Annotated in this window: 98 protein-coding genes, 4 tRNA genes and 2 pseudogenes (1 of these 104 running past the window's edge); 62 read left to right on the top strand and 42 right to left on the bottom strand. The window is 40.2% G+C overall.

Features of this window, described 5'->3' with window-relative positions; genetic code table 11:
- Positions 1–59: 59 nt before the first annotated feature.
- The 11 genes from MSG66_RS04770 (at position 60) to MSG66_RS04820 (ending at position 13446) form a co-directional block, all read left to right on the top strand.
- Positions 60–135 (top strand) — tRNA-Trp (locus MSG66_RS04770).
- Between the two features lie 75 nt (positions 136–210).
- On the top strand, positions 211–651 hold the full coding sequence (gene secE, locus MSG66_RS04775; RefSeq protein WP_004640737.1) for a preprotein translocase subunit SecE: 441 nt from the start codon (positions 211–213) through the stop codon (positions 649–651).
- A 7-nt stretch (positions 652–658) separates the two neighbouring features.
- The gene (gene nusG / locus MSG66_RS04780) at positions 659–1192 is read left to right on the top strand and encodes a transcription termination/antitermination protein NusG (RefSeq protein ID WP_003654499.1); all 534 of its coding nucleotides are present in this window, start codon (positions 659–661) and stop codon (positions 1190–1192) included.
- 109 nt (positions 1193–1301) lie between these two features.
- Complete coding sequence (rplK, locus tag MSG66_RS04785) at positions 1302–1730, top strand: 50S ribosomal protein L11 (protein WP_016139481.1); 429 nt, start codon at positions 1302–1304, stop codon at positions 1728–1730.
- 3 nt (positions 1731–1733) lie between these two features.
- Positions 1734–2429 (top strand): 50S ribosomal protein L1, encoded by a 696-nt coding sequence (gene rplA / locus MSG66_RS04790; RefSeq protein ID WP_042894413.1) that lies wholly within the window; start codon positions 1734–1736, stop codon positions 2427–2429.
- Positions 2430–2744: 315 nt separating this feature from the next.
- A complete protein-coding gene (gene rplJ, locus MSG66_RS04795) occupies positions 2745–3251 on the top strand; it encodes a 50S ribosomal protein L10 (protein ID WP_005037259.1) in 507 nt (168 codons plus the stop codon).
- A gap of 48 nt (positions 3252–3299) precedes the next feature.
- Entirely contained in the window at positions 3300–3665 is a 366-nt protein-coding gene (gene rplL / locus MSG66_RS04800; protein ID WP_003654503.1) for a 50S ribosomal protein L7/L12, read from the top strand.
- A gap of 305 nt (positions 3666–3970) precedes the next feature.
- Positions 3971–8059 (top strand): DNA-directed RNA polymerase subunit beta, encoded by a 4089-nt coding sequence (gene rpoB / locus MSG66_RS04805; protein ID WP_324652666.1) that lies wholly within the window; start codon positions 3971–3973, stop codon positions 8057–8059.
- Between the two features lie 86 nt (positions 8060–8145).
- On the top strand, positions 8146–12339 hold the full coding sequence (gene rpoC / locus MSG66_RS04810; protein ID WP_042894425.1) for a DNA-directed RNA polymerase subunit beta': 4194 nt from the start codon (positions 8146–8148) through the stop codon (positions 12337–12339).
- Positions 12340–12509: 170 nt separating this feature from the next.
- The gene (locus MSG66_RS04815) at positions 12510–12875 is read left to right on the top strand and encodes a hypothetical protein (protein ID WP_042894427.1); all 366 of its coding nucleotides are present in this window, start codon (positions 12510–12512) and stop codon (positions 12873–12875) included.
- 214 nt (positions 12876–13089) lie between these two features.
- Positions 13090–13446: a hypothetical protein gene (locus MSG66_RS04820; RefSeq protein WP_016139475.1), complete on the top strand. Its 357-nt coding sequence runs from the start codon at positions 13090–13092 to the stop codon at positions 13444–13446.
- Positions 13447–13491: 45 nt separating this feature from the next.
- Here MSG66_RS04820 and MSG66_RS04825 read toward each other — a convergent pair whose 3' ends face one another.
- Positions 13492–13977: a DUF4442 domain-containing protein gene (locus MSG66_RS04825; RefSeq protein ID WP_133975721.1), complete on the bottom strand. Its 486-nt coding sequence runs from the start codon at positions 13975–13977 to the stop codon at positions 13492–13494.
- Between the two features lie 117 nt (positions 13978–14094).
- Between MSG66_RS04825 and MSG66_RS04830 the strand changes: the two genes are divergently transcribed.
- The 5 genes from MSG66_RS04830 to htpG all read left to right on the top strand — a co-directional run bounded on the left by MSG66_RS04830 (position 14095) and on the right by htpG (position 19981).
- A complete protein-coding gene (locus tag MSG66_RS04830) occupies positions 14095–14973 on the top strand; it encodes an alpha/beta fold hydrolase (protein ID WP_133975719.1) in 879 nt (292 codons plus the stop codon).
- A 101-nt stretch (positions 14974–15074) separates the two neighbouring features.
- A complete protein-coding gene (locus MSG66_RS04835; protein WP_324652670.1) occupies positions 15075–16499 on the top strand; it encodes a Na+/H+ antiporter family protein in 1425 nt (474 codons plus the stop codon).
- A gap of 329 nt (positions 16500–16828) precedes the next feature.
- Positions 16829–17419: an OmpW/AlkL family protein gene (locus MSG66_RS04840; protein ID WP_324652671.1), complete on the top strand. Its 591-nt coding sequence runs from the start codon at positions 16829–16831 to the stop codon at positions 17417–17419.
- A gap of 188 nt (positions 17420–17607) precedes the next feature.
- The gene (locus MSG66_RS04845; protein ID WP_042894431.1) at positions 17608–17961 is read left to right on the top strand and encodes a lysozyme inhibitor LprI family protein; all 354 of its coding nucleotides are present in this window, start codon (positions 17608–17610) and stop codon (positions 17959–17961) included.
- A gap of 100 nt (positions 17962–18061) precedes the next feature.
- Entirely contained in the window at positions 18062–19981 is a 1920-nt protein-coding gene (htpG, locus tag MSG66_RS04850; RefSeq protein WP_324652673.1) for a molecular chaperone HtpG, read from the top strand.
- Between the two features lie 82 nt (positions 19982–20063).
- Here the strand turns inward: htpG and MSG66_RS04855 are convergent.
- From MSG66_RS04855 to MSG66_RS04865, 3 genes and pseudogenes are all read right to left on the bottom strand, one after another.
- A pseudogene (locus tag MSG66_RS04855) lies at positions 20064–20963 on the bottom strand (selenocysteine synthase).
- Between the two features lie 123 nt (positions 20964–21086).
- Entirely contained in the window at positions 21087–22229 is a 1143-nt protein-coding gene (locus MSG66_RS04860) for a hypothetical protein (RefSeq protein WP_133975709.1), read from the bottom strand.
- A 359-nt stretch (positions 22230–22588) separates the two neighbouring features.
- Positions 22589–23290: a DsbA family oxidoreductase gene (locus tag MSG66_RS04865; protein WP_324652674.1), complete on the bottom strand. Its 702-nt coding sequence runs from the start codon at positions 23288–23290 to the stop codon at positions 22589–22591.
- Positions 23291–23468: 178 nt separating this feature from the next.
- On the opposite strand from MSG66_RS04865, the gene MSG66_RS04870 reads away from it, so the two are divergent.
- On the top strand, positions 23469–24227 hold the full coding sequence (locus MSG66_RS04870; RefSeq protein ID WP_262474560.1) for a hypothetical protein: 759 nt from the start codon (positions 23469–23471) through the stop codon (positions 24225–24227).
- Positions 24228–24248: 21 nt separating this feature from the next.
- Here MSG66_RS04870 and MSG66_RS04875 read toward each other — a convergent pair whose 3' ends face one another.
- Positions 24249–24614 (bottom strand): MerR family transcriptional regulator, encoded by a 366-nt coding sequence (locus MSG66_RS04875; RefSeq protein WP_324652677.1) that lies wholly within the window; start codon positions 24612–24614, stop codon positions 24249–24251.
- A gap of 71 nt (positions 24615–24685) precedes the next feature.
- Between MSG66_RS04875 and MSG66_RS04880 the strand changes: the two genes are divergently transcribed.
- On the top strand, positions 24686–25330 hold the full coding sequence (locus MSG66_RS04880) for an RBBP9/YdeN family alpha/beta hydrolase (protein ID WP_324652679.1): 645 nt from the start codon (positions 24686–24688) through the stop codon (positions 25328–25330).
- A 66-nt stretch (positions 25331–25396) separates the two neighbouring features.
- On the opposite strand, the gene MSG66_RS04885 is transcribed toward MSG66_RS04880, so the two are convergent.
- Positions 25397–26113 carry a hypothetical protein gene (locus MSG66_RS04885; RefSeq protein ID WP_324652681.1) on the bottom strand — a complete coding sequence of 239 codons (717 nt, stop codon included), beginning with the start codon at positions 26111–26113 and terminating at the stop codon, positions 25397–25399.
- A 279-nt stretch (positions 26114–26392) separates the two neighbouring features.
- Between MSG66_RS04885 and MSG66_RS04890 the strand changes: the two genes are divergently transcribed.
- Positions 26393–26884, top strand: coding sequence for a hypothetical protein (locus MSG66_RS04890; protein ID WP_324652683.1), 492 nt, complete (start codon positions 26393–26395; stop codon positions 26882–26884).
- Between the two features lie 43 nt (positions 26885–26927).
- Here MSG66_RS04890 and fadA read toward each other — a convergent pair whose 3' ends face one another.
- Positions 26928–28100, bottom strand: a complete 1173-nt coding sequence (gene fadA, locus MSG66_RS04895; RefSeq protein WP_324652684.1) for an acetyl-CoA C-acyltransferase FadA — start codon at positions 28098–28100, stop codon at positions 26928–26930.
- A 12-nt stretch (positions 28101–28112) separates the two neighbouring features.
- Positions 28113–30266 carry a fatty acid oxidation complex subunit alpha FadB gene (gene fadB, locus MSG66_RS04900; protein WP_324652686.1) on the bottom strand — a complete coding sequence of 718 codons (2154 nt, stop codon included), beginning with the start codon at positions 30264–30266 and terminating at the stop codon, positions 28113–28115.
- 571 nt (positions 30267–30837) lie between these two features.
- Here fadB and lpxO point away from each other — a divergent pair.
- Positions 30838–31752, top strand: a complete 915-nt coding sequence (gene lpxO, locus MSG66_RS04905) for a lipid A hydroxylase LpxO (protein ID WP_003654540.1) — start codon at positions 30838–30840, stop codon at positions 31750–31752.
- A 185-nt stretch (positions 31753–31937) separates the two neighbouring features.
- On the opposite strand, the gene MSG66_RS04910 is transcribed toward lpxO, so the two are convergent.
- The gene (locus tag MSG66_RS04910; RefSeq protein ID WP_324652688.1) at positions 31938–32198 is read right to left on the bottom strand and encodes a hypothetical protein; all 261 of its coding nucleotides are present in this window, start codon (positions 32196–32198) and stop codon (positions 31938–31940) included.
- Positions 32199–32553: 355 nt separating this feature from the next.
- On the opposite strand from MSG66_RS04910, the gene MSG66_RS04915 reads away from it, so the two are divergent.
- From MSG66_RS04915 to MSG66_RS04950, 7 genes are all read left to right on the top strand, one after another.
- On the top strand, positions 32554–33390 hold the full coding sequence (locus MSG66_RS04915; protein WP_324652690.1) for a hypothetical protein: 837 nt from the start codon (positions 32554–32556) through the stop codon (positions 33388–33390).
- 188 nt (positions 33391–33578) lie between these two features.
- Positions 33579–34109: a CHAP domain-containing protein gene (locus MSG66_RS04920; RefSeq protein ID WP_324652943.1), complete on the top strand. Its 531-nt coding sequence runs from the start codon at positions 33579–33581 to the stop codon at positions 34107–34109.
- 133 nt (positions 34110–34242) lie between these two features.
- The gene (gene uvrC / locus MSG66_RS04925) at positions 34243–36042 is read left to right on the top strand and encodes an excinuclease ABC subunit UvrC (protein ID WP_324652945.1); all 1800 of its coding nucleotides are present in this window, start codon (positions 34243–34245) and stop codon (positions 36040–36042) included.
- Between the two features lie 121 nt (positions 36043–36163).
- Positions 36164–36958 carry a thioesterase family protein gene (locus tag MSG66_RS04930; RefSeq protein WP_324652692.1) on the top strand — a complete coding sequence of 265 codons (795 nt, stop codon included), beginning with the start codon at positions 36164–36166 and terminating at the stop codon, positions 36956–36958.
- Between the two features lie 118 nt (positions 36959–37076).
- A complete protein-coding gene (pgsA, locus tag MSG66_RS04935; protein WP_005037212.1) occupies positions 37077–37664 on the top strand; it encodes a CDP-diacylglycerol--glycerol-3-phosphate 3-phosphatidyltransferase in 588 nt (195 codons plus the stop codon).
- A gap of 126 nt (positions 37665–37790) precedes the next feature.
- Entirely contained in the window at positions 37791–38645 is an 855-nt protein-coding gene (locus MSG66_RS04945; protein ID WP_420714248.1) for a methylated-DNA--[protein]-cysteine S-methyltransferase, read from the top strand.
- Positions 38642–39253: an alpha-ketoglutarate-dependent dioxygenase AlkB family protein gene (locus MSG66_RS04950; protein WP_324652695.1), complete on the top strand. Its 612-nt coding sequence runs from the start codon at positions 38642–38644 to the stop codon at positions 39251–39253. The genes MSG66_RS04945 and MSG66_RS04950 overlap by 4 nt, the downstream gene beginning before the upstream one ends.
- Before the next feature lie 193 nt (positions 39254–39446).
- On the opposite strand, the gene MSG66_RS04955 is transcribed toward MSG66_RS04950, so the two are convergent.
- Positions 39447–40220, bottom strand: a complete 774-nt coding sequence (locus tag MSG66_RS04955; RefSeq protein ID WP_042894472.1) for an IclR family transcriptional regulator — start codon at positions 40218–40220, stop codon at positions 39447–39449.
- A gap of 367 nt (positions 40221–40587) precedes the next feature.
- Here MSG66_RS04955 and MSG66_RS04960 point away from each other — a divergent pair.
- The 4 genes and pseudogenes from MSG66_RS04960 (at position 40588) to MSG66_RS04975 (ending at position 44049) form a co-directional block, all read left to right on the top strand.
- Positions 40588–40719 (top strand): annotated as a pseudogene (locus MSG66_RS04960) (hypothetical protein).
- The gene (locus MSG66_RS04965) at positions 40710–42809 is read left to right on the top strand and encodes an FUSC family protein (protein WP_324652698.1); all 2100 of its coding nucleotides are present in this window, start codon (positions 40710–40712) and stop codon (positions 42807–42809) included. Before MSG66_RS04960 ends, MSG66_RS04965 begins: the two are co-directional and overlap by 10 nt.
- Positions 42802–43008 carry a DUF1656 domain-containing protein gene (locus tag MSG66_RS04970; RefSeq protein WP_004640831.1) on the top strand — a complete coding sequence of 69 codons (207 nt, stop codon included), beginning with the start codon at positions 42802–42804 and terminating at the stop codon, positions 43006–43008. The genes MSG66_RS04965 and MSG66_RS04970 overlap by 8 nt, the downstream gene beginning before the upstream one ends.
- A 39-nt stretch (positions 43009–43047) precedes the next feature.
- Complete coding sequence (locus MSG66_RS04975; RefSeq protein WP_262474544.1) at positions 43048–44049, top strand: HlyD family secretion protein; 1002 nt, start codon at positions 43048–43050, stop codon at positions 44047–44049.
- A gap of 35 nt (positions 44050–44084) precedes the next feature.
- Here the strand turns inward: MSG66_RS04975 and ruvX are convergent, their stop codons facing one another.
- The 3 genes from ruvX to recN form a co-directional block, all read right to left on the bottom strand.
- A complete protein-coding gene (gene ruvX, locus MSG66_RS04980) occupies positions 44085–44525 on the bottom strand; it encodes a Holliday junction resolvase RuvX (RefSeq protein ID WP_042894482.1) in 441 nt (146 codons plus the stop codon).
- Positions 44525–45079 (bottom strand): YqgE/AlgH family protein, encoded by a 555-nt coding sequence (locus MSG66_RS04985; RefSeq protein ID WP_003654562.1) that lies wholly within the window; start codon positions 45077–45079, stop codon positions 44525–44527. The genes ruvX and MSG66_RS04985 overlap by 1 nt, the downstream gene beginning before the upstream one ends.
- Before the next feature lie 125 nt (positions 45080–45204).
- Positions 45205–46872 carry a DNA repair protein RecN gene (gene recN, locus MSG66_RS04990; RefSeq protein ID WP_004640835.1) on the bottom strand — a complete coding sequence of 556 codons (1668 nt, stop codon included), beginning with the start codon at positions 46870–46872 and terminating at the stop codon, positions 45205–45207.
- 114 nt (positions 46873–46986) lie between these two features.
- Between recN and MSG66_RS04995 the strand changes: the two genes are divergently transcribed.
- From MSG66_RS04995 to MSG66_RS05010, 4 genes are all read left to right on the top strand, one after another.
- Positions 46987–48297, top strand: a complete 1311-nt coding sequence (locus MSG66_RS04995; RefSeq protein ID WP_324652703.1) for a tetratricopeptide repeat protein — start codon at positions 46987–46989, stop codon at positions 48295–48297.
- 76 nt (positions 48298–48373) lie between these two features.
- Entirely contained in the window at positions 48374–48700 is a 327-nt protein-coding gene (locus tag MSG66_RS05000; RefSeq protein ID WP_003654567.1) for a pyrimidine/purine nucleoside phosphorylase, read from the top strand.
- Positions 48701–48802: 102 nt separating this feature from the next.
- Positions 48803–49552 (top strand): 23S rRNA (guanosine(2251)-2'-O)-methyltransferase RlmB, encoded by a 750-nt coding sequence (gene rlmB / locus MSG66_RS05005; RefSeq protein ID WP_127493309.1) that lies wholly within the window; start codon positions 48803–48805, stop codon positions 49550–49552.
- Positions 49553–49587: 35 nt separating this feature from the next.
- Positions 49588–50472, top strand: a complete 885-nt coding sequence (locus tag MSG66_RS05010) for a DMT family transporter (RefSeq protein WP_324652704.1) — start codon at positions 49588–49590, stop codon at positions 50470–50472.
- 26 nt (positions 50473–50498) lie between these two features.
- Here the strand turns inward: MSG66_RS05010 and coaE are convergent, their stop codons facing one another.
- The 4 genes from coaE to pilB are packed head-to-tail and all read right to left on the bottom strand — an operon-like array spanning position 50499 to position 54923.
- Complete coding sequence (gene coaE / locus MSG66_RS05015; RefSeq protein ID WP_324652706.1) at positions 50499–51095, bottom strand: dephospho-CoA kinase; 597 nt, start codon at positions 51093–51095, stop codon at positions 50499–50501.
- 1 nt (position 51096) lies between these two features.
- Positions 51097–51957 carry an A24 family peptidase gene (locus MSG66_RS05020; protein ID WP_324652707.1) on the bottom strand — a complete coding sequence of 287 codons (861 nt, stop codon included), beginning with the start codon at positions 51955–51957 and terminating at the stop codon, positions 51097–51099.
- Complete coding sequence (locus MSG66_RS05025; RefSeq protein WP_324652709.1) at positions 51957–53183, bottom strand: type II secretion system F family protein; 1227 nt, start codon at positions 53181–53183, stop codon at positions 51957–51959. Before MSG66_RS05025 ends, MSG66_RS05020 begins: the two co-directional genes overlap by 1 nt.
- A 27-nt stretch (positions 53184–53210) precedes the next feature.
- A complete protein-coding gene (gene pilB / locus MSG66_RS05030) occupies positions 53211–54923 on the bottom strand; it encodes a type IV-A pilus assembly ATPase PilB (RefSeq protein ID WP_324652711.1) in 1713 nt (570 codons plus the stop codon).
- Positions 54924–55214: 291 nt separating this feature from the next.
- On the opposite strand from pilB, the gene tpiA reads away from it, so the two are divergent.
- The 9 genes from tpiA (at position 55215) to MSG66_RS05075 (ending at position 62148) form a co-directional block, all read left to right on the top strand.
- A complete protein-coding gene (gene tpiA / locus MSG66_RS05035; protein WP_198496442.1) occupies positions 55215–56009 on the top strand; it encodes a triose-phosphate isomerase in 795 nt (264 codons plus the stop codon).
- Positions 56010–56021: 12 nt separating this feature from the next.
- Positions 56022–56351 (top strand): preprotein translocase subunit SecG, encoded by a 330-nt coding sequence (secG, locus tag MSG66_RS05040; protein WP_092710024.1) that lies wholly within the window; start codon positions 56022–56024, stop codon positions 56349–56351.
- A gap of 56 nt (positions 56352–56407) precedes the next feature.
- Positions 56408–56492, top strand: a tRNA-Leu gene (locus MSG66_RS05045).
- Positions 56493–56532: 40 nt separating this feature from the next.
- A tRNA-Met gene (locus MSG66_RS05050) sits at positions 56533–56609 on the top strand.
- Positions 56610–56698: 89 nt separating this feature from the next.
- Positions 56699–56775 (top strand) — tRNA-Met (locus tag MSG66_RS05055).
- A 215-nt stretch (positions 56776–56990) separates the two neighbouring features.
- Positions 56991–57515 (top strand): ribosome maturation factor RimP, encoded by a 525-nt coding sequence (rimP, locus tag MSG66_RS05060; RefSeq protein ID WP_092710299.1) that lies wholly within the window; start codon positions 56991–56993, stop codon positions 57513–57515.
- A gap of 37 nt (positions 57516–57552) precedes the next feature.
- Entirely contained in the window at positions 57553–59037 is a 1485-nt protein-coding gene (nusA, locus tag MSG66_RS05065) for a transcription termination factor NusA (protein ID WP_003654584.1), read from the top strand.
- A 10-nt stretch (positions 59038–59047) separates the two neighbouring features.
- On the top strand, positions 59048–61747 hold the full coding sequence (infB, locus tag MSG66_RS05070) for a translation initiation factor IF-2 (RefSeq protein ID WP_042894510.1): 2700 nt from the start codon (positions 59048–59050) through the stop codon (positions 61745–61747).
- Positions 61747–62148 (top strand): ribosome-binding factor A, encoded by a 402-nt coding sequence (locus MSG66_RS05075; RefSeq protein ID WP_009393224.1) that lies wholly within the window; start codon positions 61747–61749, stop codon positions 62146–62148. Before infB ends, MSG66_RS05075 begins: the two co-directional genes overlap by 1 nt.
- 61 nt (positions 62149–62209) lie before the next feature.
- Here MSG66_RS05075 and MSG66_RS05080 read toward each other — a convergent pair whose 3' ends face one another.
- The 13 genes from MSG66_RS05080 to MSG66_RS05140 form a co-directional block, all read right to left on the bottom strand.
- On the bottom strand, positions 62210–62614 hold the full coding sequence (locus tag MSG66_RS05080) for a Na+/H+ antiporter subunit G (RefSeq protein WP_133975664.1): 405 nt from the start codon (positions 62612–62614) through the stop codon (positions 62210–62212).
- Positions 62615–62626: 12 nt separating this feature from the next.
- Entirely contained in the window at positions 62627–62902 is a 276-nt protein-coding gene (locus tag MSG66_RS05085; RefSeq protein WP_133975662.1) for a monovalent cation/H+ antiporter subunit F, read from the bottom strand.
- Positions 62899–63426 carry a Na+/H+ antiporter subunit E gene (locus tag MSG66_RS05090; RefSeq protein WP_042894523.1) on the bottom strand — a complete coding sequence of 176 codons (528 nt, stop codon included), beginning with the start codon at positions 63424–63426 and terminating at the stop codon, positions 62899–62901. The genes MSG66_RS05085 and MSG66_RS05090 overlap by 4 nt, the downstream gene beginning before the upstream one ends.
- Before the next feature lie 2 nt (positions 63427–63428).
- Positions 63429–65240, bottom strand: a complete 1812-nt coding sequence (locus MSG66_RS05095) for a monovalent cation/H+ antiporter subunit D (protein ID WP_133975660.1) — start codon at positions 65238–65240, stop codon at positions 63429–63431.
- Positions 65240–65608 (bottom strand): Na+/H+ antiporter subunit C, encoded by a 369-nt coding sequence (locus tag MSG66_RS05100; RefSeq protein WP_003654595.1) that lies wholly within the window; start codon positions 65606–65608, stop codon positions 65240–65242. The genes MSG66_RS05095 and MSG66_RS05100 overlap by 1 nt, the downstream gene beginning before the upstream one ends.
- On the bottom strand, positions 65605–68457 hold the full coding sequence (locus MSG66_RS05105; protein WP_133975658.1) for a monovalent cation/H+ antiporter subunit A: 2853 nt from the start codon (positions 68455–68457) through the stop codon (positions 65605–65607). The genes MSG66_RS05100 and MSG66_RS05105 overlap by 4 nt, the downstream gene beginning before the upstream one ends.
- Positions 68458–68771: 314 nt before the next feature.
- The gene (locus tag MSG66_RS05110) at positions 68772–70163 is read right to left on the bottom strand and encodes an AAA family ATPase (protein ID WP_324652720.1); all 1392 of its coding nucleotides are present in this window, start codon (positions 70161–70163) and stop codon (positions 68772–68774) included.
- A 23-nt stretch (positions 70164–70186) separates the two neighbouring features.
- Positions 70187–71689 carry a UvrD-helicase domain-containing protein gene (locus MSG66_RS05115; protein WP_042894533.1) on the bottom strand — a complete coding sequence of 501 codons (1503 nt, stop codon included), beginning with the start codon at positions 71687–71689 and terminating at the stop codon, positions 70187–70189.
- A 9-nt stretch (positions 71690–71698) separates the two neighbouring features.
- Positions 71699–72472: a bifunctional phosphoribosyl-AMP cyclohydrolase/phosphoribosyl-ATP diphosphatase HisIE gene (gene hisIE / locus MSG66_RS05120; RefSeq protein ID WP_133975652.1), complete on the bottom strand. Its 774-nt coding sequence runs from the start codon at positions 72470–72472 to the stop codon at positions 71699–71701.
- A gap of 283 nt (positions 72473–72755) precedes the next feature.
- Positions 72756–74375: an ABC1 kinase family protein gene (locus MSG66_RS05125; protein ID WP_324652723.1), complete on the bottom strand. Its 1620-nt coding sequence runs from the start codon at positions 74373–74375 to the stop codon at positions 72756–72758.
- A gap of 12 nt (positions 74376–74387) precedes the next feature.
- Positions 74388–75056, bottom strand: a complete 669-nt coding sequence (locus tag MSG66_RS05130; protein ID WP_324652725.1) for a hypothetical protein — start codon at positions 75054–75056, stop codon at positions 74388–74390.
- Between the two features lie 11 nt (positions 75057–75067).
- Positions 75068–76015: a bifunctional demethylmenaquinone methyltransferase/2-methoxy-6-polyprenyl-1,4-benzoquinol methylase UbiE gene (gene ubiE / locus MSG66_RS05135; RefSeq protein ID WP_324652727.1), complete on the bottom strand. Its 948-nt coding sequence runs from the start codon at positions 76013–76015 to the stop codon at positions 75068–75070.
- Between the two features lie 147 nt (positions 76016–76162).
- Positions 76163–76870, bottom strand: a complete 708-nt coding sequence (locus tag MSG66_RS05140; protein WP_324652729.1) for an FFLEELY motif protein — start codon at positions 76868–76870, stop codon at positions 76163–76165.
- A gap of 209 nt (positions 76871–77079) precedes the next feature.
- Between MSG66_RS05140 and MSG66_RS05145 the strand changes: the two genes are divergently transcribed.
- The gene (locus tag MSG66_RS05145) at positions 77080–78498 is read left to right on the top strand and encodes a phosphate--AMP phosphotransferase (RefSeq protein WP_324652731.1); all 1419 of its coding nucleotides are present in this window, start codon (positions 77080–77082) and stop codon (positions 78496–78498) included.
- Positions 78499–78520: 22 nt separating this feature from the next.
- Here the strand turns inward: MSG66_RS05145 and MSG66_RS05150 are convergent, their stop codons facing one another.
- A complete protein-coding gene (locus MSG66_RS05150) occupies positions 78521–79027 on the bottom strand; it encodes a hypothetical protein (RefSeq protein ID WP_042894542.1) in 507 nt (168 codons plus the stop codon).
- Positions 79028–79196: 169 nt separating this feature from the next.
- Between MSG66_RS05150 and MSG66_RS05155 the strand changes: the two genes are divergently transcribed.
- The 3 genes from MSG66_RS05155 to recD all read left to right on the top strand — a co-directional run bounded on the left by MSG66_RS05155 (position 79197) and on the right by recD (position 88394).
- Positions 79197–82832, top strand: a complete 3636-nt coding sequence (locus MSG66_RS05155; protein ID WP_324652733.1) for an exodeoxyribonuclease V subunit gamma — start codon at positions 79197–79199, stop codon at positions 82830–82832.
- A gap of 3 nt (positions 82833–82835) precedes the next feature.
- A complete protein-coding gene (locus MSG66_RS05160; protein WP_324652735.1) occupies positions 82836–86534 on the top strand; it encodes a UvrD-helicase domain-containing protein in 3699 nt (1232 codons plus the stop codon).
- A gap of 108 nt (positions 86535–86642) precedes the next feature.
- Positions 86643–88394, top strand: a complete 1752-nt coding sequence (gene recD, locus MSG66_RS05165) for an exodeoxyribonuclease V subunit alpha (RefSeq protein WP_324652736.1) — start codon at positions 86643–86645, stop codon at positions 88392–88394.
- A gap of 693 nt (positions 88395–89087) precedes the next feature.
- Here recD and MSG66_RS05170 read toward each other — a convergent pair.
- Entirely contained in the window at positions 89088–90386 is a 1299-nt protein-coding gene (locus MSG66_RS05170) for a serine hydrolase domain-containing protein (RefSeq protein ID WP_133975636.1), read from the bottom strand.
- A gap of 210 nt (positions 90387–90596) precedes the next feature.
- Here MSG66_RS05170 and rpsO point away from each other — a divergent pair, with 210 nt between their 5' ends.
- The 3 genes from rpsO (at position 90597) to MSG66_RS05185 (ending at position 94510) form a co-directional block, all read left to right on the top strand.
- Positions 90597–90866: a 30S ribosomal protein S15 gene (gene rpsO, locus MSG66_RS05175; protein WP_042894554.1), complete on the top strand. Its 270-nt coding sequence runs from the start codon at positions 90597–90599 to the stop codon at positions 90864–90866.
- A 260-nt stretch (positions 90867–91126) separates the two neighbouring features.
- Entirely contained in the window at positions 91127–93214 is a 2088-nt protein-coding gene (gene pnp / locus MSG66_RS05180) for a polyribonucleotide nucleotidyltransferase (protein WP_324652951.1), read from the top strand.
- An 84-nt stretch (positions 93215–93298) separates the two neighbouring features.
- On the top strand, positions 93299–94510 hold the full coding sequence (locus MSG66_RS05185) for a magnesium transporter CorA family protein (protein ID WP_133975634.1): 1212 nt from the start codon (positions 93299–93301) through the stop codon (positions 94508–94510).
- A gap of 215 nt (positions 94511–94725) precedes the next feature.
- Here the strand turns inward: MSG66_RS05185 and MSG66_RS05190 are convergent, their stop codons facing one another.
- The 6 genes from MSG66_RS05190 to MSG66_RS05215 all read right to left on the bottom strand — a co-directional run bounded on the left by MSG66_RS05190 (position 94726) and on the right by MSG66_RS05215 (position 102133).
- On the bottom strand, positions 94726–95055 hold the full coding sequence (locus tag MSG66_RS05190) for a chaperone modulator CbpM (protein ID WP_133975632.1): 330 nt from the start codon (positions 95053–95055) through the stop codon (positions 94726–94728).
- A gap of 11 nt (positions 95056–95066) precedes the next feature.
- On the bottom strand, positions 95067–96023 hold the full coding sequence (locus tag MSG66_RS05195) for a DnaJ C-terminal domain-containing protein (RefSeq protein WP_324652741.1): 957 nt from the start codon (positions 96021–96023) through the stop codon (positions 95067–95069).
- Between the two features lie 169 nt (positions 96024–96192).
- Positions 96193–96804, bottom strand: coding sequence for a LysE family translocator (locus MSG66_RS05200; protein ID WP_262473311.1), 612 nt, complete (start codon positions 96802–96804; stop codon positions 96193–96195).
- Positions 96805–96941: 137 nt separating this feature from the next.
- Entirely contained in the window at positions 96942–97817 is an 876-nt protein-coding gene (locus tag MSG66_RS05205; protein WP_042894567.1) for an Hsp33 family molecular chaperone HslO, read from the bottom strand.
- Positions 97818–97983: 166 nt separating this feature from the next.
- Positions 97984–99828: a monovalent cation:proton antiporter-2 (CPA2) family protein gene (locus MSG66_RS05210; protein WP_324652745.1), complete on the bottom strand. Its 1845-nt coding sequence runs from the start codon at positions 99826–99828 to the stop codon at positions 97984–97986.
- A gap of 76 nt (positions 99829–99904) precedes the next feature.
- A complete protein-coding gene (locus MSG66_RS05215) occupies positions 99905–102133 on the bottom strand; it encodes a primosomal protein N' (protein WP_324652747.1) in 2229 nt (742 codons plus the stop codon).
- Between the two features lie 148 nt (positions 102134–102281).
- Between MSG66_RS05215 and gspF the strand changes: the two genes are divergently transcribed.
- The 4 genes from gspF to MSG66_RS05235 all read left to right on the top strand — a co-directional run bounded on the left by gspF (position 102282) and on the right by MSG66_RS05235 (position 105168).
- Complete coding sequence (gene gspF / locus MSG66_RS05220; protein WP_042894574.1) at positions 102282–103487, top strand: type II secretion system inner membrane protein GspF; 1206 nt, start codon at positions 102282–102284, stop codon at positions 103485–103487.
- A 23-nt stretch (positions 103488–103510) separates the two neighbouring features.
- Complete coding sequence (gene gspG / locus MSG66_RS05225) at positions 103511–104071, top strand: type II secretion system major pseudopilin GspG (RefSeq protein WP_324652953.1); 561 nt, start codon at positions 103511–103513, stop codon at positions 104069–104071.
- A 269-nt stretch (positions 104072–104340) separates the two neighbouring features.
- Positions 104341–104685: a hypothetical protein gene (locus MSG66_RS05230; protein WP_042894580.1), complete on the top strand. Its 345-nt coding sequence runs from the start codon at positions 104341–104343 to the stop codon at positions 104683–104685.
- Between the two features lie 144 nt (positions 104686–104829).
- Positions 104830–105168 (top strand): tRNA-binding protein, encoded by a 339-nt coding sequence (locus tag MSG66_RS05235; RefSeq protein WP_133975618.1) that lies wholly within the window; start codon positions 104830–104832, stop codon positions 105166–105168.
- A 1-nt stretch (position 105169) separates the two neighbouring features.
- Here the strand turns inward: MSG66_RS05235 and lnt are convergent, their stop codons facing one another.
- On the bottom strand, positions 105170–106729 hold the full coding sequence (lnt, locus tag MSG66_RS05240) for an apolipoprotein N-acyltransferase (RefSeq protein WP_324652751.1): 1560 nt from the start codon (positions 106727–106729) through the stop codon (positions 105170–105172).
- A complete protein-coding gene (locus MSG66_RS05245; RefSeq protein WP_133975614.1) occupies positions 106726–107565 on the bottom strand; it encodes an HlyC/CorC family transporter in 840 nt (279 codons plus the stop codon). The genes lnt and MSG66_RS05245 overlap by 4 nt, the downstream gene beginning before the upstream one ends.
- 185 nt (positions 107566–107750) lie before the next feature.
- On the opposite strand from MSG66_RS05245, the gene tusA reads away from it, so the two are divergent.
- Positions 107751–108008 carry a sulfurtransferase TusA gene (gene tusA, locus MSG66_RS05250; RefSeq protein WP_133975612.1) on the top strand — a complete coding sequence of 86 codons (258 nt, stop codon included), beginning with the start codon at positions 107751–107753 and terminating at the stop codon, positions 108006–108008.
- Positions 108009–108174: 166 nt separating this feature from the next.
- Here tusA and MSG66_RS05255 read toward each other — a convergent pair whose 3' ends face one another.
- Positions 108175–109887, bottom strand: coding sequence for an electron transfer flavoprotein-ubiquinone oxidoreductase (locus MSG66_RS05255; RefSeq protein WP_133975610.1), 1713 nt, complete (start codon positions 109885–109887; stop codon positions 108175–108177).
- A 186-nt stretch (positions 109888–110073) separates the two neighbouring features.
- Here MSG66_RS05255 and MSG66_RS05260 point away from each other — a divergent pair, with 186 nt between their 5' ends.
- From MSG66_RS05260 to MSG66_RS05280, 5 genes are all read left to right on the top strand, one after another.
- A complete protein-coding gene (locus MSG66_RS05260) occupies positions 110074–110685 on the top strand; it encodes a DUF1285 domain-containing protein (RefSeq protein ID WP_133975608.1) in 612 nt (203 codons plus the stop codon).
- A 46-nt stretch (positions 110686–110731) separates the two neighbouring features.
- Positions 110732–111598, top strand: coding sequence for a glutamate racemase (gene murI, locus MSG66_RS05265; RefSeq protein WP_324652755.1), 867 nt, complete (start codon positions 110732–110734; stop codon positions 111596–111598).
- 118 nt (positions 111599–111716) lie between these two features.
- A complete protein-coding gene (locus tag MSG66_RS05270) occupies positions 111717–112721 on the top strand; it encodes a DUF4062 domain-containing protein (protein ID WP_133975604.1) in 1005 nt (334 codons plus the stop codon).
- Between the two features lie 73 nt (positions 112722–112794).
- On the top strand, positions 112795–113811 hold the full coding sequence (gene hemH, locus MSG66_RS05275; RefSeq protein ID WP_324652757.1) for a ferrochelatase: 1017 nt from the start codon (positions 112795–112797) through the stop codon (positions 113809–113811).
- A gap of 23 nt (positions 113812–113834) precedes the next feature.
- Positions 113835–114479 carry an MBL fold metallo-hydrolase gene (locus MSG66_RS05280; RefSeq protein ID WP_324652759.1) on the top strand — a complete coding sequence of 215 codons (645 nt, stop codon included), beginning with the start codon at positions 113835–113837 and terminating at the stop codon, positions 114477–114479.
- Here MSG66_RS05280 and MSG66_RS05285 read toward each other — a convergent pair.
- The gene (locus MSG66_RS05285) at positions 114476–114670 is read right to left on the bottom strand and encodes a DNA gyrase inhibitor YacG (protein WP_042894610.1); all 195 of its coding nucleotides are present in this window, start codon (positions 114668–114670) and stop codon (positions 114476–114478) included. The two genes, MSG66_RS05280 and MSG66_RS05285, sit on opposite strands and share 4 nt — an antisense overlap.
- 88 nt (positions 114671–114758) lie before the next feature.
- On the opposite strand from MSG66_RS05285, the gene MSG66_RS05290 reads away from it, so the two are divergent.
- On the top strand, positions 114759–115343 hold the 5' portion of the coding sequence (locus tag MSG66_RS05290; protein WP_324652763.1) for an SAM-dependent methyltransferase. It continues 54 nt past the right edge of the window; only the first 585 of its 639 coding nucleotides appear in the window; it begins with the start codon at positions 114759–114761; the stop codon falls past the right edge of the window.

Genomic DNA, 115343 nt, shown 5'->3' on the forward strand with positions numbered 1-115343 from the left:
CATAGTATAGTGACGGATTACGTCTCAGATTGAGGGCTTTGGCTCTCAATCTGCATTATAGGTCAGTAGTTCAATTGGTAGAGCGTCGGTCTCCAAAACCGAATGTTGGGGGTTCGAGTCCCTCCTGACCTGCCATATTTTGAAATAAAAAGCTTGATGCTGGCTTAGTTGTTCATATAATAAGTCGCGAGTTCTACGACGAGTACAAAAATGTCGAATGATAAATCGCGTGACGCATTGAGCGACGCGCCAATTCCTCAAAGAAATAATTCTGCTGAAGTTGTTCGTTCTGGTTCGCCTCTAGATATTGTTCTATGGGTGATTGCGATTGCATTATTGGTTTTAGCTGTTATGGCGAATCAGTATTTACCAGCGCATTGGGCGCCTGCAAACAATATTTGGGTGCGCGTTGGGGCAATTTTTGCTTGTATCGTTGTGGCTTTGGGTTTATTATACGCCACCCATCAAGGTAAAGGCTTCGTTCGTTTGCTAAAAGATGCACGAGTCGAATTGCGTCGAGTAACTTGGCCAACAAAACAAGAAACAGTCACTACATCGTGGCAGGTTCTATTGGTTGTAGTTGTTGCATCATTAGTTTTATGGTGTTTTGACTATGGTTTGGGTTGGTTAATTAAGTTGATTATCGGGTAAAAGAGCTATGAAACGTTGGTACATTATTCATGCCTACTCTGGCTATGAAAAACAAGTGTTACGTTCACTTACAGAACGAATCCAGCGTAGCGCTGTTGCTGATAGCTTTGGTGATGTCCTTGTTCCTACCGAAGAAGTGGTAGAAATGAAGGATGGTAAGAAACGTAAATCTGAGCGCAAATTCTTTCCTGGCTATGTGTTAGTCGAAATGGAAATGAATGATGATACTTGGCATATCGTTAAAGAGTGTCCAAAGGTTCTAGGTTTTATCGGTGGTACACCTGAAAAGCCAGCACCAATCACTCAGCGTGAAGCAGATGCGATTCTTGCGCGTGTACGTAATACAGGTGAAGCACCACGTCCTAAGACGATGTTTGAGCCAGGCGAAGAATTACTTGTTATTGACGGCCCATTCACAGACTTTAAAGGTGTTGTGGAAGAAGTTCAATACGAGAAGTCACGTTTAACGTTGACGATTAACGTATTTAATCGACCAACTCAGGTTGAACTCGAATTTCGCCAAGTCGAAAAAACGATTTAATCTTAATTGGTTGAAAAACGCCCGATTTTATCGGGCATTGTTGTTGTAATAAAAGTGTAGCGTAAACATTGGGGAGCCTAGCGGCGTTTGTACCCAGAGGTATTTTAAAATGGCTAAGAAGATTGACGGCTATATCAAGCTGCAAGTTCCAGCTGGTAAAGCAAATCCATCTCCACCAATTGGTCCTGCATTAGGTCAACGTGGTGTAAACATCATGGCATTCTGTAAAGAATTCAATGCTGCTACACAAAAAGTTGAACAAGGTCTTCCAATTCCTGTAGTGATTACTGTGTACAACGACAAGTCGTTCACATTCATCATGAAAACTCCTCCAGCTTCTATTCTTCTTAAGAAAGCTGCTGGTATTCAAAAAGGTTCAGCTGTACCAAACAAAACTAAAGTTGGTAAGTTGACTCGTGCTCAGTTAGAAGAAATTGCGACTACTAAAGAACCAGATTTAACTGGTGCTGATTTAGACGCACGTGTACGTACCATCGCTGGTTCTGCACGTTCTATGGGCTTGGAAGTGGAGCTATAAGACATGGCAAAGTTAACTAAACGTCAAAAAGCCATTGCTGCTGCTGTTGAAGCAAACAAAGTTTACACTTTGGAAGAAGCGGTGCAAGTTCTTAACAGCCTACCTGCTGCGAAGTTCAAAGAATCTTTAGATGTAGCTGTAAATCTTGGTGTAGACCCGCGTAAATCTGATCAGGTTGTTCGTGGTGCGACTACATTACCTGCTGGTACTGGTAAAACTGTACGTGTAGCGGTATTTGCTCAAGGTGCGCAAGCAGAAGCTGCTAAAGAAGCTGGTGCAGACATCGTAGGTTTTGAAGACCTTGCTGAAAGCATCCAAGGTGGAAACCTTAACTTTGATGTTGTAATCGCTGCTCCTGACGCTATGCGTGTTGTTGGTAAGCTCGGTACAATTCTTGGTCCACGTGGTTTAATGCCAAACCCTAAAGTTGGTACTGTAACTCCTGATGTAGCGAATGCTGTTAAAAACGCTAAATCTGGTCAGGCTCGTTACCGTGTAGACAAAGCAGGTATTATTCATGCTGCGATCGGTCAGTTAGGCTTTGAAGCTGCTGCTATCCGTCAAAACGTTGAAACCTTAGTTGCTGACTTGAAAAAGTTAAAACCTGCAACTTCTAAAGGTGTATACATCAAAAAGATCACTTTGAGCTCAACTATGGGTCCTGGTCTTACTGTTGATGTAAGCAACGTTTCTAACTAAGTTTAAAACTTGGTCAAGAATTTTAAAGTCCTGATTGAGGGCAGGGTGTAAAGAATCATAGATTTTTTACACTCATTCAAAGTAATGCTTTGTTTCCTCACTCATCAGGCGGACTTTGAATTGATAAATGTAAATTTATCAGCGTCAAAGACCACAGGCGAAGAGACTTCTTTTGAATATCTTCTTAATAACCCAGCCTGCGTAGACGCGGTGGTGTGATTTATTCCTCCTCCGCGTGTAAGTCAAATCCTTGTTGACTTGCGAATTGGGAGTGTACTTTTTTGAGTACATAAATCACCGTTAGGAGGTTTTACAATGGCTCTTCTTATTGAAAGCAAAAAACAGATCGTTGCTGAAGTGGCTCAAACTGCTTCTACAGCGTTCGCTGCCGTTGTTGCTGACTATCAAGGTTTAACTGTTGAGCAATTAACTGCTCTTCGTGTTGAAGCTCGTAAACTAGGTGTTGCTACACGCGTTGTGCGTAACACTTTGGCTAAACGTGCTCTTCAAGATACGCAATTTGCAATCTTGAATGACAACCTTGTTGGCCCAACAATCTTAGCATTCTCAACTTCTGAAGACGATATGGGTGCAGCTGCACGCTTGTTTGAAGAATTTGCTAAAACTAACAAAGCATTTGAATTAAAAGCTGCTGCATTTGACGGCAAACTTTATCAAGGTGCTGAAGTTAGCGTTATCGCAAACCTTCCAAACCAAGAAAAAGCGCTTACTATGCTCGCATCTGTTCTTCAAGCTCCTATTTCGAAATTGGGTCGCTTACTTACAGCGCTTCAAGAGAAAAACGAGTCAGAAGCTGCTTAAGCTTAAATCTACTTCCACACCATTCAATACCCATTTGGAGTTAATCTCATGGCTTTAACAAACGAAGAAATCCTAAACGCAGTTGCTGAAAAAACTGTTCTTGAACTTGTTGAACTTATTTCTGCTTTTGAAGAAAAATTCAACGTATCTGCTGCTGCTGTAGCTGTAGCTGCTGCTCCTGCTGCTGCTGCTGCTGAAGAACAAACTGAATTCAACGTTGAGTTGACTTCTTTTGGTGCTAACAAAGTAGCGGTAATTAAAGCAGTTCGTGAAGCAACTGGCCTTGGTCTTAAAGAAGCTAAAGACCTAGTTGAAGGTGCTCCACAAGTTCTTAAAGAAGGCATTTCTAAAGAAGAAGGCGAAGAACTTAAGAAGAAACTTGAAGAAGCTGGTGCTACAGTTACACTTAAGTAATTGTAAAAGGAGTCGGTTTTTAAATCGGCTCCATAAAATGGCTGATGGCTCTTGGGTCATCAGCCTTTTTGCGTTACAATAATCGGCTCGATTTTTGTTTGTTCTGTACAATAATTGTCGCATTTTAGAATAATCAGAGTAATTTCAAATGTTTACCAATATTTTTCTTTTTAAAAAATATTGTTAAGCGTTTTAATACCACTAAAAATTGCAGCATTTGTAAACAGTGGTGGCCATATCGGCCTGTGTAATTCCTTCTGAGCCCGTTCTGCAGGCGGGCTTGGTTTACTTTCCGAGGACTCCAGATGGCATACTCATATACCGAAAAGAAACGGATCCGTAAGAATTTTGGTAAATTGCCCCAAGTAATGGAAGCACCGTACTTACTTTCGATCCAGGTCGATTCGTATAGAACGTTCTTGCAAGGTGGCAAAACTCCAAAAAACCGCGAAGATATCGGTCTCCAAGCCGCATTTCGTTCAGTTTTCCCTATAGAAAGTTATTCTGGCAATGCTGCTTTAGAATTTGTTGAGTATAGCCTTGGTAAGCCTGAGTTTGATGTGCGTGAATGTATTTTACGTGGTTCGACTTATGCGGCACCAATGCGCGTAAAAATTCGTTTGATCATTAAAGATCGCGAAACTAAATCTATTAAAGACGTACGTGAACAAGAAGTCTACATGGGTGAAATGCCACTCATGACAGACAATGGTACCTTTGTGATCAATGGTACTGAGCGTGTAATCGTATCTCAATTACACCGTTCACCTGGTGTGTTCTTTGATCACGATAAAGGCAAAACACATTCAAGTGGTAAAGTACTTTATTCTGCACGTATTATTCCTTACCGTGGTTCATGGTTAGATTTCGAATTTGATGCAAAAGATTTAGTTTATGTACGTATTGACCGTCGTCGTAAATTATTAGCAACTGTTGTGTTGCGTGCATTGGGTTATAACAATGAACAAATCTTGAATTTGTTCTATGAAAAAGTACCTGTATATCTTGATATGGGTAGCTATCAAATTGACCTCGTTCCAGATCGTCTGCGTGGCGAAATGGCGCAATTTGATATTGCAGACAATGATGGCAAAATCATTGTTGAGCAAGGTAAACGTATTAATGCACGTCACGTACGTCAAATGGAAGCTTCTGGTTTAGCTAAGCTATCAGTTCCTGATGAGTACCTGTATGAACGTATCACTGCCGAAGATATTACTTTACGTAATGGTGATGTGATTGCTGCAAATACATTGTTAAGCCATGAAGTTATGGTGAAACTTGCAGAAGGCGGTGTTAAACAATTCAATATCTTGTTTACGAACGATATTGACCGTGGTTCATTTGTTGCTGACTCATTACGTGCTGACACAACATCTGGTCGTGAAGAAGCATTAGTTGAAATCTATAAAGTAATGCGTCCAGGCGAGCCACCAACAAAAGAAGCTGCTGAAAACTTATTTAATAACTTATTCTTCTCTTCTGAACGTTATGACTTATCTCCAGTAGGTCGTATGAAATTCAACCGTCGTTTGGGCCGCCCATACGAAGTTGGTACTGACCAGAAGTCACGTGAAGTAGAAGGTATTTTATCGCACGAAGATATCATCGATGTATTACGTACATTAGTTGAAATCCGTAACGGTAAAGGTGAAGTCGATGATATCGATCACTTGGGTAACCGTCGTGTACGTTCTGTTGGTGAAATGACTGAAAACCAATTCCGTGTTGGTTTAGTTCGTGTTGAACGTGCTGTTAAAGAACGTTTAAGCCAAGCAGAAACAGATAATTTATCTCCGCAAGATCTCATTAACGCAAAACCAGTTGCAGCTGCAATCAAAGAATTCTTTGGTTCAAGCCAATTGTCTCAGTTTATGGATCAAAACAACCCATTATCTGAGATTACACATAAACGTCGTGTTTCAGCGCTTGGGCCTGGTGGTTTAACGCGTGAACGTGCGGGCTTTGAAGTACGTGACGTACATCAAACTCACTATGGTCGTGTATGTCCAATTGAAACGCCGGAAGGTCCAAACATTGGTTTGATCAACTCGCTTTCTGTATATGCAAAAGCAAATGACTTTGGTTTCTTGGAAACACCTTACCGTAAAGTGATAGATGGGCGAGTAACTGATGCTGTTGAATACCTTTCTGCTATTGAAGAAGTAGGTACTGTTATTGCACAGGCCGATTCTGCGATAGATAAAGATGGTAACTTAACAGAAGATTTTGTTTCTGTTCGTCACCAAGGCGACTTTGTACGTATGCCACCTGAAAAAGTGACGCATATGGATGTATCTGCACAGCAGGTTGTATCTGTAGCTGCATCGCTTATTCCATTCCTTGAACACGATGATGCGAACCGTGCATTGATGGGTTCAAACATGCAACGTCAGGCGGTTCCTACTCTACGTGCGGATAAACCGCTTGTAGGTACAGGTATGGAAGCGAACGTTGCACGTGACTCGGGTGTATGTGTGATCGCTAACCGTGGTGGTGCGATTGAATATGTAGATGCTTCTCGTATCGTTATTCGTGTAAACGAAGATGAAATGATTGCAGGTGAGGCTGGTGTAGATATTTACAACCTCATTAAATATACACGTTCTAACCAAAACACTTGTATCAACCAAAATATTATCGTGAATCTGGGCGACAAAGTTGCTCGCGGTGACATCTTGGCAGATGGTCCGTCAACGGATATGGGTGAGCTTGCGCTTGGTCAAAACATGCGTGTAGCGTTCATGACGTGGAATGGTTACAACTATGAAGACTCGATCTTGTTATCTGAACGCGTACTTCAAGAAGACCGTTTAACTTCTATTCATATTCAAGAATTATCATGTGTAGCGCGTGATACTAAGTTAGGTGCGGAAGAAATTACTGCCGATATTCCTAACGTAGGTGAAGCTGCACTTTCTAAACTTGATGAATCGGGTATCGTTTATATCGGTGCGGAAGTTACTGCTGGTGACATCCTTGTTGGTAAAGTAACGCCTAAAGGTGAAACTCAGTTAACCCCAGAAGAAAAATTGCTTCGTGCAATCTTTGGTGAGAAAGCAGCTGACGTTAAAGACTCATCTTTACGTGTTCCATCTGGTACTAAAGGTACAGTTATCGATGTTCAAGTCTTCACTCGTGATGGCTTAGAGAAAGATGACCGTGCGATGGCAATTGAAAAAGCACAGCTTGATGCTTACCGTAAAGACTTGAAAGAAGAATACAAGATCTTTGAAGAAGCAGCTCGTGAGCGTGTAATTCGTTTGCTTAATGGCCAAGAGTCTAACGGCGGTGGTTCGACTAAACGTGGCGATAAGCTCGTTGAAAGTATGCTATCTGGTTTAGAACTTGTTGACTTACTTGAAATTCAACCTACAGACGAAGCAATTGCTGAACGTTTATCTCAAATTCAAGTGTTCTTGAAAGAGAAGAGCGCAGAAATTGATGAGAAGTTTGCAGAGAAGAAACGTAAGCTTTCGACTGGTGATGAGTTAACAACAGGTGTTCTAAAAGTTGTTAAAGTTTACCTAGCAGTTAAACGTCGCATTCAGCCTGGTGATAAAATGGCTGGTCGTCACGGTAACAAAGGTGTTGTATCTAACATTTTACCTGTTGAAGACATGCCACACGATGCTAACGGTGTACCGGTAGATATCGTATTGAACCCATTGGGTGTACCATCTCGTATGAACGTGGGTCAGATTCTTGAGACTCACTTGGGTATGGCGGCTAAAGGGCTTGGTGATAAAATCGAAAAAATGTTGAAAGAACAGCGCACAGTTTTAGAACTTCGCGAATTCTTAGACAAGATTTATAACAAAGTCGGCGGCGAGCAAGAAGATCTTGACAGCTTAACTGATGCTGAAGTCTTAGCTCTTTCTGGCAACTTACGTGCTGGTGTGCCTTTAGCTACTCCTGTATTTGATGGTGCTGAAGAAAGCCAAATTAAAGACTTACTTGAATTAGCTGACATTTCACGTACTGGTCAAACAGTATTGTTTGATGGTCGTACGGGTGAACAGTTTGATCGTCCTGTAACTGTAGGTTACATGTACATGCTCAAATTAAACCACTTGGTTGATGACAAAATGCATGCGCGTTCAACTGGTTCTTACTCACTTGTTACACAGCAACCGCTTGGTGGTAAAGCACAGTTCGGTGGTCAGCGTTTCGGTGAGATGGAGGTCTGGGCACTCGAAGCTTACGGCGCAGCATATACACTTCAAGAGATGTTAACTGTTAAGTCGGATGACGTTGAAGGTCGTACACGCATCTATAAGAATATTGTAGATGGTAACCATTATATGGATCCGGGTATGCCTGAATCGTTCAACGTATTGACCAAAGAGATCCGTTCTTTAGGTATCAACATTGAACTGAAAAATGGTGACTAAGTCGTAAGACTCACGATTTTTTAGGAAAAAACAATATTTGTGACCCAGTCGGGTAAGCGTTGCTTCCCGACACACGGAGAAAAAAATTGAAAGACTTGCTCGATATCATGCGTAAGAAAACGGACTCAGATGGTCATGCACCAATTGAGTTTGACCGTATCCGTATTGGTCTTGCGTCACCAGAAATGATTAAGTCATGGTCTCATGGTGAAGTTAAAAAACCTGAGACAATTAACTACCGTACTTTTAAACCAGAACGTGACGGTTTGTTCTGTGCCAAAATTTTTGGTCCAGTAAAAGATTACGAATGCTTGTGTGGTAAATACAAGCGTATGAAATACAAAGGCGTCATTTGTGAAAAATGTGGCGTTGAAGTAACTACAGCGAAAGTTCGTCGTGAACGTATGGGTCACATTGAACTTGCTTCTCCAGTTGCACATATCTGGTTCTTAAAATCGTTACCATCTCGTATCGGTTTATTACTTGATATGACGCTTCGTGATATCGAACGTGTATTGTATTTCGAATCATACGTTGTAACTGACCCAGGTATGACTCCGTTTGAAAAGTATCAACTTTTAACAGACGAAGAATACTTTAATGCACTTGAAGAGCACGGTGATGAATTCACTGCGAAAATGGGTGCAGAAGCGATTCAGGATTTATTAAAAGATATCGATCTTGAAGCTGAAATCGCACGTTTACGTGAAGAAATTCCTCAAACAACTTCTGAAACGAAGTTGAAAAAAGCGTCTAAACGCTTGAAATTGATGGAAGCATTCAACGATTCAAACAACAAGCCAGAATGGATGGTGATGAATGTACTTCCTGTACTTCCACCAGATTTACGTCCATTAGTTCCACTGGAAGGTGGTCGTTTCGCGACTTCTGACTTGAACGATTTATATCGTCGTGTCATTAACCGTAACAACCGTTTGAAGCGTCTTCTTGATCTTGCTGCACCAGACATCATCGTACGTAACGAAAAACGTATGTTACAAGAGTCTGTAGATGCATTGCTTGATAACGGTCGTCGTGGTCGTGCAATTACTGGTTCTAACAAACGCCCATTAAAATCTTTGGCAGATATGATCAAAGGTAAACAAGGTCGTTTCCGTCAGAACTTACTTGGTAAGCGTGTTGACTATTCTGGTCGTTCGGTAATTACTGTAGGTCCTACTTTACGCCTTCACCAATGTGGTCTTCCGAAGAAAATGGCACTTGAATTATTCAAGCCATTCATTTTCGCTAAACTACAAGCTTCAGGTCAGGCAACAACCATTAAAGCTGCGAAGAAAATGGTTGAGCGTGAGACTCCAGAGGTTTGGGACGTTCTTGCTTCTGTAATTCGTCAACATCCAGTAATGTTGAACCGTGCGCCAACACTTCACCGTTTAGGTCTTCAAGCATTTGAACCTATTCTTATTGAAGGTAAGGCAATCCGTCTTCACCCACTCGTTTGTGCTGCGTTTAACGCCGACTTCGACGGTGACCAAATGGCGGTACACGTTCCATTGACACTTGAAGCACAGTTAGAAGCTCGTGCATTGATGATGTCAACAAACAACATCTTGTCACCTGCAAATGGTGAGCCGATTATCGTTCCTTCTCAGGACGTTGTCTTGGGTCTTTACTACATCACACGTGATGCAGTAAATGCTAAAGGCGAAGGCATGGTGTTTGCTGATACTCACGAAGTAAACCGTGCACTTGCAACTGGTCAAGTTGCGATTCATGCTCGTGTTAAAGTACGTGTACATCAAACTGTTATCAATGAAGATGGTGAACGTGAACACGGAACTATTATTGTTGAAACAACACCAGGTCGCTGTCTGCTTTGGGAAGTTGTTCCACAAGGCTTAAGCTTTGACATGATCAACCTTGAGATGACTAAAAAGAATATCTCGAAGTTAATCAACTCTTGCTACCGTAAACTTGGTTTGAAAGATACAGTTATCTTTGCTGACCAGTTAATGTACTTGGGCTTCCGTCAAGCGACTCGCTCAGGTGTATCTGTAGGTATGGAAGATATGTTAATTCCACCTACTAAATACTCAATTATTGACAAAGCAGAAACAGAAGTTCGTGAAATCGAACAACAGTTCGAACAAGGTTTCGTAACTGCTGGTGAGCGTTATAATAAAGTTGTCGATATCTGGGCGCGTACAAACGACCAAGTTGCTAAAGCAATGATGGATAACTTGTCTTATACCGTTGTGAAAAACAAACAAGGTGAAGACGAGAAGCAAAAATCATTCAACAGCATCTATATGATGTCTGACTCTGGTGCCCGTGGTAGTGCGGCACAGATTCGTCAGCTTGCTGGTATGCGTGGCTTGATGGCAAAACCAGACGGTTCGATTATCGAAACGCCAATTAAAGCGAACTTCCGTGAAGGTTTGACAGTACTTCAGTACTTCATTTCAACACACGGTGCGCGTAAAGGTTTGGCCGATACAGCATTAAAAACTGCGAACTCTGGTTACTTGACACGTCGTCTTGTAGACGTAGCGCAAGATTTGGTAATTACCGAACCTGACTGTGGTACAGCGGGTGGTTTGGTAATGACTCCATTCATTCAAGGTGGCGATGTAATCGAACCATTACGTGACCGTGTATTAGGTCGTGTAACGGCTGAAGATGTTCGTCGTGCGTCTGATGATGAAGTTGTATTACCTCGTGGTACTTTAATTGACGAAAAAATCGCAGCTCATCTTGAAGAAGCTGGTGTGGATGAAGTCAAAGTACGTTCAGTAATTGCTTGTGAATCTGCTTTTGGTGTATGTGCTAGATGTTATGGCCGTGACCTTGCACGTGGTCACTTGGTTAACCCAGGTGAATCAGTAGGTGTAATGGCAGCACAGTCTATTGGTGAACCAGGTACACAGTTAACGATGCGTACGTTCCACGTTGGTGGTGCTGCGAGCCGAACTTCTGCTGCAAACAGTGTTCAAGTACGTAACAAAGGTACTGTACGTTTCCATAACGTGAAAACTGTACAACATGCAAAAGGTCACTTGGTTTCAGTTTCTCGTTCAGGTGAAATTGGTATTGCCGATGATTTAGGTCGTGAACGCGAACGCTATAAACTTCCTTACGGTGCAAGCATCTTGTTGAAAGATGGTGAATCTGTAGAAGCTGGCGGTATTGTGGCGACTTGGGATCCGCATACACATCCACTCGTTACAGAAGTTGCTGGTAAAGCACGTTTCAGTCAAATCGCTGATGGTGTAACTGCAACATCAAAAACTGATGATGCAACTGGTATGACTACCGTTGAAATCTTACCTGTAACGGCTCGTCCTGCTTCTGGTAAAGATTTACGTCCTGCAATCGTGTTGGATACAACAGATGGCGGCGAACAGTTCTACTTCTTGCCACAAAACACAATCGTAACTGTTCGCGATGGCGAAACGATTGGTGTGGGTGACGTTATTGGTCGTGTACCACAAGAAACATCACGTACTCGTGATATTACCGGTGGTCTTCCGCGTGTAGCTGACTTATTCGAAGCACGTAAACCGAAAGAACATGCAATTCTTGCTGAAGTTTCAGGTGTTGTAAGCTTCGGTAAAGAGACTAAGGGTAAAAACCGTCTGGTAATTAGCCCTGATGATGGTTCTGAGATCTACGAAGAATTGATTCCAAAATGGCGTCAAATCAACGTGTTCGAAGGCGAGCATGTGAACCGTGGTGAAACTGTTTCTGATGGTCCACAAAACCCGCATGACATCTTACGTTTGAAAGGTGAAGTTGCATTAACGAACTACATCGTGAACGAAGTTCAAGACGTATACCGTCTCCAAGGCGTAAAAATCAACGACAAACACATTGAAGTTATCGTACGTCAAATGTTGCGTAAAGTTGATATCACCGATGGCGGCGATACAAGCTTCATCAAAGGCGAGCAAGTGGATTACATCCGCGTTGTTCAAGAGAACCAAGCTGTCTTGGCTCAGAACAAGTTCCCTGCGAAGTTCGAACGTCTATTGATGGGTATTACTAAAGCATCGCTTTCTACTGACTCGTTCATCTCTGCTGCATCGTTCCAGGAAACAACTCGTGTGTTAACTGAAGCGGCTGTAACAGGTAAAGAAGATGATTTACGTGGCTTGAAAGAAAACGTTGTAGTGGGTCGCTTGATTCCAGCTGGTACTGGTCTTGCATACCACCTAGAACGTCGTCGTCAAGAAGCAGAAGCTGCTGAACATGAGCTTCACAATGACTTCAGCGAAGTAGACCAAGCATTCAGCCAAGCATTAAACTCAGAACAGTTCTAAGTTTAGATTGGCACTAAAAAAGGCACCTCAGGGTGCCTTTTTTATTTATAACAATTAAAAGTGGTAATTACATAAATATATTAAAGAGCCATTATTTCATTACTTAAGCGGGATAAACCCTTCACAAAAACATATTAGGCTACATGTTTATGAAGACTGGAGTAAATCTAATGAAAAAAATGATGATGATTGTTAGTGTTGGCCTCATGTCAACAACTTTGTTTGTTGGTTGCCAGAATGCAAGCCCAGAAAGTAAACGTATTGGTTCAGCTGCGATCGGTGGCGGTGCAGGTGGTGCAGTAGGGAAACATGTAGGCGGTAATATTGGTGCAGGTTTAGGAGCGGCACTTGGTGCAGGTGTTGCGGCTAATGCAAAAGGATCTAGTAGTAAAACCGTCCGTAATAGTGCAATTGGCGCTGGTGTCGGTGCGGTATTAGGTGGAGCAATCATTGGTGGCGACACTGGTGCTGCTACAGGTGGAGCACTTGGTGGTAGTGCAGGCGCAGCTTATGAAGAGAAGAAAGGGAAGTACTAAAAGTACCCTTAATAATGTTTAAAACTTAGAAGTCTTTATCTTATTAGAGGCTTCTTTTTTTATTTTTTATAATTAAAAATTTTCTTGATCATCATAAATAGAAGAGCTTTACAAAATATCAATCGATTAGGACAGATGAATAACACAATCTGACCAAATTCCTCATAAAAGAGGATTATTCTTTTTATTAGAACAGATAATAGTGAGTATGGTCATGAAAAAAACAATTGGATTAGTTTCTGCTTTAATGTTGTCTACACTTATGTTTACGGGTTGTCAAAATATGAGTCCATCTGACCAGCGTATTGGTGCAGCAGCAGCGGGTGGGGCATTAGGTGGCGGCTTGGGTAACCATGTAGGTGGTGGTGTTGGAGCAGGCTTAGGTGCAGCAGTAGGTGCTGGTGTTGGTTCAAATACCCAAGGCGGTAGTAAGCAAACCACGACTAAGAGCGCGATTGGAGCTGGGATCGGCTCTGTGGTAGGTAAAGCAATATTGGGTGGTGACTCTGGTGCTGCAATTGGCGGTGCGATTGGCGGTGGTGCTGGTGCAGCAATTGAAGAAAAAAGATAACACCGTATCGATTGAATAAAAATAAGCGCTTTTTAGCGCTTATTTTTATTGGGGGAAAGGTTTTGCTTTTTTACGTCTGATATAAAGCGTTTTTTTAACTTCAGCAATTCTTACCCCAGATTCATCAAAAATGTTTAAATGATAAGTTCTTAAAACAGGTTCGTAGTTGTCGGCAAGTTCACGAATTTGCTCAATTTCAGCCAAGTCGACTCGAATATCTGCATGCACAGTGCTTCGACCAGGGGAAAGAAAATTAATTTCAGCAGCTTTATCCCAAACAATATATTTTGATCCGAGATGATGCAGCAGAATCATCATATAAAATGGATCAACCATTGAATAAATACTGCCCCCGAAATGCGTTCCAACCAAATTTTGGTTTTTCCAAGTCAGAGGCATTTTTACTCGTACATGACAAAGTTCTAAATTCATGATTTCAATATAAATCCCTGCTCCTCGATAAGGAGGGTAGTGATTAAATAGAAATTTTGAAATCGTAGGATTGTTCTGAAGTCTTCTTAAAATAGCCATAATAGTCAATTTTTTTTATTGAAACAGTATTCATACTAGATAAGTATCATCTTTTTTATATTGATGGCAATGCTCTATCCGACTAACGACATGATCGATTGAAAAACAAGATAGGAAATGATTATGCAGCCAAAAGTTCATACAGTAACAACAAGTGACCAACAAACGCTTTGTGCCAAAACATGGGGCGACGAAAAAAATACACCGTTGGTTTTAGTACATGGTTATCCTGACAATCAAGAAGTATGGGAATCAATCATTGAGCATTTAATCAATGACTTTTACCTTGTCACCTATGATGTACGTGGGGCGGGCTTGTCATCTATACCAAAACGTATACGTGATTACCGTTTAGAGCGCTTATCTTTAGATTTACAAGAAATCGTTGATGAGTTATTGCCAAATCGTCAATTTCATATGGCTGCGCACGATTGGGGTTCTATCCAGTCTTGGGAGTCGGCAACAGAGCCTAAATTTAAAGGGCGTTTATTGTCATATACAACAATTTCTGGACCATGTCTTGATCATGCAGCCTTGTTCTTGCGTGATAAATTTAAATCTTCACCAGGTCAAATCTTAAAAATATTAACCAAATCTTGGTATATCGGTGCATTCCATCTTCCATTACTAGCACCAACAGTGTGGTCTCTTTTTAGTCCTGAAAAATGGGGGAAAGTTCTGACTAAGCTGGAGAGAAAAAGTAATTTACCTTTAAATAATAATATTAATGCAGATGGTAAATATGGCATTAATTTATATCGTGCCAATTTTATTCCTCGTTTAACTGGCCCACGTCAACGTTATGCGCAGTGTCCAGTTAAAGCGGTTATTTTAAAATATGATACTTTTGTGAGCCCTGAATATATCACTGAGGCTATGCCAAAGTGGGTAGAAAAATTTGAATATGTAGAGCTTGAAGCAAATCACTGGGCAATTCTGAGTGAGCCTGCGAAAATTGCAGATCATATTCGTCAGTTTATTAAGGCTCAAGCTTAATGATTGAGTGACTGCATAAAACAGTTAATTCGGCGATATTTTCGGCTTCATAGTTCTGAATCTGATAGAATGTCGCCTTTTGTTTTGCTCTGAATTTATTCATGAATGCTGTCGTTATTGCGATTGCAGTGATGTTTCTATTATCACTGGCACGCGTTTCTGTCGTACTGACTTTAGTGGTTTCTGCCATGGTAGGCGGCCTCGTGGCAGGTTTAAGCCTTTCTCAAACCGTTGATGCCTTTAACGCTGGTCTTGGTGATGGTGCTGAAGTCGCACTTGCCTATGCAGTGCTTGGGGCATTCGCTCTAGCACTTTCAAAATCTGGTTTACCTGATTTACTTGCCCATAAGCTTATTGGTTTGTTGGGAATGGAAGCGGGGAAAAGCCGTCAAACTAAAGTGAAATATTTACTATTAGGTATTTTACTTATTTCAGCTATTTTCTCTCAGAACCTTATTCCGGTTCATATTGCCTTTATTCCTGTACTCGTTCCGCCATTATTACGCGTAATGAACCATTTAAAGTTAGACCGTCGTGCAGCAGCCTGTGTACTTACTTTAGGTTTAGTCGGAACTTATATTTTTCTTCCGGTTGGTTTTGGTGCAATTTTCCTTGAACAAATTTTGATGGGGAATATCAATAAGGTTGGTGCTGCGTACGGCTTGCATGTAGAGCGGGGGATGATGTCAATTGGCATGGCTATTCCGGTTTTGGGGATGGTTTTAGGTACTTTGGTTGCTGTATTTATTAGCTACCGTAAGCCAAGAATTTATGCCGATCGTGCTATTACGCCAACTACAACAATTGATTTAGATAAACCTCTTCGTGCAACTACTCAAGTTGAAACAGCTGACTTAAAAGCTGATGCTGAAGAGCTAAAACATGAAGCAGAACAAGCACCGGTTATTGCAAAGAAAACGATCTTTATGGCATTGCTTGCAATCGGTCTGACACTCGCTGCACAGCTCTATTCCGGTTCAATGATTTTGGGTGGTTTAGTTGGTTTTGCTGTTCTATCTACCGCCGGAATTTTTAAGTGGCAAGATGCCGATGATGTCTTCGTGCAAGGTATGCGGATGATGGCCTTGGTGGGTTTTATCATGATTTCTGCTGCGGGCTTTGCATCGGTGATGACCCATACGGGAGATATTAATCAGCTAGTGAACGGTGTAGTCGATATTATCGGAGATAACCGTGCACTCGCAGCTTTCTTAATGCTTTGTATTGGTTTATTTGTCACGATTGGTATTGGTTCATCCTTCTCTAGTGTTCCTGTATTAGCCGTTATTTATGTACCTTTATGCGTACAGTTTGGATTCTCACCTCTAGCGACCATTGCGCTCATTGGGACAGCAGCAGCATTAGGTGATGCTGGTTCGCCAGCTTCTGATTCAACCTTAGGGCCAACAGCTGGTTTAGGTGTAGATGGGCAACATGATCATATTTGGGATACGGTTGTACCTACATTTATTCATTTTAATATTCCGCTATTAATTTTTGGCTGGATTGCTGCAATGGTTTTATAAATTTCTTATAAAATATTGAATGATTAACCTTCTTAATCATAATCTTTAGATTTAAATTAAGAAGGTTTTTTATCGACTAAATTAAAGATGTATTTTAAATAAATTATATTAAAATACTCAGAATTAAAAGTATATTAAAACGGTTGGTAATATAAAATAATCTTGATTAATAAGGTTGGAATAAAAAACCAATTAAAATGGTTGGTTAATATATAATTTTATTTAAAACAGTTATTTAAAAATAAAATATAAAATAGTTTTATAATGAGTATTGCATGATTTTAAAATACATGTTTATTATAAATATAAATAAGGTTGGAGATATTAAAGTGTTCAAAAAAGTTTTGGTTATTGCATTAATGGGGATGTCTTCTTTTACATTTGCTGGTAACTGGCAAGTAAAATTTGGTGGTAGTGTTATCGCGCCATCAGACGAAACAACAACTCCTTTAGGTGTAGTGAAAGCAGATCATGAATATGCATTTACGCCATCAGTAGAATACTTTTTTGGCCAATCTCCATTTTCGGCAGAGTTATTGTTAGCAGCACCTATTAATCATGACGTATTGTTAGATGGTAAAAATGTAGCGCGTATTAAACAGTTACCACCAACGATTACTGCTAAATATCATTTTAAAAACTCGACACGTTTTACGCCATATATTGGTGTTGGTGCTACAGCATTTATTCCTTGGGATGAAGAAGGGGTAGCCGTAAAAGTTAAAGAGGATTTTGGTGTTGCAGGGCAAGTTGGTTTTAATTTCCAGCCTGCTGATGCTAAAAATTGGGGAGTATTTGTAGATGTACGTTATATGGATATTAGTCCGGAAGTAACAATTGATCCTGCAGTTGCTAATTATAAGTTTGATCTAGATATTAATCCATTTGTTTACACGTTGGGTTATAGCTATAAATTTTAAGCATAATAATAAATAGAACAATATAATAATAAACCTAGACTCAGGCACCTCACATATATTTTTATGTGAGGTTTTTTTATGAGTTTTATTTGCACTAAAAAAAGCATAAAACAGACAGTTTTCTACACATCTTATGCATATTTTTTTCTAAACTAATTTTTATTCATTACAAACAGGGAAATAAAATCATGAATAACAAATTAGCGCTTTGTTTAGCACTTTTTAGTGGTATAGCTTTCACACAAAATTTACAAGCTGCAAGTTTTTCATGTGATGCTGCAAAAACGAAAACAGAAAAGAGTATTTGTAAAAATCGTTCTTTAAATGATGCAGATGTAAAAATGGCTACAACCTATCAAATTGTTCTGCATGCATTGCCGATGGGTGGGCGCGATAGCCAAAAAGATGCTCAACAGCAATGGCTGAAAAAAAGAAATGCTTGTGCTGCTGGTGTAAGTTGTATTAGCAAAGCTTATCAGCAACGCCAAAAACAGTTAGATACGATATTACAAGATAGAGTATTAAGTCATGGGCCGTTCTAATTAGAAAAAATTTTTAATATTCAGGATTGAAAAATTCTAGAAGTACTCCATTCATAAAGCATTCGAGAACAAACAGACTTCAAAATTTAAGGAGTGATTTATGAGTGAACAAGCATCACAAAATTATAGTTTCCAAGCGGAAGTTGCACAGCTTTTACATTTAGTGACGCATTCTCTCTATTCTAACCCTGAGATTTTCTTACGCGAGCTTATCTCTAATGCATCAGATGCATGTGATAAGTTGCGCTTTGAAGGAATTAATCATCCTGAATATTATGAAAATGATCCAGATTTACATGTACGTGTCATTTTAAATAAAGAAGATAAAACGTTAACAATTTCTGATAACGGGATTGGCCTAAACCAGCAGGAAGCGATTGATAACTTAGGTACGATTGCAAAATCGGGTACTAAAGATTTCATGTCAAAATTGACTGGTGATCAAAAAGCAGATGCTCAGTTGATTGGTCAATTTGGTGTTGGTTTTTACTCTGGTTTTATTGTTGCCGATAAAATTACAGTGGAATCACGCCGTGCAGGTCTAGATGCATCTGAAGGGGTGCGTTGGATTAGCAGTGGTACGGGTGAGTTTGAAGTTCAGCAAATTGATAAAGCTTCCCGTGGTACCGATATCATTCTTCACTTGCGTGATGATGCGCTTGATTATTTAGAATCTTATAAAGTTAAGCAGATTATTAATAAATACTCTGACCACATTAGTTTGCCAATTGAAATGCAAAAAGAAGTTTGGCAAGAGGAAGAGGCGGCTGAAGGCGAAGAGTCTAAAGGCGGTCAAATGGTCAAGACTGGCGAGTGGGAAGCGATTAACTCAGCCAGTGCTTTATGGACACGTAACAAGAGCGAAGTGACTGAAGAGCAGTACGTTGAGTTCTATAAAAACTTAACGCATGACTTTGAAGCCCCACTGGCTTGGGCCCATAACCGTGTTGAAGGTAGTACTGAATATACACAGTTACTTTATATTCCAAGTAAAGCACCGCATGACATTTTTACTCGTGAAGCAAAAGCGGGCATTAAGCTTTATGTAAAACGCGTGTTCATTATGGACGATGCAGATAATTTAATTCCAAATTATCTACGTTTTGTTCAAGGTGTGGTGGATAGTGCTGACTTACCGCTCAATGTAAGCCGTGAGTTGCTACAAGAAAGCCGTGATGTAAAAACGATTCGTGAAGGTAATGCACGCCGTGTGTTAACTGTGCTTGATGGTTTGGCTAAATCGGAAGATGAAAAAGACCAAGAAAAATTTAAGACATTCTACAGTGAGTTTGGCTCAGTCATTAAAGAAGGCTTGGGCGAAGACTTTGGTAACCGCGAACGTATTTTAAAATTATTACGTTATGCGACTTCAACAAATGATGAAGTGACGACTTCTTTCGCTGACTATAAGGCACGTATGAAAGAGGGCCAAAAAGCCATCTATTATGTGACTGCCGATAGTTTAGCAGCAGCGAAAAACTCACCACAGCTTGAGTTGTTCAAGAAAAAAGGCATTGAAGTACTGTTAATGGCAGAGCGTGTGGACGAATGGGCAATGAACTTTGTTCAAGAGTTTGAAGGTACGCCATTAAAGAATGTTTCTAAAGGTGCGGTTGACTTAGGTGACTTGCAAGATGCTGAAGAGAAAAAGGCACTTGAGCAAGCAGCTGAACAGTTCAAACCTGTTGTTGATAAGCTAAGTGATTCATTGAAAGCGAAAACCAAAGAAGTACGCGTAACTACGCGTCTGGTCGATTCTCCTGCGTGTTTAGTGACAAGTGAAGGTGAGTTATCACCTCAACTCATCCGTATGTTAAAACAAGCGGGGCAAGAAGTTCCTGAAATTAAGCCAATTTTAGAAATTAACCCTGAACATCCATTAGTGAAAAAACTTGAAGGTTCAGAACATTTTGATGACTTGGCAAATGTGATTTTCGATCAGGCTGTTATTGCTGAAGGTGGTTTACCAGAAGATCCGGCAGCTTATGTAAAACGTATTAATAGCTTATTGCTGAAATAATTCGGCGTAAAAAAAGCCTCTGAACCGTCAGGGGCTTTTTTGTGGATAAAGAAAGAGTTATCCACAATTTGATAATTTTTGGCTAAAAATTAGCTTCTAGATTCATTTGAACGCTGAGTTGATGTTTCGGATCGTCATCAATATGGTTAAAAAAATTAAGATCATTTTGCATAAAAAGCCAATTTCGCCACACAGGCTGGCGCCATGAAATATAAGGTCCCCAGCTATTTAGTCGCATATCATTTTTGGTATATACGCCACCACTATAAACACCGTAAGTCAGACTATTATCTTTTACAAACTCAAACTATTGAAAAGTCCAGTTTCCCCAATTGTAATCTTCATTCTCGCTCTTGTTTACATTAAATTTATTGGAAAACAGTGTGTTGTCTTGCACCTTTTGCGTTAAGTTTAGGGTGGTTTCGGTGTAGTTTCGGCTGGTTGAACCGTAGCGAAATACTTGTTCTGTATCCAAACTAAAGTTATGTCTTAAATTCCATTTTTTCTTTGCCAAAAATTGTACATAAACATCGTTTTCTGAGTTTGAGCCTAGGTCAAGATTATTTTCAAAAGGCATCCAGGTTGAAATGGTAGTCCAGCTTGCACTGAGTGGATTTGTTAAAGTAGCTTGATTCGATGAAGCCTTCTTCTTTTTTTTGCCTAAGGCTTTATAAGGATGTTCAGACTGCGCACGCTTCCATAACGTATCATTTCCAAATACCGCCATAAGCTCTTGAATTAAAGCTACATCGGGTAAAGCATTATTTGTCTCTATTTCACAAGGAGAGAGTGCAAATGGCAGAGATTGTCTGTTTGCTTTGTTGAGTTGGTTGGACGAGTAGGAATGTCGTCTTGAACGTTGGTGCTTTAAAGAAGTATAAAAAAATTGAGTATGCGGAAGTAAAGCCAATACGCCCAAACTATAAATACAAACTAACGCAGCCGATCTGTATTGAAATGAAAAAGGAGAGAATTGATTCATCGTTCAAAAAATAAAGAATCAAAAATTAGAATAAAATTTTAAGAGACTAAGCTTAAATTTTTATTTAAAAGTATTTTATTATTCATCACCTTGGATGAAGGTTCCAAGGTGATGTTTGGCAGCTTAAAAAAGAGCCTCTAAACGCAAGAATGTGCTGACAAAATGGTTGCGATCTTCGCGTTGGTCATTAAAGTAATTTACATCTCCTTGAACAAAGAACCATTCACGTAAAACGGGTTGGCGCCATGAAACAAACGGCCCCCAACTGTTTAAACGTAAGTCACTGTCGTTGTAATAACCACTTGTATAAATACCATAGTTAAAACGGTTGTTTGCAAAGAAACTATGCTCGCGGAAAGTCCGGTTTTCCCAAGCTAGATCATCGTCTTGGTCATCGGCATAGGTTAAGCTGAACTGATTCGATAAAAACGGTTGGTTTGGTCTGGCATGTGTAAGCTCAAGATTAGTACGTAAGTAGTTTTCGCTGTCTATGCCGTAACGATAGATTTGCTCTGCATAGAATTTAAAATCATTACGTAATTGCCAATCTCTTGATGCTTTTAAACGAACGTAAATATCGTCTCCAGAACGAATACCTAAGTCTGCATCTGTTTCAAAAGGCAGTCTTTTAGAAAAATTTGACCAGCGTAAAGCAATGGAACTGTTGTCATCTCGAGTTTGCTTACCATCTAACTTCTTATTTGAATCTTGATTCGGGTTCTGGTTAATATTGGCTGGGCTATTATCAAATTCGTTATCTAAAGAGTCATCACCAAAGACCACGCTTAGACGTTTTTCTAGAGTAGGTAGCTTAATCCTACCTCGAATTCTGGGCTTAATTTCAAAATTGTCGTATTCATTCCAATAGTTATCGACCATTACACGGATGGTTGCTGTAGCAGGTTTCTGTGGGTCGACTTCACCAAACCAGTTATCAATTTTTTCAGAAGTACGATCGGCCCAATGACGAATATTCTTTTGTTTACGGTCAACCCATGTTTGATCTTCTGTTTGTTCGGTAGGTGGAACAATCGGTTGATTAGACTGCTCTGGAAAAATGGTTGGGGTCGCATCTACCCAACGTGGGATCTGGTCTAATAGATTTTCATCTGTTGTAACTTCGGTTTGAACTCCAGATGACAAACCTTCTGCTTGCTGTTTTTGAGAGGAAGAGGTGGTTTCTGCATGAGTGATGCACACTGAACCGAATCCAATAGTTATAAGTGCAAAAAGCTGCCGATAAGGTATTACGTGAAATGTTTTCATATCTATCTTTATGTTTTGTTGTTGTTTTCAATTTTGTTGATTTTTCTAATAAAATCAAGAGGACGACACAAAAGTTAAGTAAATTTAACTTTTTTACGTATTTGAAATAATTTAAAGGGTTTAAGCTAGTGGCGATTATTTCTAACCAAAAAAAATCCCCCAATTAAGGGGGATGATAGATCAAGGAAACTTCAAATTCCGATCATTAAACACATAAAAAACAGAACATTACAGCGCGAATATTCTAAGCCGCAATGATAAACTGATTTTAAACAATTGGATAGTTCTTTTTTTAGAACGCTCTATTGCTAAAATGGTGATAAAACATACGATTTAATCACACTTTCAATTGTGCTGACTTATTTCTGTGGAATATCACATGATTCATCATTACAAACAGCCGCATCATCCTGCTCAACTTCTTCAGCATTTGCTTTGAGCTGTGCTTGCTCTAAGACTTTTAAAAAGACTTCACGTGGTTGAGCACCTGCAAGTGCAATTCTTTGATCAAATACAAAAAATGGCACGCCAGTAACATTTAACTGCTCTTTCGCAATTTTTTCGTCATGACGAACAAAGTCAGATAGTTCATTTGTATCTAATACAAACTCAACTTCGGCATTATCAAGGCCAATACGAGAAGCGATTTCTTCAACAACTTCACGTTCGCCAATCGCTAAACCTTCGGTCATATAAGCATGGAAAAAAGCTTCTTTTGCTTGGTTGCCTAGGCCTTTGCTTTGCGCAAGGTGGATAATACGGTGTGCATTAAAACTATTGCCAGAGTTAGCCTTTTGCCATTGGAAATCAATACTTTCAGAGGCAGCCATGGCCGCAATATTGCGCTCCATTTCTTCCATCTCTTCATAGGTACGGCCGTATTTTTTAGCCAAACGTTCTGTATTTGATGTGTCATGTTTTGCTGGCGCATCAGGATCTAATTCAAAACTATGCCAGTGAATTTCAAGCTCAATACCTGCTTCAGCAGCTACATGTTCAAGGCGTTTTTTGCCGATATAACAGAAAGGACAAACTACATCAGACCAGACATCAACACGCATGGGAGAATCTCATAAATTTTAATTACCCATCATAATAGGGATGATGTCCAAGGATTTAAAGCTTTGAATAGCGAATAGAGTGTTGCGTATTGTGAAATAAATGGCATATAAAGAAGATATAAGCTCTATTTCATAACTATAAAGAGCAAAACTATAAGAAGGGAAATAGGAGGTGTGTATGCGCCGAGTTTTGATTGCAATTGCAAGTCTGGTTGTTATCACGAGTATTATTTTTTTCACCTATCAACACATAAAACAGCAACAGGCCAAAGACAGTAGCCAAATGTTTGATGTGGTCATGACTGAAAAAATGAACCAGCTTTATGACCAAGCACAAGACTGGTCTAAACCCGTCCAGCTCGATATTCACGATAAACGGTTGGCAGGACACTATAAACAAATTTCAGAATTTCTTTTAAGTTATTGGATTCAAAATATAAATGCACGTAATGAATATTTAAGAGAGTTAAAGGCGGCAAAATGGGATACTTTTTTAAATGTTGATCGTTTAGATATTGATAAAAAACAGAAGTATGTAGAAACAGAAAAAATGTTAATCGATGTTCGTACAGCTTCAGATAAATATCAAACTCAATATGAAAAAATTCATAAAACCTTTTTAACGAAGGTTCAGGAATTATCTGTAGATGCAGAGATGAGACAACTGCTTGAAATGAAATTAGGTACTCAACAAAAAGCTGATAAAGATCATGCAATTTTTATGATTGAACTGCAAATTTTAGATAAAGCAGAAGAAATGTTTAAACTTCTAAAAAATTATGAATGGCAAAAGAAAGACCAAATGATTCTTTTTCATGAAAATGCTCAGGTCAAAAAGTTTAACCAGCTTTATCAAGATGTTTTAAAGCTGAATGCAAAAATTGAAAAAATTAAGAAAAGAAATGTAGCTGCATTAGAAGGAGAATTAAAAGAATAAATTGAACGTGAGCATCAAAATTTATGGATTGGTGCTCTCAGCTTTTCCTTTAGTTAAAAAAGATTGTAATAAACTTTGAGAAGTTTGTAGTTTGATTAACTGCTCGGACACGTGCATGAGCTCAGTTTGTAGCTTTTCTTGAACCACTGAACATAGCGTAAATACGCGTTCATCTAAATCAAAACAAGGCAACAAAGCCTGAATGTCTTTTAGATTCATTCCTGCATCATTTAATATTTTAATTTTCTTAATATTTTCAATATCTTTTTGCGTATAACTTCGATAGTTATTACTCGCCCGATGAGGCTGTATAAGCCCTAAACTCTCATAATAACGCAGCATACGAGGGCTTACTTTTGTAAGCTCGGCAACTTTTGCAAGATTCATAAATAGGTGTTGACCTTAACAGTAGTGTCATAGTTTAGCATATTTGTATCTTGCAAAATGGTACTTGTTCCATGGTCAGAAAACTCATTTTATTAGTGTTATTCGGATTAATTTCATTCGTTGCAAATACCAAAACAATTGAACTTCAGGAGAACAACATGCGTCAAATATTTGTGCTTCATGGTTACTCTGCTTCTATAGATGATCACTGGTTTTTAGATTTAAAACATCAAATAGAAGACGAACATACAACGGTTACCTTAATTCCATTTCCAGACTCGGAACATCCAGATGTGGAAGCATGGCAGAAGGTTTTAGACCAACATATCCCTGTTGTAAATGAAAATACCTACTTTGTTGCACACAGTTTAGGTGTGATTACTTTGCTGCACTTTCTGCAAAGACATGATTATCAAAAGATTGGTGGAATGATTTTAGTATCTGGATTTTCTGGACCTATTTCAGATTTTTCTCCACTCGATGCTTATATAACAAAAAGCAAAGTCGATACGAGTTACTTTCATGACATAAAGAAAAAACTCGTTTATTTGTCTGATAATGATGATTTGGTTCCACCAAAACTTACGATTCAATTCGCTAAAGATATTGAGGCGCCGTACATTACAGTACCTAATGGCGGGCATTTTTTAGGTAGGGAAGGTTATACGAAGTTTCCGCAAGTAGTGAATTCTTTAAAAGAGATGTTAGGGAAATAATAAAAATCCCCGTATTGATCGGGGATTTTACTTTTTGAAAGCTCATTGTTTTTCAGGGAGAGTTTATTAAGGCTGATAAAGGACACCCAATATTTTAGAAGGTAATGCAATTACATCGAAAGTTAAGGCAAAAGGAAGTAATGGCAAGTTTGCTAACTTCTCTTTAGTTGATAAGGGCACTTTTCCGCTTTTATCGTGAAGATATTTGATTCTGACGTGATATGGCTTAGATAAAGGGGTTATTGTTTTAAGATTGTTTACAGGAGGATAAACAGTTCCTTCAAGATTAAGATCAAATTTATGTGATTCTAACTTTTCTGTGCAGTTACACTGAACCACGCCATATTGTTTGAATAAAGTTAATTCCTTTTCATTCAGTTTTCCATTAGGTGGAGTGTAAGAAAATCTAATATGTCCGTTAAAATGGTTACTGTTGGAAGCAGGTGCAATAAAATCCAGATCATTACTTATTTGAATATATTGTGGATTTAGCTGACTAATTAATTGAATGAAATCGTTACCGCCTTTACTAATGACATAACTATATTTTTTACCTGCGATGACAATACTGTTCCCTGGTTCATTAGGGAGAGATATTGAGGGTTTTCCGAAAGCTATCACATCATCTTCAACTAAAGTGATCCATTCATGGCCTGACTCATATTTTGTAAATAGCTCTCGTGTACTTTCACCAATAACGTGATTACTCGTACAACCACTGAGAAATAAACTGACTAGCAGGCAGCTCATGAGAATGTTCTGATTTAATATTTTAAAGTTCATTATTTCTGTTGAATTCAATGGATTTATAAAAGTCTGACTATAAACAAAAGATCTTAATATTTAAATCTAGCAGTATGATCTGACTTAGTCACATTCAAGCTAATTTCTAAAATATTTTTATAAAGAACCTTACTATTACATTAAAATTTTTAATTATATTTACCGTTTATCTGAGCATTACTGAATCAAATTCGACTTTGTTGTAGCCTATTTATAAATACTTTTAATTTAATCATCATCTTTTAATTTGAATAGGGTGACTGATTTTTGGAGCAAGTTATGAACTTTCTAAAACAATCAGCTTTGATCGCTGCATTTGCTTTTATGGGGTTGCCGACTGTTCAAGCTGAAGAGGTTGCTACTTTGCCAACAATTCGCGTTATGGCTGAATCTGAGCTGCGTGAAGAGGTGGGATTTGTACCATATCAGGAAGATAAAAAAGTGCGTCAGGCTCTGCAACATCGTGAGTATAAAATTCATAATGATATACAGAATGCTTTAGTCCCTGAAGGCATGACTACGGTAGATTATCAGCCAGTTATGGCACAACCTGATTTGTCTCAACTTTCTCCATTCTTACAACAATACATTTTAGCGGTAGCAGGTGGAATACAGTCTTCTGATCCAACCAATGGTATCTTTGAAATGTTAAGAGATTTGAATATTAATCGAAGTAATGTCGATGCTTTTCGTGATGGGACAATGAAAGTGAATATTAATGACATTATAGATTTACAGAAGAAAATCGAAAATGGATTAGCTGGTCGATAAAAAATCCCCGCATTGAGCGGGGATTTTTTTATCTTGGTGTTAATTAAACACGTTCGATAATCGTTGCAATACCTTGACCAAGGCCGATGCACATGGTCGCAAGACCGATTTGAGTATCTTGTTGTTCCATTACGTTTAATAAAGTAGTGGTGATACGCGCACCGGAACAGCCTAGTGGGTGACCCAAAGCAATCGCACCACCATTTAAGTTAATAATGTCTTGCTTGTCATAAACACCTAAGCCTTTCATTACTGATAAGCCTTGAGCAGCAAATGCTTCGTTTAACTCGATAGTTTGAATATCAGCCATCGTTAAACCAGCACGTTTAAGCGCTTTTTGAGTTGCAGGAACTGGACCGTAACCCATGATTGCAGCGTCGCAACCTGCAACTGCCATAGAGCGAATCACAGCGCGTGGTTTTAAACCTAACGCTTGTGCGCGCTCAGCAGACATAAGTAACATTGCAGAAGCGCCATCAGATAAAGCTGAAGATGTAGCTGCAGTTACAGTACCGCCTTTTGGATCGAATACAGGACGTAATGCTTTGAACGATTCAAGGTTTGCATCAGGACGAATCACTTCATCGATGTCGCAAAGGATTTTAAAACCATTTACATCATGACCTTCAACACCAACGATTTCGTTTTTGAAACGACCTTCTTGTGTTGCAGCCCAAGCACGGCGGTGAGATTCAACACCAAAAGCATCTTGTTCTTCACGACCAATGCCATTCATGCGACCTAACATTTCAGCAGTTAAGCCCATCATGTTAGATGCTTTAGCGTAGTGTTTAGATGCTTCTGGGTTTAGGTCGATGCCATGCATCATACCTACGTGGCCCATGTGCTCTACACCACCAATAATGAAAATATCACCTTGGTTGGTTGCAATCTGTGCAGCAGCAGTATGAAGCGCTTGCATAGATGAACCACAAAGACGGTTTACCGTTTGACCTGCCACAGTTTTTGGTAGGTCAGCCAATAAGCCGATGTTACGTCCAATATTCATACCTTGCTCTAGAGTCTGGTTTACACAGCCCCAGATCAGATCTTCAACTTCATTGGTATCAAACTGGTTACGAGCAACGAGTGCACGAACTAATTCAGCAGATAAGCTGTCAGCACGTACATTGCGGAACATACCGTTTTTGGTTTTACCCATTGCAGAACGTACGCCATCAACGATGACAACGTCACGTGGATTTAAAGTAGCCATTCACGTTGCTCCTTAACCGTAGAATTTTTTGTTGTTAGCAGCCATGTCACGCAACATTTGTGGCGCTTCATAAGCCTTACCTAAGTGTGCATATTTGTCGCAAAGCGCAACATATTCAGCAACACCTGTCTGGTCGATATAACGACATGGACCACCACGGAATGGAGGGAAACCTACACCCATAATCATTGCCATGTCTGCTTCAGCAGCAGTTGCAACAATGTTGTCTTCTAAGCAACGAACTGTTTCGTTACAGAAAGCCAGCATCATGCGGTCAATGATTTCTTGGTTATCAAACTCGCGTTTTTCACCTGTTACGAAAGGAGCAATGATTTCATACGCTGTTGGATCAACAGTTTTTGCTTTCTTGCCTTTCTTGTCGAGTTCGTATTTGTAGAAACCAACGTCATTCTTTTGACCAAGACGTTTAGCTTCGTACATTGCTTGGATTGAACCTTTGTAGTCTGGCTTCATGCGGTCTGGGAAACCTTCAGCCATTACTTCTGCACCATGTACACCAGTGTCAATACCTACAACATCGATGAGGTAAGCAGGACCCATTGGCCAGCCAAACTTCGACATCACATTGTCGACTTGCTGGAAGTCTGCGCCGTCTTTTACAAGAAGGTCAAATGCACCAAAGTAAGGGAACAATACGCGGTTAACCAAGAACCCTGGGCAGTCGTTTACAACGATTGGTGTTTTACCCATTTTTTGAGCGAGAACAACAGTTGTTGCAATTGCTTCTTCAGAAGTCTTTTCACCACGAATCACTTCTACAAGCGGCATCATGTGAACTGGGTTGAAGAAGTGCATACCAACGAAGTTTTCAGGGCGTTGTAATGCTTTCGCCAAACGTGTAATTGAAATTGTAGACGTGTTAGACGCAATAATCGTGTTTTCACGAATATGCTTTTCAGTGTCAGCAAGAACGATTTCTTTAACTTTTGGATTTTCGGTAACTGCTTCGATCACGATGTCGACTTCTTTAAACTCATCGTAGCTTAAAGTAGGACGGATACGGGCAAGCGTTTCACCCATTTGCACAGGTTTCATTTTCTTACGTTCAACTTGTTTAGTTAACAAGCTGTTCGCTTCTGACATACCTAGTGCAAGTTGAGGATTACCAATATCTTTCATGATAATTGGTGTGCCTTTGCTTGCCGCTTGGTAAGCAATACCACCACCCATGATACCAGCACCAAGTACAGCTGCTTGATTTACAGGGTGAGCACCTTTTTCATGTTTCTTAGCAGTTTTCTTAACAATTTGGTCATTGAGGAATAAACCAATCAATGCACCAGCTTGTGGAGTAATTGCTGCTTTAGCAAAACCTTCAGCTTCAGCTTTTAATGCTTCGTCACGCGCAAGGCTTGCACCCGCTTGTAATGAGTCAAGTAATAATTTTGGAGCAGGGTATTGAGCCGGATTCGCTTTAGCAAGTACAGCACCTTTTGCTGTGTTGAACGCCATCATTTGTTCAAGCGGGTTCAATTTTATAGCATCAAGTTTTTCTTGACGTTTTGCTTTCCAGTTCAAACGACCAGAAATTGCTTGTTTAGCTAAGTCTGTTGCAGCTTCAAGTAATTTATCAGCAGCTACAACCGCATCTACAGCACCATCTTTTAGTGCAGCAGCCGGTTTTTTAGGAGCAGCCATCGCCATCCATTCAACCGCGTTGTCGATACCGATAACACGGCTTAGACGTACGCTACCACCAAAACCTGGGTAAATACCAAGTTTGATTTCTGGCAAGCCAACCTGTGCAGTTTCTGACATCACTCGATAGTCACACACCAAACACATTTCAAAACCGCCACCTAACGCCATACCGTTAATAGCAACAACTTTTGGAATGTCTAAATCTTCAAAGCTATTGAAGATTTCGTGAACAGGCATAAGCCAGTCAACAATCGCTTTTTCACCTTGAGCGAAATTTTCACCAAACTCGGTAATGTCTGCCCCAACAATAAATGTTGATTTGCCTGAGGTAACAACTAAGCCTTTAATATCATTATTTGCTTTTACCGCAGCAATAGCAGCTTGGAAATCTTCAATTGTTGCACGGTTAAATTTATTGACCGACTCACCTTGTAAGTCAAAGCGGAATTCTGCAATTCCGTCCGAAAGCATTTGGACGGTAATGGCATTGCCAGCGTGGATCATGCCTGATCTCCTTGGTTTTGGAGGACTTCTAAGTTGATGTTATGAAGCGTGTGTACAGCTTCGGTACACATTTATGCTTCGCTAATCTTACGATAACTATATCTAAAAAAAACCTGACAAGTTGTATCAAGCCGTGACGCAAGGGTCATCTTATTTTTTATTTAATTCATCTCTAGTAAATGCATAAAAGAAATCATAAAGATAGGTGTAAAACAAAGTCATTTGTTTTAATTTAATTTTTTCTTTATAACGCATTGGAATTATCAAATTTTTATATAAAAACGATTAAGTTTTAAAGCTTAACTTTTTGTCAAAAAAGTCAATTGTCCAAGTCATAGCCTATAAAAGAAAATAGGAATATGCATAAATTTTAAGTTCTTAAAGTTATGGAAAAATAACGTATATTTATTTTTTTTATTTAAAGTATGTCCTCTATCATTTGACTTAATTTTTTTACATTGGCTTTTTATAAGTCAATTTTGTTAAAATTTGCGCCAATTAAATAAACCTCCGGTTTCTATTGCCTTAAATATAAGGTGAAGTTGCCCCAATCTTTTAAAAGAGTAGCAATATGATTAAGTGGATCATATTAGCGATTTTTGTGATATCAGCATTGTATATCCAACATCGCGGCAAAGTGCGTCACTCGTTTTATCGTCAATTTTTTGACCATTCAACCCTGCTCGCACCGATTAACTTTTTAATGTACATCTTTTCAAAGGTGCCGAATCAGCCTTATATCGACACTCAGCATTTTAAAGATTTAAAAGTGTTGGACGAAAATTGGGAAATGATTCGTGATGAAGCAAAAGCTTTATATGATCAAGGTGGGATTAAAGCATCGAGTACTTATAACGACTTAGGTTTTAACTCGTTCTTTAAAACAGGTTGGAAGCGTTTTTATTTAAAATGGTACGAATCAAGTCATCCATCTGCTGCCGAGCTTTGTCCGAAAACTACGGCTCTTCTTAAAACATTGCCGACAATTAAAGCAGCAATGTTTACTGAGCTTGCACCCGATAGCCGTTTGGTAAGACACCGTGACCCATATGCTGGTTCATTGCGTTATCACTTGGGTTTAATTACGCCAAATGATGACCGTTGTTTTATTGACGTCGATGGCGAAAGATACTCTTGGCGTGATGGTCAAAGTGTAGTGTTTGATGAAACGTATATTCATTATGCTGAAAATAAGACTGACCAAAACCGTATCATTTTCTTTGCCGATGTTGAGCGGCCAATGAAAGTGAAGTGGATGGAACGTTTCAACCATTGGTTTGGTCGTAGTGTGATGACCGCGGCAAGTTCACCGAATGAAACAGGTGATCAAACAGGTGGTTTAAATAAAGCGTTTGGTTATGTCTACCAAATTCGTATTAAAGCCAAAGCATTAAAAGCCAAAAATCGTAAGTTATATTACTTTTTAAAATGGTTCCTGATGCTTGGGATTTTCTTCCTAATTTTTGTTCGACCATATGTATTTTAATTAAAGCGCCCGAAAGGGCGTTTTTTGTTTTTAAATAATAATTTCTAGTTCACGTTATATCTTACTAGAAAACTGCTTTTATTTGGGTTTTTAAAGCTAACTCTATGAGGATTAATCTAGCTTCTAAAAAAAACTATAAAAAATCATTTATTGCAGGATTAGTTTGTTTTTAACAATGATATTCATCATGCATCATTTATTGCGTATTGAATGATCTTAAATACAAGGTTTTGATTATTTAAAGAGTCATCTAAGTCTTCTATTAACTCTTTGATAATAAATACTTCAAGAAAATAGCTGTAGCACTTATCCTTGATAATAACCTCCATCTTTTCATCGTCTGATAGAGCAATTGCTTTGGATGTAATATCCCAAGGTTGTTCAGCATAGATGGTGTGCTTATCAGAAATATGTTCAATATTTGATATCATTTCTTGTAAGGACATGGGATATTTCAATGGAATTTAACCTGCTAGTCTAATTACCACAAAACTTTTATAAAGGTTCGTGATGTTAATGATTAAGTTTTAATATTGAAGGTTTTTAGATTAATTTAGCATGAAAATTTTAGTTCTCTTTTCTAAAAGAAAAATGACTATGAAATAATTTAGGGGAAAAGATGATAATAGTGAGTCATCTTATCCAACTAGATGATTTTTAGTTAGTCTGATATTAAGTTTTATAGAATAATTCTTAATAAAACTATAGTACCTCTCATCTGAATTATTTAATTTTTACATTGCCAAAAAGAGCAAATTATTGATAATAAAGATTACATTATATTAATAATTTAGGAACATAATGAAAAAGTTAATACTTTCATGTTTATGTATATTAAGCCTTTCGGCATGTAATGATGAGACAGAGGAACAAGGTGAGAGACTTGTTGGTTTTTCTGCGAGTCAGATCGCTGGAAATCCAATGATTGAGAAGAAAAATTATAAGATTCAGGATAATAAGATTTATATAAGTTATCCTGATAATCATCCATTAGGTTATGAACTTAGTCAGCATTATTTCACTGATCAGGGAGTGACCTTAGATCCGATTAAAACAACTGATGGCACATGGTATTTGTTAGGTTCTCAAGTCCAGTTTTCTGATACAGCTTTAAACTATCAGCCAGCCAACTTAGTGAAAGGTGATAATTTATTTTTAAATCAAGATTTAGTTAAAATTGATATTTCAGGTCAACCAGTGACTAAATATTTAGGCCAGTGGATTTATGAATCATTGCCACTTAGTCAGCAAGGCTTTTTTGAAGATTATTACAATGCATTATTACAGCAAAATGTAGCTAATTTTCCTAAGGGTTCAACCTGTTGGATGATTAATAAAACCTACAGCAATAAAGATTATATTGGGTTCTCTAGTGACGGTACTACGCCTTTGTATGTAGATTCAAATCGTACTGCACCTGCAATGGGAACATGGCAAGGCATTAGTTGGTCGCGCGATGAGTTATTATTAGCAATGAAATTTACAATAAACGATACCGAATATTCTGGGCAATATCATCATCAATCTGGTGTGGACGAATATGTTCCACCTTATGCCGGTAAATATTGTGACTTTGTCACTGAAAATGCTGCGGATGCTATGATTAAGACTTGGAAAGGTGAATCTTTAACCCAGTAATTATAGATAAATGAATAGTTTTATTACGCCCGAAAGGGCGTTTTTTTATGCTGTACAGTATTTAATGAATTTTGTGATCCACTTCACAGTGCTGGCAATTTGTTACAACTATTAAAAACTAATGAGCAATTTTGATTCTACAATGGCGCGGTTTTTTCGAAGACTGGTTAGCGGAAGTAGGTTTTAAAATGGCTCATGCTCATCACGCAGTTCATGCACATGTTCATCATATCGAAGAGAGAAAAGAAGAAAGTTCTCAAAGTGATTCAAAAATGAAAGTGATGTTAAGACAAACAGCGTCGACGTCTGAAAAACATAAAAAAACAGATGCTAAAAGACATCAATCTGAAGATCAAAATATTAATTTACACAAGTTCTCAAGTAAGCTTGAAAGTATATCTGCCAACCATAGCAAAGAAAAATGTGCCAAAAACATCCGTATTGCTTTACAAGCCGCAGGAGCCGATGTGTCAAAGCATCCTGTGGCTGCCTCTGATTGGGGGCATACGCTTGAACAAAATGGCTATAAGAAAATTAAACCCGCTTTTAACCGTCCTCAAGAAGGCGATATTTATATTATTGAGCGGACCAGTGGCCACACATATGGCCATATTGCTGGATATACAGGGAATGGTTGGTTCTCTGATTTTCGTCAAAAAACCTATGCAGTCTATAAAGAAAAAGACGTAAAATATAGCTACTATCGTCTCGATTCTTAAGCGAGTACGACATAGTCTGTCGGAGCTAATCAAAATCTCTTTTCAAATTTGAGTTCTGGCACAGTAAAGCACTTGAAAACTAGGGGTGAAAACATCACATTAGGTATTCAGTATTAAGCCATGTATGCCAATAGTGAATCAAAACGCTCGTCCCCACATTGAAAAAATTTTAGCCAACATGACCCAACTTCCAGGCGTTTATAAAATGCTAGGGAAAGAGGGCGAATTGTTATATGTCGGCAAAGCTAAAAACCTAAAAAATCGGGTATCGAGTTATTTTGTTAAAACAATTGAGCACCCTAAAACTCAGGCTTTAGTTGCACGAATTTATAATATTGAAACTTTGGTGACTCGTTCAGAAACCGAAGCATTACTTTTAGAACAAAATCTAATTAAACAACATCGTCCGCCTTATAACATCATGCTGCGGGACGATAAGTCATATGTCTATATTTTTGTTTCATCAGATAAACCCTATCCTCGGCTTGCTAGCGGTCGTGGCAAAGGGAAGCATCAAATTGGTAAGTTCTTTGGACCTTATCCAAGCGCTTATAGTGCGCGTGATACTTTACTGGTTTTGCAAAAACTTTTTAATGTTCGTCAGTGTGAAAATAGCTACTTCTCACAACGCAAACGCCCATGTTTGCAATATCAGATCAAGCGTTGCTCTGCACCTTGTGTAGGTCTGATTTCACCCGAAGATTATAAAGAAGACGTTAATAACAGTATTCGCTTTTTGCAAGGTGACACCAAAGAGTTAAATCAAGAGCTCATTGCCAAAATGGAACAAGCGGCGGCTGAACTCGAATTTGAAAAAGCTGTTTTTTACCGTGACCGATTATCTTTACTTCGTGAAGTTCAAGCACAACAGGCTGTTTTTAAGGTTAAAGGTGAGGCGGATATTCTGGCAATTGCTTATCAGGCTGGCGTGACATGTGTGCAGATTATGTATGTACGTAATGGACGAATGTTGGGAGGTAAAAGTTATTTCCCAGACATGCTTGGCGATGATCTGGGGCAAATGCTCAGTGATTTTATGGCTAACTTTTACTTTCAGGTTGCAGATGAAGTTCCAAATGAACTCATTGTAAATATTGCATTGCCTGATCATAAAGAATTAGAAGAAGCATTGGCACAGCAGTTTGGTAAGAAGGTCCAAATTAAGAGTAGTGTGCGAGAAACTCGTGCGGAGTGGCTAGAGCTTGCTGAAATGAATGTTCAACATGCCATTAAGGGACAGCTGAGTAATCATTTAGAACTCAATGAACGTTTTCATCAGTTAGAACAAGTGATTGGACGACCCGTCGATCGTATTGAATGCTTTGATATTAGTCACACCATGGGTGAAGCTCCAATTGCATCATGTGTGGTGTTTGACCAAGGCGGTGCTCGTAAGCGTGATTACCGCCAATTTGCCATTCAAGATATTACTGGTGGCGATGATTATGCTGCCATGCGCCAAGCCTTAACACGACGTTATAAAAAAGCCATATTGCCGGATCTGTTGTTGATTGATGGCGGTAAAGGTCAACTTCACATGGCGATGGATGTCATGCAAGAGCTTGGGCTCGATGCTTTTATGGTGGGTGTATCTAAAGGTGAAGGCCGTAAACCAGGCCTTGAAACCCTACATTTTACTGATGGCACGAAAATTCAATTACCAGAAGACAATAAAGCATTGCACTTGATTCAACAGGTGCGTGATGAAGCCCATCGCTTCGCAATTACTAAACACCGGGCTAAACGTGATAAACGTCGTAGTACATCGGTTTTAGAAGCAATTCCGGGGTTGGGACCGAAACGCCGTCGAGATTTATTGACTCATTTTGGTGGGATCCAAGGTGTTTTGAAAGCTTCGGAAAAAGAGCTCACACTTGTGCCTGGTTTTGGTGAGATGATGGCCAGAACAATTTATAAAATTCTGCACGAATAAGCATAGGCTTAAAGGTCGAGTGACAAAATAATTCGCCAATTACTCAATGATTGACCATTCACATTCCAATCAAAATGATGAAAGATATATTCCTAATAACACTTTCGTTTTAGGGAAAGGAATGTCATTGCTGCGAATATTTGAAGAAATAAAAGAAAAGGAATGGATTGAAATACCTGAAGGATGGTTACAAGGCCGCACGGTTTTTGGTGGTTTTGTTGCAGGGTTATTGATGCAAAAAGCATGCTGCAATATTCAAGATCCCAATAAAAGATTATTAAGTTGTAGTATTACTTTTGTGGGGCCTGTACAGCAGGGGCCCGCTCAATTGACTATTGAAATTTTAAGGGAAGGAAAGTCGGTCACTACGCTTGAAACCCGTTTATGGCAAGATGGTGCTGTACAAACTATTTTGGTTGCAAGCTTTGGTGTGCCTCGCACTTCGAATATTGAAGTACGCCAAGAACCTATGGTTCCAGTATATGCACAGCCAGAAGACTTACAACCTCTTCCTTTTGCTAGACAAATGCCAGAATGCTATCAACATTTTGATGTATGCTGGGCAGAAGGTCATTATCCTGTTACAGGAAGTCAGTATGCTGACTTTGGAGGATGGTCAAGGTTCTCCCCAGAGAAGCATGAAAATCGTCAAATGACTTTGCCAGATTTAATTGTTCTGATGGATATTTGGCCACCTGGTGTATTGCCGATGTTTAAACAAGTTGCTCCTGCAAGTTCTTTAACTTGGCACATCACCTATGTGCATCCGATCCAGCATCAACTATGTGACTGGTTTAAATATAAAGTGGTAACTGAATATGCTGGTGAAGGTTATTCCACAGAATATGCGCATTTATGGGATCAAAATGATCATTTAATTGCAATTTTACGGCAAACTGTTACGGTATTTACCTAAGCAGTCTACTTCCTCGATTCATATATTTCGTATAAAGTGGCTGTTACAGATAGATACAATATTGAAGAATGTATTTTTGTCTGTTACAAGATGCTTGAAGACTAAATTGGCGGTGTTTATGACCACAGGGCGAATCCTGAATATCCCAAATATCCTAACTTTGGCGCGTATCGCGCTTATTCCTGTATTTTTGGTGATTGCGTATTGGCCGCCTGCAATGGGTATTGGTGAGCATGAAGGAAGTATGAGTCGTCATATTATCTTGACTGCAATTTTTGTGTTTGCTGCTATTACCGATTGGTTTGATGGCTATTTGGCACGAACTTTAAACCAGACTTCAGCATTTGGCCGTTTTTTAGATCCAGTTGCAGATAAGCTTATGGTGGCAGCAGCACTGATTGTTTTGGTGCAGTGGAATCCCACCATATCAATGGCTTTTGCTGCAATTGTCATTATTTCAAGAGAGATTACAGTTTCTGCTTTACGTGAGTGGATGGCAGAGCTTGGTGCAAGAACGAGTGTGGCTGTATCAACAGTAGGCAAATATAAAACAGCTTTTCAGATGATTGCCATCAGTGTGTTTTTACTTAATTGGCAGCCTTTAGAAATGCTGGCATATGCCTTGTTATATACCGCTGTGATTCTTACTTTATGGTCAATGTTTATTTACCTAAGAGCAGCTTGGCCTTATTTGAAGCAACCTTAATTTCAGATTGAATGATTAAGCCTTTCTATAATGAAAGGCTTTTTTATTTTCGGATAGTGCAAGAATCGGGTCGTCACCGAGCTTTAGCTACTTTAATGTAAGATATAAGTGCTAAGGAGGTGACACATGCAAATGCTTTCTTCTCGGCAATTTGCTGTAATTGCCACAGTAATTGAATATTTATATGAACATCTGGACCAGCAACCCAGTCTGGACGATGTTGCGAGCCATATGAATTTAAGTTCAGGTTATATTCAACGCCAGTTTCAAGAATGGGTGGGTATTAGCCCGAAAAAATTCGTTCAATATATGAGTTTGCAGCAGGCTAAATACTATCTAATGCAGCAACGCAGCTTATTAGACACTGCTTTAAACACGGGTTTGTCTGGTACTGGTCGTTTACATGATCTGTTTATTCAACTTGAAGGCATGACGCCTGGTGAATATAAACAGCAAGGTGAAGGGGTTACACTTAATTATTCGATTGAGGCAAGCCCATTTGGTGAGTTGTTGATTATAAGCAGCGAAAAGGGAATATGTTCTGTTCGCTTTATCGATACTCGTGAGAATATCGAAGAAATAATTAAACAGCAGTTCCCTAAAGCCCAATTAAAAAATCAGGCGCCGATTTGGCATCAACAAATTGCGCAGTGGTTTGAACAAGATTTCTCAGAACACTTACAGCAGAAACTTCCGCTTAACTTGGCTGGAACTCCATTTCAATTGCAAGTCTGGGAAGCGCTACTGACCATTCCAGAAGGGCAATTGCGGACCTATCAAGATATTGCCGAACAGATTGGCAAACCTAAAGCCGTTAGAGCCGTTGCTACAGCGATTGGACAAAATCCGATTGCATATTTAATTCCTTGCCATCGGGTGATTCGTGCAACAGGCATGGTCGGAGAATATCATTGGCAAAAGGGGCGTAAATTGGCATTGTTAGCTTGGGAGATGTCAAAGCAACATGGAGAGACCGCATGACCTTGGATTTATTTGCTCCAGAGCCTTGTGAAAATTTATTACCTTATGATGGTGAAGTTCAGGACTATGGTTGTATTTTAAGCCCCGAAGAAGCCGAACAATATTTTCACTATCTTTATCAACACCTCGCCTGGAAACATGACGAAGCTAAGCTATATGGTAAGCACTTTATCACTCCCCGAAAAGTGGCATGGTATGGAGATAATTATTATCAATATAAATATTCGGGTGTCATTCGTGATTCTTTGCCTTGGGATCGAGCGCTTGCCAAACTAAAAAAATTAGTAGAACAGCGGCTTGCAGAAAGATTTAACTCATGTTTGGCAAATCTTTATGAAGATGGGACTCAAGGAATGGCTTGGCATAGTGATTCGGATGTTTCTTTAGCAAAAACCACAACGATTGCATCTTTAAGTTTTGGAGCTACTCGTAAATTTTCTTTTAGGCATGTTCAAACTAAAGAGAAAGTTGAATTGTGGCTACAACCCGGCCAACTCATCGTGATGCGTGGCGAGACGCAACAACATTGGCAACATCGCTTAAATCGCTCAACAAAGATTTTACAGCCGCGTATTAATCTGACTTTCAGGCAGTTTCAGTTTTCATAACTTTCATTAAAATTGGGCAAGAAAAAAGCCCATGATGGCAACATGAGCTTATTCCTCTGAGGGGGATGCTTCTATTGATGAGCTGCTGATGAAAAGAATCACCAATAGGAGCTAAAATCATAATATGAGAATATTGTGATCTATTCAATGCATTAAAATGTAAGAAAAGGTTAAATTATCACAAAGTCAGGTTTTAAATTTCACCTTTTTCAGATAACTCCATAAAGCGTTGTTCAATAAGTGCTGCATTTTCTTGCAAAATTTCGGTGAGCTTTTCAACATTTAAAAAATCAAAACGATTTTTAGAAGCAACTAAAGTTAAAGCTAAAGGTACTTCTTTGTTCGAAAAACGAACTGGAACAGCAAGACCTGAAACATTCGGATCAATCTCACCTTGTGAGAAATAGAACCCTTGTTTTTTAATTTTACGCATACGCTGAATAAAGCTTGCTTCATCTTCAGCAAAACCGGATTGTTTTAATTCTTGCTGGTAACGATGATAGTAGTCTTGCATCCGTTGTTTACTTAAATGCGAAACCATCGTTTTTGGAGATGACCCAACGTAAATAGGTCTTGGGCAGCCTCGACCATACGAGAGCAATTCAGTGTCTTTGAATATTTCATGATGAATATCGATGCAATAGTCATCATTTAAGTAGGTGAGCAAGCAGCACAGTTCGGTACGCTCTACAATATTTCGCATAAATGGTGTGCTGATTTGAACTAGAGGGTCTGTTGTTCTTGATACATAGTCAAGAACTGCAATTTTTGAGCCTAAGGTATAATCGCCAGAGGTTCCATTAATGCGTTTTAATAGATCAGTAGACACCAGTTCTTTCAGGTAACGGTAACTGGTTGGTTTAGACAAGCCAAGTTCTTCGCAAATAATATCGACATTAATGATTGGACGCGAAACTGAAAATAGGTCCAGTACGGTTAAAATTTTGCCAAAACTTGAAATTGCCATAGCGTCTTGTTCGTATCCTTTAACAACGAGTCATGTTTGAATTCTTATAACAGAAAAAAAGAAAATTTGTCTCAATTCTAAAATAAATGCCTGATTTGAGTATTTTACTCTGACAAAGAGAAAACTTCTCTTGGCTTATACATCATATACGATTATCAAAAAATATATCAAATTATCAAATGGAGATATTTTAGTTGACTAAATCGCTTTATTTTGAAAAAATTGCTAAACAAAATATCTAATCGAGAAATTGGTCGATTCTAGGCGAATTTCTTGATGCCTCTTCTTTCCAAAGTTTGGCCGTTTAAATAACGCTCAAATTTAAATCATCTGGGCCAATCAGGCAGGATGTGGAAAAATCATTGTATTGAAGGATGCTCCTCATCTCATTTGCTTTTAGGCAAATGGCACAGTTTTGTTGTCTCTAGAAAGGCAATTTAACATTGAAGGGCATGCTCATCAGTTCAAATCTGTATTTGAGATGAGTTCATGTTATTAAAGCAAATACTGGCGTTTCGCCCGAGTAGGCTTGATCTGATCTTTGCAACAAAAACATTTATTGCCGGAATGCTGGCGTTATTTGTTTCATTTGAATTAGATCTGATTAACCCGATGTGGTCGATTGGTACAGTCTTGATTATTGCCAATCCTTATTCAGGAATGGTGTCATCTAAGTGTGTCTACCGCGTGGTAGGGACGATTGGTGGGGCTGTGATTGCCTTAATGCTAACACCACATCTAATTAATACACCTTGGCTATTTACCGTGGTGTTGTCGTTGTGGGTGGGTTTTGCGCTTTACGTGTCTTTACTTGATCGGACTGCACGTAGTTATGCTTTTATGCTGGCGGGTTACTCGACAGCCATGATTGTCTTCAATGCGATTACCTATATTGATCAATACAATATTTTTGATATTGCTTTAGCTCGGGTCATCGAAATTTCGATTGGGGTGATTTCAAGCGCTGTGGTTTCTGCAACCATTCTTCCGATGCACATTGGCTCGGCAATTAAGCAGCGTGTTATCAAAACGCTGAAAGATACAGAAAACCTGTTTGCTAATTTATTAAATACAAATTCGCAGCAGAACAATACTCAGCTTTTAGCCGCTATTACTCGTGACACCACAGATATTCATGCTTTGGCAGTACATTTGAGTTATGAAAAGGGTGAGTTGCATGGCATGACCAAACCCTTGCAGGAAATGCTTCATCAAATCTCAATGGTAGTTGCTAATCTGGTGGCTTTGTCTGAGCGTATTAAGCAACTTCAAGAACTCCGATTCATCGAAACTCATTCAGAAAAACTGCAACAGCTCTCAGCGCATGTTGTACAGTTTCTGGAGCAAAAAGATCTAATTATTGATGAAAATATTTTGCAGTTACCTAATGAGTTTGAAAGTGATTTCTTGAGTTTGATGGAATCGGCTTCCGCACATCAGCAAGTTTTGGTCGCAGCCATGAAAATGGATGTGCGCCATTTCATTAGCAATGTTTTAGCGGTTAAAGTCTTGTGGCAGCGAATTCAGCAAGGAAATAAAGAAATCCCTGACAACATTACGCCAATGACCACCAAATATCCGAGTTTACACCGTGATCATGGTGTGGCTATTCGAGGTGGCATTAGTGCAGTCCTTATTACATTTATTGTGACTGGGGTCTGGATTATTTCGGGGTGGAAAGCTGGATTTATGATGGCGCAAATGGGCGCAGTAACAGCTTGTATTTTAACGGCCTTAGATAACCCAGTTCCAGTCTTACGTATTTTTATCTGGGGCAGTATCGCTTCAGCAGTTTTAGTCTTCGTTTATGCATTTGGTATTTTCCCTCATGTCACCACATTTTGGGAACTTGGACTGGTTTTATTACCTATGTTCCTGTTTGCAGTTTCTATGATGGCTAACCAGATGCTTATGCCAGTGGGTATGGTTTTGGGTATTAATACCATGATGGGCCTAAATCTACATAATGCTTATAGCATGGATGCAGTGTCTTATCTTGATGGTTCTTTTGCCATGATCTTGGGTGTTTTGGTGTCTTTAGTTGTCATTGACGTCGTTCGTGCCATGTCTCCAGACACGAGTGCCAGCCGTATTTTGGCCTTGCATTATCGTGCAATGAGACAGGCGATTTATTTGCCTTACGGCCTAGATTTTAAAGTGCACCTACGCAGCATGTTGGATCGAATTGGGATTCTAAACAGCAAAATGGTGCAATCTGGCGAGATTAAAACTTCAATTCATCAGGCATTAATTGAGTCGAGCAGTATTGTCGATTTAAGTCGATTACAAGAGTTGGCGAATCAGCTTCCTCAGACATCTGAACTCACTGAGCATATTGGCGTTTTGCAACAAAATCTGGATGAGCTGTTTAGAGCTAAAGAAAGTGATGTAGACAATACCTCGGCTTTGGTAGAACCAATCCACCGTGCTTTATTTGAATTAAAACAGCTTGCTTCAAATATTGAAGATATGACGATGCGACAAAGATTACTTATTTCACTTAACAATATTGCTTATAGCATGTGTCATGTTTCATCAGATCAAATGAGTGAAAACAGCACCTTTAGAGGAGCCACAGCAAATGGGTGAGTTTAATGTTTATGGCATTTATGTGCCTTCTTTGCTCGTTCAAGCCCTCTTGGCATATATATGTTTCCGTGGATTAAGTGTTTTAACCAACAAGTGGATTGCACAAGGCTGGATTGCATTACCTAGTATTTTCAATTTGTGTTTTTACCTTTTATTGCTTTTGGTAATACATCAAATTTTTGTTGGGGTGGGTGCATAGAGATGATTGCGAAATTAAAGTTTGAGTTAGGTGAGTAAAATGAATCAGGTGGATTTGAAAAAAGTCATCCGTCCAGTAATTTTGATTGTCGCATTAATGGTTGCGGTCTATACCATTGTGCATTTGTGGAACTACTATAATGCGGCGCCGTGGACACGAGATGGTCGAGTTCGTGGTGACGTTATTCAAGTATCTTCGGATGTAGCCGGCCTTGTCACAGAAGTGTTGGTTCAAGATAACCAGACTGTGAAAAAAGGTCAGGTGCTCTTTAAAATTGACGTTTCTCGCCGAGCTTTAGATGTAGAGCAGGCAAAATCTGATTTAGCAAAAGCAAATGCAGCCTTTGCTCAAGCGCAAGCTGGTTTGGCACAAGCAAAGGCGAACCTGATTAAATCGGACAGCAATATCAAATTGGCCGAGAAAAATGCGAGCCGCTATTCGAACTTAATGGATGGTGCAATCTCTAAACAAGAACAAGATCAAGTTTTTGCAACACGTGATCAATCCCACGCAGAACATGAGCAACTACAAGCTGCTATTGAGCAGGCCGAAGCAACTGTTAAGCAACAACAAGCTCTCATTGAGGTTGCAACAAGCAATTTACATTTGGCCGAGCTTAATATGCATCGTGCTGCGGTAATTGCCCCAGCTGATGGTACTTTATCTAACTTTGATATGAGCCCAGGAAACTATGTTCAAGTAGGCCAAGCGGTTGCTGCATTACTTGACCGTAAACAGCTTTATGTCGTGGGTTATTTTGAAGAAACGAAACTAAACCGTATTCATATTGGTGACCAAGCTAGCGTGCAGTTAATGGGCGATAATCAGAAAATTAAAGGCCATGTACAAGGTATTGCATCAGGCATTGAAGACCGCGAGCGTTCAAGCAGCTCTAAGCTTCTTGCTAATGTAAATCCAACTTTTAGCTGGGTTCGTTTAGCGCAGCGTGTACCCGTGAAGATTGTGTTAGATGAAACACCGAAAAATCAGCTTGCTTTTGTCTCTGGACGAACTGCTACCGTACATATTGTAGAGAAGTAAAAAAGGGAGGCTTTAGCCTTCCTTTTTTTTTAATCTTAGGGTGTTAAACCGACTGGATTTCGATACCAACTCTGAATGAGTAGCGCAGCTGCGAAGCTATCTGCAGATAGCTTTTTTGCTCGACCTTGTTCTTGGTAAAAACCTAACTCTTCTCTCGCTTCACGTGTCGTTAAACGTTCATCTACCATCAAGGTTTCTATGTTGGTTTGATGACGTAAACGTCTCGCAAATTTACGCGCACGTGTAGAGAGCTCTGACTCGCTATCATCCATATTTAATGGCAGACCAACCAAAAATAAATCGGGTTGCCATTCTTTCACAATTTTTAAGAGCTGATCCCAGTTCGGAATACCATCTTTCATGATAAATAGAGGGAGAGGGTTGGCACTTTCAATTGAAGATTGGCCAATTGCCATTCCCATTTTTTGAGTACCAAAGTCAAAGGCCATAATCGATTTGGATTGTGTTTCGGTCATTAAGCATGTCCGATTTCAGATGCTAGCCACGCACGATCTACACCAATTTTTTTATAAGCTGCATCCCAACGATCGTCATAAGGCAGATTAAAAATCAGATCCATATCGGCATCACAAATGAGCCAGTCACCACGCGTAATTTCGTCTTCTAACTGATTTTTACTCCAGCTCGCATAGCCTAATGCAATCTGGTATCGGCCTACACCTTCATTATGGGCAATCGCATCGAGAATATCTTTACTGGTGGTAATACAAACATTTTCGCCTACAGCAATAGATGAATGCCATGTGGGTTGTCCAGTATGAAGAACAAATCCAGCTTCAGGACGCAAAGGGCCACCTTGTAAAACCGCATGTGGATTTACATTGTCTGCTTCGATGTCGAGATCGTTGAGTAATTCTTTAATTTGAATACCGGAAGGACGATTAATAATAATGCCTTGAGCACCTTCTTCATCATGACGGGCAAGATAAATTACAGTGTTTGCGAAAAAGTCATCTGCCATTTCTGGCGGGGCAATCAGACAACGGTGAGTCAGATATTGTTTGGTCACCTAAGCGGTTCTCCCTCAAAAAATATTACTAGAGGGCCTCTCGACCCTTTTATCTATATAGGTTCTTTTTATCAACATACAAGAGTTAATCGGTTTTCGCCAATCTTTTTCTCTCATTTTCTTTATTAATTTGAAGAAGCCTGAAATTTAAGTTGGCGTAATTGTTTTGCGTGCTGCAAGGTTGTTTCATTAATTTCAACACCACCTGACATGCGAGCTAACTCAAAGATGATTTGATTTTCATCAAGTTCTACAATTGTACTGCTGGCTGGGTCAGTTTGTTGTTTTTTCACTAATAAATGCTGATCAGATTGTGCAGCAACTTGTGCTTGGTGGGTAATACATAAGAGCTGGACATGTTGCGCTAAGTCAGCAAGTAGACGTCCCACAACTTCTGCGGTGCCGCCACTAATCCCGACATCAATCTCATCAAACACCAACACTTCGGATTCGGTTTTTTCAGCATTCATGACTTGCATCACGAGTGCAATACGAGAAAGCTCACCACCTGAGGCCACTCGTGCCAAGGGTTGTGGAGGAATACCCTTATTTGCAGTAAATAAAAGTTGAATAAAGCTTAAACCCTCTGCACCTGGTTGTTCTAATGGTTCGAACTTAAACTCGAAGTGTGCTTCTGGTAACGCTAAAGGCTTCACTTGTTCAGTTAATTGTTTAGCAAGCGGAGCGGCAGCTTCACGACGAATATTGTCTAAATGCTGAGCTTTTTCTAAAAACTCCTCATGTGATTTTTCAACTTGCTCTGCCAGTGTTTCGGGGTCTTCAAGTTGATGCAATTGCTCAAGCTCACGTTGCCACGCCTCATACTCTTCTTTAAGTGTTTCCGGTTGAGTCCGGTATTTGCGTCCCAGACGATGAAAAACCTCAAGTTTAGAGTTGAGTTCTTCCATCCGCTCAGGGTCAAAGCTCTGACGGTCAATAAATTGACGCAAGTTCGCTGTTGCATCATCTATTTCACTTTGAGCATTCAGTAAAGAGTTATAAATTTCAGAAAGTTGATCACTACGCCCGGCATGAGATTCTAGACGGCGAATAATCGAAGACATTTCTTGAGTAATATTTTGCTCAGCTTCATCTAAAACATTTAAGCTGTAGCTACAGTCTTGCATGATATGTTCATGATGACTAAGGCGATCAAATTCTTGCTCAATTTCTTTGTAATCGGTTTGGACAACTTCTTCAAGTTCTTCAATTTGATGCTCTAAAGTACCAATACGTTGCAAACGTGTTGCTTGCGCATCTAAGGCTGCTTGATGCAAACGAATCGTGCGTTGCCACATACTATAGGCTTCGCGTACATCATTCGCTTCAACATAGAAATTGTTATAACGATCTAGCCAATGCTTTGGATAAGGCGGTTCAAGAAGCTGTTGCTGGCTGTGTTGGCTATAGAGTTGAACAAGCAAACGGCCTAATTCTTTAAGTTCAGATAAACTGCTTGGGCGGCCATTGACCCATGCTTTACTACGGCCAGTTGCAAAAATAACACGGCGTAAATGAATTTCCCCAGAATCATCATCTAGCTCGTGTTCTTGTAGCCATTTAGCTTCAGGACTATGGTTTTTATAGGTAAAAACTGCGGTGATGTCCGCTTTGTCCGAACCATAGCGGACATAATTCGTATCGGTACGTTCCCCTAGGCAGGCAGAGAGTGCATCCAGTAATAATGATTTTCCGGCACCTGTTTCGCCTGTTAGAACATTAAATCCTTGTTCTATATCAATAGCCAAATGATCAGCTAATGCAAAATTAATTAAAGTTAAATGTGTGAGCATAAACGCATCCAACGCGCCAAATTATGGGTTAAAGATAGAGAAGTTTTGAATTCGCTACAAGTGATCTATTATTCTAACTGAAATTACATAACAGCAAGATTGCGGATATTTACAATGAAAAAAATATTAAGCTTACCGAAACCACCCATAGGGATGATTAATCGCCATAAAAAAAATAATCCGGCAGAAATGAATAAAATTTTGAATCAGCATTTTAATGCATTCAAACAAGCTGCTGCACAAGGAGATTATGCCAGAGCTTATCAACATGTAAAACAAGCCGTTAATTTAGTTCCCAAGCATCCGGGAGCTTTATCTGATTTGGCCTATACGGAATTACGCTTACGCCGTTATAACGATGCTTATCAACACTATTTGCAAGCGATTCAGGCAAGTGGTTCTGCTGTAAATACAAATTTATATGATGGATTAACAGAGGTTTGTCATCATTTAAATAAAAAAGAAGAAACCATTAGATTTGGTCGTTTGGCAATTTCAACCAAAAAAGAACTCACTCAGAATGAGCCTGTTTCACCTATTCCAGATCATGCGCCGCCTGAGTTTAGTTCAAACCCTCAAGAAAATATTATTTCCTTTTCATTGTTTGGTGCAAACCCTCGTTATTGTGAAACTTCTATTTTAAATACCCAGTTAGCCAAAGAAATATATCCAGAATGGACTTGTCGGTTCTATATAGATGATACGGTGCCAGTACTTGTGCAACAGCGTTTAAAAGAGAAGGGTGCACAAGTGATACAAGTAACGGATGCTCAAAAACAACTATCAGGGCTGTTCTGGCGTTTTTTGGTGATGGATGATCCAACAATTAAACGTTTTCTTATACGTGATGCCGACTCGATTGTGTCGCATCGTGAAAAGGCAGCTGTAGATGCGTGGCTTAAGAGTGATAAATGGTTTCATTTAATGCGAGATAATTACTCTCATACTGAGCTAATTCTGGCGGGGATGTGGGGCGGCTGTACAGGTATTTTTCATAATATTGAAGCACATATCAGAGATTATGTTGCCACCGGACGTTATCTGGATAATCGGGTGATGGATCAGCATTATTTGCGCTATTGTATTTGGCCGACTTTAAAACAGAGTGTGCTGATACACGATAGCCAGCAATTCGATTCAGATGCTATCGATTTTCCAGCATACGATCTGGCGTTAATGCAAAACGATAGCGAAAATTTTCATGTAGGAATGAATGACGGTTCACCGGTGGTTGCTACAGCAGTTGCCCATCCAACAGCACAAAGAGTGTGTTGGGTACTCCTTGATGAAAATCAGGTTGAAGTTTGCAGATACGATGCAATTGTGTCGAGTAGTCGAAATTTTGAGATTAACTTACCTCATGCTTTTGCCAAAAAAATTCAGGCCGAGCAGTGGAAATTACAAGTCTATCCGTATGAAAACTGATTGATTAGTTAATTAGGCACAATTAAACTACATTCATCATAATTTATATAAATATGGCATTATCTGGAGAATGTACATGAGTACAAACCAATTTGATCATGTAACGGTCATCAAAAAATCAAACGTTTATTTTGGTGGAGCATGTATCAGCCATACCGTGCAATTTGAAGATGGAACGAAAAAAACACTAGGTGTTATTTTGCCGACTGAGCAAGCCTTAACTTTTGAAACGCATGTCCCTGAGCGTATGGAAATTATTTCAGGTGAATGTCGCGTAACAATTGCGGACAGTAATGAAAGTGAATTGTTCCGTGCAGGCCAATCATTTTACGTGCCTGGCAATAGCGTTTTTAAAATCGAAACTGACGAAGTTCTCGATTATGTGTGCCATTTAGAAGGCTAAGAAATTCCTGTTCAAATCGGGTACACTATGCCCAAAGAAATCCTGTGAAGTTGGCTTTGCAGGATTTTTATTTTTTTGCTCAAACGTTGTTAGAGGTCATGCATGGCAAAACAGGAATATTATTATGGCGTTCATTCAGTGGAGTCATTGCTAGAACTTGAGCCGGAGCGTGTGCTAACCCTGTTTACGTTAAAAGGACGGGATGATCAGCGTTTGCAAAAGATTTTGCAATTGGCAGAGCCTTTTGGAATCAGTGTACAAAAAGCAAGCCGCGATAGTCTTGAAAAACTTGCTGGTCTACCATTTCATCAAGGCGTGGTTGCAGCAGTGCGTCCGCATCCTGTCTTAAATGAGCAAGACCTTGATCAAATCTTAAGTGAAACTCCAGATGCATTGTTGTTAGCATTGGATCAGGTGACAGACCCCCATAACTTAGGGGCTTGTATCCGCACCGCTGCTGCGATGGGCGTGCAAGCAGTTATTGTGCCTCGTGATCGTGCGGCGGGTTTAACGCCAACTGCTCGTAAAGTTGCAGCGGGTGGAGCCGAGAAAGTTAAATTTATTCAAGTCACAAATTTAGCTCGTACATTGGCTCATCTTAAAGAAACAACGCATGTGCGTGTGATTGGTACTATGCTTGATGAAAGCGCATTACCACTTCAAAAATGCGATTTTTCTGGTGCTGTTGTGATTGTAATGGGAGCCGAAGATACTGGTCTGCGTCCTATTACACAGGCACAGTGTGATCATAAAGTTTATATTCCTATGGCTGGAAACTTACAGAGTTTAAATGTGAGTGTGGCGACGGGTATGGCACTTTATGAGGCTTGTCGTCAGCGTTCTGAGGTATAATTTAGCTGCCTTTCTAGTTTTTAAGTCATCTTGATATGTCTCCCCGTAAGCAAGGTTATTTCTTTGTATTGGTGACCATGTGCATTTGGGGCGGGTTTACGCTTTTTGCCCGTTTAAATGCACAGTGGCACATCAGTGCTTGGGATATTGCCGCACTGCGCTTCGCTATAGCCTTCCTAATTTTAATGCCTATTTTGATCTATAAAAAAGATCTCGCTTTTTTATGGAGTAAGCATGCGGTTATTTTGGCCTTGATTGGTGGGGTCATTTATTGTCTGACCGTCTATACCGCTTTTCTCTATGCTCCCGCTGCGCACGCTGCAATTTTCCTAAATGGCTGTATCCCAATTTGTACTGCGTTCGCAGCATATATTTTATTTAGGCAGCCATTTGATCAGCATACATGGGCTAGTCTGGCAATCATGATCGCTGCTTTGGCCCTTATGAGCACTTTAATGCTGCAAGGTAATGCTTCTGCTTTTGGAATAGGTGATTTACTCCTTTTTATTAGTGCGATTTGGTGGGGTATTTTCACTGTGTTACTTAAACAGTGGAAACTTTCCGCATGGCACTCAATGGCAAGTGTTGCGATTTGGTCTGCAATTATTTATTTGCCCATCTATGTTTTATTTTTGCCTAAGCATTTTATGGAAGTCAGTCCTGTTCATTTAGCTATACAAGGCATTTTCCATGGTGTGTTTGTCGTTATTATTGCAACTTTGACTTATGTAGCTGCAATTCAGCGTTTAGGTGCTTTTAAAACAGGAAGTATCGTCACTTTGGCACCTTTTATGGCAGCAATATTGGCTGTGCCATTGTTGGGTGAGACACTGAGTTCATCGATTGTTGTGGGTTTGGTTGGAATGGGAGTGGGTGCCTTACAACCTTGGCGATGGTTTCGACCAGATAGCTTGGCATAAAAAATTAAACAGCAAAATAAACCAAATTAGTTAGAGCGTTTCAAATAGCTTTGATGTAAAGGCTCTAATTGTTGATGTAAATGTTCGAGTAATCCGTCATTAAACACAATGTCATTTGCAAGTTCGCGTTTTCGCTCACGTGGCATTTGCGCCGCAATAATTTTCTGGATTTGTTCTTGGTTTTGTCCATCGCGTTGGCTTGCACGCTGAATTTGAGTTTGTTCACTCGCATCAACTAATAACGTGTGATTAACCAGTTCATGCTGGTTGGTTTCAAAAAGCAAAGGTGAAACTAAAATCACATAAGCACTACGTGGGTTTTGTAATTGTTGAATAATAGATTGGCGAATTGCAGGATGAGTAATTTGCTCAAGTGTATGGCGTGCTTGTGGATTTTGAAAAATATACTCGCGTAGGGCACGGCGGTCTAAACTCCCGTCTGGTTGAAGTACCCAGTCTCCAAAAGTTTGTTGAATTTTTTGGAGGGCAGGTTGGCCTTTTTCAACCACTTCGCGAGCAACAATGTCGGCATCGACAACTTGTATTCCTTGGGATTCAAACCATTGTGTTGCAGCAGATTTCCCGCTGCCAATTCCACCTGTGACTCCCAGAATAAAAGCCATCTTAACCTCCCAAATAAATTTTCATAATCTGGTCACCCCATAAAAAGGCAACCCAGCCTGCAATGGCAATATACGGCCCAAAAGCAAAGGGCTGATTGTCATTGCGTAATTTTAGTAAAATGATGCCAATAATTGCACCCAATAAAGATGACAATAGCACAATTAATGGCAGCATCAATGGCCCCATCCATGCACCTAATGCCGCAAGCAGCTTAAAGTCGCCGTAGCCCATGCCTTCTTTACCTGTGATTACTTTAAATAGGTAATACACAATCCATAGGCATAAAAAACCAATTAAGTAACCCCAAATGGCTGAAGTGGGTGTGGTGTAAATGCTAAAGGTATTAATGCCTAAACCAAGTGCTGCTAAAGGCAGGGTAAAACGGTCGGGTAGCAGCTGAGTATCAAAATCAATAAATGTTAGAGCAATTAGAACCCAAGTCAGGACTAATCCAAAAAGCATTTGTATGGTTGGGCCAAACACCATGACCACCACCAGTGAACATGCCATTGTTAGTAGTTCGATGGCGGGGTAGCGGATGCTAATCGCATGCTCACAATGCCCACATTTACCTTTTAAAACCAACCAACTTATGACAGGAACATTCTGGTACCAACGGATGGGTTGATGACACTCTGGGCATGATGACGCTGGTTTACTTAATGTCAGCTTTTCATGGTCAATGATGGGCTGTTCAGGATCGAGTAACATTTGACATTCTTGATGCCAATCTTGCTCCATCATTTTTGGGGTGCGATAAATCACCACATTCAAAAAGCTACCAATACACAGACTCAATAATGCAACTGCAATATAAAGTGCAGTTAAGTTTTGAATAAAATAAGCAATCATTTCTTGCATTATACGACTGAACCCATTTGGAAAATTGGAAGATACATAGCAATAACCAGACCTCCTACCAGTACCCCTAAAATTGCCATAATTAAAGGTTCCATCATTGAAGTTAAACCATCAACGGCATTATCAACTTCATTTTCATAGTAGGTAGCCACTTTATCTAGCATGCTGTCTAAAGCACCAGATTCTTCACCAATTGCGACCATTTGTATAGCCATTGATGGAAAACGATTTGAAACGCGCATCGCAAATTGGAGTTGTTGACCTGTTGCAACATCTTCACGAATTTTCATTACAGCTTGTTCATAAATAACATTATTGGTTGCACCTGCTGTTGATTCAAGCGCATCAATGAGCGGAACACCTGCTGCAAAAGTGGTGGCTAAGGTGCGGCTATAACGGGCAATAATCGCTTTATAGACAAGATCACCAAAGATAGGCAACTTAAGCGTGAGTTTGTCTAAACCATCACGGAATTTTTTACTGCGCTTTTTAGCTTCCAGAAAAGCAGCAATAATTGCACCAATCACAATAATCATAATGAACCAGTATTCCTGCATCCATTTCGACATATTGACAACCATTTGTGTAAAAGCAGGCAAATCTGCGCCAAAGGAAGAAAATAGGTCTTGAAAGACGGGAACAACTTTAACCATCAAAATAATGGTAACGATCACAGCGACTACAACAACCGTTGCAGGGTATTTCATGGCCTTTTTGATTTTCTGCTTAAGCAATTCACTTTTTTCTTTGTAAATTGCCACACGGTCTAGCATGGTTTCAAGCGCACCAGATTGTTCGCCGGACTCTACAAGAGAGCAAAACAATTTGTCGAAATGCTGAGGATACTTTCTTAAAGCTGAGGCAAAAGTACTACCACCTTCAACTTCGCCTTTAATACCAAGTACCACCTCGCGCATCGCTGGGTTTTCTAAACCTTCCGCCACAATTTCAAAGCCTTGTACCAATGGAACACCAGCTTTCATCATGGTTGCAAGTTGTCGGGTAAAAATTGTGATATCAAGCGTTGATACTTTTTTCTTGAATAGACCCTCAAGAATATTTTTACGCTTTTCCCGAATATTATGGACAGTTACCCCTTGTTTGCGTAGGGTGACTTTGGCTAAAGCCATATTTTTAGCCGGAAGTTCACCCTTAATTTTTACGCCCTTGCGGTCAACCCCTTCATAAGCAAAAGTCGGCATCAATTGTGCCTTTTTGACAGTCATGACATTATCCTTATTTTAAATTGTCTTTTATTCACTGGTCACGCGGTTGACTTCTTGTAACGAAGTAACACCTTGCATGACTTTCTTTAAACCTGAGCAACGTAGATTACTAAACCCCAATTTTTCAGAAGCAGCAGCGATTTCTAAAGCATTGCCATCTTCCATAATAATCTTGGAAATCTCAGGTGTGACTTTCATTACTTCATAAATACCTACTCGACCTTTGTAGCCCTCACGACACTCAGGACAACCGACCGGTTGAAAAACTTGAAAATCGGGATGTGTTAGATCTTGTTCGGTAAAACCCATTTCTAATAGGCTTTGGTTGGGAATGTCAGTAGGTACCTTACATTGAGGGCATAATCGACGTGCCAAACGTTGAGCAATAACCAGATTGACCGATGTCGCAATATTAAAAGATGGAACTCCCATATTGCGTAGACGAGTAAGTGTTTCAGGGGCACTGTTGGTATGTAGTGTGGACATCACCATATGACCTGTCTGAGCCGCCTTAATCGCGATTTCAGCTGTTTCTAAATCACGAATCTCACCGACCATAATAATGTCAGGGTCCTGACGTAAAAATGATTTAAGCGCAGCCGAAAAAGTAAGACCTACTTTAGGGTTGACGTTAACCTGATTAATTCCTTCAAGGTTAATTTCGACTGGATCTTCGGCAGTAGAAATATTGGAGCTTTCAGTATTTAAAATATTGAGGCCCGTATATAAAGATACTGTTTTACCAGAACCTGTAGGGCCAGTAATTAAAAGCATACCTTGTGGTTTATCTAATGCTTCCATAAACAGCGCTTTTTGCTCTTCTTCATATCCTAGAGCATCAATTCCCAGCATGGCACTCGATGGATCAAGAATACGCAGAACTAGCTTTTCACCAAATAAGGTCGGAAGAGAGTTCACACGAAAATCAATTGCTTTAGTTTTCGATAGCTTGAGTTTGATACGGCCATCTTGAGGAACACGTTTCTCGGAAATATCCATTTGAGACATGACTTTTAAACGTGAAGCCAACCGAGTGGCGAGTTGCAAAGGTGGATTTGCAATCTGGCGCAAGACTCCATCGACCCGATAACGGACGCGATACGATTTCTCATACGGTTCGAAATGTAAGTCTGAAGCCCCCATACGAATCGCATCTATTAATAACTTGTTCACATATTTAACAATAGGGGCTTCATCGCCCTGAGGAGTTTCATCATCTTCTTCTGGGGCGGTTGAAGTATCAAGATCTACATCAAGATCAAACTCTTCATCACTAAACTCGAAATTGCTTTCTTCCGTAAATTGCTGTGCCAGAATTTTCTCAAGTTTATGGTGCTCAACAATAACCGCTTCAACCATAAGCTTGCTGTTGAAGCGAATAGCATCAATAGCTTCAATGTTACTGGGGTTACTGGTTGCAACATATAAAATCTGTCCTCTTTGTACGAGAGGCAAGATCCGATGTTTTAAAATCAGTTTCTGGTCGACCAAATCTTTAGGAATCTGGCTGGTATCGTAAACATCCAGATCAAAATATGGTTCAGCAAATTCAATAGAAATTGTTTCAGCTAATAAAGAAGGGGAGAGATGAACCTCTTCAATCAGGTACGCAACCGTATCCCGTTTAGCTCTTTTTGCTGCATCTAATGCTGTTTGCATGGTCGCTGCCGACACATGTTTTTCTTCGACTAATCGTCGAAAAAACCCCGAAAATTTTGGAGATGTATGTATGACTGACATCTGCCTACCTGTGCTCATATGTTTATAATTGGTATATAAAAAATTATACTTTTGTTATCTAAAATTACTACCTGAGAAAATGATGCTCTCGTCTTGATCCGATTGTTAAAACTTGAACCAGTCGAAGTTTTTATTCATTAATTTTTAAAAGCTAAGGCTTTAGGCTCAATAAACTTTTATTACTGTTTTCAAATAGTAGAAAAGATATGAGCAATCCTGTTAAAGAAAAGTATCTGAAATTTGTGGAAATGCGTGTAGAATGTGCTGCATTTTTGATGAAAGGTGAGCCGTATGTCGGGTTCGACGATTACGCCTTGGGTAGTTGGCAACTGGAAAATGAACCCAATGCGTGCCAATGCCAAACAACTTATAGAAGAATTTAAACAACTATTGCAACAAAACCAAATTGCAGATGAAAGCTGCCATGTCGGGGTTGCTCCAGTTTCTATTGCACTTGCAATGGTACAAACACAATTGCAAGATGCTGCAAGAACAGTATATACAGTTGCACAAGATGTATCGCGTGTAGCAGGTACAGGCGCCTATACGGGTGAAGTCAGTGCAGAATTATTAAAAGATAGCGAAATTAATTTTGTATTGGTGGGTCACTCTGAACGCCGTGATTTATTAGGTGATAACGTTGAAATTTTAAAGGCAAAACTCCAAAACTCTTTAAATGCAGGCTTAACTGTCATTTATTGTGTGGGGGAAAGTCTCGAACAGCGTGAACAAGATTTGGCAGAGCAGGTTGTATTGCAACAAATTTGTGATATAGCTCCTATAGTGACCGCAGAGCAATGGCAAAAGCAAATTGTAATTGCTTATGAACCAATCTGGGCAATTGGCACAGGTAAAACTGCTTCACCACAAGATGCGCAGGCCATGCATGCTAAAATCCGTGAAGGTTTAAGTCAGATTACCTCTGCGGGTCCAGACATTGCTATTTTATATGGCGGTAGTGTAAAAGCTGAAAATGCAGTCGAGTTGGCAGCATGTCCAGATATTAATGGCGCGTTGGTTGGAGGTGCATCATTAAATGCAGCATCTTTTTACCAAATCGTACAAGCCTTTGCACAAAGTAAATAACGAGGATAGGGTATGCACTCTTTTGTACTGATCGTACATATTATTTTAGCGGTACTGATGATTGGCTTGATTCTAGTGCAACACGGTAAAGGTGCGGACGCGGGTGCCTCTTTTGGCGGCGGCGGAGCAGCCACTGTATTTGGCGCATCGGGTTCAGCTAACTTCCTTACTCGCCTTACTGCTGTCTTAACGGCCTTGTTTTTTGTGACTAGTTTAACCCTAGCTGTTTTTGCGAAAAAGCAAACTACAGAGGCTTATAGTCTAAAAACCGTACAAACTACTGCACCAACACCAAGCACATTGCCTGAAACTTCGCCAACTGCACCAAAAACGAGTCAATAATTCGAAATAAGGCTTTCCTTTTGTGGTGGGAAGCACTAGAATGCGTCCCACAAGCTGCGGTGGTGGTGGAATTGGTAGACACGCTACCTTGAGGTGGTAGTGCCTTCGGGCGTGGGGGTTCAAGTCCCCCCTTCCGCACCAGCTTTTAACCAGAAAGTTGATGCGTGTGGTTTGTTTTTGTTGCGGGATGGAGCAGTCTGGTAGCTCGTCGGGCTCATAACCCGAAGGTCGTTGGTTCAAATCCAGCTCCCGCTACCAATTTGATTAAGGTGCAACTTAATCAGGCAAATATCTAGTAAGTTTACATTGACTTTATTTGATATTTGTATATAATTTTTGCACGTTGATGCGGGATGGAGCAGTCTGGTAGCTCGTCGGGCTCATAACCCGAAGGTCGTTGGTTCAAATCCAGCTCCCGCTACCAAGTTTCTTAAAAGAGGCTCACAAACAAGTGGGCCTTTTTGCACAGTGGACTATTGTTTTCTGTGCAAGACAGGGGCGATTAACGCCCTTTTTTATTGGTTATCGTATCGCTATCGTGTAGTTTCGACATCAATTGTTCAAATAGTCATGCTTCACTATAGTAGGTCTGTGTCGGTTAAAACAACCGATTGAATCGCACGAGAATGACGAGAGTAAATGAAATTATCAAATAAATCCCAAGCATTGCATGACTTAATTGTTCCTGCAGTACAAGCATGTGGTGTCGACCTTTGGGGAATCGAGTTTCTCCCACAAGGCAAACGTTCATTATTGCGTATTTATATCGACAAAGCGGTAAGTGAAGATGCTGAGCCTGTACTTGATGAAGATGGCGAAGTAGAACAAGGCCGTGGTATTGGTGTACAAGATTGTGTGCGTGTAACACAACAAGTTGGCGCAATGCTGGATGTTCATGATCCAATTTCAGGTGAGTATTCATTAGAAGTTTCTTCACCGGGTTGGGATCGTCCATTTTTTCAACTAGAACAGTTACAAGGCTACATTGGACAACAAATTGCTTTGCGTTTGATTGCCGCAGTAGAAAACCGTCGTAAATTTCAAGCAAAACTTATCTCAGTAGACCTTGAAAATGAAGAAATTCAGGTTGAAGTTGATGGGCAGCACGTGCTTGAGATCGACAGCAACAATATCGATAAGGCAAACTTGATCTATCAAGATTAAATTTATTTAAATTTTATAAGAAATCGGTAGGTGACTTATGGGCCGCGAAATTCTTACCGTTGTTGAAACGGTTAGTAATGAAAAAGGTGTTAGTCGGGAAGCGATCTTCGAGGCTTTAGAACAAGCTCTAGTTGCTGCAACGAAGAAAAGATTTTACGAAGGTACGCATGCTGAAGAAGCTCAGCTTCGTGTAGAAATTGATCGTAAAACTGGTGATTACAGTACGTTCCGTCAATGGACTGTTGTGGCAGATGAAGATCATGAAATGCCAGCTTGCCAAGATGCGATTTCTGACCTTGACCCATCTAAATGGTCAATTGGTGATGTACGTGAACTCGAAGTAGAATCTATTGAGTTTGGTCGTATCGCTGCACAAATTGCAAAACAAGTTATTGTACAAAAAATTCGTGAAGCTGAGCGTGCTTTAGTTGCTGATGCATATGAGTCTAAAGTTGGTGAGTTGATTTACGGTGAAGTGAAAAAACAAACCAAAGATGGCTTTATTATCGATTTAGGCGACAACGCAGAAGCTTATCTTGCGCGCGAAGAAATGATTCCTAAAGAAATTCTTCGCCCTAAACAACGTATGAACGCTATTTTATACAATGTGAACCGTGAAGGTCGTGGCGCTCAGTTGTTGTTATCACGCGCTAAGCCTGAAATGTTAATTGCTTTAATGAAAAAAGAAATTCCTGAGATTTCTGAAGAAATTATTGAAATTAAAGCAGCGGCACGTCAACCGGGCGTTCGTGCTAAAATTGCAGTGAAAACAAATGACCATCGTATTGACCCTGTCGGTGCATGTATTGGTATGCGTGGTACGCGTATTCAAGCAGTACAACAAGAGTTAAACGGTGAACGTATTGATGTAGTGGTCTGGTCTGATGATCCAGCTCAGTACATTGCAAGTGCATTAGAACCAGCTGATGTTTCAGGCATCGTGCTTGATGAAGATGCAAGAAGTGCCGATATTATTTTTGCAACCAGCGATCAATTGGCTCGTGCGATTGGCTCACAAGGCCAGAACGTTCGCTTGGCTTCTGATTTAACTGGCTACAAACTCGACATGATGCTTGAAGAAGAGTATCGTGCTCGTCAGCAAAATGAAGCTCAGCAATATCTTGACATGTTTGTATCACGTCTCGATATTGAAGAAGATTTAGCAATGGCATTGGTGGAAATGGGCTTTACCTCTTTAGAAGAGATTGCTTATGTTCCAGCTGAAACTTTTGACGAAATTGAGCTTGATGCTGAATTGGTTGAGTTATTGCAAAGTCGTGCAAAAGAAGCAGCACTTACTGATGCTTTGAAACAGCAAGAAAATATTCAAGAACCGAGCGCAGACCTTCTAACTATGGAAGGCATGACTTCTGAGATCGCTTACTCGCTTGCCGCGCGCGGTATTATTACTGTCGACGATTTGGCAGATCAGGCTACTGATGATATCTCTGATATTGAAGGTCTTGATCATGAAAAAGCAGGTCAATTGATCATGAAAGCTCGCGAATCATGGTTTAACTAGGAGATGAAATATGACGGACAAGTCGATTAAAGAGTTAGCTCTCAGTGTAGAACGTCCTGTTGAGAAGCTCCTAGAACAGGCTCGTGAAGCAGGTTTGCCTCAACGTACAGCAGACGATATTATTACCACTGAACAACAGGATACTTTAGTCAATCATTTGAAAAAAGTGCATGGTCAGGAAAGTGGTAACACAGGAAAAATTGCGTTGAAACGTAAAACAACCAGTACCGCTAAAGTTGCAAGTACTTCAGGTAAAGCAAAAACAATTAACGTAGAAGTACGTAAAAAACAGGTTTTTGCTAAACCAAACCCTGAACAAATTGCAGCTGAAGCTAAAGCACGTGCAGAAGCTGAAGCTAAAACACGTGTAGAACAGCAAACGCGTGACACTGCACAGCAAAACGCGCGTCTTCAAACAGAGCAAAAAGCAAAAGCAACTTTAGATGCTATGCGTGCTGCTCATAAACAAGATAGCGCTGCGCAAACAGCTCCTAAAGCTGCTGTAGTCGTGAAAAGACGTGGTGGTGGTACAGTAAAACCTGCACCAAAACCAGCAGAAACATTAGAGCAAAAGAAAGCGCGTGAAGCACAAACAGCTCAGTTAAAAGCAACTGAAGAAGCTGCGCGTCGTAAAGCGGCTGAAGAAGCTCAGCAACGTACACTTGAACAAATGCGCAAAATGGCGTCTAAGTATTCAAATGACGAAGCTGCTACGACAATTCGTGTGATTGATGATTCTCCACTTGCTTCAGGTCTAGTTGGCCAAGCTTATGAAGATTCATTTAAGCAAGAAGACCGTGAAATTAAACGCGGTGGCGCAACCACTAACCCTCGTTCGGGTAAAAAAGGTGGCCGTCGTGGTCAAGAAGAGCAAAGCTTTGTTAACCATAACAAACGTGGTTTAAAATCAAGTCAGGCAAATAAGCATGGATTTGAAAAGCCAGTTAAAAAGCAAGTTTATGATGTAGAAATCGGTTCAAGCATTGTTGTTGCCGATCTTGCTCAAAAAATGGCGATTAAAGTACGTGAAGTTATCAAATCACTTATGAAAATGGGTGAGTTGGTTAATCAAGAACAAGCTATTGATCAAGATATAGCAGCACTTGTTGTTGAAGAAATGGGCCATAACCCTGTTTTAGTTTCTGATACACAAGCGGAAGATAATTTGCTTGAAGCGGCTGAAGAAGCACGTGGTGAGCAAACAACTCGTCCGCCAGTTGTTACTATTATGGGTCACGTTGACCATGGTAAAACATCATTGCTTGACCGTATCCGTCGTTCGAAAGTGGCGGCAGGTGAAGCAGGTGGTATTACCCAGCATATTGGTGCATATCACGTTGAAACAGACAAAGGAATCATTACATTCCTTGATACACCGGGACACGCTGCGTTTACTTCAATGCGTGCACGTGGTGCTAAAGCAACGGATATCGTTGTATTGGTTGTTGCGGCAGATGACGGTGTAATGCCACAAACTGCAGAAGCAATTGACCATGCGCGTGCAGCAGGTACTCCAATTATTGTTGCAATCAACAAAATGGATAAAGAGTCTGCTGATGTAGACCGTGTGTTAAACGAATTAACAACGAAACAAATCGTTCCAGAAGAATGGGGTGGTGATGTTCCGATTGCTAAGGTTTCTGCGCACAGTGGACAAGGTATTGATGAACTCCTTGATTTAATTCTTATTCAATCAGAATTGATGGAATTAAAAGCATCTGCTGAAGGTGCTGCACAAGGTGTTGTTATTGAAGCGCGTGTTGATAAAGGCCGTGGTGCAGTAACTTCTATTCTTGTTCAAAACGGTACATTAAACATTGGTGACCTTGTTCTTGCAGGTTCATCATATGGTCGTGTCCGTGCAATGTCTGATGAAAATGGTAAGCCTATTAAATCAGCAGGACCATCTATTCCGGTAGAAATTCTGGGTCTTCCAGATGCTCCGATGGCAGGTGATGAAGTTCTTGTTGTAAATGACGAGAAGAAAGCACGTGAAGTTGCTGATGCTCGTGCTGACCGTGAACGTCAAAAACGTATTGATCGTCAAAGTGCAATGCGTCTTGAAAATATCATGTCGTCAATGGGTAAAAAAGATGTTCCTACAGTGAACGTTGTTTTAAGAACTGACGTACGTGGTACTTTAGAAGCATTGAATGCAGCTTTACATGAATTATCTACTGATGAAGTAAAAGTTCGTGTAATTAGTTCGGGTGTTGGCGCGATTACTGAGTCTGATGTGATTCTTGCTGAATCTTCAGAAGCTGTATTGTTAGGCTTTAACGTTCGTGCTGATACGACTGCTCGTCAGAGAAGTGATCAAGACGGTATCGATATTCGTTACTACAGCATCATCTATGAATTGATTGATGATGTGAAAGATGCCATGAGTGGTAAACTTGCTCCTGAGCATCGTGAAACTATCTTGGGTGTTGCTGAAGTACGTGAAGTATTCCACTCAAGTAAGTTTGGTGCAGCAGCAGGCTGTATGGTACTTGAAGGTGTATTGCATCGTAATAAACCGATTCGCGTATTACGTGATGACGTGGTTGTGTTCCAAGGTGAGCTTGAATCTCTTCGTCGCTATAAAGAAGTGGTTGAAGAAGTTCGTGCCGGTATGGAATGTGGTCTTGCGGTGAAAGGTTATAAAGACATCAAAGTGAAAGATAAAATTGAAGTCTATGATGTTCAATTGATTAAACGGAGTCTTTAATGGCGGGTAGCCAACGCTTAAAGCGCATGGCGGATTCAGTGCAACGCGAGTTGTCTGAGCTGATCCGTCAAGAGCTTAAAGATCCTCGCTTAGGTGGTCTAGTGACCATCTCTGCGGTGAAAGTCAGTGCAGACATGGGTTATGCTGAAGTTTATGTCACTGTAATGGGACGTGAGCTTGGTGATGAGCAAAGTGAAGCAGCAAATAAAGAAACTTTAGAGGTATTAAATAAAGCTTCTGGTTTCTTGCGTCATGAATTGAGTCGTCGTATCAAGACACGTATTACGCCAAGATTGCGTTTCCATTATGACAAAACGAATGCCTATGGTAACTATATGTTTGGTCTGATCGAGAAAGCGGTAAATGATTTACCGAAACGCGAATCAGATGACGAACAGTAATATAAATTAAAAATAAAAAAGCCACCTTCGGGTGGCTTTTTTATTGGTTGGCTTTTTTCCTTTATTCTTTAGGAGGGTCCATAGGAGGTTTGTTTTGCGAGAAACGCTGTCCTATTTTATAACGATCCCAAGGCAAAGGGCGTTCAATTGCTTCAGGAACTTCCCCACTCAGTGAGCGCAAGCGTAAATGTAGCGCGGCTTGAGCAATTAAATTTGCTGAAACCGGTGCAGTAATAAAAGCTAAAAGTGTGATCAGTAACTCGGCAAAACCAAAGCGGCCTTGAAAAGCGAAAAAGATCATGGAAGCAATCAAGAAACTGCCTAATCCTAACGTACTCGATTTTGTCGGGGCATGTAAGCGCATGAATAAGTCAGGTAAGCGGACCATACCAATTGAGCCGACTAACATAAAGAAAGTGCCAAAGACCAGAAAGACCGAAACCATAATTTCCATTACGAACTGCATTTTGATCTCTCCTTAATCGATAACATGACCAGTTGTGAAGTAACGTGCTAAGGCTGCTGTAGATACGAAACCTAGCATAGCAACCAGTAGGGCTCCTTCAAATAAAGAGGTCGTCATCCAATAAATGCCTAAAACAACAATGAGGCAAATTGCATTTAAGAAGAGAGTGTCGAGTGCTAAAAGTCGGTCTACAATTGATGGTCCTATGACCAATCTGAAAAGGCAAAGTAGCATAGAGATTGTAATGGCAATCGAGCTAATACCTAGAGCATAGGGTAGGATGGTCATACACTTGCCTCCGTTTCTCTTTTTACATCAAAAATTTCCATGAGTGGAATTTCATAACGTTGTTTGATGTCTTGAATGTCAGATTCGGTATCATCCGTACTCAAGGCGTGAACCAGAATATCTCCACGTTCTTGATCAATACCCGCAGAAACTGTACCAGGCGTTGTCGTAATGATCATTGCCAGTAACGTATTGACCTGTTCGTGTTCCGTTTCTAGCGGCACACGATACCATTTAGGGTGTAAATTTTTGGTAGGTCCTAAAACGAGCTTTGCGACTTTAAAGTTGGAAATGACAATATCCCAAAGAACTACAAAGCATAATTTAACAGTTGGTTTCCAGTGAATATGCGGCGTTCGGGTAATAAACGGTTTGACTAAACGAGGAATAATTAAACCCAACAGCACCGCCGTCAAAAGATCACTAGCATCCAGACTATGTGACAGCATCAGCCAAAATAAGATGATAAGAATTGAAACAAATGGATGTGGAAACCAGCGTTCAAGCAAATGAGATAACTGCATTGTTATGGCTCCATAGGTTTCAATTGACTTTCATCAACAATGGTAGGCGTTTGTAGTTTGTCCTGTTGTTGAATTTGCCGATGTTTATATTCAGAAATATGTTCACCGTTGAAGGTATCTTTCGAAATAATATCTGGAACGAGGTAAGCATTATGATCTTCAACTTCGCCCCCATATTTAGTTTCTGGTAGGTAACCCGGATCAAATGGTTGCACGCTGATAACTTCACCATTTTTATCTACTTTAAGGATCGTGCGTTGGTAAAGTGCATGGTCTTGAATTTGCTGGGCTGTACTTAGTGTGTAATTCTGAATAGGTGCAGCAAATATGACATAAGCCATTAAGCCAGCAAGTAACACATAAATCACTTGATCATTACGTAGTGGTGCTCGCTCTGGTAAGGCTCGATAAAGTATATACGCTGGATGGATTGGATCTTCCTCTGGAGGCGTTGCTCGCCAGAACAAGATAAAACCAACACGTGTTAGAGCAATAATACTTAATAGGCTTACAACAAGCACTACTCCAATAATCCATGCTTGGTAACTGGTTTCAACTGTCGCTTGTAAAATGAATACTTTTCCGAGAAAACCACTAAAAGGTGGTAAGCCAGCCATCATCATCGCAATGGTGAAATAAGTAAATGCAGCAGCTTTTTCTTGTTTGATTCTTGGTGCAACTTTTAAATGATCTTTAAAATCTCCACGCTGTGAAGTTATCCATCCACAAAATAGATAAAAAGCTGCTCCAATCAGTGTACTGTGCACTAAATAATATAAAGCACCAGACCATGCCTGTGTATTCGACATAGCAATTGCTATGAGCAAGGTACCAATTGAAGAAAGTACCATAAAACCGACAAAGCGTCGTAAACGATCTGCTCCAATGGCAGCAATCACACCATACAGTGAAGTAATCAAACCTATAGGAAGTAACCAGCTTTTTAAGATTTCTTGACTAAGTGCATCGTCAAATACGGTTCCATTCACACGCAAAATCGAATATATACCGACCTTGGTCATAATAGTGAAAATTGCAGCTACTGGCGTACTAGCAACCGCATAAGTTTTTGGTAGCCAAAAACCTACAGGAAGCATAGCTGCTTTAATGCCAAACACGACAAATAAAAGTAAGGCACCGGCTACAGCTAATTTGTGTTGATCTGCTTCGAGTGTCGGAATAAGGCGTGAAACATCTGCCATATTGAGGCTACCCACACTGCCATAAATCATACCAAGGCCGATTAAGAATAGGGCAGAGGCTAGAAGATTGATAATGACATAGTGAACGCCAAGTTGAAAACGTGGTTTGCCTTGCCCATGTAAAAGCAAAACATACGAAGCCATTAATAAGATTTCAAAAAAGACGAAAAGGTTAAATAAATCGCCTGTTAAAAATGCTCCGCAGATACCCATTAACAAGAAATGCACCATGGCATGAAAATAGCGTCCACGGGTATCCCAATTGTCGCTTGCATACCATAAAACTGGGACGACTAACGCATAGGTCAGTACCAACATAAAAGCAGAAAGACGATCTAATACGAGCACAATACCAAACGGTGCTGACCATTCACTCAGTTGGTAAATGGTAATTTGGCCCGTGCTTGCAAAGCTCAAATATACAATTGAGGTAATTAATCCAGCAATTGCGGAAACAAGACTAATGCCACGACGCCATGGTTGTCGCCAGTCATCTTTTAACGCACCTGCTCCTGGGTTGCCTAGCAGTAATAATATAAAAGCAGTAAATGCTGGGATGAGAATGCTAAAAATAGGCGCATGTTCTTGCCAGAAAGATAAAAAATCAAACATTACGGCTCATCCTCGCGTGGGTCGTATGTTGGAGAGATGTCTTCTTTAGCATCAACATGATCACTACCTGATTCATAACGGCTACGCAACGCCAGTTGTACAATAAAGGCGGTGGTTGCAAAACCGATCACAATGGCTGTTAACACTAGCGCTTGAGGAAGTGGATCGGTTATTTTTGTTGTTTCGGTTAAAATTGCGGGTGAGCTGATTTGTAATCGGCCCATAGCAAATAAAAATAGGTTTACAGCATAGCCAATTACAGCTAATCCAAGCACAACAGGGAAAGTACGAGCACGTAAAATCAGATAAATACCTGTGGCAACAAGTAAACCAATAGCAGAAGCCAATAAGAATTCTAAACTGATCATGATGATTCCTCCCGATGGGGTACTACAGGACCAGCCATGCTTGAATGGCGAGAGTCTCCTAATACCGAGATGAGCAACATCGTTGCACCAACCACGGTGATATAAACGCCTAAGTCAAAACTTGCAGCCGAAGCCAAATGTAATTTTCCTAGAATTGGTAATTCAACATATACGTGAGCGCTGGTGAGGAATGGGCGTAACCAGAACCATGCAGCTACACCAGTAAGCCCGGCAATTGTTAAACCTGAACCAATCCAGACTTCGTAAAGACGGCCTGATTTTGCTTTGAGTAATTGTTCAGTTTGGTCTTGACCTAGCGCAATATATTGGATGATTAACGCCATTGAGGTGATTAGACCTGCAATGAAGCCACCGCCGGGATAGTTATGTCCTCGCATAAAGATATAAACACTCACGACAAGTGCTAATGGCAATACCCAAGAGGCTGTAATACGGAACATGAGCGGAGATGGATTAAAACGGTAGGTGAGGCCTTGAGTCGTGGTAGTACCATGTACACGCATGCCATCCATGAGACAAAGTGAACCAATAGCAGCAATACCTAGCACCGTAATTTCACCAAACGTATCGAAACCACGGAAGTCAACTAAAATGACATTTACAATATTGGAGCCGCCACCAAGTGGTAATGACTGTTGGGCAAAGAACCATGAAATCGAATTATGATCACGGGTTAAAATCAGCCACGTGATCCAGCCTATTCCTAAACCTCCAACAATAGCTAAAGCGGCATCTCTTAAACGTCTGGAACGAAGAGATTCATACGGCGTTAGCTGTGGAAGTAAAGATAAACTCATTAATAAAAGAACAGTGGTTACAACATCCACGGTAATTTGAGTCAATGCCAAATCTGGAGCTGACATGGTGACAAATACCATCGTTACAACCAGACCAATTGCACCACTAATAAGGACTGCTTTAATACGTTCATGGTGGAACCACAGCATCATCCAGCAACCTGAGAATAAAGTTAGCCAGAGAACTATGGCAATCCATGGGGCATGAGTGAGTTCACGTGTGCCTGTGGTGAGCCCTTGATTGAGTAGCGGCATAGTTACCATGATGATGCTAAAAGCAATGATCAAAAATAAGTAACTTTGCAATGAGCCATTTTCAGTTTTTTGTTTGATTTTTCGGCTTGTGAGCAACAGATGTTTTAAAAATAGGTCAAATAAAATACGGCCTTGTAATCTGCCTAAACGTGGGTCAAGGTCAATTTTACGAATTGTGCCATCTTTTGCTAAAGCAAAATAGAAGAGTGTGCCGCCCACTAAAGCAATAATACTCATCACAAGAGGAGCATTAAATCCATGCCAGATTGCAAGATGAGTTCCAGCAAATTCTGGTTGCATTAAGCTTGCTCTCGTTACGCTATTTACCAGCGGCTCTACCAATAAAGAAGGTAAAACACCGACCAAGATACATAGCACAGCAAGAAGAATGGCTGGCGCACGCATGCCGATTGGGGGTTCATGTGCATTTTTATTTGGAACGTGTTTACCAATTGGACCATCAAAAAACACGCCGTGCACTAAGCGGATTGAATAGCTCACTGCAAAAATACCAGCCAGAGTTGCAATAATACTGGCAAAAATAACTGCTGAACCTGAAAGGTTTGCCAATAGCTCGGTAAAGAACATTTCTTTAGAAATAAAGCCATTGGTGAGTGGTACACCTGCCATTGATGCAGCAGTGATCATGGTTAAAGTGGCAGTAAAAGGAAGTAGCTGCCAAATACCACTGAGTTTTCGAAGATCACGTGTACCCGTTTCATGATCAATAATCCCTGCAAGCATAAAGAGCGCTGCTTTAAATGTTGCATGGTTAATAATATGAAAAATAGCAGCAGCAACTGCTAAAGGTGATCCTATCCCAAGTAAGCAAACAATCAGACCTAAATGACTAATTGTTGAATAAGCCAGTAAGCCTTTTAAATCTTCTTTGAAAATAGCAAAACAGGCGGCCATACAGAGAGTGAATAAGCCGACAAACGTCACAATATTATGATAGAGCGCAGCACCTACAAAAATTGGTAGTAAGCGGGCTAGCAGGAAAATTCCTGCTTTTACCATGGTTGCAGAGTGTAGATAGGCTGAAACAGGGGTTGGCGCAGCCATTGCATTTGGTAACCAGAAATGAAATGGGAACTGAGCACTTTTAGTGAAAGCGCCAAGTAAAATCAGCAGTAACATTGGAGTGAAAAGAGTATGAGCCTGAATGGCATCTTTCATTCCCATGATGTCATTAATTTCATAGGTCCCCGTGATTTGTCCTAATAGAACAAATCCCCCCAATAACGCCAAACCGCCCATCCCTGTAATGGTGAGCGCCATTCGAGAGCCGCGCTGAGCAGCTTCATAATGACTCCAGTAGCCCACTAATAAGAAAGATGAAATACTGGTGAGTTCCCAAAATACTAATAAAATAATTAAATTATTGGATAGAGAAATACCCAGCATTGCTGCCATAAACAGCATGAGTAAAGCATATAGTTTGCTTAAAGAATTTTTAGGACCGAGGTAATAATAGGCGTATATATAAATGAGTGTACCGATACCGGTAATAAGCAAAGAAAATAATAAGCCAAGCGCATCGAGCCTGAAGCTTAGATTAATTCCTAATTGAGGTAACCAATCCCAGCTTTGTTGAATGCTTGCACCACCAAGCACAGTTTTTGCTTGAGTCAGTAATAAACCGAAACTGGTTAAACTGACTCCGATTGCCCCTAAAGCCGTTACTCCACGCGAGAACCGTTGAAGCAATGAAACAAGGGTGGTGCCTAATATTAACGGTAATAAGATAATTATCGGTAGCACACTCGTATCCATATGTGATTTAGGCCGAGACCTAAAAGTGAAATTTTAATTTCAGAATAGATAGGAATTCAAAGAGATTTCCAAGGCTTGTATTCTGAAAGCCCAACCAAATTAGAAAAATAAAGCGAGAAACAAGTTGTATTGCGCAACTTGAAGAATAAAAACGCAAAATGAAATTTATTGTACACTAAAAAAGCAGTAAAAATCTGATGTTATTACATGTAGTAACAACATCTAATGATTTTAAAGCTTAAAAATCCTGCTTAAACTATATATTGTGCGAGGCTGAATTTCACTCTAAAAATAGAATAAATAGGTCGTAAAATTTAAGCTGAAGGTGTTTCTTCAGGCATGTCTCCAGCATGAATCATGCGTAATAATTCATTTTTTTGTTGTTCATTTAAACTCTGAATTTGCTGAAATAAAATATCAATTTGTGCTGGAGATGGCGTTGGGTCAACCAAGCTGAGTGCTTGCGTCTCTGTATGAGATACCAACGGTTCACTTCTTTGCAGCAAGGTATAGATGTCTTCAAGCTGTTGCTGAGTGGTATTTAGGTCAAGGTGGGTAACTTTACCATTTTCTAATTTTAAACATTGATAGGCTGAGGCATGTTCGAGTAACTCTTCACGACTTCCAGTTGCAATAATTTGTAAGCGTGGAAATGCCTGATGGAGCCGATTCAAGATTTCTGAACAATGAGTAGAGTCAAGCTGTGCATCAATTTGATCAATTAACAAGATTCCTTCACCTTCGAGGCAAGGATTTAAACTTAATGGATTGAGTATACAGAGTCTGCGAGCGACATCACCTACCAAGGCGATCCATGTTTTTATGGTGCTCGAAAGCTGATGAAACGGTAAGGTCTGACCATCGTAGTCAACCATGAGTTGAAGTCGGGGTTGATATTGTAAATATAAATCTTTGAGCTCTGGCAAAACAAATTTTAATGCATTTTTGAGTGCGTAGAGATTAGGTGATTGAAGCTGTGCAGGTTGCCCAGATAACTCTTTTTGAAGTTGGTTTAAGAGTTCTGTCTGATCTTGTGGATCTGATTGCTTAGACCTAATCCGTTGTACCACATATGCAGCTTGGGCATTTTCGATATCGCTAATTTCACGTAGCCATTCAAAAAAGCGAGTAAAGGTTGTAAATGGAAGCGGACTAATGTCATAGGCTGAAATAGCTTGGGTAATGCCCGGTAAATTTTTATTGAGCAAGTTAATATCATTTACAAATCGCTCGGCTGGGTAGTAAGCGACTAAAGGCAGACCTTGTAATGGATCTTTCTTTGTTATCTGTTGATACAGAGCCATAGCCTGATCAAGTTGTTGAGTTTCGACTTGACTAATGCCTAGGCCACTTGCATTTAAGGTTTTAAATAGTTTCCAGCTACACAAAGAGGAATCGGTCTGCTGAGCAGAGGTGGCTTCTGGCAAATGGCCAATTTCTGGTGGAATTTGAAGCGTAATTTCGATTTTTGCTTGTAGGCGTGATTGAGTAATATCTTGATCAGACATGACTATGCCAGGGCTACGTAAATCTTTAAGACGTGCAGGGAGCCAAGTTAAAGCATGGTAAGTATGTTTAAGTAACATACTTTTCCCAGTTGCCTGCTCACCTAAAATTAAGGTAATAGGCTGTTTTTCATATTGAAACTGTATTTTAAGATCATGAAATAGAGCAATATGTTTAAATTGGATAGATTCAAGTTTCATAGGCTCACCTAAGTATGAGCGCTTCAACCAACCGATTGACGAAGACTTAAAGGCGCCCTTAGTTTTAATTGTTGTATCAGATCATAAAGATGATGGATATTTAGACTTACTTTAGCACGAGTACAGGCAACGTAAAGTAATCTTAATTCTTCATCGGTAATCTTGTGTTCTAAGCCATTAATTTTAAATTGATAGTCATCTTCAATATGAACGCGGTTCCATTCCAGCCCTTTAGCTTTATGCGCGGTAGAAATGACATAATCAGCTTGCTCAATTGGAGTAATCTTTGCAAGTGCTTTTTTTAATGGGTCCGTCCCGTGATCATCAACCAATTTAACTAAAGGTTTAATGTCACTACCTTCATTGGTCTCACAATATTCATGGACATCATGCCATGAATTGAACCACGCTAATTCAGGAACATCAGTAACCCGTTTTCCTTGTTTCAAGAGGCTTGCAGCATCTACAAAACGGTTTAGCTTTTGATGATCCGCTTGTAAACTCACTTTATCACCGTGAACTAAACCTGCCAGTAAAAGTTCCATTGCGCGAGCATTGGTGCGGCATAAAATTGCGTCACGCATCTTGGTGTGAGGTTTATTGACTACACTTGATTTCTGGTTCGGATTGCCAAGTAGGGGAACAGTCTCGTTTAAGCCGCCCAGTAGTGAATTGGCAACATCGGCAATCGACTCACCAAAACGAAAAGAAGTGGTTAGGCGAGATTCAGGTAATGGTAATTGCTGCATGGCATTAATTGCGCCACGCCATGCATAAATCTGCTGATGAGCATCACCGACGTAAATCACCTGCGTATTTTTTTGACGAAGCAAAATACCTAGCATTAAAGGATCAGCATCTTGGGCTTCATCAAATAATACGTAGTCAGTTGGAATATTCGGTTCAGATAATGCCCAAAGTTTAAGATAAATATCGTGCCCAATTCCAGCTTGATGGTTCGGGTCAATCGACTCTAACCAACGTCGTTCAACAGCAGGGTATAGGTGCTTTTGTAATTCAGTAATATCGTCTGCATGTAGCCAGTTGGGTGCTTGAATATGGCGTGGTGCAGGATATTGAGAGCTCGTTGAACAGAAGTAGCTGACAGCATTGGCCACAAGACTTGCTAAGCGGCTTGGCATTAAGACATATTTCTCGTAACGCCCACCCATCATCCGCCGTAAAGTAATCGGCTCTAGTCGATACTCTTTAGCAATAAAGCTTGGGCTTAAGCGTGGCAGACGTAATTTATCAGTTACGCCGCGAGGGACACTACGAAAGGCAAGTGAGTGAAAAGTACGGCAGTCCACATTGCGATGAAATTTGTTTTGTGCTTCACCAGCAATCGCCTTGTTAAATGCCAAATACATACCGCGCCGCTCAGGCATGGCATCACTAATCATTTGCAAAGTGGTGGTTTTACCTGTGCCAGCATAGGCAATCACTTTAAATGATTGCCCAAGACGTGCGTTGTCTATGGCAATCGCTTGCTCATAGGTAGCTTTAGGTTTTTCAATATTCGACACTGAGTGATTTTATACCTTGTTGCGGTTAGCTTTTTCAACTAAACCAGATAAGCCCTGACGACGAGCTAATTCATCAATAATAAGTTGTGGGTTAATATCGAAATAACCCAACATGACAATAGTATGGAACCACAAATCGGCTGTTTCATAAACGAGATCGTTTAAGTTGGCTTCTGAGTCCTGTACTGCAAAATCTTTAGCGGCAATAATAGCTTCTACGCTTTCTTCGCCCACTTTTTCTAAAATTTTATTGATGCCTTTTTTATAGAGGCTGGCAACATAAGAGGTATCTGCTTCAGCTTGCTTACGCTCTTGCATCAATTGCCCTAAGTGAGCAAGTACGTCAACTTGCTCGGTAGTTTGTGCATGATCGTGTGCTTCGGCTTTAGCTTTTTCACCGTAAATTGCAGTAGGGTCTTTTAACTGTGCATCGACAATTTCCCAACCTTGTGGGGTGAGTTTACGGTAGAAACAAGACTCACGACCCGTATGGCATGCAATACCACCGTGTTGTTCAATTTGTAGCACAATCACGTCGCCGTCGCAGTCCAGACGAATTTCATAAACTGTTTGGAAATGGCCTGATTCTTCACCCTTGTGCCAGAGTTTTTGGCGAGAGCGAGAGAAATAAACGGCCTGATTTTTTTCTGCTGTTAACGCGAGTGCTTCACGGTTCATCCACGCCACCATCAAAACACGTCCAGTTTGATGATGTTGAGCAATGGCAGGGATAAGACCTTGTTCGTTAAATTTTACTTCATCGAGCCATTGCGTGTTATTCATGAGGAATCACCAAAGAAATATGAACTATAAATTGATTTAAGTCAGATGCTAAAAAATAGCTTGTATAGTGTACGGCATCAGCGTCGCTTTGCCGAGAAATTCTTTGCGCTTTTTGTCTTTGTCAGCTTAATGAGCAGCTTATCTTTATTACTTGTCAGTACGTTATTTAAATATTTCGTGATGCTTAAAACCAGAGGATTAAGATGGCTAATGTCCAAAGGTTATTCTTTTATTTTAAAACATTTATATGCTAAATCTAAGAATAACCCTTGCTAAAGTTAACTTATTTCATGACCCGCCAAAGTGCCAATAAACTACTCAGCACAATAAGAATAATCGAAACAAACCACGGACTAATAATCGCGATAGTTAATAAAATTACGATAATGCTTCCGAACATCCAACTGCGGCGTTGTTGATGTTCCATTTGCAAACGAAGTTGCTGAATTTCGCGTAACTGACGGTCTTGCCAAGCAGATTGATTTTTTAAACCATTTAAACTATCAATAATTAAGCTTGGGAAATCTTGAGCACCTAAAAGTAGGTCAGGTAGTTGCTGTCCTAACTCTTTTATATTTTTGACTGGGTTCATGTTGGCCTTGACCCATTCAGTCAAAATTGGTTTTGCCAATTTCCAGATATCGAGTTGAGGGTATAGGTCTGTTCCAAGCCCTTCGACATGCACTAAAGTTTTTAGCAACAGCATGAGTTGCGGTGGAATCTCTAAATGGAAGCGACGGGCAATATCCATCACTTGAATCAAGATGCCAGCAAAATCAAGTTGGTCCATTGGTTTGGATACCATTGGTCCAACGGTGCGACGCATTTCACGTGAGAGTGCATCTTGGTCTGTGCCCGGTGGAATCCAGCCAGCTTGGTGCACAATTTGAATGAGCTGCATAAAGTTGCTGTTCATTACAGCAAGCAACATGCGGGCAATCGTCATCTGGTCATGCTTAGACAACTCACCCATAATCGCACAGTCCAGTGCAATAAAGCGTGGATTGCTTGGGTTAATTGTTTCTACAAAGACATTACCGGGGTGCATGTCGGCATGGAAAAAGTTATCGCGAAATACTTGCGTGAAGAAAATGGTTAATCCTTTTTCTGCAAGTTGCGCGCGGTCCATGCCTAGACGGTCAAAGGTCGCCGTATCTGAAATAGGAACACCTGTAATACGCTCTGCCACCATGACATCTTTGGTGTCCATGTAGACTTCAGGCACATACATCATGGTTGAGCCAGTAAAATAGTGGCGCATACGACGGGTATTGTCTGCTTCAATACTCAAGTCCAGCTCATTTAAAATAATCTGGCGGTAGTCTTGAATAATTTCAGTGAGATGTAAGGCACGAGCCGCCTCAAGACGACTTTCTAACGTATTGCCTAACCATGCCAAAATTTCAAAATCTTGCAAAATTTGATTGCGAATGTCTGGACGAGTCACTTTAATAACGACTTCACGACCATCATGTAAAGCAGCAGTATGAACTTGTGCAATTGACGCAGCAGCTAGTGGCTGGTCATCAAAGCGCGCAAACAAGGTATTTACGTCAGCTTTTAACGATTCTTGAATACGTTGTTTGGCAACCTCTACATCGAAAGGCTTTACCTGATCTTGCAGTAAGACCAATTGCGAGAGTACTTCGGGTGGAATTAAATCACGTCGAGTTGAAAGCAATTGTCCAAGCTTAATTGCAAGCGGTCCCATATCTTCCAAAGCTTCTTTTAGCTTTAAAGGGTTTTTCCGTTCACGACTAGACCAGGCAGCCGGATGCATTTTAATAATACTTAATGCATGTTGAGCTTTAACTGGTAATTCATCCGCAGGGAACAACGTATCGAGTCTATAGTGCGCTGCAATACGCCAAAGTTCGAGTAAACGCGAAACGTGCGGAATCATATAAAGTCTTACCTAGTCTTGAGAGGGTTGTAGTTGTGCGTTGAGTTGCTGTAATCTTGCTTCTAGACGGTCAATATCTTGATTAAGCTTGCGAGTGGCTTGGCTTAAATCGTCCATTTCCCAACGAGGGGCAAATAGACCGCTGTCTTCTTTTAATGCATCTTCAGCAAAAAATAGATGGCTTTGTACAGAGCGTTTTAAATGTTTGGGTGCAAGTTGAATTTTGCCAATTTCATGGGCAAGTTGAGGCCCAACCCATCTTGATAAGTGCGCAGCTAAATCAGGTTCAGCTTGTTGCATGATTTTTTGAATATCCTGTAGCAGGTGATAATCACCTTGCAATGGGATATTGCCAATCTGATCTGGATCGCTGACCAATAGTTTGATCAACTCAATGACATCTTTAACATGCAAAGTTGCTGTAGCTTCAGAAGTTTTGAATTGCGCATCAAAAGGGCGTTGTTCAAAAATAGAAGGTTTTTCACTGTGCCCTGTTGCAGTAGGTTCAAGACGTACTTTTTCTTGGTCAAAGAATACATCGACAGAAAGTTGCGGACTGTCGATTACGACACGCAACATTTTGCCCTGTAACTGATTAAGCTGAATGCGAGTAACCGCATCCAGATCGATCAGATGATGAACGATACGTTCGACTGCACCGAGTGCCAGAATCGACCACATATCGTTAACCCTTACAGTTTGAAGCCACGGTGAACAGCAACGATACCCGCAGTAAGGTTGTGATAGTCACAGTTCTGGAAGCCAGCATTTTCCATCATACCTTTTAAGGTGCGTTGGTCTGGATGCATACGAATTGATTCAGCCAAATACTTATAACTTTCTGAGTCATTGGCAACTAATTTACCCATAATTGGTAACGCAGTGAATGAATAGAGGTCATAAAGTTTTGAGAATGGCTCAAATACAGGCTTAGAAAATTCAAGAATAAGTAAACGACCACCTGGCTTTAACACACGGAACATAGAAGCAAGTGCTGCATCTTTATCAGTCACGTTACGTAAGCCAAAACTAATGGTGAGTAGATCAAAGCTGTTATCTGCAAAAGGTTCTAAAGTTTCTGCATTGGCAAGTACGAAGTCGACATTGGTACAGCCTGCATCAATCAAACGGTCACGGCCTACATTGAGCATTGACTCATTGATATCTGAAAGAACGACATGGCCTTGAGGACCAACTTCGCGGCTGAATACTTTCGCCAAATCGCCTGTACCACCAGCAATGTCTAATACATGTTGGCCACGGCGTACACCCGACATATTAATTGCAAAGCGTTTCCAGAGGCGGTGAATACCAAATGACATCAAGTCATTCATCAAGTCATATTTGCTTGCAACAGAGTGGAATACTTCTGCAACTTTTTGAGCTTTATCTTCAGTTTTAACTGTCGAAAAACCAAAATGTGTAGTTTCACCTACGTTGCCAGTATTGCTAGCACCACGCGGTAAATTATATTTCGGCACAGACCCATTAACAGCTGTATCTGTTAAGGATTGCTGTAAAGTTTGTTGTTGCCCTTGAGGGGTACCTTGCGGTAATGGTGAGCTTAGGAATGGGCTAACTTTGTCTGAACTTTGTGCCTGCTCAGTTGGAGATGTTGGCTTTTGGTTTTCGTTAGACATATTGTCTCTCCTAGACTCAAACTCAAGTGAAACGGAATAAGTTCTGCATAATGACAGATTTTATCTATTTTTACAGGCGTCATCATGCAAATATAATGAATAAAATCTCAACTTCGCGAGGTTGAGTTTTTCTATGTGCCGACCTTATCATACTCTAAACGGATTCGGATGCCCTGAATGTACATTTTCAATAATCTGGCGTTCTTTTTCAGTAAAAGTCTTGATAAAGGTCTCGGCTGATTTTAACGGTTTCATTGCGCTAAAACCATCTTGAATAAAATCATACATCAATTCAAAGTGATATTTTTGGGCAATCCCTTTACACATTTTAAAAGCCGTAAACATCATAAATGAGCGCATGTATTTATCGAGTGCTGCACCTAAATCATCAAGAAGAGCAAGTTGTTGATAACGAGCTTCGGCCTGATCAAGTTTGGTCAGGGTTAAGCGCATAATTTCATCGGTTAATACTGTATTAGCTGGATAATCCTCAAGAAGCTGTATCGCCACTTGTTCATCAAGCTGAGTGGCAAGCACAGCTAAACTTACCGATTTAGTTCCAGTTTTAATCGCATTCTCAGGCAATACTTTTTCGGCTTTATGTGCATATTTCAATAGACGTTCAATTTGCGCTGCCAGGGCATCAAACTCTGGACCACCATATAAACGATTTAAAAAATACTGTGCCATCAGTTTGTGTTCAGGCAAGTTGAAAAATTCATGATGTGTATCTTTCATCCGTTCTTTTAGCCATGTTTGTACATCTTGCAAACGTTGGGCAAGCACTGGATTATCGTGATAATTAAATGTTTTATATTGTTGTAAAAGTTCATCAAAAGCAGCGAGTTTAGACATGTAAGACTCTAATATTGGGCTATTTACAAAAAATCATAAGAGGCATTGTAACCTTGTACTATGGCGAGAAGATGTAAAAAAAATGATTCATGCGTCAATTTTTAGATGGAATTTGGTCGCAATGACATAATTTGTATAGCAATTCATCATTTAAGCGCATAGGTTAAATGATATCGAAATTAAACAATAAATGATTAGAGCCGTGGACCATGAGTGAACAACAACCAAAATTTGAAATTCGAGATGAAGAACAGCTTTCAGTCGATTTGATTGAAGCACAATATGCTTTAAAAGAAAGTCGGGGAAAGCCCAATGCTAAAAGCACGCTTATTTTAATGAGTGGTATTGAGCTAGCAGGGAAAGGGGAAGCGGTTAAGCAGCTTCGCGAGTGGCTAGATCCAAGATATTTAAGAGTAAAAGCAGATGCGCCACGTGTGCTGACAGATACGGAAGCATTTTGGCAATCTTATTCAGAGTTTATTCCTACCGAAGGCCAAATTGTGGTGATGTTTGGCAATTGGTATAGTGATTTGCTCGTTACAGCAACGCATGTGTCTGAACCTTTAGATGAGGCACGCTTTGATGCTTACGTTGAAAGTATGCGGGCATTTGAGCAGGATTTGAAAAACAACTATGTTGATGTGGTTAAGGTCTGGTTCGATCTCCCATGGAAGTCACTACAAAAACGTTTAGACAAAATTGATCCGTCAGAGCAACACTGGCATAAGCTCCACGGCCTAGACTGGCGTAATAAAAAACAATATGACACTTTGCAAAAGTTACGGCGTCGTTTTACCGACGATTGGTACATTATTGATGGGGAAGATGAAACACAACGCGATCAGTTTTTTGCTCAGTATCTTTTACAACATATGCGTCAACTTCCTGACCACGAAACTGAAGTCAAAGGAAAATGGCAGCAAGCAAAAATTCCAGAGAGTTTATTAAAACCTTCTCAGGAGCAGTATGACAAAGCTGAATATAAAAAAGAGCTCAATAAACTAAGTAAAAAAATTGCTGATGCCATGCGTTTTGATAAACGAAATGTCGTGATTGCTTTTGAAGGCATGGATGCTGCAGGTAAAGGTGGTGCAATTAAACGAATTGTTAAAAACCTAGACCCGCGTGAATATGATATTCATTGTATCGGTGCACCTGAACGTTTTGAAGCTCGACATCCTTATTTATGGCGCTTTTGGAATCGCATTAATGAGGCCGAAAAAATTACGATCTTTGATCGGACTTGGTATGGGCGCGTACTCGTTGAACGTGTTGAAAGTTTTGCTTCGCCTTTAGAGTGGCAGCGTGCCTATGACGAAATTAATCGTTTTGAAAAAGATTTATTTGATAGTCAAACAATTGTGGTAAAAATTTGGCTGGCAATTAGCAAAGATGAACAAGAGCAGCGTTTTAAAGCTAGAGAAGAGACACCGCATAAACGTTTTAAAATTACCGCAGAAGATTGGCGTAATCGTGATAAATGGGATGATTATTTAAAAGCGGCTGCTGATATGTTTGAACGGACCAGTACTGACTACGCACCTTGGTATGTTGTGGCAACTGATGATAAATATACTGCACGTCTAGAAGTATTGAAGGCGGTTTTAAAACAGCTGAGAGCAGATTAAGCTCTCAGCTATAAGGTATTTACTAATTTACAATAGTGGTGCGGCTTTTTTGCTGAATACGTTTTGCAAGATTGTAACTGTCATTCAGATGAGTTTCTGCTATTTTTTTCATCATGAAATAGCCTAAACTTGCTGCTACAATTTGTCCGCCTAGCGGTATAAATTTAGTGACCTGTTTCGTTACGATTTTGCCCAAAAAGCCATTAAATGTTTTTTTAACAGTCGTGCGCGCCACTACAAAGCCTGAAAATTCAAAACCGCGTTTACGTAATTCATCCCAATGAATTGTTTTAGTTTTTGGGTCGTAAACACTAACGTGCTCAGGTGCTAAGCCAAAACGGGAATTGATATCTGGAATCAGGTGCGACAAAATTCCCAAATCTATCACCACGTCTAAAAAAGGAATCGGTACAATTGCCGCTCCTGCTGAGACGTAAGCTCTTTTTTTGATGAGGTCATGACACTCATCGCGAATTTGTTCCAGATTTAGGCTAGGATCAATATAGTCAGGAATGTTATCAATTTTCATAATGTTTACCTGTATGAGTTTCTTGATGGCGTTATTCAAACCAAGTGTAAGTGACACTTAAAGTTAAATTATGCTGTGTTTAAACCAACGTGACATAGTCAGATTCAGTTGTATAGTAATGAATGTTTATGATTTTGTGCATAAATTATGCAAGCAGGATATGAAATAAATGGGGATTCATGTTATTCAAAGTCAACGTATTGATGTGTTGTTGCAAGGGGTATTAGCGTCTACCTCACAAGCTTCAACGCATCCATTACAAGTTTTGAAAACCCAGCATTTTATTGTTCCAAGTCCTGCGGTCGAGCAGTGGCTGATACAAAAACTTGCAGAACAGCAGGGCATGAGTGCCAATTACCAGTTTCACCAACGGGTACGCGGCTTCCAGTGGTATGCCTATCAGCAAGTCTTAACTGCGCATAAAGAGCAGGTTCGTAAAGCGAACATCCCACGTTTGATCTTTAAATGGCGGGTTCATCAGGCTTTGTATGAATTTATACAGCCTGACACAATTGGCATAGATACTTCACATCCTCTCCATTCTATTGTTCAGCGCATTTATGACAGCGCAGACAGGCTTGAGCAAGGCATAGATAAACAACTAAAAAAACAGAAAATGCTGTATTGGGTCGCTGAACAGGTTGCCGATTTATTTAGCAACTATATGATTTATCGTGGACAGTGTCAGCGTGGTTGTGAAAATAGTTGTACGTGTCCGGAAAACTGGTTGTCTGCTTGGGGGCAGGGGCGAGCACTCGATATTGAAAAATATATTGTGCAAAAAGATGAAGAGGTTACTGCTTTTGCATTGCATCAAACTCAAGAACTAGAACGTTGGCAGCGTTGGTTGTGGCAGCAACATTTTCATGATGACTTTTTGCAGATGCAGCAAATTGATGAGTTATTTTGGCAAGAGTTAGCGCATCCAGACCGCAGTAAGCGCGCTATTTCAAGCTTACCTACTCAAGTGGTGATCTTTACGTTATTGGATTTACCACCAAGCCAGTTACAGTTCTTGCGTCGTTTAGGCCAATATATTGATGTGCTGATTTTGCACTATAACCCTTCACAAGAATATTGGGCTGATAGCGTCGACCCACTGTGGAAACAGCGCTATGACTTAGGGGTGAAAGAGCGGTTTATTGCAAAAAATCCAAAGGCAACTGATGCTGAAATTAGCGATTTCTTTAATAAATTTACACTCAACTTTAATGCTGAAGCACGTGAGTCTAGACATCCGCTTTTAACAAGATTGGGTAAGCAAGCCCGTGACCACTTCTCGCTATTATCAAATTTATCTATGGGTGAAGAGGGTAAGTGGATTGATGCTTTTGTGGATGATTTTCCTGAAAGTTTACTCGGTAAAGTTCAGTCAGATATTTTGCATTTAGTAGAACCTCAAGCTAAGCAATATGAGCTTGCTCCAGACGATGACTCTATTCAGATCCATGTTTGTCATTCGACTTTACGTCAGCTTGAAGTATTAAAAGAGCAATTAATCTGTTGGCTAGCCAAAGCATATGAGCAGCCGCGTCGTCCAAATGATATTTTGGTTTTGGTTCCTAATTTGGTTGACATAGAACCTTTAATTCGAAGTGTATTTCCCGCTACTGCCACTGAGCAGGGTGTGCATTTACCCGTGAAAATCGCAGGTGTTGCATCACTCGATGCACTCAACGCTTGGCGTGCCGTGATTGGGCGTATTCAACTGATGCAGGGGCGTTTTAGCTTTGACGATTTTGCTGACTGGTTAAGCTTGCATGCGACCCAGCAACGTTACGAACTTGAATATATTCAGGTTGAGCGAATTTTAAATTTACTTGCTGATGCAGGCTTTAAACGCGGACTTGATGCCGAGCATCTCAAGCGCAGTTTGTGTGAAGGTGATGACGATTATCGATATAGCTTTAAATTTGCTTTAGAGCGTTTGGCGCTTGGTATTGCTGTGCCTGTACATGCCACATTTAATCAGGTATTGAGTTATGCCAAAGTTCAATCGGGTGATTTTGAGCTGATTGGTACACTCATTCAGATTTATCAAGATTTGAATGAGCGCCGTGATTGGTTAACCCTGCATGAACAGGGGCAAGTCTATACAGTTGAATATTGGCTTCAAGTGCTGGGTAAAGATATTGTTGAATTTGAGCAGGTGGGTATTGCTGCTTTAAAAGCTGTTCGGGAAGTTGTAAAAAAACAAGAACGAATGTTGACGCTCGCAAGTTATTACGCCGAGACAGAAACAGGAACTTTGCGCAAAATTACGTTGCCACTGCCTTATATTATTGAAGAAATTCAGCGCACCTTAGAAGGCCAAAGTGCACAAGCTGAACCCACTGGGCAGATTACCTTTGCCCAAATTGGACATATTCGGCCATTACCCTATCGCTTAATGGTGATGTTAAATCTTGATGCAGGGCAATTCCCAAACCGTGATACACACGTTCCATTTGATTTAATGGATGCATTACGCCAACAGTTAGGCGACCGCTCTCGTCTTGAAGATGATCAGGGCGCTTTTCTAGATGCGTTGTTATTAGCCCAGGACAATTTATGGCTGTTTTATAACGGATTTGATGTGAATGACGGTGAGGTCCGAGAACCTTCCAGTATTCTTCAGGAGTTCCGTGAACACCTTGCATTAATTGTGAAAGCTGAAGGTGAGCTACCTGAAAATGTAGTCGTTGAAGGGATTGAAATTCCATCCCAGTTACAACAACTTTATCACCTCCATCATTTACAACCCTTCGATCCGAAAGGTTTTACTTTAGAAAAAAGTGTTGTTCGTTACCAAGATCACTGGTTTAAGGTGGCTTCACAAATTCAGCAAGTCTCAGGAAATCGTCAACCTTGGGCGAATACGACTTATCCGCTGCAAGCGCCTGACATGTTGGTTTTAGAAAGCCAGCAATGGATACAGGACGTGACGTTCCCCGCACGGTTATATTTGAAAACTTTAGGGGTAGAAAACTTAGGAAGTGTCGGACTGCTCGACCAAAATGAACCTTTATTGTTAGATGGTTTAGGGCGTTATGCAATTCGACATTTTTTACAGCAATCCGATCAACAAGCACAACCTGAGGTATTACTTGATCAATTGCCTGTAGGCAAAGTCAAATATAGCGCGTGGCAGCAAGGTGTTTTTGAACAAGAGTGCTTGCTTGAACGCCTCCATCATTATGCACCAGCGGTAACTGAAACGACTCAGCGAGTTTGGCGAATTGCCAAACAGCTTCATATGAATATTACTGTTCCAAAGTCTGAAACTCAGGATTGGGTCAGTATGGAGCCGTCGAGTGCTCGGGCAAAAAGACGTGCGAAAGTCTGGTTGGAACATCTACTTTGGTTGGCCTATCTTAATGAGGGAAGTGCTGGCGCTGAAAAACGCCGTATTGTAGTTTTTAGCGATCAAACCGTTATTTGTAGCGGCGTAAGTTCTGAGCAAGCTCGGCAATATTTACAGCCATGGTTTAAAATCTGGCGTTATGCTCAACAACAGCCACTAGTTTTGCCAGCAGCCTTATTATTAAAACCACTAGAAAAAGCCAAAGCATATCAGTGGGAAACAGCAAATCAGGCAGAAAAAGCAAAACTGGATGAGAAGAGTTATGCTGAGCTGTTAAAATACTGGAATGAAACAGGGTCATTTACCACCATGGATATGACTCAAAATGAAGCTTGCAAGCTGCATAAAGACTGGAGCTTTATTTTACAAGAACAAGATGCACAAGCTTTACTTCAAGATGCTTGCGATGAATTTGCGTATGATCTGTATCATCCAGTTTTTCAATTTCAACATTCGGAGTAAGACATGAACTCAAGAGTACAGGTGTCTTATCAACCTATTATTGATATTGATTTTAGTGGATTACACTTAATTGAAGCTTCGGCAGGTACAGGGAAAACTTATACTTTATCGAGCTTGATGGTCCGTATTTTTCTTGAAAAATACTTGCCTCGACAAGTGATTGCGACCACGTTTACCCGTGCTGCCGCTGCCGAGTTAAAAAGTCGTATTCGTGCCCGTTTGGTCGAAACGTATCGTTATTTAGAGACGAAGCGTAGTTTTACAGAACATGAATTACTTATGCAGGCCGAGCAAGAGCCTGATTTGTTACTCCAACATATTTTAAAAAGCTTTGCGACGCGTATTGCCTATGCGTGTGAGCGTTTAAAATTAGTTATAGATCAGTTCGATGAGCTATTTGTTGGAACACTCGATAGCTTTAGCCAAAAACTATTACGTGAGTTTGCTTTTGAGAGTGGCAAAATTGAACGTGCTCAAATTACCGATGATGCCAAAACCTACAGCCGACAACTCATTCATGATGTTCTACGTGAATGGATACAGTCTCAGCCTCAAACCGTGATTGATGCTTTGTATCTGGCAGGTGAGCTTAAGAGCGTCGATAGTTTTGTCAAACTTGTCGAAGACTCACTTAATTTTAGTTCTGCTCATTTTAAACTTCCCGAAAAACCTACCATTCAGTTTGAACAACTTGCTCAGCTCAAACAGTTGGCAACAGAAATTGATCTCAGCCTTTTAGAGCCTTATTACCAGCTTGATGGTGAACACTATAAACATGTGAGTGGTACGGTATTTCGAAACGGTGCTTTTAATAAACTATTTAGTGAATGTTTACCGCAGCTACTGCAAGTTTTAACGCAAAGCGACAGTATTTTAGTTTTTGATGGGTCGCTATCAGCACAGCGTGAACTTATTTTTAAATTTTTAGGTCAAATTGCCGATCAGAAAGTTTTTAAGAAATGTCCTGCTGAAATTTCAGATGGGTTTTATCAGCACACTACAGTTCAGCAAATACAGCAACTCTTTGGTGTACTGAAAAACTATGCTGAGCAGTTCGACCAGCTTCATATTTATTTAAAAGCCTATTTATGTGTCGAAGTTAAAAAACGACTACCACAGGTTTTACAAAATAAAGGCGAGACGACCTTTTCTCAGCAAATCCGCACGCTGTCTGACGCTTTAAAAGGTGAGCAGGGGCAACGTTTTGCAGTATTTGTTCAGGCGCGCTATCCTTTAATTTTGGTCGATGAATTTCAGGACACTAACCAAGATCAAGACGACATGCTGGCTAGTATTTGGCGTCATCCGCAGCGTTACCAGAAAGGCTGCATGATTATGGTGGGTGACCGAAAACAGGCAATTTACGGTTTCCGTGGTGGGGATATGCTCACCTTCTTAAATGCCTATAAAGATATTCAAGCCAAACATGGGCGTGAATATAAGTTAATTCATAACCACCGTTCGGTAAGCGATCTGGTTGAAGTTGTCGATGCGTTATTTCAGCGGCAAATCGATTTTGGTGAACAGGTTCAATATGACCCAATTCGGGCAGGGACTCGGCCTCATCCTGTACTGATTGAGCACAATAATCATAATTCTCATCCTTTGCGCTGGCTGATCCTTAAAGATAAAGAAACAGAGGCTCAGCAAGTTGCATGGAAGATTCGAGACTTACTCAACCAGTCACATGCTGGACAACTATATTTTCAAAAAGACTCTCAGACTCAAGCATTAGGTGAAGATGATATTGCAGTATTGTCCCGTAATCATGATGGGCTTGATAAAGTTCAATTTGAGCTAGAACGTTTAGGAATTCGGGTTAACCGACCATCGAAAAGAAGTGTTTTCGATTGCACGGTTGCTCAAGACGTGGGTGCTTTGTTGACCGCCATACTTCATCCTTACGATGAGGCAAAAGTGAAGCGAGCTTTAATTAGCCGCCTGTTTGCCATGGATTTAAAACAGCTGTTGCAACTTGAGCAGACAGCAGAAGGTTTAAGCCAGTTCATGACTGGTTTTGATGGCATTAGAGAGTTGTGGTCCGCTCAGGGTTTTTTAGTGGCATGGCAACAATGCCTCATCCAGTTTGATATCTGGCAAAATTTGGTGGCTGCTCAAAGCAAAGATAATGAACGGGTTGTGGTGAACTTGCGTCATTTAACTGAAATTTTGAGTCAGCACAGTGAGAAATACTCAGGGGCACAAAACCTTTATCATTGGTATCTCAAACAGTTGCGTTCTCCTCTTGACCGTGACTGGGAGCTAGAACGTAAATTGTCGAGTGAAGCTGGCGTTCAGCTCATGACAATTCACCAGTCAAAAGGGCTGGAATTTAAAATCGTTTTTTTGTTGGGTGCAGACAAGCCGTTTCGAGAAAATAATAAAACACTGAATTTTTCGACCCAAGATATAACTCAGCCAGATTCAACTCAAACATTGACTCAACGTGTTGTGGCGATTGCTGACAAGACATATTTGAATGAAATTGAACTTAAGCAACACGAAGAGCGGGCACTCGCTGAACAGAATCGTCTTTGGTATGTCGCTTTAACGCGAGCAAGCCACCGTGTCTATGCACTTCTACAAGACGTCGATGGTAAATCGGTTTCAGGCTTAGCTTTCTGGAAAAATAGAACTGAGCCTTTTCAGCACCATTGCTGTACAGATGAAATGGTTTTGGAACAGATTCCGCAGGCAATTCATTTAGCCAAACAAACAAGTATTATTGAACTAGAAGCGCAGCGTTTTCCTGAGCAACGTTTTTATTCACGTGGTAAAACCAGTTTCAGCTACTTGGCACAGCATTTAAAACATAAGACTGGCACAGATTTATTAGCGAGTCAGAGCAATGATGCTGTATTAGCAGAAGATGAGCTGGACTTGGTCAACACTGTTGAAACAATAAGTGCTCAGCCGATTGACTGGATCAAGAATAATTTTCCGCGAGGAACGCTTGCTGGTAATTTCCTGCATGAAATTTTTGAGCATATCGATTTTCAATGTTCAGATGACTGGGTCATAGAAATACGTCGTCGTTTTAAAAATGACTATAGTAGTCTCTGGCTAGATTTATTCAGTAAATATAAAGAGAGCTTTCCAGAGGAAGAAGACACCGAGAATCTGCTTTATCAGTCAGTTGCACAGTGGTTGCAAGATGTTCTGCGAACGCCACTCTATCAGGGCTTCCGATTGAATCAACTTCAACCAGAACAGCATTTGTCTGAGTTTCCTTTCTATTTGGCATTGTCAGATCGGGTTTTAGCCATGACTCGTGTTCAGCAACTCTTTGCTGAATACGGTTTGAATATGCCTGAATTACTTGAAGCTCGCTCAGCGCGTTATCTCAATGGTTCTATCGATTTGGTTTATTTTGATGGGCAGCGTTACCACATTGCCGATTATAAAAGTAATTATTTAGGTGATGATCTTGCAGATTATCGTAGCGATAGCATTGCTCAAAGTATGTCTTTGGCAAGTTACTGGCTACAGGCAGGTTTATATCTCGTTGCATTGCATCGCTATTTGCAGGTCAAAATGCAGGATTACCAAATTGAGCAGCATTTAGGTGGGGCAACTTATCTTTATTTACGCGGCATGAATGGTGAAGCGGAGCAGGGGTATTATTACTGGCAACCTAGCATTGAGTTTATTCTGCGTCTTGATGCCATTTTGGGGTATTTTGCTGAGGATAAAATTGCATGAAAAATGCTGATAAAGTATGTAATTGTAATATTAACAAATATTTGGCATGTGGATAAACCTGTCTACAACCATGTGGACAAGCGTGTGGAAAACTAGGTGGATAAGTGTGTGGACAATTTAAATAGCCCTGAACAAGCCGATTTAAGCTGGTTAACAACGTGGAGTAACTTCTTAAATCAGGCTCCATTTACTGAGCAATCACAAGTGCCAGAAGCCACTTCTTACTTGCAGCAGCTTATTGAAGCGAGCTTACAAGGCGATAGCTGTATTGATGTCAGTCCAGAGCAAATTGCAGCACTTGGTCAACTTGCTATATCAGCCGATCAAGCGACTTCAAAAGTTGCACCATGCGTCTACGATGAGCAGGGGTTGGCATTATACCGATATTGGCACTTAGAGCAACGCCTTGCAGAACAAATTTGTCGATTAAAGCAACAATTAATTCAACCAGTATCTTGCGAAGACTATATAAGCCTACTCACAGACCCGCATCAGCAGGCAGCTTTACAAATGGTTGCCCGGCAGAGCCTGAGTATTATTACGGGTGGGCCGGGCACAGGTAAGACTTATACACTGGCACGTATTATTGCTGTGCTTGGGCAGGCGATTCCACATATTCGTGTTGCGATGGCTGCTCCAACAGGTAAAGCGGCACAGCGCATGCAAGAAGCGCTACAAAACTCATTTAACGATCCTAAATTGCTTGAGTCCGGATTAATGAGTGAAGAGCTCAGAAATCAGGGAACGCAAACGATTCATCGTTTATTGGGAATGGGGCATGGGCAGATTCCTCGGTTTCATCAGAAACAACCGCTTCCTTACGATGTGATTGTGGTGGATGAAGCTTCCATGCTGGATTTAAATCTGGCAACACTTCTATTTGAGGCTGTGCCAGAGTCTTGTCGAATTATTTTATTAGGCGATGCAAATCAGCTTGCTTCCGTCGATGTAGGTGCTGTACTTGCTGACTTACAACAAATACAGGCACTGGCCGACAACAGAGTACAATTACAAACCAGTCGCCGTTTTGCTGAAGGGGCGTTGATTGGGCAAGTTGCTAAATTTATTCAGGCACAAACCTATCAACAAAATCATGAAGTGGTTTTGCAGAAGTTTGAAATTGATATTGTTCAGGTTTCTGAGTTGAAGCCTATTCTTTTACAAAATGACATGCCAGATGTAGTTCAGCTTGAGTATTTACTGGAAGGGAAGCATGCAGAAGTCGAACTTTATTATCAGAAGCTCATGCTAGGTTTCCAAGGATATGTAAAGAGCCTAAAAAATTATTTAAAAGAAGAGCGCTCGATTGAACAGGTTCAAAACGTAGTAAAAGCATTTGATGACTACCGCATTTTAACAGCAGTCCGTCATGGCCCATTCGGGTTAAAACAGTTAAATCAATATGCACAGCGTTGGTTGCAGCAGCAACTTTCAATAGTGACTGTCGGAGGGTGGTATGTGGGCCGTCCGGTGATGATGACTTATAACGACTATCAGCTTGGTATTTCAAATGGAGATATTGGCCTGTGTTTTGAGCATAGAACCCAGCCACAGCAATTTGAAGTATATTTTCCAAGTTTAAATAAATGGGTAGCGGCAAACCGACTACCTAAAAGTATCCAAAGTGCATTCGCTTTAACGATTCATAAGTCGCAAGGGTCTGAATTTACACATACTGCTGTCGTTCTGGACCAGGCTGCAAAGAATTTATTAAGCCAAGAGCTTATTTACACTGCGATTACACGCGCTAAAAAAGTAGTGAGTCTTTTGGTTCATCCTGAAGCTTTACGACAGGCATTTACAGTGCGTACTACACGAAAAAGTGGTTTAGTTCAGAAAGTTAATCGGTTAGTTCGTTAAGTCAAACTTAATATTTTTACCCTTGTAAGAAAAAGCTTACATAGATTCGAGATATTTGCTGCTAGAGTACACCCCATGTTTTTGAGATTATAAACGCACAACGAGCTTGGCAAGGAATGTCGAGCAAAATCGCACAATAATAATAACTTAAGTCGAGAGACTGCGAACTTACAATGAAGTAGGTGTATAAAGAGGAAACTTACAGCCGCTAAGCCTTGTAGTTTTGGGAGAGACTACAGGGCTTTTTTATATTTTCGATTTTATTTACTTCTAAAAAACTATCGGAAAAGTTCGGGTTCAAGCGCCTATTTAGTGTGATTTCTTTATAAAATTTATATCAATATATTTATCTATAATATGATTTTTAAACAGCCATTTTTCCTGTGAATTGTTAAGTTATATGTTATACAGAACTGTACGTTAAAGGTTAAAAATGGTTATTTGCTAAATATTAGACAGACCTGTACGTTTTTGCTTACATGATGATAAGAAAAATACTACTTTTCTTCATAATTGGATGTGTCACAATACATCACATAAGGAAATAGAAACAAAAACAACGGAAGTGAGTTAAAACAACAAGAAGGATGTGACTAGCATCTCACCAACGATAATAAAAACAGAAATAACACGATAAACAAAAACTACAGCGCAAAAAACCCAAGCAGAAATGCTTGGGTTTTTTATTTGCTTTTACACTAAGTTAGTTTCGTGTGAGTCGCTACCAAACAAAGATCGGCGCTGATCTCTAGGGATGCGGGGACATTGCGTTGAAATCTGATAAAGCACGTTGGCTAAAGCAGGGAGATGTGTTCCCACTACAGATTTGCCCGTTGTTAACAGAGACACACTAATATCTCTTTCAGGGTCGGCCCAACATAAAATGTTGGAGAATCCTAAATGACCAAAAGCTTGTCCTGTCATTGGACCAAAAAGACCTACAGGGTTACTACCTAACATTGGTCCTAAGGCATAGCGCATTGGAATTAATAAAGTACGATCAATGTTAACGCCTGTAGTCGGCAGTGTTGCCCTGAAAATCGTTTTCTCACTGAAGATTTGCTGACCGCCATAGCTTCCTCCACTTAAAAGCATTTCAAAGAAGCGTCCAGCTTGTTCTGCGCTGGTATAGATATTTCCGGCAGGGCAAATTGTGTCCATGAAACGGTTGTCGTTAGTGACATCAACTGCAAGTTGCAACCCCCCACCTAATACATGGTTCAGATAGTGATCGGTGCCAAGGCGAGGGTGTAGACCCGTTGCACAGTTTAAAGCAACCTCTGAGCGGTATTCTGGTTTTAAACCATAATTGAAATAAGGCATTCCCATCGGTTTTTCGATAGTTTGATGCACAAATTCACGTAAATCTTGCCCAGTCACCCGTTCAATCACTTCTCCTAAAATATAACCCGCCGTAACAGCATGATAGGCAAGATGATTACCAGCAGGAGACACCGGTTTGGCAGCATATAAACGTTTTAAAATTTCATCTTTATCAAATAATAGTTCGGGCGTAACATCGCCATCAATATAGGGAATACCGCCACGGTGTGCTAATAAATGAAAGATGGTTGCACGGCGCTTACCGTTAACACCATATTCAGGAATATAGTAGCTCACAGGATCAAGCAAATTGATTTCGCCTTTTTCATCTAATAGATGAATTAGCATGGCGGTGATCATTTTTGATGCTGAAAACAGGCAAACGGGCGTATCTGGAGTTGCAATCAGGGCATTCTCTTGTAGTCCTGCCGGAGAGTTCCCTTGAGCATATCCAATGCTTCTGTTTAGCAAAATTTTACCTTGCCTGCGTAAGCAGAAGGTAATGAGTGGATAATTTCCAGTTTTATATAGTGCTTCTACACTGTTCCAGATTTTTTGAATCTGGCGTTCAGTCATTCCACCCTGTTCAGCAGCAACTTCATCTTGACGACGAATAACTTGCTCAATATTGTCCGGTACTGGACAAGTGTTGGTTGAAAAAATTTTCACACGTCCCTCGCGCTTCTTTCTTTTTATTCAAGGCTAGTGTGCAGGGTTAATATGCCCATGTCAGTGTCTAAAATGACAAGTTACTGAAAACTATTTTGCAATCCACCTATAGATACCTTAAAATAGACAACTTGCTGTAGTGATGCACGGCAGTCAGTTGCCTCAACTGATTCATATCGTTTACTTTTTTAAGCATCTCGGAGAAATCGAATGGCTTTAACTAATGCAGACCGCGCAGAGATCATTGCTAAATTTGCTCGCGCTGAAAACGACACTGGTTCACCAGAAGTACAAGTAGCTTTATTAAGTGCTCAAATCAATGATTTACAAGGCCACTTTAAAGCTCACAAACACGACCATCATAGCCGTCGTGGTTTGATTCGTATGGTTAACCAACGTCGTAAATTGCTTGACTATTTAAATGGTAAAGACCACGGTCGTTACGTTGCATTGATCGGTGCTTTAGGTTTACGTCGTTAATTCGATTTTTACTTTGTTTTCGCTATTTCGCATGTCGCAATGCTTTATCGCTGAAAAGAGAGTTTCACTTAATTTTAGGTTAAGTGATGTTTAGAGAAGGGGCGCTTGTGCGCTCCTTCTTTGCGTTTAATATTATTTAAAATTTTTGCCCTAGTGTGATGGCTTCTAAGCTTTGTCATTTATCTACCAATAGTTGTAGTCTGAATGCCAAACCTTAGGGGTCTCACTAGAATAAAATTAGGAAAATACAATACATGTCAATGTTTAATATCGTTCGTAAAGAATTCCAATATGGTCAACACACTGTTGTTTTAGAAACAGGTCGTGTTGCACGTCAAGCAAATACAGTTTTAGTTACAATGGGTGGCGTAACTGTTTTAGTTGCAGTTGTTGCTCAACCTAAAGCAAAAGCGGGTCAAGACTTCTTCCCGTTAACAGTTAACTATCAAGAAAAACAATATGCTGCGGGTCGTATCCCAGGTGGTTATGGTAAACGTGAAGGCCGTCAGTCTGAAGCTGAAACTTTAATTTCACGTCTTATTGACCGTCCAATTCGTCCATTGTTCCCAGAAGGTTTCTATAACGAAATTCAAGTGACAGCGACTGTTGTTTCTTCTGACAAAACTATGGATGCTGACATTGCTGCAATGATCGGTGCTTCAGCTGCAATGTCAATTGCAAGTGTTCCATTTCGTGGTCCAATTGCAGGCGCACGTGTTGGTTTAATCAACGGCGAATACATTCTTAACCCAACCCACGAACAATTGAAAGAAAGTGACCTTGACCTTGTTGTTGCGGGTACTGAATCTGCGGTACTGATGGTTGAATCTGAAGCGAAAGAACTTTCAGAAGACCAAATGTTAGGTGCTGTACTTTTCGGTCATGACGAAATGCAAATTGCTGTTCAAGCAATTAAAGAATTTGCTGCTGCTGCTGGTGCAGTTGAATCAACTTGGGTTGCTCCAAGCAAAAACGAAGCTCTTCTTGAGCAATTAAAAGCAGCTTTCGAAGCTAAAATTTCTGAAGCATATACGATTGCGGTTAAACAAGATCGTTATTCAGCACTTGATGCACTTTATGCAGAAGCTGTAGCTCAGTTCGTTCCTGAAAATGACGAAACTGGTATTGCTGACGAAGTAAACGAATTATTTGAAGACCTTAAATACCGTACAGTACGTGACAACATCTTGTCAGGTAAACCACGTATTGATGGACGTGATACTAAAACTGTTCGTGGTATCGACGTTCAAGTTGGTGTATTAGACCGTGCTCACGGTTCTGCATTATTTACACGTGGTGAAACTCAAGCGTTAGTAACAACGACTTTGGGTAATACTCGTGATGCATTGATGGTTGATACATTGTCAGGTACGAAAACTGACAACTTCATGTTGCACTACAACTTCCCTGCATATTCTGTAGGTGAAACAGGTCGTGAATCTGGTCCTAAGCGTCGTGAAATCGGTCATGGTCGTTTAGCACGTCGTGGTGTTCAAGCAGTTCTTCCTGCTGCTGACCGCTTCCCGTATGTTATTCGTATTGTATCTGACATTACTGAATCTAACGGTTCATCTTCAATGGCTTCTGTATGTGGTGCGTCATTATCACTTATGGATGCAGGTGTTCCACTTAAAGCACCAGTTGCTGGTATCGCAATGGGCTTAGTGAAAGAAGGTGAGCGTTTTGCAGTACTTTCTGACATCTTAGGTGATGAAGATCACTTAGGTGATATGGACTTTAAAGTAGCAGGTTCTGCAAACGGTATTACTGCACTTCAAATGGACATCAAGATTGAAGGTATTACTGAAGAAATTATGGAAGCTGCATTAAACCAAGCATTTGCTGGTCGTATGCACATCCTTAATGAAATGAATAAAGTCATTTCACGTGCTCGTCCTGAAATCAGTGCTCATGCACCGACATTTGAAGTCATTAACATCAATCCAGACAAGATCCGTGATGTTATTGGTAAAGGTGGTGCAACGATTCGTGCCATTACAGAAGAGACCAAGGCTGCGATTGATATCGAAGACAATGGTACAGTTCGTGTATTTGGTGAAACTAAAGCTGCTGCTCGTGCTGCGATTGCAAAAATTCAAGCACTTACTGCTGAAGTTGAACCAGGCAAAATCTATGATGGTAAAGTAATCCGTATTGTAGAATTCGGTGCGTTTGTAAATATCATGCCGGGTACTGATGGTCTTCTTCACATTTCGCAAATTTCAAATGAACGTATTGCGAATGTAACTGATGTTCTTACAGAAGGTCAGGAAGTGAAAGTACAAGTTGCTGATGTTGATAATCGTGGTCGTATTAAATTGACTATGAAAGATATTGAACAAGCATAATTGTTCTAGTGACATGAAAAAGTCCGCTTGATGCGGACTTTTTTTATGGCATGATGCAAGTAATACAAAACAGATCGTTGTGGTATGCAGGTTTATTACTTTTATCGCCATCAAAGCGACGGCTATGTCTTTTTAAGCCGTGAACAGCATAGTGAACATGTTCTGGAGTTTTTCTGGATTGATAGTGTCAGAACGGATGTGGTTAACCATAACGAAGAATGGCAACAAGAGATTCAAAATCTTTCAGGTGTGGTTATCAATGAGTTCCATATGCGGGATATTGCCAATATTGAACATCCCTGTGCATTTGACACGCTTGAAGAATATGACCTATTAATTTTTAAGAAACTGGTCACACCTGATGATGAAATTAAACAAGCAGAATCACAAGATAGTGTTTTTGGTTTAGCGACGACACCTATTAGTTTTATTTTGACACCTGATGTACTGATTAGTGTGCGCGAGCAGGGGAATAAGTCGATTGAAAACTATATTCAACGTCTAGAAAATATTTTATGTAGAACTTTAGAAGAACAGAATAAAACCCGTAAATTACCGAATTCACCCGTCGATTTATCGTTACGTCTTTTAAATAGTATGGTCGATGGCTATCTCGATATCCGCTCGCCATTGACGAGAAGAGTCGAGCATTGGCAACAACAATTGTTACAGGGTAATCGCCGTTTTAAACAGTGGCACCAGCTATTCCATGAAAATATGGCCTTTCAACAGGTCGAAAATTTATGCGAAGAACAAATCGAAACCCTGCAAGAATTTCGGGATGAAATTGTAGAAAATTACCATCATGTTGTTGGTGGTCACATCCGTAACTCTCAAGATATTTTACTGGTTCGTTTAAATGATTTAATGAGTCATGTTGAACGTATTCAGAAACATACGTTGCGTTTACGTAGTGCGATTCAGTCCGCAATTGATTTACATTTTTCTGCTATTGCGAATCAAACCAATGAAAACATGCGAATTCTTGCAATTATTACTGCTGTTTTCGCACCTCTCACCCTATTAACCGGTATTTATGGAATGAATTTTGAGTTTATTCCCGGGCTTAAATCACCAATCGGTTTCTGGATTATGTTAGGGGTTATGCTGATTAGCACTATTTTGTTGTTGTACTATTTTTATCGACAGCATTTGGTTGGGCGAGGCGAAAAAAGTGTTATTGATTTATTGGCGCAACAACATCGCCAAGATCGTATGAATCTATTCTGGTTTTTAGAATATGAGCCGATTAAGCAGACTGTGAAGGAGTTGGAGAAGATTACTCGGTTGAAATAATTTTTTATTTTTACACGGCGAAGTCTTCTCATTAATAGATCAAATAGTTATATCTAATTCGTTACTTTGGTTTCGCCCAAAGTAACCAAAGGCATTTGTCATCCTTAGAACCTGTTCATTACTAGCATCTAACTAATTTTATTGCAAAAACAATATTATTTAGATAATGGGCAGGTCAAGGATGACTTTTAGCTCAAGCTATGCTTCAAAAAATCTTAATGAAAATGCCTTAATTGTTTTCTTAATTGCTGTACTTCATCAATCAAATCTAACATCACGGCAACTGCTGCCAAACTCGCGTCAAAGTCACGTTGTAGCCGATAGGCTTTACGCGCACGAGCGACATCTTCACCCATAAACTGGTGTTTTTCAGGTGTGTTATTGACCGATAAAATATCATATTCAATTAGCTGAATGATCCAGTCAGGGCTTTGACCACAAGCTTGAGCAAATTGTTGTAGATCAAATGTAGATTGTTCGTCAACGACCTCAGCATTAAAGGTATGGCCGTCATATACAATTTCTCGATAATGAATGGTTGTCATAATCTTGCTCCCTAATGAGTTGAACGAGGTTCAAATGAAGCAAAGGCTTCTGCCAGTTGCTGATAGGCTTGTTTTTCTTTTTCAGAATGTGCAGGTGGAAATACAATATTTAAAATTAAGTATAAATGGCCAGGTGTTTTATTGGGTATTCCTTTGTCTTTTAAACGTAGCTGTTGTCCTTGTTTTGCATTTTTAGGTAAATTTACATGTAGTGGACCAGCGGGGGTTTTCAGTTCCACACCTTGACCTAAGGCTGTTTCCCATGGCGCTACATCTATAGTTAGGTATACATCACTTCCTTCGACATGTACACGGTCTGTATCCTTATATTGAATCTCAATATAGAGATCACCATTTGCACCGCCATTGATACCACTTTGTCCTTGTCCACTTAAGCGTATTTGCTGACCTTCTTTCATGCCTTTTGGAATTTTGACTTGAAGGGTTTTACGTTGAACTTCAGGTTCACCGTAAGCATTAATGGTCGGAATTTGTAATGTAATTTGCTGGGTTGTTCCCTGATAGGCAATATCTAGATCAACTTCTATGCTGGCATGCTGGTCTTCACCGCGATAACTACGCTGTTGTCTTTGGTGTTGCTGTTGTCCACCACCAAATCCTGCACCAAAACGACCAAATAAGTCCTCAAAACCGCTAAAGTCTGCTTGCTCACCACCTGTAAACTCTTGACGATAAAACTGTGCTCCATCAAAGCCACCTTGAGCAGCACCTTGACCAAAGTGATTGAAACCTTGTGGATGGTCAAGCATCTGGTCATATTCAGCTTTTTTTTCAGCATGACTGAGTGTGTCGTAGGCGACATTAAGCGCCTGCATTTTTTCTTCAGCATCTTTTTCTTTGCTAATGTCAGGGTGATACTTACGAGCCAACTTTCGATAGGCTTTTTTAATTTCATCAGCAGAGGCGTCTCGTGTAACACCTAATTCTTCATAATAATTTTTAGTCATGATATTGGTGACGATCACAATGATGTTTCTTTCATTATGAAATGATTCAAAAAGAATTCAATGACCTAGATTGTATAAGACTTGTTCGGTTTTAAATGAACAAAAATATTAAAATTGAAAAGAATATCAAATCAATATTTCTACATTTCATTGAATAGTTCTATGTGGTCTAGATGAAAGTTTGGTATAAGCCATAAATCGCAATTAATAAAAGTAATAGACCACAAAGTCCTAATATTTTTGGATATAAATGGCTATTAGAAAGACGGCGGAAAAATACATAAACCAAAGATAAAGTTAAGAAGTCCAAAACGATCCATGTCAGCGTGAGTATCGTTAAGCTGAAATCTAGCTGTGGGGTAATAGAAACAAACTGCGGAAAGAAAGCCGAGAAAAAAATAATATCTTTAGGATTGGAGATTCCGACTAAAAATCCCTTTTTGAAGCCACCATTTTGTGCCGAAACTGTTTGTATAGCTTCAGGATGAGGTGCCTGAATCACTTCTTTAAGAATAGTGAAGCCTAAATATCCAATATAGAGACAGCCTAAAATACGAATAATATTGAGATAACTATCGTTAACACTCAGTACTCCTTTTAAAACCAGTACCGAAATGAAAATTAAAATAAGGGAAGCTAAATTTGTACCAAAAATGGTTTCAAGCGCTTTTTTATAACCCCCTTTAAGTCCAGCACTTGCAACTAAAATCATCACAGGGCCAGGGGTGGCAATCATAATAACTACACTAAAAATAAAGAGAAAATAATCAAAATAATTCATGGCGTTTTAAGCATCTTATTTATTAGGCTATAAAGTAGCTTTATATTATCTTATTTAAAATAAGATATTGAAAATTATCATCAAAAGTACAGACAAATAAAAAGGCGGTATATCCGCCTTTTTATAAAGCTTAAAGATTAACTCAAGTGTTCACCGAATAGCGCTAAAGCTTCTTCAGCGGTAAAGGTGTATTGAGTATTACAGAACTGGCAATCCATACGAATAGGGTTCTGGTCTTCTAATGTTTCATGAACAGCGTCTACACCAATTTGAATCAGCGCATTTGCACAGCGCTCTTTTGAACATGTACAGCCAAATTTGAGTGCTTCAATTTCTGGTAAACGAACTTCTTCTTCGTTATATAAACGATACAAGATTTCATTTGCATCTAAATTGGTGAGCTCTTCAGCTTTTAATGTTTCAGTTAACATGGTTAAGCGTGGCCATAAATCTTCATCGACCAAGTTTTGCTCTTCTTCATTATGACGTGGTAAAAGCTGAATCAGTAAACCACCAGAGCGTTTTGTCGTACTCGCTAACACAATGCGAGTTGGAATTTGTGCAGACAAATCGTAATACTGCATGAGGCAACCTGCTAAGGTTACTTGATCAAGTGGCACGATCCCTTGATAACGCTCGCCAAATTCCGGTTCAATATTAATAAATAAAAGAGGATTAACTAAAGCGCCGAGAACTGTGCTGCTGTCTGTGGCTTCAATGAAGCGTGGATCTGTTTCGTAATCAGCAAGAGCACGAACTTCTCCTAAATGGTTACATTCAGCCATTGCCCACTTAAAGGTACCGCTAGCCTGGATTTGCAAGCTGATACGACCTTTGATTTTTAGTGTACTTGCAAGTAATGCAGTCGCACTCAACATCTCACCTAGCAGAATTTTAACCGCAGGCATATAGTCACGTTGAGCTAAGATAGTTTGTAGTGCCTCTTCTAGATGAACTACTTCCCCACGGACTGGAAAGTTCTCAATATAAAAGCGTTGGCGTAAATCAGACATAATATTCTCCAGGGCCCTAAGCAGATTATAACAATTTCTTTTTAATCAAGCTTAGGGAATGCAGCGAAGCCGCAAGCCGAACAGGGGCAGCTTATTGATGCCCATTGTCCAATTATTTAGGCAATGTGAATAAGTCCTTAATATAGTCATTTTTTGAAATCTCAAGTTATTCTAGATGATCTCTTGTAATATCAATACGATTTGGCTGTAAATGACGCTTTAAATTCACATCGTGTTTTGACGTGGCCTGTTGTTGAGCATCACTTTCAAACAAGTGTTCAAGTTCGGCTAAAGCGTTACGATGCGTCTCAAATATCTTTTGTTCATCAGTATAAATACTTTGCTGTTGTATGAGCAATTTCTCATCATAGTCACGAAAGATTTCGATATTATTATAGGCTTGTTCATCAGAAATCCCGAGTTCGCGTAAGGCACGATAAGCCATTCCTAATGACGATAAATACGTCTCACGCCAAATATATTCAACACCTAAATCTCTTAAAAGATGTACATGATGGCGGTCACGAGCACGAGCCAATATCCTTAAGTTTGGATAATTTAATCTAAGATGGCGAGCGACATTCATTGAATCTTCAACATCATCAATCGCTAAAATAAATACTTTGGCTTTTTCAATACCAGCAGAGCGAAGTAATTCCGGTTGAGTCACGTCACCATAATAGAGTGATCCGCCGTAACGTCGTACAAAGTCGACCTGATGCAGATTATTGTCAATTGCCGTAAACCCAAGATGTTGTAGGCGGGCAATACGTGCAATAATTTGTCCAAATCGGCCAAAACCAGCAATAATAATCGGGTTGTCCTGCTGAGGAATTTCATCGTATTCAGGTGGACGTTCTTTATTAAAAAGTGGAATGACCTTAGTCGCCATAAGCCAGTAAATCACTGGTGTGAGTACCATCGATAAAGTCACAATAAGAGTTACAGGCTCTAATATAGCTTGAGTTAAAATCTTTTCGCTTTTAGCTAAGCTTAAAATGACGAAAGCAAATTCACCGCCTTGAGCTAAGCATGTGCCTAATAACAGACTGTTGTTCCAGCTATATTTTTTATAGCGGGCAATGGCGGTCAATATAAGCGTTTTGATGAGCAATAAGCCGACTGCTCCACCAATAATAAGCAAAGGCATATCAATGAGTAAAGACAGTTGAGTGGTCATGCCTACAGTCATAAAGAATAAGCCAAGTAGTAGGCCTTTAAACGGTGCAATACTGGCTTCAACTTCGTGACGAAATTCTGAATCTGCTAATAATACGCCTGTGAGGAAAGCGCCTAATGTGGTGCTAATACCTAACGTATCCATAAGCAAGACAACAGCAAGAATAATAAATAATCCTACCGCCGTAATGAGTTCAGTTGCTCCACTTTTGGCAACAAAACGGAAAAATGGACGCATCACATAACGACTAAACAGAAATAGGCCAGTGAATGTTGCGATAATAGCCGCAAAATAAGCGACGCCGTGATGGGTTGACTCTGTGCCTGCGAGTAATGGAATAATTGCAAGTAACGGAATAGCCGCAATATCTTGAAATAATAAAATTGAAAAAGACTGCTGACCATAGGTCGTGTTGAGTTGCTGCTTCTCAGTCAGAAGCTGTAATACAAAAGCTGTAGAAGACAGTGCAAGCGCAAAACCAATCACAAAACTCACAGCAAGTTGCTGTTGAAATAGTAATAGTACGATCAGCATAAGAACGCCACCGCTAATAAGAACTTGCAGATTTCCCGTTACAAAAATAGAGTCACGCATTCCCCACAAACGCTGTGGTCTTAATTCTAAGCCAATCAGGAACATCAATAAAATGACACCGAATTCGGCAAGTTCCATAATTGCTTCAGGGTCATGAGCAATATTTAAAACACTAGGACCCAGAAGTATCCCTGTAAATAAATAACCTAAAACTGTTGCAATCCCTAGGCGTTTGCCAAGAGGGACTAAAATCAGAGAAGCTCCAAGAAAGATAGTTGCTTGCAGTAGGAATGACATCCATTGCCTCGAATGTATTAGTCTCTTTTAAGTGTAAAGCCAAAAAGGCTTCTTCACACTATGATATTCAAATCATCTAATTAAATTCTTGCGGATCGACATCAATTGATAGTCTGAGTTGATGCTGCCTTGGTGCATGGACCAATTGAGACCACCACTGTCTTAAGTAAAAATGTAGACGAGCGCGGTCGGCAGATAAAATCACCATATGTGCACGATAGCGTCCCGCTTTACGTTCCATTGGTGCTGGAATAGGTCCCCAAATATCAACAATCTCATCAGCGACTTGGCGAAATTGCTCAGCAGCTTCATTTAAAAAATGCAAGGTATAGTCCCGATCTTTGGATTCTGCACGTATCAGTACGGCATAACGATAAGGCGGCAGTAAAGCAACTTTACGTTCAGCCAATGTTTGTTTGGCAACCGCGCGATAATCTTTTTCGATAAGCGTAGTAAGTAATGGATGATCTGGTCTTAGTGTTTGCAAATAAACATGACCTTTATGCTCACCACGACCAGCACGGCCTGCTACTTGAACAATCAATTGTGCAGTACGTTCTGGGGCACGTATATCGACACTGAGTAAACCCGCATCAATATCTAAAATGGCAACCAAGGTCACATGGGGAAAATGATGTCCTTTTGCCAACATTTGCGTGCCGAGCAAAATTGTTGGTTTGTTTTGATGAATCCGATCATAGATTTTTTGCCAGCTTCCCACACGACTCGTACTGTCACGATCAACCCGAATTACGTCATGCTCTGGAAATAATTCTTGTAAGTGTTCTTCGACCTTGGCTGTTCCTGCACCTAAAGTTTTTAAACTCTTATGCTGACATTCAGGGCAATGATCTGGTAGGCGATGAATGGTTCCGCAGTGATGACAATGTAAATAAGAATAAGGTTGGGTGTGCAGAGTAAAATGTGCATCACAATGTGGACAATTTGCTTGCCATCCACAGCTTTCGCAGACCAGCACAGGTGCATAGCCACGACGGTTTAAAAAGATTAAAACCTGTTCTTTTTTAGCTAATGTATTTTTAATTTGTTCAATTAACGGCTGACTAATACTATGCTGTTTCTTGACAATTTTAAGGTCAATTAAATGCATTTTAGGCAAAAGCGCATGGCCTGCACGCTTGTTAAGTTGCAGTGAAGTTAATTTGCCTGTTTCGACTAAATAATAACTATCAATACTCGGTGTGGCCGAACCTAAAATAACAGGACAGCTTTGTAAGTGACCGCGATAAAGCGCGACATCACGCGCATGGTAACGGAAGCCTTCTTGTTGTTTATAAGACAGGTCATGTTCTTCATCTAAAATGATTAAGCCCAAATGTGGCAGCGGGGTATAGATGGCTGAGCGTGTCCCTAAAATAATAGATGCTTTGCCAGTCTGTGCCTGTTGCCATGCTTGCAAGCGTTTAGAGTCATTTAAGCCTGAATGTAACAGTGCAATATCACAATTAAAACGAGACTTAAAACGAGAAATGGTTTGGGGGGTTAAACCAATTTCTGGGACTAACACCAGTACTTGTTTGCCTTGCTTTAGCACCTCGTGCATGATGTGTAGATAAACTTCGGTTTTACCGCTACCGGTTAAGCCATCTAGTAAAAATGCTTGGTATTGGTGCTGTGCTTTAATAACCTGTTGGGTTGCTTGCTTTTGGTCTTCATTTAGAGTGAGCGGCATTTGTGCCAATTGAACAGGTGTAGGGCTAAAGTCGTGTGGTTCAAGCGTACACTCAACCAAACCTTTCTTTTCTAGCGCTTTAAGTGTTGCAGTTTCTACACCACTTAAATTCAAAATATTCTCTGTTGTTCCAGCAGGATGTAACTTTAAAATCTGATAAGCATCTTGTTGCTTTACTGAACGTTTAAGCAGTGCCTCAACATTGTCGCATGGAGTAATTTTCCAGAGATGGAACAAAACGTCCATCGGTTTGCCCTGACGCAGTATAGCCGGAAGGGCGGTTTGCATGACCTCGCCAACTGGAAATTGGTAATATTGTGCGGACCATGTCAATAAACTTAAAACTTGTTCATCTAAAATAGGTTGTTCATCTAAAAGTTCAGAAATGGCTTTAAGCTGAAATTTGCCTGTAAATGGCTCATGTGGATTCACTTTTTCAGTGATGATACCAATTAGGTTTTGTCGGCCAAATGAAATAGCGACGCGTGAGCCTACTTGAGCCCGTTCATATTGTGCTTCGGTGAGTGTATAGTCAAAAGTGTCGTACAGATGCACAGGTACGGCAACACGCACACGATAAACAACTGAATCAGGCTTTGGCGTTATGGTCATAGAGGCTCATTTCGTCAATTTTAAAAAACGGCATAGCGTCGTGAAGAGGACTTGGGTATTCTACACAGGCTATAGAACGAATATGAATGATTGCGTAGCATAGATGCAACAGCAGCGACTATTATTTTTGGAAAATTAGAACATTACCATGCCTGCATATCAATTTACTGCCATTGATGCTTCAGGGAAGCAGCAAAAAGGAGTGCTTGAGGGAGACTCAGCACGCCAGATTCGCCAACAATTACGCGATAAAGCATGGACCCCAATTAGCGTTGACCCTGTTGAACAAAAAGATAAACACCAGAATCAGGGATTATTTCAAAAAAAGTTTAGTGCCTATGACTTGGCACTCATGACCAGACAACTTTCTGTTTTGGTTGCAGCCGGAATTCCTCTAGAAGAAGCCTTGCGTGCGGTGAGCCGACAAAGTGAAAAAGCGCATGTACAAAATCTCTTATCATCTGTTCGTTCAAGAGTCATGGAAGGACACTCATTAGCTCAAGGTATGCAGCAATCTGGACGTTTTCCGGACCTCTATATTGCAACAGTTGCTGCAGGTGAGCGTTCGGGGCATTTAGATCTGATTTTAGATCAGCTTTCGGACTACACCGAAAACCGTTTTGCTATGCAGAAGAAAGTTCAGGGAGCTATGATTTACCCGATCATTTTAATGCTGATGTCATTTGCTATTGTGATGGGCTTAATGACTTTTGTTGTGCCAGAAATTGTCAAAACTTTTGATCAAAATAAAGATGCACTACCGTGGATTACGGTCGCTTTAATGAAAGCCAGCGATTTTATTCGTCATGCGTGGGTGTTTATTATTATTTTTGCAGTTGTGGGAATTGGGGCATTTATTCGGTTTTTGAAAACCACGGCTGGGCATTATGCTTTTGATCGATTAACACTCAAATTGCCATTATTCGGTAAACTGTCACGTGGTATTAATTCTGCACGTTTTGCCAGTACCCTGTCTATTTTGACTCGTTCAGGTGTGCCGCTGGTCGATGCCTTAAAAATTGGTGCAGCGGTCACCAATAATTGGGTCATACGCGATTCAATTGCCCAAGCTGCCGAGCGTGTTACAGAAGGTGGTAACTTGGGTACGCAGCTGGAGCGCAGTGGTTATTTCCCACCAATGATGGTACAAATGATTCGAAGTGGTGAGGCATCAGGTGAGCTTGACCGCATGTTGGAACGAGCATCGACCATGCAAGATCGTGAGGTTACGACCTTTATTTCAACCTTATTGGCATTACTTGAACCGCTTATGCTGGTTTTAATGGCAAGCATTGTACTGGTTATTGTAATTGCGGTTATGCTGCCAATCGTAAATATGAACAATATGATTTAATAACTTTGATATTAGAGATAATGATGAAAGTAAAAAATATTCAAAGCGAAACAGCGATGGAACAACTTAGTCAATCTGCGGTTTCAAATCAGTTTGAGCCGTGTTCTGATAAACATACCTCAAGCATAGCTTTCGGACTTGCGGCACGTTCGAGCCGTGCTCGAATGAAACGTGTCTCAGGCTTTACCCTCATTGAAGTGATGGTTGTGATTGTGATTTTAGGTGTTTTAGCAGCGCTAATCGTACCAAACGTCATGGGTCGTAGTGAAAAAGCTAAAATCGATACCACCCAAATTACATTAAAAGGTGTAGCTGGTGCTTTAGATCAGTACAAGCTCGATAACGGTCATTTCCCATCTATGCAAGAAGGCGGGTTAGACGCTTTGGTGAACCAACCCGCTACAGCAAAAAACTGGATGCCGGGTGGATACGTGAAAGGTGGCTACCCTAAAGATAGTTGGAAAAATGATGTTCAATATGTCATTCCAGGTGCAGATGGCCGAGCTTTTGATTTGTACTCGTTTGGTGCAGATGGCAAAGAGGGCGGTGAAGGTAATGATGCAGATATTTATTACCAACCTTAATTAAAATGTAATGGAGATTATCAATTCGTTTAAAAATATAAACCGATAAATACGAATTGATAATCTTTCTTAATCACAAAAAATATAATAAGTTTTTGAAAAATATAAAATAAAGTTAATAATTATATTTGAGATTTATAATAAGAATTATTCCCATATTTAATAGTTACAAGAAAGTTAAAATGTAGAGAAAAATAAGCTATATATTTAAATAAAAGATTTGCATAATAAATAAAAAGCACTTTATTACATTAAAACGGAGAGATTAAATGAAAGCATTTCTCATAGTAGATGAACTGACTCAGTTTCATTGGGCAATGCTTAAATCTGTCCTATTGATCCTGAGCTTACTACCAATTGCGCATGTCTCATTAAATTTGTGGCTCAATACAGAAGGGAGCAGCCAAATCATGATTGGTTTCTTCGCCCTCAGTATTGTGAGTGCATGGTTAATGGTCAGTTTTTTTACTGCTCTAAAAGCGAGCGTCTGGCAAGCTAAACAAATATCTTCTAAATATGAGCAATTGCTTTTTAAAGTCTATCGCTATGTACCGATGGTCTTTTTATCAAGTTTGGTCGCTTATTTATCTTTGCAATTATCGATCACTTTTTAATTATAATTTGAACCAAATTTTTAAATAAAACGTAGACTGAATATCTACGTTTTATTATTTTAATTTAAGCAGGCTGTTGTACGAGCATTATTTGTACATATTATATGATTAAAATCAAATATTTAAGGATACGAGAAAAAGTAAATGGAACAAATTGAGTGGAGTGATTTTACAAAGGTAGAGCTTCGAGTGGGTAAAATTATTGAAGCTGAAGTTTTTGAAAAGGCACGTAAACCTGCCTATATTTTACATGTGGATTTTGGTGAAGAGTTAGGGATACGTAAATCGAGTGCACAGATTACTAAGCTTTATCAGCCACAAGATTTGATTGGTAAGTTAGTCGTTGCTGTGGTGAATTTTCCCAAAAAACAAATTGGACCTATTCAGTCAGAATGCTTAGTGACAGGGTTTCATAATGCAGACGGTGATGTAGCCCTTTGTATCCCAGAGTTCGACGTGCCTCTGGGTACAAAGTTATTGTAGTTTAGCGACGAGACTTAAAAGAAACGTCAACTTTACGTGGGCGGTAGACCCAACCTAAAACCAGCAGTAATACTGCAAATCCTAGAACTGGATAATCACCTAAACGGTTATAAAGGGTTTGACCTTGCATAGCAGGTAAATCGCCTCTCAATACAAACTCTTTATCAAGCGGTGCTTGTTCAGTGATATGACCATTTTGATCAATAAACGCTGTTACACCTGTGTTAGTTGCGCGAATAAACCAGCGGCCATTTTCTTTAGCGCGCATCTGCACCATTTGTAAGTGTTGCCACGGCCCAGCAGTACCCGTAAACCAAGCGTCATTAGATACAGTCACTAAAAAGTCGCTGTTTTCTGCATTACGTCGAGTCAGGTTTGGATAAGCCACTTCATAACAAATCGCAGCAGCAAGTGCATGCCCTTTAATCATGAGCGGTTTCTGATTAATCTCGCCGCGTGAAAAACCACTCATGCTAATATCATTTTGCATGGCTGGTAGCACCCAAGAGAGTAAGCCTGAGAGTGGAATATATTCACCAAAAGGCACAAGACGCTGCTTTTTATATAGACCACTTGCATCGCTGCCAGAAGCCATAATACTGTTGTAATACAGTGGAGTACCGACTTCATGTGATTTGGTCACATCCCAGTAAGGAATTCCAGTTACCCATGCAGTGTGGTTCTTTTTAGCTTGTGCATCCATTGCATCTAAAAACGGTTCAATGTCAGTTTGGAAGAGTGGAATTGAAGATTCAGGCCATACAATTAAGTCGCGGCCCCATTCAGATTGACTCAATCCAGCATAAATTTCTAATGTTCTGATTTGATATTCAGTTAGCCATTTTAAATCTTGTGGAATGTTACCTTGAATGAGTGAAACACTAAGCGGTTTAGCAGCTTTAGGTTGTACAAACTGTATATATGAAGCTCCCCATGCACCCAAAATTAACAGGGCAGAAGGGATGATCCAGAAAAGACGTTTACGTAGAACCTCAACTAAAGCACAGGCTAAGATAATCACTACAAAGGAAATTGCATAGATACCGAATAAAGGTGCATAGCCATCGAGTAAGCGCTCAGTAAAAGCGTAACCCACAAATAGCCATGGAAAACCTGTAAATACCCAAGTTTTAGCCCATTCAAAAACAATCCAGAGTGGTGCGAAAGTCAGTGGTGTTTCTGGGAAAAAACGTCGGTAAACCCAAGTTTGGAATGCGGTAAATAAGCCCATCACAAGGGCCATAATAACAATCATCCCCACACTTAAAAAAGCGTTGGTATCACCATAAACATGGATTGAAGTGTAGAGCCAGAAAGCCCCCACAAACCATAAACCAAATCCATAACTCCAACCAATAGCAAAGGCTTGTCTGGCAGAGCGCTTATGTAAGGTTGCATAGAGTAGGGCTGGTGACAAAATTGCCAACCACCACCAATAATAAGGTGCCAGCGCAAAACTGAACACGGCACCTGAAAATAAAGCAATGAGCAAAGGAAAAATAAAAGGAAGCTGTTTTTGTTGTTGCGAAGAATCTAACAGCTTTTCAAAGTATGCTCTCATTGACGTACAGCTCGAATCAGATGAATAGTGCGGGCATCTGCTTCAACAATTGTAAATAACCAATTCCCAAGTTCAACCGTTTGACCTTGTAAATCACTGACCAATCCAATTTCTTGAAGCAATAAACCGCCGACAGTTTCTACTTCATCGTCAGAAAAATCAGCATCTAAAACAGTATTGAAATGTTCGATTGGTGTAAGTGCTTGAACCATCCATGCATTTGCTACCGTATGGTCATTGTCAGGAACAATGTACTGAGCATCTTCATCAGCCGTGTCATGTTCATCTTCGATTTCGCCAACGATCTCTTCAAGAATATCTTCAAGCGTAACAAGACCTGCTGTTGAACCATATTCATCAATCACAATAGCAATGTGAGTTTGAGTATGTTTTAACATGCGTAGTACCTGATCGGAACGGGCACTTTCAGGGACAAATAAGGGCTGACGCATAAGAATTCGAATATCAACTTTGGTATTCGGTTCAGTTAGAAACGGTAATAAATCTTTTGCGAGCAAAATTCCGACAACATTATCAGGCTGATCAGAAGAGAAGACTGGAAAGCGTGAGTGAGCAGACTCGACCAGTACATCAAGAATATCAAGTAACTGATCATCTTCTTGCAAACTGATCATTGCTGTTCGTGGTGTCATGACTTCACGAATTTTTGTAGCAGGAAGGTCAAGAACACCTTCAAGCATGGCAACAGTATCTGGTTCTAAAAAGCGGCGTGAATTTTGGACTAATTTTAATAATTCATCACGGGTTTCTGGTGCTGTGCCTAACCATTTTCGTAAGCCGCGCATTCCCCACGACGGACTTGGTTCCTCTTGCATGATCTTTCCTAAAGACTCAATCTATCAAATGAATACTTTGAATCATACCGAAGAAAGGATGCTTATGCATCTATAAAACAAGCTAAAAGACAAAACGCATATTGTTATGTAAATGCTAGTTACAGTTAATAGGTCAGTAATTTGTTTATGCTAAAATGTGAAAATTCTATTTGTTCGAGTTTGTTATGTCGGAACAATCCATTTCACCTACTGTCCAAATTAATACACGTGGTTTACGTTGTCCTGAACCTGTCATGATGTTGCATCAGGCGATTCGTAAAGCAAAATCAGGAGATGTTGTTGAAGTGTTAGCAACTGATCCTTCGACTTCGTGGGATATCCCAAAGTTTTGTATGCATTTAGGGCATGAATTATTGCTCAAAGAAGAAGTTCTGGATGAACAGAACCATAAAGAATACCGTTATCTGGTACAGAAAGGATAAGGTTGTTCTAGCTTTAAATGAATAAAAGCCCCGAATAATCGGGGCTTTTTATATTACATGTTCGGATAGTTTGGACCACCACCACCTGAGGCAGGAAGAACAAAGCAGCGCTTTGTCCTGCCGCAAGTGCAAAAGCTATGCTTTTGCAGAGAAGGTGGCTGTTCTATTACATGTTTGGATAGTTTGGACCACCACCACCTTCAGGCGTTACCCATGTGATGTTTTGAGATGGGTCTTTAATGTCACAGGTCTTACAGTGAACACAGTTCGCTGCGTTAATCTGGAAGCGTTTAGAACCATCATTATCTTCCATAATTTCGTAAACACCAGCTGGGCAGTAGCGTTGTGCAGGCTCATCCCATTTCGGTAAGTTTACATTCACTGGAATTGAAGGATCAGTCAGCTTCAAGTGAGCTGGCTGGTTTTCTTCATGAACAGTGTTTGAAATAAACACAGAAGATAGGCGGTCAAAAGTTAACTTGCCATCTGGTTTTGGATAGTTTGGTTTGAAGCTGGTCGCATCAACAGTTTTCAATACAGCGAAGTCTTGCTTCAAGTCATGCAAAGTAAATGGAACTTTAAAGACATTCTGGTCGATAAAGTTAAATGCACCACCAATCCACTGACCAAACTTGTGCATTGCTGGACCAAAGTTACGAGAGTTATAAAGCTCTTCTTTTAACCAGCTGTTGTTGAATTTGTCAGTGTATGAAGTCAATTCTTTAGTGAATAAATCTTCACCTTCGGTAACACGTGCAATGGCAAGGTCACCGCCTTTTTCTACACCGGCAGCAATGGCTTCAAAAACAGCTTCACCACATAACATGCCTGATTTCATGGCAGTGTGAGAGCCTTTGATTTTTGCAAAGTTTAAGAAACCTGCATCATCACCAATCAAGCAACCGCCTGGGAAAGTCAATTTAGGTAATGAGTTGAAACCACCTTTCACTACAGCACGAGCGCCGTAAGAAATACGTTTACCGCCTTCTAAAAACTGTTTAATCAGTGGATGAGTTTTCCAGCGCTGCATTTCCATAAATGGATACATGTGTGGATTTTCATATGACAAGTCCACGATCATACCCAAAGTTACTTGGTTGTTTTCAGCGTGGTATAACCACCAGCCACCAGAAGAAGCAGTTTCAGCCAATGGCCAGCCTGCACCGTGCATAACTAAGCCCGGTTTATGTTTCGCAGGGTCGATTTCCCAAAGCTCTTTAATCCCGATACCGTAGTGCTGAGGATCAACATTTTTATCGAGGTTGTATTTAGCAATCAGGCTTTTACCTAAGTGACCACGGCAACCTTCAGCAAAGAGGGTGTATTTAGCGTGAAGTTCATAGCCTGGTGTAAAGTTATGCGTTGGCTCGCCATCTTTACCAATACCCATGTCACCAGTTTGAATACCTTTTACAGTACCATCTTCATGGTAAAGCACTTCAGATGCAGCAAACCCTGGGAAGATAGATACTTCTAATTCTTCAGCTTTTTGGCCTAACCAGCGAACCACGTTACCTAAAGAGATAACATAGTTGCCATCGTTATGCATGGTTTTAGGAACCATCCAGTGAGGCACTTCTTTAGATGTGGTGTCTGATAACAAGAAGAAAGTTTTGTCTTCAGTTACAGGTACGTTAAGAGGCGCACCTTCTTCTTTCCAGTTCGGGAAAAGTTCGTTGATGGCACGTGGCTCAAGCACAGCACCAGACAAGATATGCGCACCTACTTCAGAGCCTTTTTCAACTACACAAACAGAAAGATCGGGTAAGTTTTTTTCAATCGCTAATTGACGGATCTTAATCGCAGCAGACAGACCTGCAGGTCCTGCACCTACGATGACAACGTCAAACTCCATCGATTCACGTTCGATGTGTTCCATGTAGGACTCCTCAATACTTAAAGGTGGCAACCGTCATATTCAGAAATTCGGTGCTGCCGTGAGTGTTTTAATCCATAGGCGCAAATATGCTATTGTGCCTTTTATCGTTTTGGCTAGTATAGTTTTAAACCATGATCTAGCCAATTGGCTGAGTCGTCATATTTTTTCGTCAGCAAGGCATAAACTATGGTAAATCAAAATAATTCCCCATCGGATATGGGAAAAATACCGTTATCTGATGATAAAAACTTAATGAACATTGCACAATACTTAAAAGGTGTACAGCAAAGTCACAAAAGGTCAATTCCACCTTTAGAGCAGTGGCATCCAAAGCATTGCGGCAAAATGGATTTGACGGTTAAAGCCAATGGAGAATGGTGGCACGAAGGTCAATTAATTAAGCGCCAAGCCCTATTAGATCTATTTACCAAAGTCCTATGGAAAGAAGAGGGTAAATTCTACCTGAAAACCCCCGTAGAACAAATTGAAATTGAGGTCGAAGATGAACCTTTATTAGTCAATCAGGTAGATCAAGTTGAAATTTCAGGTGAGCAGTTTTTACAACTGACCACGACGAATCAAGATGTGATTTTGGTCGATGCTGAACATCCAATTTTTATGCGTGAATATGATGGGGAATTGCGTCCTTATGTGCATGTGCGTTTTGGAATTAATGCCCTTATTCAACGCCAGTCTTTTTATCACTTAGTGAACTATGGAACACTGATTGAAAATGATAAAGGTGAAACCGTTTTAGAGTTAAAAAGTGGTAATTTGCTCTTGCAATTAGGCACTTGAGGTTTAAGCTTTAGGAAGTGAAATTTTCTGACACTTCAGTACAGCCATGACAGCCATACAACCCCTATTTACCGATCTAGAACCTATGCCTAACGCATCTGCTGATGCTCCAATTGGTATTTTTGACTCGGGAATTGGCGGAATGTCGGTTGCAGCAGAAATTGCCAGATATTTGCCAAACGAACGCATTGTGTATTATGCCGATACAGCTTATGTTCCTTATGGCCCACGTTCCGATGACGAAATTAGAGAACTTACTGCTCGTGCTGTTGACTGGTTATACCGTCAGGGTTGCAAAATTGCGGTGGTTGCCTGTAACACTGCTTCAGCATTTAGCCTTGACCATTTACGTGAGCATTATGGCGAACACTTCCCAATTGTTGGATTAGTTCCAGCGTTAAAACCAGCAGTCTTACAAACACGCTCTAAAGTGGTTGCCGTGTTGGCGACACCTGCTACTTTTCGTGGACAACTCATTAAAGATGTTGTTGAAAAGTTTGCTGTTCCGGCGGGTGTTAAAGTGATGACTTTAACCAACCTCGAACTTGTTCCTTGTGTGGAAGCAGGGCAGCAAATGGGAGAGGCATGTTTAAACGCATTAAAAGAGGTTTTACAGCCTGCCGCTGAGCAAGGAGCAGACTATTTAGTGCTCGGTTGTACGCATTATCCTTTCTTAAATGAAGCAATTCATCATCTTTTTGATAACCAATTCACACTGGTTGACTCTGGGTTGGCAGTAGCCCGACAAACAGCCCGTATTTTAATAAAAAATGCGTTATTATGTGACCAAATAGGTCAGAATGTTGCACGTATTGAATGTTATGTCAGCGGCAATAATGCCGAGGCACTGCAACCTGTTTTACAAAATATGATTCCACAAGAGTTAACTTGGACACTTCATAATCTGAACTGATCTTTTGAGTATCATTTAGAAAATAGTGTTTTTTTAGATTTATTATTTTATTTGGGGCGGTTCATGATCTTGGCTGATATTAAGTCACGAACAGATCATGGGGCGAAAGGGTATTGTTATGCTCGATACACGCTATCAGATTTTTATTTCAACGTCTGGCCGCGATATGCAGCCAGAGCGCATGGTTTTGTCTCAAACCTTGGTAGGGATGGGTTTCTTTGCCTGGGGATTAGAACATCGAACACCTTTAACCACTACACTTGCACGTCGACAGATTGATGAATGTGATTATGTAATCCTACTTTTAGGCAGTCAGTATGGAGAACAATCGATTTCTGGTGTGAGTTATTTGTCTTTAGAATATGAATATGCGTTAAGTCAGGCGAAACTGATTATTGTGTTCATGCATGAACAGCCAGAAAATCGTGAAATAGATTTACAAGAAACACATCCACAACTTAAAGATAAATTTCTCGCATTTAGAAAAAAATTATTACATGAAGCAGAGCATATTTTTTACTTTAAAACGCCACGTGAACTTGAGTTGGTCATTCGTTTAAATATCCCTTTAATGATTGAACAATATGGGGGACAAGGCTGGGTTCCTACACATCAAGCCCATCAGTTAGAAGATGAGATTAAATTATTGAAAAGTAAAATTTTGCAGTTAGAACAGCGATTAAGCGAGCCATTAACACAGTTAAATGAAGTTGCACCGCAAGATATTTTTGCATTTGAATATCAGATTCAAGCATTTCAGGATGGCAACTTTAAAGAGCTTAAACGACAACGGCAAATGACGTGGTCTCAGTTGTTAAGCGTGCTGGCAAAGCGCTTTGAAACAGCGATGCCAGAAGAGAATTTTGCAGCTTGTCTGAATGAATATTTAAATCAGGCTGGCTTAGAAGATGCTCGTCAGGAATTACCTCGTGCGCATGCGGTTGCCTGTGCGCAGATTAATCATAAGGCACTGTTCCGAATTAAAAATCAAATGCAATCACAAGGCTGGATTGTCCCAACTCAAACTGAACAATCATATGGGCTATGGAAATTAACCACTAAAGCTCAAAAGATATTGCTGAGCTATAAATGGAATCATCGGGGCATTCGATTAAAAGCTTAGAGCGATTCAATTTATATATGACAATGAAAACTGTTACATTAGTGTCATAAGATGAACTGAAAGGCATTTACACATGTCGTTTGAACAAAAACCGAAAGTTACTGTCATTTTAGCGAATTTAGGCACACCAGATGCGGCAACTGTGCCTGCGGTGCGCCGTTTTTTAAAACAGTTTTTATCTGATTCACGCGTGATTGAAATACCGAAACTGATCTGGTGGGTTATTTTAAATCTGTTTGTTTTGCCTTTTCGCCCGAAAAGAGTGGTGCATGCTTATGCTTCGGTATGGTCCGCAGATTCGCCAATGCGTGAAATTGTGTTTGAGCAAACTCAACGTGTTCAGGCTTATTTAGAACGTGAAAATAAACAGTTTGATTTGACTGTGCTGCCTGCAATGACTTATGGGAATCCGGGTATTGATAAAGTTTTAGAAAAATTGGCGGCTAACCCGCAAGAGCATGTCATTTTATTGCCTTTGTTTCCTCAGTATTCCGCAACATCGACAGCACCTTTATATGATGCTTTTGCTAAGTGGATTCCTAAACAGCGGAATTTGCCTGGGCTGACGATTATTAAAGACTATTATCAGCATCCAATGTTTATTCAGGCATTGGCAGAGAGTGTTTTAGCCTACCAAGAGCAGCATGGCAAACCTGAAAAACTATTGATGTCTTTTCATGGGATTCCACAGCCGTATGCAGACAAAGGTGATCCTTATGCAGACCGTTGTCGCATCACAGCAAAGCTGGTGGCCGAAGCCTTACATTTAAAAGATGATGAATGGGCGATTAGCTTCCAGTCACGTTTTGGAAAACAAGAATGGGTGAAACCTTATACCGATCAGCTTTTACAAGATTGGGCGCAGCAAGGTGTTAAGTCTGTTCAGGTGTTAAGTCCAGCTTTTTCTGCCGATTGTCTAGAAACGCTTGAAGAATTAGCGATTCAAAATGCAGAGCTATTTCAACAAGCAGGTGGTGGGAGTTACGCTTATATTCCTGCCTTAAATAGCGATCAGGCTCATATTGATTTGCTTGCAGGATTAGTTCAGGCTAATCTTGATGCCCTTACCCATACCTTAGCCCACCGTTAATTGTGTTTTAGCCAGAGGTTTTTATGCTGCAAGTCAAAATTGTTCCCGTTACTGCATTTGCTCAAAATTGTTCCCTCGTTTGGGACAGTGAAACGAAAGAAGCAGTTTTGATTGATGCTGGTGGTGATGCTGCTATTTTGAAAAAAGAAGTTGAAAATTTAGGCTTAAAAGTAAAAGCACTTTGGCTGACTCATGGACATTTAGACCATGCTGGAGCGGTAGGTGAGCTTGCCAAAGAATGGAGCGTTCCAGTTATTGGTCCACATAAAGAAGATCAGTTCTGGCTAGATATGATTCAAGAAGTATCAGCACGTTACGGCTTCCCAATTCCGCAACCTGTCAAAGTCGATCAATGGCTTGAAGGTGGCGAAGTGCTAAAACTTGGTGAAGATGAGTTTGAGGTGCGCTTTGCACCGGGGCATACGCCAGGACATATTGTTTTCTATAATAAAAACCATGGCTTACTTTGGACGGGTGATGTTCTGTTTAAAGGTTCGATTGGACGAACAGACTTCCCGCGTGGAAACCATGATCAGTTGATTGAATCGATTAAACGTGAATGTTTTAGTTTGCCAGATGATACTCAGTTTATTTCTGGACATGGTCCGATGAGTACCATTGGCTATGAAAAACAATTTAACCCGTTTGTCGCGGGTAGAGCAGGTTAATCCTCATAATCATCTTCATTTTGACTACCCTTGTCTTGCTGAGGAGCATCTTGGGTAGGCAATTTATATTCATCGTTTGCCCAAGCTCCTAAATCAATTAATTTACAGCGTTCTGAGCAAAACGGACGAAACTCATTACCTTCCCAAACACTTGGTCCACCACAACGTGGGCAGGGGAATGTACGTGGCATAGGGCAATGTCCTTCATTGTGAAAAGAAATAGATTAGGCAAAAGTCAGGTGTCTTGGTAGACTTGTGCCGATTTTTATTTAGTTTGATGTGATTATGCCGATTCGTCAATTTCAAGCACAACGTATGCAAGCGCCTCGCGATTTTACCCCAATTGAAAATACTCCAATTTGTGTAGAAATTGGTGCAGGTAAGGGTAAACATGCTTTGCTCTTTAGCGGGCAACACCCACAGTATACGTTATATGCAATTGAACGAACCCGAGAAAAATTCTTGGCAATGCAAAAGCAGCATAGTTTGGAACCAAGAGATAATTTGGTGCCTGTACATGCAGACGCTTTACCTTGGGTTGTACACGCTTTACACCCTGTTCAAGTTGAACATTTTTTTATTCTCTACCCAAATCCAGAACCACATAATCCAGCACAGCGCTGGTTGAATATGCCATTTTTTGAGTTCTTAATCTCACGCCTGCAAACAGGTGGAACCATTACATTGGCAAGTAATATTCCTGAATATATTGAAGAAGCAGAACAGCAGTTATTAAATGTGTGGAAGCTGCAGTATCAAAAAGAAAAAATTGCTCAAACCTCTGCACGTACTCATTTCGAAATTAAGTATTTAGAGCGTGGCGAGCTTTGTCAGCAACTCATTATGACCAAGCCTGAAGGCTAC

This window comes from Acinetobacter sp. IK31 (genome assembly GCF_035615195.1).
GTDB lineage: Bacteria > Pseudomonadota > Gammaproteobacteria > Pseudomonadales > Moraxellaceae > Acinetobacter > Acinetobacter calcoaceticus_C.

Bases quoted from the DNA above. Each gene is read 5' to 3' on its own strand.
- MSG66_RS04910 (WP_324652688.1), bottom strand. From the start codon at position 32,198: ATGTCCTTACAAGAAATGATATCAAATATTGAACATATTTCTGATAAG.
- MSG66_RS04890 (WP_324652683.1), top strand. From the start codon at position 26,393: ATGAACTTTCTAAAACAATCAGCTTTGATCGCTGCATTTGCTTTTATG.
- MSG66_RS04945 (WP_420714248.1), top strand. From the start codon at position 37,791: ATGCAAATGCTTTCTTCTCGGCAATTTGCTGTAATTGCCACAGTAATT.
- MSG66_RS04965 (WP_324652698.1), top strand. From the start codon at position 40,710: ATGTTATTAAAGCAAATACTGGCGTTTCGCCCGAGTAGGCTTGATCTG.
- fadA (WP_324652684.1), bottom strand. From the start codon at position 28,100: ATGGCTACTTTAAATCCACGTGACGTTGTCATCGTTGATGGCGTACGT.
- MSG66_RS04830 (WP_133975719.1), top strand. From the start codon at position 14,095: ATGATTATGCAGCCAAAAGTTCATACAGTAACAACAAGTGACCAACAA.
- MSG66_RS05280 (WP_324652759.1), top strand. From the start codon at position 113,835: ATGCTGCAAGTCAAAATTGTTCCCGTTACTGCATTTGCTCAAAATTGT.
- MSG66_RS05230 (WP_042894580.1), top strand. From the start codon at position 104,341: ATGAAAGCATTTCTCATAGTAGATGAACTGACTCAGTTTCATTGGGCA.
- rplA (WP_042894413.1), top strand. From the start codon at position 1,734: ATGGCAAAGTTAACTAAACGTCAAAAAGCCATTGCTGCTGCTGTTGAA.
- lnt (WP_324652751.1), bottom strand. From the start codon at position 106,729: ATGAGAGCATACTTTGAAAAGCTGTTAGATTCTTCGCAACAACAAAAA.
- pnp (WP_324652951.1), top strand. From the start codon at position 91,127: ATGTTTAATATCGTTCGTAAAGAATTCCAATATGGTCAACACACTGTT.
- MSG66_RS05190 (WP_133975632.1), bottom strand. From the start codon at position 95,055: ATGACAACCATTCATTATCGAGAAATTGTATATGACGGCCATACCTTT.
- rplJ (WP_005037259.1), top strand. From the start codon at position 2,745: ATGGCTCTTCTTATTGAAAGCAAAAAACAGATCGTTGCTGAAGTGGCT.
- tpiA (WP_198496442.1), top strand. From the start codon at position 55,215: ATGTCGGGTTCGACGATTACGCCTTGGGTAGTTGGCAACTGGAAAATG.
- MSG66_RS04955 (WP_042894472.1), bottom strand. From the start codon at position 40,220: ATGGCAATTTCAAGTTTTGGCAAAATTTTAACCGTACTGGACCTATTT.
- MSG66_RS05215 (WP_324652747.1), bottom strand. From the start codon at position 102,133: ATGACCATAACGCCAAAGCCTGATTCAGTTGTTTATCGTGTGCGTGTT.
- MSG66_RS05100 (WP_003654595.1), bottom strand. From the start codon at position 65,608: ATGATCAGTTTAGAATTCTTATTGGCTTCTGCTATTGGTTTACTTGTT.
- MSG66_RS05160 (WP_324652735.1), top strand. From the start codon at position 82,836: ATGAACTCAAGAGTACAGGTGTCTTATCAACCTATTATTGATATTGAT.
- MSG66_RS05095 (WP_133975660.1), bottom strand. From the start codon at position 65,240: ATGTTTGATTTTTTATCTTTCTGGCAAGAACATGCGCCTATTTTTAGC.
- fadB (WP_324652686.1), bottom strand. From the start codon at position 30,266: ATGATCCACGCTGGCAATGCCATTACCGTCCAAATGCTTTCGGACGGA.
- MSG66_RS05025 (WP_324652709.1), bottom strand. From the start codon at position 53,183: ATGACTGTCAAAAAGGCACAATTGATGCCGACTTTTGCTTATGAAGGG.
- MSG66_RS05110 (WP_324652720.1), bottom strand. From the start codon at position 70,163: ATGAAACTTGAATCTATCCAATTTAAACATATTGCTCTATTTCATGAT.
- MSG66_RS05195 (WP_324652741.1), bottom strand. From the start codon at position 96,023: ATGACTAAAAATTATTATGAAGAATTAGGTGTTACACGAGACGCCTCT.
- MSG66_RS05090 (WP_042894523.1), bottom strand. From the start codon at position 63,426: ATGCAGTTATCTCATTTGCTTGAACGCTGGTTTCCACATCCATTTGTT.
- secE (WP_004640737.1), top strand. From the start codon at position 211: ATGTCGAATGATAAATCGCGTGACGCATTGAGCGACGCGCCAATTCCT.
- MSG66_RS04835 (WP_324652670.1), top strand. From the start codon at position 15,075: ATGAATGCTGTCGTTATTGCGATTGCAGTGATGTTTCTATTATCACTG.
- MSG66_RS05000 (WP_003654567.1), top strand. From the start codon at position 48,374: ATGAGTACAAACCAATTTGATCATGTAACGGTCATCAAAAAATCAAAC.
- tusA (WP_133975612.1), top strand. From the start codon at position 107,751: ATGTCGGAACAATCCATTTCACCTACTGTCCAAATTAATACACGTGGT.
- rpsO (WP_042894554.1), top strand. From the start codon at position 90,597: ATGGCTTTAACTAATGCAGACCGCGCAGAGATCATTGCTAAATTTGCT.
- MSG66_RS05010 (WP_324652704.1), top strand. From the start codon at position 49,588: ATGTCTCCCCGTAAGCAAGGTTATTTCTTTGTATTGGTGACCATGTGC.
- nusA (WP_003654584.1), top strand. From the start codon at position 57,553: ATGGGCCGCGAAATTCTTACCGTTGTTGAAACGGTTAGTAATGAAAAA.
- MSG66_RS04885 (WP_324652681.1), bottom strand. From the start codon at position 26,113: ATGAACTTTAAAATATTAAATCAGAACATTCTCATGAGCTGCCTGCTA.
- nusG (WP_003654499.1), top strand. From the start codon at position 659: ATGAAACGTTGGTACATTATTCATGCCTACTCTGGCTATGAAAAACAA.
- MSG66_RS05260 (WP_133975608.1), top strand. From the start codon at position 110,074: ATGGTAAATCAAAATAATTCCCCATCGGATATGGGAAAAATACCGTTA.
- MSG66_RS05200 (WP_262473311.1), bottom strand. From the start codon at position 96,804: ATGAATTATTTTGATTATTTTCTCTTTATTTTTAGTGTAGTTATTATG.
- rplL (WP_003654503.1), top strand. From the start codon at position 3,300: ATGGCTTTAACAAACGAAGAAATCCTAAACGCAGTTGCTGAAAAAACT.
- MSG66_RS05075 (WP_009393224.1), top strand. From the start codon at position 61,747: ATGGCGGGTAGCCAACGCTTAAAGCGCATGGCGGATTCAGTGCAACGC.
- pgsA (WP_005037212.1), top strand. From the start codon at position 37,077: ATGACCACAGGGCGAATCCTGAATATCCCAAATATCCTAACTTTGGCG.
- htpG (WP_324652673.1), top strand. From the start codon at position 18,062: ATGAGTGAACAAGCATCACAAAATTATAGTTTCCAAGCGGAAGTTGCA.
- rlmB (WP_127493309.1), top strand. From the start codon at position 48,803: ATGGCAAAACAGGAATATTATTATGGCGTTCATTCAGTGGAGTCATTG.
- MSG66_RS04970 (WP_004640831.1), top strand. From the start codon at position 42,802: ATGGGTGAGTTTAATGTTTATGGCATTTATGTGCCTTCTTTGCTCGTT.
- MSG66_RS05145 (WP_324652731.1), top strand. From the start codon at position 77,080: ATGAGTGAACAACAACCAAAATTTGAAATTCGAGATGAAGAACAGCTT.
- MSG66_RS05205 (WP_042894567.1), bottom strand. From the start codon at position 97,817: ATGTCTGATTTACGCCAACGCTTTTATATTGAGAACTTTCCAGTCCGT.
- lpxO (WP_003654540.1), top strand. From the start codon at position 30,838: ATGATTAAGTGGATCATATTAGCGATTTTTGTGATATCAGCATTGTAT.
- MSG66_RS04875 (WP_324652677.1), bottom strand. From the start codon at position 24,614: ATGAATCTTGCAAAAGTTGCCGAGCTTACAAAAGTAAGCCCTCGTATG.
- gspF (WP_042894574.1), top strand. From the start codon at position 102,282: ATGCCTGCATATCAATTTACTGCCATTGATGCTTCAGGGAAGCAGCAA.
- MSG66_RS04975 (WP_262474544.1), top strand. From the start codon at position 43,048: ATGAATCAGGTGGATTTGAAAAAAGTCATCCGTCCAGTAATTTTGATT.
- MSG66_RS04880 (WP_324652679.1), top strand. From the start codon at position 24,686: ATGGTCAGAAAACTCATTTTATTAGTGTTATTCGGATTAATTTCATTC.
- recN (WP_004640835.1), bottom strand. From the start codon at position 46,872: ATGCTCACACATTTAACTTTAATTAATTTTGCATTAGCTGATCATTTG.
- MSG66_RS05125 (WP_324652723.1), bottom strand. From the start codon at position 74,375: ATGATTCCGCACGTTTCGCGTTTACTCGAACTTTGGCGTATTGCAGCG.
- infB (WP_042894510.1), top strand. From the start codon at position 59,048: ATGACGGACAAGTCGATTAAAGAGTTAGCTCTCAGTGTAGAACGTCCT.
- MSG66_RS05285 (WP_042894610.1), bottom strand. From the start codon at position 114,670: ATGCCACGTACATTCCCCTGCCCACGTTGTGGTGGACCAAGTGTTTGG.
- MSG66_RS05140 (WP_324652729.1), bottom strand. From the start codon at position 76,870: ATGTCTAAACTCGCTGCTTTTGATGAACTTTTACAACAATATAAAACA.
- MSG66_RS04930 (WP_324652692.1), top strand. From the start codon at position 36,164: ATGTCATTGCTGCGAATATTTGAAGAAATAAAAGAAAAGGAATGGATT.
- MSG66_RS04870 (WP_262474560.1), top strand. From the start codon at position 23,469: ATGCGCCGAGTTTTGATTGCAATTGCAAGTCTGGTTGTTATCACGAGT.
- MSG66_RS04820 (WP_016139475.1), top strand. From the start codon at position 13,090: ATGAAAAAAACAATTGGATTAGTTTCTGCTTTAATGTTGTCTACACTT.
- MSG66_RS05085 (WP_133975662.1), bottom strand. From the start codon at position 62,902: ATGACCATCCTACCCTATGCTCTAGGTATTAGCTCGATTGCCATTACA.
- MSG66_RS05270 (WP_133975604.1), top strand. From the start codon at position 111,717: ATGCTCGATACACGCTATCAGATTTTTATTTCAACGTCTGGCCGCGAT.
- MSG66_RS04995 (WP_324652703.1), top strand. From the start codon at position 46,987: ATGAAAAAAATATTAAGCTTACCGAAACCACCCATAGGGATGATTAAT.
- gspG (WP_324652953.1), top strand. From the start codon at position 103,511: ATGAAAGTAAAAAATATTCAAAGCGAAACAGCGATGGAACAACTTAGT.
- MSG66_RS05210 (WP_324652745.1), bottom strand. From the start codon at position 99,828: ATGTCATTCCTACTGCAAGCAACTATCTTTCTTGGAGCTTCTCTGATT.
- rplK (WP_016139481.1), top strand. From the start codon at position 1,302: ATGGCTAAGAAGATTGACGGCTATATCAAGCTGCAAGTTCCAGCTGGT.
- MSG66_RS04915 (WP_324652690.1), top strand. From the start codon at position 32,554: ATGAAAAAGTTAATACTTTCATGTTTATGTATATTAAGCCTTTCGGCA.
- hisIE (WP_133975652.1), bottom strand. From the start codon at position 72,472: ATGAATAACACGCAATGGCTCGATGAAGTAAAATTTAACGAACAAGGT.
- hemH (WP_324652757.1), top strand. From the start codon at position 112,795: ATGTCGTTTGAACAAAAACCGAAAGTTACTGTCATTTTAGCGAATTTA.
- MSG66_RS04825 (WP_133975721.1), bottom strand. From the start codon at position 13,977: ATGGCTATTTTAAGAAGACTTCAGAACAATCCTACGATTTCAAAATTT.
- MSG66_RS05080 (WP_133975664.1), bottom strand. From the start codon at position 62,614: ATGCAGTTCGTAATGGAAATTATGGTTTCGGTCTTTCTGGTCTTTGGC.
- coaE (WP_324652706.1), bottom strand. From the start codon at position 51,095: ATGGCTTTTATTCTGGGAGTCACAGGTGGAATTGGCAGCGGGAAATCT.
- rimP (WP_092710299.1), top strand. From the start codon at position 56,991: ATGAAATTATCAAATAAATCCCAAGCATTGCATGACTTAATTGTTCCT.
- rpoB (WP_324652666.1), top strand. From the start codon at position 3,971: ATGGCATACTCATATACCGAAAAGAAACGGATCCGTAAGAATTTTGGT.
- MSG66_RS05130 (WP_324652725.1), bottom strand. From the start codon at position 75,056: ATGTGGTCGATTCTGGCACTCGGTGCAGTCGAACGTATCGTTCATCAT.
- MSG66_RS05245 (WP_133975614.1), bottom strand. From the start codon at position 107,565: ATGCAAGAGGAACCAAGTCCGTCGTGGGGAATGCGCGGCTTACGAAAA.
- ruvX (WP_042894482.1), bottom strand. From the start codon at position 44,525: ATGACCGAAACACAATCCAAATCGATTATGGCCTTTGACTTTGGTACT.
- MSG66_RS04845 (WP_042894431.1), top strand. From the start codon at position 17,608: ATGAATAACAAATTAGCGCTTTGTTTAGCACTTTTTAGTGGTATAGCT.
- MSG66_RS05105 (WP_133975658.1), bottom strand. From the start codon at position 68,457: ATGGATACGAGTGTGCTACCGATAATTATCTTATTACCGTTAATATTA.
- MSG66_RS04815 (WP_042894427.1), top strand. From the start codon at position 12,510: ATGAAAAAAATGATGATGATTGTTAGTGTTGGCCTCATGTCAACAACT.
- MSG66_RS05150 (WP_042894542.1), bottom strand. From the start codon at position 79,027: ATGAAAATTGATAACATTCCTGACTATATTGATCCTAGCCTAAATCTG.
- MSG66_RS04950 (WP_324652695.1), top strand. From the start codon at position 38,642: ATGACCTTGGATTTATTTGCTCCAGAGCCTTGTGAAAATTTATTACCT.
- MSG66_RS04865 (WP_324652674.1), bottom strand. From the start codon at position 23,290: ATGCGTGTTGATGTCTGGTCTGATGTAGTTTGTCCTTTCTGTTATATC.
- MSG66_RS05185 (WP_133975634.1), top strand. From the start codon at position 93,299: ATGCAGGTTTATTACTTTTATCGCCATCAAAGCGACGGCTATGTCTTT.
- MSG66_RS04860 (WP_133975709.1), bottom strand. From the start codon at position 22,229: ATGAAAACATTTCACGTAATACCTTATCGGCAGCTTTTTGCACTTATA.
- secG (WP_092710024.1), top strand. From the start codon at position 56,022: ATGCACTCTTTTGTACTGATCGTACATATTATTTTAGCGGTACTGATG.
- murI (WP_324652755.1), top strand. From the start codon at position 110,732: ATGACAGCCATACAACCCCTATTTACCGATCTAGAACCTATGCCTAAC.
- ubiE (WP_324652727.1), bottom strand. From the start codon at position 76,015: ATGTCTAACGAAAACCAAAAGCCAACATCTCCAACTGAGCAGGCACAA.
- MSG66_RS05155 (WP_324652733.1), top strand. From the start codon at position 79,197: ATGGGGATTCATGTTATTCAAAGTCAACGTATTGATGTGTTGTTGCAA.
- MSG66_RS05020 (WP_324652707.1), bottom strand. From the start codon at position 51,957: ATGCAAGAAATGATTGCTTATTTTATTCAAAACTTAACTGCACTTTAT.
- pilB (WP_324652711.1), bottom strand. From the start codon at position 54,923: ATGTCAGTCATACATACATCTCCAAAATTTTCGGGGTTTTTTCGACGA.
- MSG66_RS05235 (WP_133975618.1), top strand. From the start codon at position 104,830: ATGGAACAAATTGAGTGGAGTGATTTTACAAAGGTAGAGCTTCGAGTG.
- MSG66_RS04920 (WP_324652943.1), top strand. From the start codon at position 33,579: ATGGCTCATGCTCATCACGCAGTTCATGCACATGTTCATCATATCGAA.
- MSG66_RS05255 (WP_133975610.1), bottom strand. From the start codon at position 109,887: ATGGAACACATCGAACGTGAATCGATGGAGTTTGACGTTGTCATCGTA.